The 91,121-nt window shown below is 41.5% G+C and carries 89 protein-coding genes, 2 tRNA genes and 3 rRNA genes; 52 read left to right on the forward strand and 42 right to left on the reverse strand.

Translation table 11 applies throughout. The annotated features are described in order from the left end of the window. The 3 genes from L1266_RS13990 to rhlB all read right to left on the reverse strand — a co-directional run. Positions 1-225, reverse strand: a 16S ribosomal RNA gene (locus L1266_RS13990); the annotation flags it as partial. Positions 226-744: 519 nt separating this feature from the next. Then, a complete protein-coding gene (gppA, locus tag L1266_RS13995) occupies positions 745-2,238 on the reverse strand; it encodes a guanosine-5'-triphosphate,3'-diphosphate diphosphatase (RefSeq protein ID WP_199529894.1) in 1,494 nt (497 codons plus the stop codon). 48 nt (positions 2,239-2,286) lie between these two features. After that, a complete protein-coding gene (gene rhlB / locus L1266_RS14000) occupies positions 2,287-3,561 on the reverse strand; it encodes an ATP-dependent RNA helicase RhlB (protein WP_054554680.1) in 1,275 nt (424 codons plus the stop codon). Between the two features lie 90 nt (positions 3,562-3,651). On the opposite strand from rhlB, the gene trxA reads away from it, so the two are divergent. The 3 genes from trxA to L1266_RS22425 all read left to right on the forward strand — a co-directional run bounded on the left by trxA (position 3,652) and on the right by L1266_RS22425 (position 6,832). After that, complete coding sequence (gene trxA, locus L1266_RS14005; protein WP_054554679.1) at positions 3,652-3,978, forward strand: thioredoxin TrxA; 327 nt, start codon at positions 3,652-3,654, stop codon at positions 3,976-3,978. Between the two features lie 181 nt (positions 3,979-4,159). After that, complete coding sequence (rho, locus tag L1266_RS14010; RefSeq protein ID WP_054554678.1) at positions 4,160-5,419, forward strand: transcription termination factor Rho; 1,260 nt, start codon at positions 4,160-4,162, stop codon at positions 5,417-5,419. Between the two features lie 162 nt (positions 5,420-5,581). Then, complete coding sequence (locus L1266_RS22425) at positions 5,582-6,832, forward strand: methyl-accepting chemotaxis protein (RefSeq protein ID WP_328260457.1); 1,251 nt, start codon at positions 5,582-5,584, stop codon at positions 6,830-6,832. On the opposite strand, the gene L1266_RS14020 is transcribed toward L1266_RS22425, so the two are convergent. Continuing rightward, on the reverse strand, positions 6,805-9,564 hold the full coding sequence (locus L1266_RS14020) for a tetratricopeptide repeat protein (RefSeq protein WP_235373333.1): 2,760 nt from the start codon (positions 9,562-9,564) through the stop codon (positions 6,805-6,807). The genes L1266_RS22425 and L1266_RS14020 overlap by 28 nt on opposite strands. 219 nt (positions 9,565-9,783) lie before the next feature. Here L1266_RS14020 and L1266_RS14025 point away from each other — a divergent pair, with 219 nt between their 5' ends. Continuing rightward, a complete protein-coding gene (locus tag L1266_RS14025; RefSeq protein WP_166341463.1) occupies positions 9,784-10,365 on the forward strand; it encodes a DNA-J related domain-containing protein in 582 nt (193 codons plus the stop codon). A gap of 9 nt (positions 10,366-10,374) precedes the next feature. Here L1266_RS14025 and dbpA read toward each other — a convergent pair whose 3' ends face one another. Then, positions 10,375-11,763 carry an ATP-dependent RNA helicase DbpA gene (dbpA, locus tag L1266_RS14030; RefSeq protein ID WP_054554675.1) on the reverse strand — a complete coding sequence of 463 codons (1,389 nt, stop codon included), beginning with the start codon at positions 11,761-11,763 and terminating at the stop codon, positions 10,375-10,377. A 187-nt stretch (positions 11,764-11,950) separates the two neighbouring features. On the opposite strand from dbpA, the gene L1266_RS14035 reads away from it, so the two are divergent. Next, entirely contained in the window at positions 11,951-12,907 is a 957-nt protein-coding gene (locus L1266_RS14035; protein ID WP_138598971.1) for a tetratricopeptide repeat protein, read from the forward strand. A 310-nt stretch (positions 12,908-13,217) separates the two neighbouring features. On the opposite strand, the gene L1266_RS14040 is transcribed toward L1266_RS14035, so the two are convergent. After that, the gene (locus tag L1266_RS14040; RefSeq protein WP_235377745.1) at positions 13,218-15,170 is read right to left on the reverse strand and encodes an alpha/beta hydrolase family protein; all 1,953 of its coding nucleotides are present in this window, start codon (positions 15,168-15,170) and stop codon (positions 13,218-13,220) included. 77 nt (positions 15,171-15,247) lie between these two features. Next, positions 15,248-16,153, reverse strand: a complete 906-nt coding sequence (locus L1266_RS14045; protein WP_199529891.1) for a DUF808 domain-containing protein — start codon at positions 16,151-16,153, stop codon at positions 15,248-15,250. A gap of 113 nt (positions 16,154-16,266) precedes the next feature. On the opposite strand from L1266_RS14045, the gene L1266_RS14050 reads away from it, so the two are divergent. The 4 genes from L1266_RS14050 to L1266_RS14065 all read left to right on the forward strand — a co-directional run bounded on the left by L1266_RS14050 (position 16,267) and on the right by L1266_RS14065 (position 19,469). After that, positions 16,267-16,554 (forward strand): MliC family protein, encoded by a 288-nt coding sequence (locus L1266_RS14050; RefSeq protein WP_054554672.1) that lies wholly within the window; start codon positions 16,267-16,269, stop codon positions 16,552-16,554. An 85-nt stretch (positions 16,555-16,639) separates the two neighbouring features. Further along, the gene (ubiD, locus tag L1266_RS14055) at positions 16,640-18,106 is read left to right on the forward strand and encodes a 4-hydroxy-3-polyprenylbenzoate decarboxylase (RefSeq protein ID WP_054554671.1); all 1,467 of its coding nucleotides are present in this window, start codon (positions 16,640-16,642) and stop codon (positions 18,104-18,106) included. An 87-nt stretch (positions 18,107-18,193) separates the two neighbouring features. Further along, entirely contained in the window at positions 18,194-18,907 is a 714-nt protein-coding gene (gene fre, locus L1266_RS14060; RefSeq protein ID WP_138598968.1) for an NAD(P)H-flavin reductase, read from the forward strand. 145 nt (positions 18,908-19,052) lie between these two features. Beyond that, positions 19,053-19,469, forward strand: coding sequence for a CBS domain-containing protein (locus L1266_RS14065; protein ID WP_054554669.1), 417 nt, complete (start codon positions 19,053-19,055; stop codon positions 19,467-19,469). A 9-nt stretch (positions 19,470-19,478) separates the two neighbouring features. Here the strand turns inward: L1266_RS14065 and add are convergent, their stop codons facing one another. The 8 genes from add to cyaY form a co-directional block, all read right to left on the reverse strand. Beyond that, positions 19,479-20,480, reverse strand: a complete 1,002-nt coding sequence (add, locus tag L1266_RS14070) for an adenosine deaminase (RefSeq protein ID WP_054554668.1) — start codon at positions 20,478-20,480, stop codon at positions 19,479-19,481. A gap of 103 nt (positions 20,481-20,583) precedes the next feature. Next, a complete protein-coding gene (locus L1266_RS14075) occupies positions 20,584-23,280 on the reverse strand; it encodes a CHASE domain-containing protein (RefSeq protein WP_199529889.1) in 2,697 nt (898 codons plus the stop codon). A gap of 30 nt (positions 23,281-23,310) precedes the next feature. Next, positions 23,311-24,420, reverse strand: a complete 1,110-nt coding sequence (locus L1266_RS14080) for a heme biosynthesis HemY N-terminal domain-containing protein (protein ID WP_138618745.1) — start codon at positions 24,418-24,420, stop codon at positions 23,311-23,313. Continuing rightward, on the reverse strand, positions 24,417-26,237 hold the full coding sequence (locus L1266_RS14085) for a uroporphyrinogen-III synthase (protein ID WP_235377746.1): 1,821 nt from the start codon (positions 26,235-26,237) through the stop codon (positions 24,417-24,419). The genes L1266_RS14080 and L1266_RS14085 overlap by 4 nt, the downstream gene beginning before the upstream one ends. A 1-nt stretch (position 26,238) precedes the next feature. Continuing rightward, entirely contained in the window at positions 26,239-27,177 is a 939-nt protein-coding gene (hemC, locus tag L1266_RS14090) for a hydroxymethylbilane synthase (RefSeq protein ID WP_054554664.1), read from the reverse strand. A gap of 36 nt (positions 27,178-27,213) precedes the next feature. Continuing rightward, a complete protein-coding gene (locus L1266_RS14095) occupies positions 27,214-28,101 on the reverse strand; it encodes a DUF2914 domain-containing protein (RefSeq protein WP_235377747.1) in 888 nt (295 codons plus the stop codon). Between the two features lie 21 nt (positions 28,102-28,122). Beyond that, a complete protein-coding gene (locus tag L1266_RS14100) occupies positions 28,123-28,779 on the reverse strand; it encodes an alpha/beta hydrolase (RefSeq protein WP_235373327.1) in 657 nt (218 codons plus the stop codon). Beyond that, positions 28,776-29,099, reverse strand: coding sequence for an iron donor protein CyaY (gene cyaY / locus L1266_RS14105; RefSeq protein WP_054554661.1), 324 nt, complete (start codon positions 29,097-29,099; stop codon positions 28,776-28,778). The genes L1266_RS14100 and cyaY overlap by 4 nt, the downstream gene beginning before the upstream one ends. A gap of 148 nt (positions 29,100-29,247) precedes the next feature. Here cyaY and lptM point away from each other — a divergent pair, with 148 nt between their 5' ends. The 8 genes from lptM to L1266_RS14145 all read left to right on the forward strand — a co-directional run bounded on the left by lptM (position 29,248) and on the right by L1266_RS14145 (position 35,406). Then, the gene (gene lptM, locus L1266_RS14110) at positions 29,248-29,427 is read left to right on the forward strand and encodes an LPS translocon maturation chaperone LptM (protein ID WP_054554660.1); all 180 of its coding nucleotides are present in this window, start codon (positions 29,248-29,250) and stop codon (positions 29,425-29,427) included. Beyond that, the gene (gene lysA, locus L1266_RS14115; protein ID WP_119854055.1) at positions 29,428-30,681 is read left to right on the forward strand and encodes a diaminopimelate decarboxylase; all 1,254 of its coding nucleotides are present in this window, start codon (positions 29,428-29,430) and stop codon (positions 30,679-30,681) included. A 64-nt stretch (positions 30,682-30,745) separates the two neighbouring features. Beyond that, positions 30,746-31,576, forward strand: coding sequence for a diaminopimelate epimerase (gene dapF, locus L1266_RS14120; protein ID WP_063700665.1), 831 nt, complete (start codon positions 30,746-30,748; stop codon positions 31,574-31,576). Beyond that, the gene (locus tag L1266_RS14125) at positions 31,573-32,184 is read left to right on the forward strand and encodes a DUF484 family protein (protein ID WP_063700662.1); all 612 of its coding nucleotides are present in this window, start codon (positions 31,573-31,575) and stop codon (positions 32,182-32,184) included. Before dapF ends, L1266_RS14125 begins: the two co-directional genes overlap by 4 nt. Further along, entirely contained in the window at positions 32,181-33,134 is a 954-nt protein-coding gene (locus L1266_RS14130; protein ID WP_235377748.1) for a tyrosine recombinase XerC, read from the forward strand. Before L1266_RS14125 ends, L1266_RS14130 begins: the two co-directional genes overlap by 4 nt. A 12-nt stretch (positions 33,135-33,146) precedes the next feature. Next, a complete protein-coding gene (locus L1266_RS14135) occupies positions 33,147-33,857 on the forward strand; it encodes an HAD-IA family hydrolase (RefSeq protein WP_235377749.1) in 711 nt (236 codons plus the stop codon). Between the two features lie 67 nt (positions 33,858-33,924). Continuing rightward, on the forward strand, positions 33,925-35,037 hold the full coding sequence (locus tag L1266_RS14140; RefSeq protein ID WP_138618764.1) for a retropepsin-like aspartic protease: 1,113 nt from the start codon (positions 33,925-33,927) through the stop codon (positions 35,035-35,037). Between the two features lie 9 nt (positions 35,038-35,046). Then, on the forward strand, positions 35,047-35,406 hold the full coding sequence (locus L1266_RS14145; protein WP_194442865.1) for a HopJ type III effector protein: 360 nt from the start codon (positions 35,047-35,049) through the stop codon (positions 35,404-35,406). A gap of 14 nt (positions 35,407-35,420) precedes the next feature. On the opposite strand, the gene L1266_RS14150 is transcribed toward L1266_RS14145, so the two are convergent. Further along, positions 35,421-35,828, reverse strand: coding sequence for a GNAT family N-acetyltransferase (locus L1266_RS14150; RefSeq protein ID WP_235377750.1), 408 nt, complete (start codon positions 35,826-35,828; stop codon positions 35,421-35,423). A 27-nt stretch (positions 35,829-35,855) separates the two neighbouring features. Next, positions 35,856-36,161, reverse strand: coding sequence for a DUF6482 family protein (locus L1266_RS14155; protein ID WP_138618770.1), 306 nt, complete (start codon positions 36,159-36,161; stop codon positions 35,856-35,858). A gap of 80 nt (positions 36,162-36,241) precedes the next feature. Here L1266_RS14155 and L1266_RS14160 point away from each other — a divergent pair, with 80 nt between their 5' ends. From L1266_RS14160 to L1266_RS14170, 3 genes are all read left to right on the forward strand, one after another. Then, complete coding sequence (locus L1266_RS14160) at positions 36,242-36,928, forward strand: pseudouridine synthase (protein ID WP_209328448.1); 687 nt, start codon at positions 36,242-36,244, stop codon at positions 36,926-36,928. A 68-nt stretch (positions 36,929-36,996) separates the two neighbouring features. Next, a complete protein-coding gene (locus tag L1266_RS14165) occupies positions 36,997-37,371 on the forward strand; it encodes a BlaI/MecI/CopY family transcriptional regulator (RefSeq protein ID WP_054554650.1) in 375 nt (124 codons plus the stop codon). Positions 37,372-37,380: 9 nt separating this feature from the next. Next, complete coding sequence (locus L1266_RS14170) at positions 37,381-38,586, forward strand: M56 family metallopeptidase (RefSeq protein ID WP_187491284.1); 1,206 nt, start codon at positions 37,381-37,383, stop codon at positions 38,584-38,586. A 78-nt stretch (positions 38,587-38,664) separates the two neighbouring features. On the opposite strand, the gene L1266_RS14175 is transcribed toward L1266_RS14170, so the two are convergent. After that, a complete protein-coding gene (locus tag L1266_RS14175) occupies positions 38,665-39,048 on the reverse strand; it encodes an MAPEG family protein (RefSeq protein ID WP_235377751.1) in 384 nt (127 codons plus the stop codon). Positions 39,049-39,543: 495 nt separating this feature from the next. On the opposite strand from L1266_RS14175, the gene L1266_RS14180 reads away from it, so the two are divergent. Further along, positions 39,544-40,422 (forward strand): DMT family transporter, encoded by an 879-nt coding sequence (locus L1266_RS14180; RefSeq protein ID WP_199529878.1) that lies wholly within the window; start codon positions 39,544-39,546, stop codon positions 40,420-40,422. 40 nt (positions 40,423-40,462) lie between these two features. On the opposite strand, the gene L1266_RS14185 is transcribed toward L1266_RS14180, so the two are convergent. Together L1266_RS14185 and L1266_RS14190 are read right to left on the reverse strand one after the other, a co-directional pair. Continuing rightward, positions 40,463-40,780: a DMT family transporter gene (locus L1266_RS14185; RefSeq protein ID WP_054554646.1), complete on the reverse strand. Its 318-nt coding sequence runs from the start codon at positions 40,778-40,780 to the stop codon at positions 40,463-40,465. Continuing rightward, complete coding sequence (locus L1266_RS14190; protein ID WP_166341431.1) at positions 40,780-42,312, reverse strand: carbon-nitrogen hydrolase family protein; 1,533 nt, start codon at positions 42,310-42,312, stop codon at positions 40,780-40,782. The genes L1266_RS14185 and L1266_RS14190 overlap by 1 nt, the downstream gene beginning before the upstream one ends. 243 nt (positions 42,313-42,555) lie before the next feature. On the opposite strand from L1266_RS14190, the gene L1266_RS14195 reads away from it, so the two are divergent. Further along, the gene (locus L1266_RS14195) at positions 42,556-43,647 is read left to right on the forward strand and encodes a GGDEF domain-containing protein (protein ID WP_194442860.1); all 1,092 of its coding nucleotides are present in this window, start codon (positions 42,556-42,558) and stop codon (positions 43,645-43,647) included. Here the strand turns inward: L1266_RS14195 and L1266_RS14200 are convergent. Further along, complete coding sequence (locus L1266_RS14200; protein ID WP_235377752.1) at positions 43,644-45,926, reverse strand: penicillin acylase family protein; 2,283 nt, start codon at positions 45,924-45,926, stop codon at positions 43,644-43,646. The two genes, L1266_RS14195 and L1266_RS14200, sit on opposite strands and share 4 nt — an antisense overlap. Before the next feature lie 178 nt (positions 45,927-46,104). On the opposite strand from L1266_RS14200, the gene L1266_RS14205 reads away from it, so the two are divergent. The 6 genes from L1266_RS14205 to folX all read left to right on the forward strand — a co-directional run bounded on the left by L1266_RS14205 (position 46,105) and on the right by folX (position 52,916). Continuing rightward, a complete protein-coding gene (locus tag L1266_RS14205; RefSeq protein ID WP_235377753.1) occupies positions 46,105-49,470 on the forward strand; it encodes an ATP-binding protein in 3,366 nt (1,121 codons plus the stop codon). A 14-nt stretch (positions 49,471-49,484) separates the two neighbouring features. Continuing rightward, complete coding sequence (locus L1266_RS14210; RefSeq protein WP_235377754.1) at positions 49,485-50,111, forward strand: YceH family protein; 627 nt, start codon at positions 49,485-49,487, stop codon at positions 50,109-50,111. A 67-nt stretch (positions 50,112-50,178) separates the two neighbouring features. Further along, positions 50,179-51,015 (forward strand): ammonia-dependent NAD(+) synthetase, encoded by an 837-nt coding sequence (gene nadE / locus L1266_RS14215; RefSeq protein WP_235377755.1) that lies wholly within the window; start codon positions 50,179-50,181, stop codon positions 51,013-51,015. A gap of 246 nt (positions 51,016-51,261) precedes the next feature. After that, positions 51,262-51,981 (forward strand): dihydromonapterin reductase, encoded by a 720-nt coding sequence (folM, locus tag L1266_RS14220; protein ID WP_235377756.1) that lies wholly within the window; start codon positions 51,262-51,264, stop codon positions 51,979-51,981. Between the two features lie 18 nt (positions 51,982-51,999). Beyond that, positions 52,000-52,554 carry a GTP cyclohydrolase I FolE gene (folE, locus tag L1266_RS14225; protein WP_054554638.1) on the forward strand — a complete coding sequence of 185 codons (555 nt, stop codon included), beginning with the start codon at positions 52,000-52,002 and terminating at the stop codon, positions 52,552-52,554. A gap of 2 nt (positions 52,555-52,556) precedes the next feature. Further along, entirely contained in the window at positions 52,557-52,916 is a 360-nt protein-coding gene (folX, locus tag L1266_RS14230; protein WP_054554637.1) for a dihydroneopterin triphosphate 2'-epimerase, read from the forward strand. Here the strand turns inward: folX and L1266_RS14235 are convergent. Both L1266_RS14235 and L1266_RS14240 read right to left on the reverse strand, forming a co-directional pair. Beyond that, positions 52,913-53,347, reverse strand: a complete 435-nt coding sequence (locus L1266_RS14235) for a YqaA family protein (protein ID WP_235377757.1) — start codon at positions 53,345-53,347, stop codon at positions 52,913-52,915. The two genes, folX and L1266_RS14235, sit on opposite strands and share 4 nt — an antisense overlap. 57 nt (positions 53,348-53,404) lie before the next feature. Then, positions 53,405-53,776, reverse strand: coding sequence for a DUF4870 domain-containing protein (locus L1266_RS14240; protein WP_054554635.1), 372 nt, complete (start codon positions 53,774-53,776; stop codon positions 53,405-53,407). A 204-nt stretch (positions 53,777-53,980) separates the two neighbouring features. Between L1266_RS14240 and L1266_RS14245 the strand changes: the two genes are divergently transcribed. Genes L1266_RS14245 through L1266_RS14260 form a run of 4 tightly spaced genes read left to right on the forward strand, consistent with a single transcriptional unit; the run spans position 53,981 to position 57,655 of the window. Then, on the forward strand, positions 53,981-54,682 hold the full coding sequence (locus tag L1266_RS14245; protein WP_194442854.1) for a spondin domain-containing protein: 702 nt from the start codon (positions 53,981-53,983) through the stop codon (positions 54,680-54,682). A 9-nt stretch (positions 54,683-54,691) separates the two neighbouring features. Continuing rightward, positions 54,692-55,396, forward strand: coding sequence for a spondin domain-containing protein (locus tag L1266_RS14250; protein ID WP_194442853.1), 705 nt, complete (start codon positions 54,692-54,694; stop codon positions 55,394-55,396). Between the two features lie 58 nt (positions 55,397-55,454). Continuing rightward, positions 55,455-56,180 (forward strand): response regulator transcription factor, encoded by a 726-nt coding sequence (locus L1266_RS14255; protein ID WP_166341411.1) that lies wholly within the window; start codon positions 55,455-55,457, stop codon positions 56,178-56,180. Next, on the forward strand, positions 56,180-57,655 hold the full coding sequence (locus tag L1266_RS14260; RefSeq protein ID WP_235377758.1) for a sensor histidine kinase: 1,476 nt from the start codon (positions 56,180-56,182) through the stop codon (positions 57,653-57,655). The genes L1266_RS14255 and L1266_RS14260 overlap by 1 nt, the downstream gene beginning before the upstream one ends. Before the next feature lie 21 nt (positions 57,656-57,676). On the opposite strand, the gene L1266_RS14265 is transcribed toward L1266_RS14260, so the two are convergent. After that, positions 57,677-59,860 carry a S9 family peptidase gene (locus tag L1266_RS14265; RefSeq protein ID WP_235377759.1) on the reverse strand — a complete coding sequence of 728 codons (2,184 nt, stop codon included), beginning with the start codon at positions 59,858-59,860 and terminating at the stop codon, positions 57,677-57,679. A 130-nt stretch (positions 59,861-59,990) separates the two neighbouring features. After that, positions 59,991-63,695, reverse strand: a complete 3,705-nt coding sequence (locus L1266_RS14270) for a S8 family serine peptidase (RefSeq protein ID WP_054554629.1) — start codon at positions 63,693-63,695, stop codon at positions 59,991-59,993. A 226-nt stretch (positions 63,696-63,921) separates the two neighbouring features. Here L1266_RS14270 and L1266_RS14275 point away from each other — a divergent pair, with 226 nt between their 5' ends. Continuing rightward, the gene (locus tag L1266_RS14275; protein ID WP_054554628.1) at positions 63,922-64,392 is read left to right on the forward strand and encodes a DUF2721 domain-containing protein; all 471 of its coding nucleotides are present in this window, start codon (positions 63,922-63,924) and stop codon (positions 64,390-64,392) included. A 103-nt stretch (positions 64,393-64,495) separates the two neighbouring features. After that, a complete protein-coding gene (locus L1266_RS14280) occupies positions 64,496-64,948 on the forward strand; it encodes a c-type cytochrome (RefSeq protein WP_138618796.1) in 453 nt (150 codons plus the stop codon). Positions 64,949-65,169: 221 nt separating this feature from the next. On the opposite strand, the gene L1266_RS14285 is transcribed toward L1266_RS14280, so the two are convergent. Beyond that, the gene (locus tag L1266_RS14285; protein ID WP_235377760.1) at positions 65,170-65,820 is read right to left on the reverse strand and encodes a cytochrome b/b6 domain-containing protein; all 651 of its coding nucleotides are present in this window, start codon (positions 65,818-65,820) and stop codon (positions 65,170-65,172) included. 137 nt (positions 65,821-65,957) lie between these two features. Here L1266_RS14285 and L1266_RS14290 point away from each other — a divergent pair, with 137 nt between their 5' ends. From L1266_RS14290 to L1266_RS14300, 3 genes are all read left to right on the forward strand, one after another. Further along, the gene (locus tag L1266_RS14290; RefSeq protein ID WP_235377761.1) at positions 65,958-66,665 is read left to right on the forward strand and encodes an AzlC family ABC transporter permease; all 708 of its coding nucleotides are present in this window, start codon (positions 65,958-65,960) and stop codon (positions 66,663-66,665) included. Continuing rightward, entirely contained in the window at positions 66,662-66,961 is a 300-nt protein-coding gene (locus L1266_RS14295) for an AzlD domain-containing protein (RefSeq protein WP_058585371.1), read from the forward strand. The genes L1266_RS14290 and L1266_RS14295 overlap by 4 nt, the downstream gene beginning before the upstream one ends. A 107-nt stretch (positions 66,962-67,068) precedes the next feature. After that, positions 67,069-67,551: a glutathione peroxidase gene (locus L1266_RS14300; protein WP_054563709.1), complete on the forward strand. Its 483-nt coding sequence runs from the start codon at positions 67,069-67,071 to the stop codon at positions 67,549-67,551. Positions 67,552-67,603: 52 nt separating this feature from the next. On the opposite strand, the gene L1266_RS14305 is transcribed toward L1266_RS14300, so the two are convergent. Beyond that, a complete protein-coding gene (locus L1266_RS14305; RefSeq protein WP_082389337.1) occupies positions 67,604-67,792 on the reverse strand; it encodes a PA3496 family putative envelope integrity protein in 189 nt (62 codons plus the stop codon). Positions 67,793-68,183: 391 nt separating this feature from the next. On the opposite strand from L1266_RS14305, the gene L1266_RS14310 reads away from it, so the two are divergent. Continuing rightward, complete coding sequence (locus tag L1266_RS14310) at positions 68,184-68,984, forward strand: YggN family protein (RefSeq protein ID WP_235377762.1); 801 nt, start codon at positions 68,184-68,186, stop codon at positions 68,982-68,984. Positions 68,985-69,050: 66 nt separating this feature from the next. On the opposite strand, the gene L1266_RS14315 is transcribed toward L1266_RS14310, so the two are convergent. Beyond that, positions 69,051-70,493: an aminotransferase-like domain-containing protein gene (locus L1266_RS14315; protein WP_235377763.1), complete on the reverse strand. Its 1,443-nt coding sequence runs from the start codon at positions 70,491-70,493 to the stop codon at positions 69,051-69,053. A gap of 101 nt (positions 70,494-70,594) precedes the next feature. On the opposite strand from L1266_RS14315, the gene L1266_RS14320 reads away from it, so the two are divergent. Next, positions 70,595-71,524: a DMT family transporter gene (locus tag L1266_RS14320; RefSeq protein ID WP_166341400.1), complete on the forward strand. Its 930-nt coding sequence runs from the start codon at positions 70,595-70,597 to the stop codon at positions 71,522-71,524. Positions 71,525-71,578: 54 nt separating this feature from the next. Here the strand turns inward: L1266_RS14320 and L1266_RS14325 are convergent, their stop codons facing one another. After that, positions 71,579-72,427, reverse strand: a complete 849-nt coding sequence (locus L1266_RS14325) for a diacylglycerol/lipid kinase family protein (RefSeq protein WP_235377764.1) — start codon at positions 72,425-72,427, stop codon at positions 71,579-71,581. Positions 72,428-72,751: 324 nt separating this feature from the next. Between L1266_RS14325 and L1266_RS14330 the strand changes: the two genes are divergently transcribed. The 5 genes from L1266_RS14330 to L1266_RS14350 all read left to right on the forward strand — a co-directional run bounded on the left by L1266_RS14330 (position 72,752) and on the right by L1266_RS14350 (position 74,802). Further along, on the forward strand, positions 72,752-72,892 hold the full coding sequence (locus L1266_RS14330) for a hypothetical protein (RefSeq protein WP_235377765.1): 141 nt from the start codon (positions 72,752-72,754) through the stop codon (positions 72,890-72,892). A 227-nt stretch (positions 72,893-73,119) separates the two neighbouring features. Beyond that, positions 73,120-73,210 (forward strand) — tRNA-Ser (locus tag L1266_RS14335). Between the two features lie 53 nt (positions 73,211-73,263). Then, a tRNA-Ser gene (locus tag L1266_RS14340) sits at positions 73,264-73,356 on the forward strand. A 108-nt stretch (positions 73,357-73,464) separates the two neighbouring features. Continuing rightward, a complete protein-coding gene (locus tag L1266_RS14345; RefSeq protein ID WP_235377766.1) occupies positions 73,465-73,965 on the forward strand; it encodes a DUF4124 domain-containing protein in 501 nt (166 codons plus the stop codon). 69 nt (positions 73,966-74,034) lie between these two features. Next, a complete protein-coding gene (locus L1266_RS14350; protein WP_235377767.1) occupies positions 74,035-74,802 on the forward strand; it encodes an MBL fold metallo-hydrolase in 768 nt (255 codons plus the stop codon). 12 nt (positions 74,803-74,814) lie between these two features. Here the strand turns inward: L1266_RS14350 and L1266_RS14355 are convergent, their stop codons facing one another. Both L1266_RS14355 and L1266_RS14360 read right to left on the reverse strand, forming a co-directional pair. Then, positions 74,815-75,930: an aminotransferase class V-fold PLP-dependent enzyme gene (locus tag L1266_RS14355; protein WP_054554616.1), complete on the reverse strand. Its 1,116-nt coding sequence runs from the start codon at positions 75,928-75,930 to the stop codon at positions 74,815-74,817. Further along, positions 75,930-77,099 (reverse strand): monodechloroaminopyrrolnitrin synthase PrnB family protein, encoded by a 1,170-nt coding sequence (locus tag L1266_RS14360; RefSeq protein ID WP_199529862.1) that lies wholly within the window; start codon positions 77,097-77,099, stop codon positions 75,930-75,932. Before L1266_RS14360 ends, L1266_RS14355 begins: the two co-directional genes overlap by 1 nt. A 113-nt stretch (positions 77,100-77,212) precedes the next feature. Between L1266_RS14360 and L1266_RS14365 the strand changes: the two genes are divergently transcribed. From L1266_RS14365 to L1266_RS14375, 3 genes are all read left to right on the forward strand, one after another. Further along, positions 77,213-77,674: an Lrp/AsnC family transcriptional regulator gene (locus tag L1266_RS14365; RefSeq protein WP_054554614.1), complete on the forward strand. Its 462-nt coding sequence runs from the start codon at positions 77,213-77,215 to the stop codon at positions 77,672-77,674. 68 nt (positions 77,675-77,742) lie between these two features. After that, on the forward strand, positions 77,743-79,110 hold the full coding sequence (locus L1266_RS14370; RefSeq protein ID WP_199529861.1) for an alpha/beta hydrolase: 1,368 nt from the start codon (positions 77,743-77,745) through the stop codon (positions 79,108-79,110). Next, positions 79,107-80,246, forward strand: a complete 1,140-nt coding sequence (locus tag L1266_RS14375; RefSeq protein WP_235377768.1) for a GNAT family N-acetyltransferase — start codon at positions 79,107-79,109, stop codon at positions 80,244-80,246. The genes L1266_RS14370 and L1266_RS14375 overlap by 4 nt, the downstream gene beginning before the upstream one ends. Here the strand turns inward: L1266_RS14375 and L1266_RS14380 are convergent. After that, positions 80,223-80,813: a DUF938 domain-containing protein gene (locus tag L1266_RS14380; RefSeq protein WP_235377769.1), complete on the reverse strand. Its 591-nt coding sequence runs from the start codon at positions 80,811-80,813 to the stop codon at positions 80,223-80,225. The two genes, L1266_RS14375 and L1266_RS14380, sit on opposite strands and share 24 nt — an antisense overlap. A gap of 183 nt (positions 80,814-80,996) precedes the next feature. Here L1266_RS14380 and L1266_RS14385 point away from each other — a divergent pair, with 183 nt between their 5' ends. The 5 genes from L1266_RS14385 to L1266_RS14405 all read left to right on the forward strand — a co-directional run bounded on the left by L1266_RS14385 (position 80,997) and on the right by L1266_RS14405 (position 84,097). After that, positions 80,997-81,191, forward strand: coding sequence for a hypothetical protein (locus L1266_RS14385; protein ID WP_054554610.1), 195 nt, complete (start codon positions 80,997-80,999; stop codon positions 81,189-81,191). Between the two features lie 145 nt (positions 81,192-81,336). Further along, a complete protein-coding gene (locus tag L1266_RS14390; protein WP_058585360.1) occupies positions 81,337-81,663 on the forward strand; it encodes a hypothetical protein in 327 nt (108 codons plus the stop codon). An 8-nt stretch (positions 81,664-81,671) separates the two neighbouring features. Further along, positions 81,672-83,048, forward strand: coding sequence for a class II fumarate hydratase (locus L1266_RS14395; RefSeq protein ID WP_199529858.1), 1,377 nt, complete (start codon positions 81,672-81,674; stop codon positions 83,046-83,048). A 148-nt stretch (positions 83,049-83,196) separates the two neighbouring features. After that, entirely contained in the window at positions 83,197-83,682 is a 486-nt protein-coding gene (locus L1266_RS14400) for a hypothetical protein (RefSeq protein ID WP_054554607.1), read from the forward strand. A gap of 13 nt (positions 83,683-83,695) precedes the next feature. After that, on the forward strand, positions 83,696-84,097 hold the full coding sequence (locus L1266_RS14405) for a hypothetical protein (protein ID WP_058585357.1): 402 nt from the start codon (positions 83,696-83,698) through the stop codon (positions 84,095-84,097). Here L1266_RS14405 and L1266_RS14410 read toward each other — a convergent pair. The 10 genes from L1266_RS14410 to L1266_RS14455 all read right to left on the reverse strand — a co-directional run. Continuing rightward, complete coding sequence (locus tag L1266_RS14410; protein ID WP_199529895.1) at positions 84,090-84,275, reverse strand: hypothetical protein; 186 nt, start codon at positions 84,273-84,275, stop codon at positions 84,090-84,092. The two genes, L1266_RS14405 and L1266_RS14410, sit on opposite strands and share 8 nt — an antisense overlap. A 65-nt stretch (positions 84,276-84,340) precedes the next feature. Further along, on the reverse strand, positions 84,341-84,658 hold the full coding sequence (locus L1266_RS14415; RefSeq protein WP_054554605.1) for a hypothetical protein: 318 nt from the start codon (positions 84,656-84,658) through the stop codon (positions 84,341-84,343). Then, positions 84,655-85,293 carry a hypothetical protein gene (locus L1266_RS14420; protein ID WP_055199258.1) on the reverse strand — a complete coding sequence of 213 codons (639 nt, stop codon included), beginning with the start codon at positions 85,291-85,293 and terminating at the stop codon, positions 84,655-84,657. The genes L1266_RS14415 and L1266_RS14420 overlap by 4 nt, the downstream gene beginning before the upstream one ends. A 71-nt stretch (positions 85,294-85,364) precedes the next feature. Then, a complete protein-coding gene (locus L1266_RS14425; RefSeq protein WP_054554603.1) occupies positions 85,365-86,057 on the reverse strand; it encodes a PspA/IM30 family protein in 693 nt (230 codons plus the stop codon). A 24-nt stretch (positions 86,058-86,081) separates the two neighbouring features. Further along, a complete protein-coding gene (locus tag L1266_RS14430; RefSeq protein ID WP_054563728.1) occupies positions 86,082-86,495 on the reverse strand; it encodes a YjfI family protein in 414 nt (137 codons plus the stop codon). A gap of 79 nt (positions 86,496-86,574) precedes the next feature. Continuing rightward, positions 86,575-88,227 carry a polyamine aminopropyltransferase gene (locus L1266_RS14435; protein ID WP_244664400.1) on the reverse strand — a complete coding sequence of 551 codons (1,653 nt, stop codon included), beginning with the start codon at positions 88,225-88,227 and terminating at the stop codon, positions 86,575-86,577. 73 nt (positions 88,228-88,300) lie between these two features. Then, positions 88,301-89,200: a DUF350 domain-containing protein gene (locus L1266_RS14440; RefSeq protein ID WP_235377770.1), complete on the reverse strand. Its 900-nt coding sequence runs from the start codon at positions 89,198-89,200 to the stop codon at positions 88,301-88,303. Between the two features lie 30 nt (positions 89,201-89,230). Then, positions 89,231-90,163 carry a hypothetical protein gene (locus tag L1266_RS14445; RefSeq protein ID WP_054554600.1) on the reverse strand — a complete coding sequence of 311 codons (933 nt, stop codon included), beginning with the start codon at positions 90,161-90,163 and terminating at the stop codon, positions 89,231-89,233. Between the two features lie 623 nt (positions 90,164-90,786). Continuing rightward, positions 90,787-90,901: ribosomal RNA gene (gene rrf, locus L1266_RS14450) — 5S ribosomal RNA — on the reverse strand. Positions 90,902-91,026: 125 nt separating this feature from the next. Beyond that, positions 91,027-91,121 (reverse strand): 23S ribosomal RNA (locus L1266_RS14455); the annotation flags it as partial.

The following is a 91,121-nucleotide window of genomic DNA, read 5'->3' on the forward strand; positions in this document are numbered from 1 at the left end:
TATGGCGTGAGGCCCGAAGGTCCCCCACTTTGGTCCGTAGACATCATGCGGTATTAGCAGTCGTTTCCAACTGTTGTCCCCCACCATAAGGCATATTCCCAAGCATTACTCACCCGTCCGCCGCTCGACGCCAGAGGTGCAAGCACCTCTTCGTTTCCGCTCGACTTGCATGTGTTAGGCCTGCCGCCAGCGTTCAATCTGAGCCATGATCAAACTCTTCAATTAAAAGTTTTTTGTTTGAAGTAAACTTCAAACCATGCTCAATGAATTCTGATTGTTTGTTTCTACTTTTTAAAAAAGTAAAATCAAAACGAATTGACTATATAGTCACTCAGTTACATTTGAGACTCTAAATTTGTTTGCGTCACTTAGTAAACTAAGCTTCGCTGTTAGAACTCAATCTGTACGAGTGCCCACACAGATGATTGCTTTATATTGTTAAAGAACATTTGAGATACTTTTGCGTCTCAAGGGCTGTGCATTCTACGCAAGCCGTTATTTTTGTCAACACTTAATTTTGAGAAAAGTTTATTTTTTCAAAACTCAGTCTTACTTGACTCAACCAACTCGTCGTTTTGCTTTTTTGTAAGCAGTCCGCCGTGTCGGTGGATGCGCATTATAGGGAGATCCGAATTGAGATCAACTGTTTTTTGAAGTTTTTATGAAAAAAATGACTGTTCGCGCAAAATACGAACGAAACGCGTAAAAATAGCACTAAAAAAGGCCCCAAAGGGCCTTTTAACGTTATTTTACTATAAGCTTCCAACCTACTTTTGCTTGTAGCTTGGACTCTAGTTGTAGTTCACTGGCCATTAATGGGTGATATTTTAACCAATCGCCATCAAATGTCAGTGTGAGGGTGTTTTCATTAACACTAAGATCTATTGCTGGCAGTACATCATCTTGGCGACGCATTGATAAGATCACGGCGATCCGAACAACTCTTGTTAAACATTCTGCGAGCACTTGATGACAACCTAAGTGAGCAAAGCTGTTTTTAACAAGATCAGCACGATGCTCATTAGCAACAGCTGTGATCAGTTTATGCTCAGATTGTGAGAATCCTGGCATATCTGTGTTTTCTATAATGTAAGCTGTGTGTTTATGATAAAGCTTATACTCTATCAGTAAGCCAATCTCGTGCAGTTTTGCAACCGTTCTTAATAATGCGATTGCGTTATCATCGATTGACTGCCATTGCCCCATGACGCTTTTTGCCAATTGCTCTGCTAGTTGCGCAACACGGCACGCTTGTTTTTGATCAACATGATAGCGATTCATTAAGCCATCAACAGTTCGTTTTCGAATGTCGTGGTTATGAAGCTCTGGCACCATGCTGTATAAAACACCTTCGCGTAATGCGCCGCGAGCAAGACCCATTTGTTTTATATCTAACGATTCAAACAATGCGATCAAAATAGCGAGGCCAGAAACAAACACTAAACGGCGCTCTTCGCTCAAACCTGCAAGCTCAAGATCAGCAATAGTGTCAAATTGTACTGATTGCTCTTTAATAGCGAGAAGTTTATCAAGCGTTAAAAGCTCATCTTGGTTTTGTGCAACCATGATTTCTTGGATCGCTTGCACTGTGCCTGACGCACCGCTCGCAATTTGCCATCCGGTTGCTTGGTATTCATCGACAATTTCTGCAACCACTTCACTTGCAGCTTTAATTGCAGCAGCAAAGTTTTCGTTACTGAGCTTTTGATCTTTGAAGTAGCGTTCTAGGAAGGTAACACAGCCCATGTGTAGGCTTTTATAATGCAGTGCATCAAAACCCTGACCGATAACAACTTCGGTACTGGCTCCGCCAATATCGATAACCAGTTGTTTACCGCTACAAGCAGAGGTGTGCGCCACGCCTTTATAGATTGTCTTAGCTTCTAACTCACCGCTGATGACATTGATTTTATGACCAAGGATCTGTTCAGCTTTATGCTTGAATACATCAGCATTAGTAGCAAGACGTAAAGTTGCGGTCGCAACAATTGTGATGTTTTTCTTTGGTATGTCTTGTAGACGTTCAGCAAACAAGGCTAGGCATTCCCAACCTCGTTGCATGGCTTCAGTGCTAAGGACGTTGTTTTCATCAAGCCCTGCAGCAAGCCTTACTTTACGTTTTACTCGACCGATCGTTTGCAGACCGCCAGCAATCGATTTAGCGATCAGCATATGAAAGCTATTTGATCCTAAGTCGATTACTGCATACACATTTTTTTGCGGTTGAAGTTGCCCCACCGTTCAAAAACCTCTAGTTACTACTAAGTCTTCAATAACGGTCGTTTATCACGACCGCGATTTCTGGTAACTATTATTTGGTCGACGTCCGTTGTTATTACGATTACGTGGGCCTGTAGAATAGTTCCGCTTTTTCTGAATAGTAGGCTTAGTTAAATCATCAAGCAATGCACTTTTATCATAATGTGATAATGGAATGCTGTGTTCTATATATTGCTCAATTTCGTGGAGATTATAGGCATACTGTTCACAGGCAAAGCTAATAGCGTGTCCTGATGCACCTGCACGTCCGGTACGACCAATACGGTGTACATAGTCTTCACAATCATCTGGCAAATCAAAATTAAATACATGACTTACTTCTGGGATATGCAAACCACGAGCTGCAACGTCTGTTGCTACTAAAAAGTCTAAATCGCCTTTGGTAAATTGAGCCAAAATTGATTGACGCTTTTTCTGGTTTACATCACCGGTTAATAAACCAACTCGGTGACCATCGGCTTTCATCCATGCATAAACATTCTCACAACTGTGTTTCGTATTTGCAAACACAATCGCTTTATCTGGCCATTCTTCTTCAATTAAAGTTAACAGTAACTTAATTTTGTCATCTTGCGATGGATGGAATAGCTCTTCTTGAATACGCTTACCTGTTTTTACATCAGGCTCGACTTGTACGTGCTCAGGGTTAGTCATATGTTCAAACGCTAATTCCTGCACACGATATGACAAGGTTGCAGAGAATAATAGGTTTAATCGCTCAGACGTTTCTGGCATACGTCTAAACATATAACGAATATCTTTTATAAAGCCTAAATCGAACATACGATCTGCTTCATCAAGCACTACAACCTCGATTTCATTGAGGGTATAACAGCCCTGCTTGTATAAATCGATAAGGCGTCCAGTAGTCCCAATTAAAATATCAACGCCTTTTTCTAGTTGTGCACGTTGTTTTTCGTAATCTTCGCCACCATATACTAATCCTAAGTTAAGATTACAGTGTGGCGCTAAAATTTTTGCATCTTTGTGTATCTGAATCGCCAGCTCCCTTGTTGGGGCCATGATCAGGGCTCTTGGATGTTTACTAGATGCTTTGCTAGATTGTAATAACCGATGGCACGTGGCGGTTAAAAACGCCAACGTTTTGCCCGTACCTGTTTGTGCTTGGCCCGCAATATCGCGGCCTTCACAAATAAAAGGTAGGCATTTTGCTTGAATGGGTGTGCAATATTCAAACCCATTTTCGGTTAAACCGGCAACCACTTCCGGTGCGATAGCAAAGTCTGAAAACTTTTTATCGGTCAAATGTGTCTTAGTCATAGCGTTTAAGCATAACGTTTAAACTTGCAATAAGAAACAAGAGTGTTTAAATACGCATTAAATATTTCGCCTAACTAATCGGAGATCGCAATGAGCGAGAAAATTATTCAATTAACTGACGATAGCTTTGAAGCTGACGTACTACAATCAGACAAACCTGTACTTGTTGATTTTTGGGCTGAATGGTGCGGACCTTGTAAAATGATCGCCCCTATTCTTGACGAAGTAGCTGGCGAGTTTGATGGCCGAGTTACCGTTGGTAAACTTAACATCGACCAGAATGCAGGCACACCACCAAAGTTCGGTATCCGTGGTATCCCTACATTACTTCTTTTCAAAGATGGCCAAGTTGCAGCAACTAAAGTTGGTGCTCTTTCTAAGACTCAATTAGTAGAGTTTTTAGAAAACAACATCTAATGAAAATATAAAAAAAGGGCTTTTTGCCCTTTTTTTAGCTTTATTTTGTTTAAAGACTGGACGCCTTGCTAGTGACCTGCTAGTTTATAAAGCCAACTAATCCTTAGTTATACCAACAAACCTCACTCATGTATCAAACGATGATTTTGAGTATGACAATTGTAATAAAGAACCCACCAATATGCATTTACGCGAATTAAAAGACAAGTCTATAAAAGAGCTTGTAAACTTAGCTGAGTCCATGGGGCTCGAAAACGTAGCCCGTTTAAGAAAACAAGACATCATTTTCGCCATCCTTAAAGCGCACGCTAAAAGCGGTGAAAACATCTATGGCGGCGGTGTACTAGAGATCTTACAAGATGGTTTTGGTTTCTTAAGATCATCAGAAGCATCTTACTTAGCCGGCCCAGATGATATTTATGTATCACCGAGTCAAATCCGTCGATTCAGCATGCGTACTGGTGACTCAATTTCAGGCCTTATTCGTCCACCTAAAGACGGCGAACGTTACTTCGCACTATTAAAAGTAAATGAAGTAAACTTCGACAAACCTGAAAACTCTCGCACAAAAATCCTATTTGAAAACCTTACCCCACTACACGCAAACGAACGTTTACGTATGGAGCGTGGTAACGGTAGCACTGAAGACATCACAGCACGTGTACTTGATTTAGCCTCTCCAATTGGTAAAGGTCAACGTGCGCTTATCGTTGCTCCGCCGAAAGCGGGTAAAACCATGCTACTGCAAAACATTGCGCAATCGATCAGCTACAACCAGCCTGATTGTGAACTGATGGTTCTTCTTATCGACGAACGTCCAGAGGAAGTTACAGAGATGCAGCGCCTTGTAAAAGGTGAAGTAGTTGCCTCAACGTTCGATGAACCAGCGAGTCGTCACGTTCAAGTTGCCGAGATGGTAATTGAAAAAGCAAAACGCCTTGTTGAGCATAAAAAAGACGTGGTTATCTTACTTGATTCAATCACACGTCTTGCTCGTGCCTACAATACGGTGATCCCATCATCAGGTAAGGTATTAACCGGTGGTGTTGATGCAAACGCATTACACAAACCAAAGCGTTTCTTTGGTGCAGCTCGTAACGTAGAAGAAGGCGGTAGCTTAACAATTATCGCAACGGCTCTTATCGATACTGGTTCGAAGATGGACGAAGTTATCTACGAAGAGTTCAAAGGTACAGGTAACATGGAATTACACTTAAATCGTAAGATTGCCGAAAAGCGTGTATTCCCAGCGATTGACTTTAACCGCTCAGGTACGCGTCGCGAAGAGTTACTTACTAAACCTGATGAACTACAGAAGATGTGGATCTTACGTAAGATCGTTCATGAGATGTCAGAAATTGACGCAATGGAATTCTTAATTGATAAGCTTTCGATGAGCAAAACCAATGATGAATTCTTTGACTCAATGAAACGACAGTAACGATTACTAAGTTTTTAAAAAATGCCTGTTTAATACAGGCATTTTTTTTGCGTAAAACTAAGGACATAACACTTTAAAAGTTATACTTTTACAGAATAAGTTTATTGGTATTTGAAGAATAATTGTTCTATAAATGATTAGATATAAAGGTAAGGATCCTCTATGTCGCATTTAAAAATTGCAATTATTCTATTTGTAGTTAGCTTAATTGGCAGTATTACCAGCTTTATCATTTTCAACTCATCTATGAAAGAAATAGTCATTTTTGGCTTAGTTTCAGTCATTCCTTGGTCGCTATTAATCATTTATCTACATAAAGATAATGACAAACAAAAGGACTACCTTAAATATTTTGTATCTTGTATAACAACGAAAGATGGCATCGACTTCACTTTTCGGTTTAATGAAAGTGACAGCCAATTACCTGAGGTCTGTCACGCATTAAATGCAAGTCTAACCATGGTCGAGCATTTACTTAGTGAAGTTTCAGCTTCATCTGCGCGGCTTCTTCCTATGGCAGATGCTTTGCGAGACACCTATGCCTCAATGACTCAGAAAGCCACAATACAAAATGCACATGGAATTGATTTAGCCAATACAATAAATCGAACGATTGAAGTGTCAAGAAAGCTTGAGCATAGCTTGAAAGAAATCTTTCAATCGGTTTTGGCTGCGACAGAATCAGTTCAACAAACTCGTTCTGATTCAGATAAAAGCCAAGCAAGCCTTATTAAACTTGCTGATAATATAAATCTCACAAGCGAACAAATTTTATTACTGAAACAAGACAGTGATGCCATAGGCTCAATTATTGATGTAATAAATGGCATCGCAGATCAAACCAACCTCTTGGCATTAAACGCGGCAATTGAAGCAGCCCGCGCTGGTGAGCAAGGTCGAGGCTTTGCAGTTGTCGCAGATGAAGTAAGAAACTTAGCTGCACGAACGAGTAAATCGACCCAAGAAGTGCGTGAAATGGTAGCTAAAATTCAACACAGCACCAAACTTGCAAATCAACTGATGCAAACAGCTCTCAAGGAAGCTGAAAATACAGTACAGTTATCTGATGCAACGACAAAAGAAACAAATAAAATAGAGCAGGCTATGTTAGCTATCAGCAACTACTCAGAGGGCGTTCATGAGCAAGTCGCAATACAAAGTACTATGTCTGACGAAGCCCAGGCTAGTATTGATGCAATGGTAGAATTAAACTCAGACGCACTTTCAAGTTCGCAAATTCAAGCTGTGTCCAGTAAGGATTTAGTTAGCTTAGCTCACGCTATAGATGACAAACTGTCTTTGTTTCATATTGCTCACCCAGATATCGATACTAATCAGCGTATAAATCGCGATCGTATCCAAACTAGCGACTCTTCTAAAAATCATCAAGATGGAGAGATTGAGTTATTTTGACTTACAGCAGCACAATGTAGCTGCTCAAGCAACTGAGCAACTAGGCTAGTTAAGTCTGATAATTTTTGCTGTTTTAGTGCAGACTCAAGCGCCATTGCACTCACTGCCACCTCATCTAACGCAAACATTTTTGCAGCACCACCAATGCGGTGCGCATCCTGCTGCAAATCGAAGTATTTATCAGCAGCAAAGTGTTGTTGTATTAAGGCGCTTTCGTGCTCGAAACTTGCAATAAAACTTGCGACTAAGTCGCTCATATCATGCTGAGACTTAATTGTAACGGCGTCCTTCTTACAATGCTTAGCAAGTTGCGTGTAAAACACCTTTTTATCAATTGGCTTAGCAAGATAACCTGTAAATCCCGCTTGAAGATAACCGTCGATTTCGTGACTAATAGCATTAGCCGTTAACGCATATACGGGCTGTGTAAACCCACATTCATGTAATAGTTTAAGCGCACTTAAACCATCAAGCACTGGCATCTGAATATCAAGCAACACAACATCGGGAAACTCCTTTAAACACTGCTCAACGGCTTGCTCACCATTTTCTACAGCAATCACTTCAAGTCCCATAGATTCTAAATAGCGAGAAATTAAACGGCGGTTATCTGGATGATCTTCAGCTAGCAGCACTTTGCCAGATAAGCCATTGGCAGCATGTTGTTCGAGTTTTGCAGGCTCAATGATGTCAGAGCTTGGTATATACTCTTTACAAGGTAAGTAAAATGAGAACACGCTACCTTGGTTCAGCTCACTTTCAACACTTATATAACCACCCATCATCATTGCAAGCTGTTGCGATAAACTTAATCCAAGTCCAGTACCACCGAAACGGCGACTAATACTATTGTCACCTTGGCTAAAGCAGTCAAATATTTGCTTCAGTTGCTCGGCATTCATGCCAATACCAGTGTCGGTAACATAAAACCACACACCTTGCTCAACACGCGAAACCTTTAACTCAACTTCGCCTTGGTTTGTAAACTTAATTGCATTTGCACACAGGTTAATAAGGATTTGTTTAATGCGGGTAAAGTCGAGCAAGCTATAATATTGCTCACCAAGTTCATTATGAAATGCAAAGTTCAACCCTTTATCTTTAGCCTGACCACTAAGCATAGAATGGACATCTGTAAGCAACCGAACTAAATCCCCCTCTTTTAGGCTAAGCTCTAGCTTGTTAGCTTCAATTTTACTGATATCTAGCACGTCATTTATTAGCTCTTTTAAATGATCACTTTGTTTTTGGATAACAGCAAGTTCATCATTTAAGTGCTCTGGTTTATAATAACCATTAATTAAATTATCTGTTTGCCCTAAAATTGCAGTTAGCGGCGTACGAATTTCGTGACTAATATTTGCTAAAAATTGACTCTTTATTTCGTTAGCTCTGCGCAATTTTTCTGCTGTTTCTTCAAGTTCTTTTGTTCGTTTTGCCACCATTAAAGAAAGCTGCTCTTTAGCGCCTTTTTCAATACTACGACGGTATACAGTAATACCTGTTACCACCAGCATAACGAATAAGATGAATAGCATAATGCCCAACTGTCGTTGTTTGGACATTTCGAGATCTTGTACTTGTTGACGTTGCTTTAGTTCGATTATTTCTTGATTGAGCTGAGTTGCTTGTATCTGGCTTTGTAACTCTCCCATCGACTTTAATAATTTGGCATTTTGAACCGAGTTAAATGAACGAACAAACTTATCAAAATTCGCAACGGCTGTAGCAAAATCACCTTGACCTGCTTTAATTAAAGCCATCATTCCCATACCATCTTGAACACGTAAATCGTCTTTGTACTCCTTTGCCATCTGTACTGAAGTAGTTAAAGTGGATTCAGCTTTTGTTAATTTATTCTGTAACAATTCAATTTTTGCTTGTGACAACACGCCGGCCAACTCTAAGGCTTTGTTGTCAATTTTTTTTGCAAACTCAATTGCTTTTTCGGCATGGCTTAAGGCAAGCTCTAAATCACCGGTGCGCAAATAAACATTAGCAATGTTGCCATGGCGAGAAGACAAGAAATAGGCGTTATTTGTTTCTTGATAATAGCGCAAAGCACGCTGATAATAATGCAAAGAGAGTTGATACTGCCCAAGCTCAGAATAAGCTACCCCCATATTTCCATAGGATTGAGCGACACCATCCATATCACCTAAACTTTGGAATATATTTAATGTTTCTCTGTACATTTCAAGAGCAACTTCGTAACTTGAAAGTCGAATATATATTCCGGCAATGTTATGCAAAATATCAGCTTTATCTTGCTCACTACCATGTTGCTCATAAATATCTTTGGCCTGTTTGTAGTAATTTAAAGCTTGATTCAAATTAAACATATCAAAATAAGCGAGACCAATATTGCTCATTAAATTGGCTTTAGCTAGTGGGTCAGGCATTTTTTCAGCAAAAGGTATCGCTTTTAAGTACGCTATTAGCGCCTGTTGCATCAAACCTTGATAATAGTAGGTCACTCCTTGCATTTTTATTGCACGAAAGAAACGCTCCGGATTGGTATCAAATGATGTAGATAACTCAACTTTTTGGTAATTTTCAATTGCTTTAGAAAATAAGTCTTTCTCTAATGCTAAATCGGCTAATTGCATATAAACATCAAGAGTTTGCTCATTACTCAGTGAACCTTCTGAAATTAACTGTAACCCTAGTTGATGCTTATCTTCCCACTGTTCTTGTTGTGTGAATTGCTCAAATAATGAATTTGCAGCCAAATTGAAGGGCATAACGAAAAAACAGCAAAAAAACGCTGAACAAAGTATGCTTAAACGTGTAGGTGCGAGCATATATTTAATATCCCTAATCTTATACTTGGCTTTTTATGCTAATTTTATAATGCTAAATATTTATCTCAGAGCAACTTTGTAGTTTCAATTGTTTAGCTGTGATAGCGTACACACATTTAGATTACACCAAAGTCAGGCTTGCGAACAATGGTTAACCCACTGATTGATGAGATTTTTTACCTCCTTTTGGAACAGCCTGTTTGGAAGGTTCATACGCTTGCCAGCGCACTTAGTGAATCTGGAAAAATAGAATCATTAGACGCAGACCCACAAAAAGATCTGTTTAAACGCAACTTTTTAGTTATGAATGGCTTGTATCAACTGCAAGCACAACTTGCGCCAGAGCAACAGCTAGAGATTGCCTCTTTACATATTGAACTTATTAGTAAGCAAACAAGTAACGCATTAGAAAGTCATGACCCGCTACGGGGTTATTATTTAGATTGGCAAAACTTTGATACAACAAGCGATGAAATTGATGCGTTGTTAACTGATTTTTGGCAGCGCTTTTCGTCATTTAGCCCAAAAAAGGCCATTCACTCATTACCTCAGCAGCAGCTAATACAATTACAACAGGCGTGGCAGCTACCTACTGATTTTTCGGAAAAACAGTTACAAAAGCGTTGGCGACAACTAGCGTTAAAACACCACCCAGACCGCCAAGGCTGTGCAATTGAGTTTAAGAGAATACAACTCGAATATGAGCAACTTAAAGCTAGCTGCTCATAATTAACCAGATTACCGACTCAAACGTCGCGCACGGATCTTGCGCTTTTTAATATTACCTTCGGTCAATTTGCGTAATGCAGGTTTTGCAGCTGCTCGCTCAACAGCAATAAAGGCCACATTATCAAGTACGTTAATTTTACCTACCTGATGACCAGCAATTCCCTCTTTACCAGTTAATGCACCTAAAATATCACCGGCACGAATTTTTTGCTTCTTGCCAGCATCAATCATAATTGTCGCCATGGTTGGCTTATAAGCAGGCTTTTCGAGCAAGCTAAATGGCGGAATTGGTTCAGGGTCAAAGTCGCGCTCATAGTGGTCGCCAATTTGTGCCACTTTAAATTGCTCTGCTTCACCATAAATAGAACATGCAATACCCTTTTTACCTGCTCGACCAGTACGACCAACACGGTGTACATGGGTTTGAGGGTCATGCGCGAGGTGGTAGTTCACTACCATGTCCATATCGTTGATATCTAAGCCACGCGCAGCAACATCCGTTGCAACCAGAATACAGGCACTTTTATTAGCAAAGCGAATTAAAGTGCGCTCACGTTCACGTTGATCTAAATCACCGTGTAAGGCAACCGCACTAAACCCTTCAGCATAAAGGTCATCACAAATCTGTTGAGTTTCAACCTTGGTGTTACAAAAAACCACACAGCTTTCTGGCTGGAACTTTAATAACAACAGCTTCAATGTATTAAAGCGCTGTTTGTTGTTATCTAGCTTATAAAAGTATTGCTTTATTGTACTTTTTGTTTGCTCTTCTTCAACCTTAATCATTTCTGGATTGCTAAGCACTCGCTCAGCTATCGCAGCAATTGATTTTGGATAAGTCGCACTAAACAATAATGTTTGGCGTTGATTTGGAATACTCTCAACAATAGCATCAAGGGTATCTTGGAAACCCATATCTAGCATTTGATCAGCTTCATCTAACACCAAGGTTTCAACATCATTTAAGCGCAATGTGCCTTTGCGAATATGGTCATCAACACGACCTGGCGTGCCAACAATGATATGCGCACCATGCTCTAATGAGCCAATTTGTGGACCAATAGACACACCGCCACATAAGGTTAAAACTTTAATGTTATGAATACCACGGGCTAGCTTACGAACTTCTTCCGCTACCTGCTCTGCTAATTCTCGGGTTGGACATAAAATGAGAGACTGAATACGAAAGCGTTTCACATTTAACTTAGCCAGCACACCTAGACTAAATGCAGCCGTTTTACCCGACCCGGTTTTAGCTTGGGCAATAATATCTTTGCCTTGCAAGATCACTGGCAAGCTTTGCGCTTGCACAGGCGTCATTTGCGTATAACCTAAAGTTGATAAGTTATCGGTTAACTCTTGCGGCAAAGCCAAAGATGAAAAAGCAGTAGCGGTCACAGTAATATTCCAAACTTGATAATTGAGGGACATCCTCGAAGATGCTGTGGATCATAGCAGAGAATGTGCTGTTTCTCTAAACGAAAACATTGTTCAGCATATTTAATTCATATTTGCTTACAGTTTGGTGCTTTCTAACTCTCTGCATTTGTTCTAGTTTATTGATAGCAATATTCAGGAAGAAACGATGCTTCTATTTAATACCGCACCCGCTGATGTTTTTTATAAAAAACAAAAAACGTGTCCACATTGCCATAGTGAACATTATTCTTTAAGCAATCACAGTAAAGTTTTGCGCTTTACTATTTTGCCCATCATGCCACTTTCTATTAATTATCAAAGACAATGTGATGACTGTGGCTATGTTACTCCTGCACCTTGGTATTCATTGCCCGCCTTAGAGTTAGCGTCGTTTATAAAGTACTTTATTGGCCTATTCATCATCGCTTACCTATTAGCAAAAGCATTAATCGGGGCGAATGAACAAACTGAGAACGAGCAAACTTACCTAAACGAGCCAAAGTTGTTTGATACCTATTTTGTCTATTCAGATAAGTTTACTGGCAAACCAAAACGTATTAACAACCTAAAAGTAGCTCAGCTCGTTGAATTGGATGACAAGAACATGACTTTTAGAGTTGCTAACTACACTTACAAGTACAATAAAGACATCGAGATTGCGATGCGAACCAGCATGCTAGTTCAAGATGATTACTTTTCTAGTAAAACCCTGACTTTCAGTAAATCACAAATACAGCAGCTTTATGATGAAGGCAGCATATATAAGATTATGCGACCTGAGCTTTATAGTTTATTTGGTGGTTTTGTTATGCACCCGCCTAGACCTAAGCCTTTATATACGGGCGTTAAGCTCGATAAACATAATCAGGAGGGGATCACTTACTTCAAAGATGGCTTATACGAGGAAGCGTTGAAAAGTTTTACCCTGTCTGCGGAAGATGGTTATTCATGGGGACAATTAAACTTGGGTCAGATGTATCGCGATGGCCAAGGGACAGAAGTGAATAACGAAAAAGCAGCTTACTGGCTCAACAAAGCCACCTTACAAGGGAATCCTAAAGCAAAGGTTGAGCTCGCAGAGCTATGCTTGAGTTACGATTGTAGTAAGTTGAATACTCAATAATCTGTTACCCATAAATATCACGCAGAAGAAACCAGCCTAATAATATGACACTCGCTATTTACTTTATTTTTGTTATGTTATAACATTTTTGTATGGCACAGTATTTATATTACTTTGTTGGTTTTATAAATGCTTATTAGCAATAACAGAGTCACTCTCCTGCTCTGTTTTAAATTGCAACTAGGCTTCATTGCTTAATGAACGAATCATCTTTTGAGTTTGTACAACTTAAAGGAAGACCTTGCACACTAGCACGCTTACGTTCCCGTGCTAAATCCTTGCCGGCGAGCTTGCTCGCCGGCACTTTTCATTAAAGCTTTAAATGATCATCTAAAAAAGCCAATACTTTTTTATAGTAAAGAGTGCTTTGCTCTTCTTTATAAAAACCGTGACCTTCATCATCTAATAGCTCATAAATATAGGGATGATTCTCTTTCTTTAAAGCAGAAACTAACGACTCAGCTTGCTCGATAGGCGCCCTTCGATCTTCCCCACCATGAAAAATTAATACTGGAGCTTTTAACTTTTCTATATTGTAGCTTGGTGAAAAACGCTTTAGTTGCTCTTCATCCTCGCCTAATACCACTTTTAGAAAACGTTGCCCGCTATCACGCTCAGATACATCTCCCTCATCAAACATGAGTGGTAAATCATATACACCTACAACTCCAATCGCACACTGGAACATACCAGGTTCCAAGATCGCACTTTGTAACGCGGAATATCCACCAAAGCTGGCCCCCATAATGCAAATGTTACCTTTATCAGCAATACCGCTTGAAATAAGATATTTTACACCATCTATAATATCGTATTGTATTTCCTGTCCCCACTTGCGATGGCCGGCACGTTCAAAATTTCGTCCAAAGCCACCTGAGCCACGAAAGTTAACCTTTAGTACAGCAATTCCTCTACTCGCAAGAAGCTGAGCTGTTGAGTCATATCCCCACCAATCTCTTGGACCATGAGGACCCCCATGCGGCATTACTACTAATGGTAAGTTTTTTTCTTCAGCGTTATTTGGAATAGTTAAGTAACCGTAGATAGCTAGTCCATCACGTGCTGTAAAATTGATAGGCTTTGTAATCGCCATTTGACTAGGTTTAATCCAACTTCTGGATGAGAATAGAAAACCGAGATTATTAGTTTTAGCATCAAATAAGTAATAACTGCCAGGATTAGTGTCACTTGAGGCAAAAATGACGCTCTTATCACCATTTACGGTACTGCTGACTAATTGAACTTGCTGGCCCTCAAGCACTCTTAAAAGAGCTTTTAATTGCTGGCTTTTCTTAGTGTTATTATCTATAAAAGAATAGGTTGGGTAGCCTAACTCATGCTCGACAGCAAAAAGTTCTTTTGATACTTCATCCACCCACACCTGCTTTGGTGAAACACTTTTTTCTTTATGGATTAGATCAAATTGTTTAGTTTTAAGATTTAACTTATAAAGCCCTTTAGCTTCTCCGTTAACAGAAGCCGTCACATAAGCAGATTCATCCGTGCTATCAAAAGCATGCAACCCAACATCACTATACGAAATATCCTTTAAATTGAGCTCTTCCCACTCACCACCAGATTTAGGGCGGATATATATTTTTGGATTAATATAGTCATCAGTCGAGGCGGATACTCTTACGTTGCCTTCATGATCAGTCAGAAAACTAGCCATTCTTGAAGGTGAACGTGTGATCTTTTTTCTTGTCCCTCGATAGACATCTACTTCATACACAATCGTGTGAGGCTCTTTGGCAGCTGTCCATGGTATGGTTAAAACCAACATTTTACGCTTATTTTCTACCAATGGGTCAAGCACATAAGAGGTCCCTAATACAGGAGTTGCCTTTTTAATTCTCGTCCCAGTTTGCCTTTCACCTTGATAACCAACCAAATACTCCCCTTGACTGCCGTCTGCGTTTACACCAAACAACTCACCATGGTATTCAGGATGATCTTTCCAACCTTTTAGATACTCTTTAGCTAATACAATACGCTCTTCATTCACCCAGTAATAGTTGCCGACTTGAGCATTTTTTGGAAAGTTTATCGCATGCAATACCTTAAATGTATCAGTATCCAAAATCATTAAAGAATTCTTGCCGTTAGGCTGCGTCATTACGGCTAGGTATTTACCAGTAGGTGAAATCTTCACACTTCCAAACTCGCTAGCTTTACTGAAGGTTTCAATTGGTAAAGGTTTTGGTTTTGCATTACTAATAAAGCTAATAAGCAAACAAGATATAATTATGATTAATCTAGACATAAAATTCCCTTTTAAATTTAGAGTAAAATAAAAGGTAACAAATAACTCCCAACCAGTATACTTATAAATAACAATTGTTACCGAAAAAATCTCTTATAGATAATTGTCATTAAAACGACGATCCCCCCAGCCAAAACACCCAATAAACCATCAAATATAATCGGCGTAGCCAACTCCCCAGTTTTGCCAACTAAATCCGTTACAAACTCGATGCTACCTTGCTTGACGTGATGCAAAACAGGGATCCCATGTACCAATATGCCACCGCCAACTAAGAACATAGCAACCGTTCCTGCAAAGGCTAAAAAGCGCATTAACTTAGGCGCTGCAGCAAGTAAAAACTTACCTACAAGCTCTTTAAACTTACCGCCACTTTGCTGCGCTTTTTGCAGTAAATACAAACCAGCATCATCAAGTTTAACAATCCCAGCAACTAACCCATACACGCCAATGGTCATAATAATTGCGATTACACTGAGCACTAAAGCTTGATTAACCAGCGTTGCGCCAGCAACCGTACCTAGCGTTATCACTATAATTTCTGCAGAGAGGATAAAATCAGTACGGATTGCTCCTTTGATTTTTTGCTTTTCGTATTCTTGTAAGTCTTGTTGTTCAACCACACCTTCATCTTCTTGTTGAGCGTGACCAAACAGCTTTTCGATAATTTTCTCTGCACCTTCAAAACACAAAAACAGCCCGCCAACCATTAACAGCGGAGTGATTAACCAAGGCAACCAAACACTAATCAATAACGCTGCGGGCACTAAGATGGCTTTGTTGATAAACGAGCCTTTTGCCACAGCCCAAACCACTGGCAACTCTCTATCGGCAGTTACCCCTGTAACTTGCTGAGCATTAAGCGCGAGGTCATCACCTAACACCCCTGCTGTTTTTTTTGTTGCGACTTTACTCATCGTCGCAATGTCGTCTAAAAGTGTTGTAATATCATCAAGTAAGGTTAGTAAATTTGTGCCTGCCATGGTGGTTCCTTGCCCATTAAATACACTATCAACATAACTTATCCTGCCATTTTCACCAACGGTTAATTTTTCTTTGTTAGGCTTATAGCTCATTCAAAAATAGAGGTGTTTCTATGATTAAACCACTTCTCTCGGGGCTCGCTTTAGTTACCTTGTGCGCATGTGCTGAGCAAAGTGCACCGAGCAACTATCTGTGCGATGAGACCCTCAGCGCCAGTATCGTTGAGTACAATGATGAGGAAGCCAGACTGACATTTAAGGAGAGTGAATATTTACTCAATCGCCAAGTAAGCGGCTCTGGGGTTAAATACAGTGCCGATAATGTGCTGTTTTGGTCTAAAGGCGATGAAGCCATGCTGATTTTAAGAGGTAAAAAGTACCAATGTAGCTTAACCCAGTAATAGCAAAAGCTTTCGTGGCTAAATTAGCTTAATCAGTGGTTTTGAGTATAATAGCGACAGTTTATTCAGCGTTTAAGCGGCTATAATGAAATACAAAGATCTTCGCGAATTTATCGAGTTATTAGAACAAAAAGGTGAGTTAAAACGGATCAAACAAGAAATTGATCCTTACCTTGAAATGACCGAAATTGCCGACCGTACGTTACGTGCAGAAGGCCCTGCTCTGTTATTCGAAAACCCTAAAGGTCACACCATTCCCGTTCTTGCTAACCTTTTTGGTACGCCCAAACGTGTAGCGATGGGTATGGGCCAAGATGATGTCAGTGAACTGCGCGAAGTTGGTAAGTTATTAGCTTTTCTAAAAGAGCCTGAGCCACCAAAAGGCATTAAAGAGGCACTAGGGCAAATCCCAGTATTCAAACAAGTACTGAATATGCCAGCTAAAGAAGTAAAAAAAGCGCCTTGTCAGCAAGTGATACTTGAAGGCGATGATGTTGACTTAACTAAGCTGCCTATCCAACATTGCTGGCCGGGTGATGCTGCTCCCTTGATCACATGGGGTCTAACGGTTACCAAAGGGCCTTATAAAAAGCGCCAAAACTTAGGCATTTACCGTCAGCAGCTATTGGGTAAAAACAAAATTATTATGCGTTGGCTATCGCACCGCGGTGGTGCATTAGATTTTCGTGAATGGTGTAAAGAGCACCCAGGCGAACCCTACCCTGTATCTGTCGCATTAGGTGCCGACCCTGCGACAATCTTAGGCGCTGTAACACCAGTACCAGACACCCTAAGCGAATATGCATTTGCTGGTTTACTACGCGGTAGTAAAACTGAAGTTGTTAAATCGGTTTCAAATGACCTACAAGTGCCTGCTACCGCAGAGTTCGTGCTTGAAGGTTATATTATGCCAGGTGAAACAGCACCAGAAGGCCCTTATGGCGACCACACAGGTTACTACAACGAAGTAGACGAGTTTCCGGTGATGACGGTCACTCACATTACACATCGTGAAAACCCAATTTATCACAGCACTTACACTGGCCGTCCACCAGATGAGCCAGCAGTACTTGGGGTTGCATTGAACGAAGTGTTCGTGCCAATTCTGCAAAAGCAATTCCCTGAAATTGTAGATTTTTATCTACCACCTGAAGGCTGTTCTTATCGTATGGCTGTGGTCACGATGAAAAAACAATACCCAGGTCATGCCAAGCGCGTGATGATGGGGGTGTGGTCTTTCTTACGTCAATTCATGTATACCAAGTTCGTGATTGTTTGCGATGATGATGTAAACGCACGTGATTGGAACGACGTGATCTGGGCCATTACAACGCGTATGGACCCAGCTCGCGATACGACGATGATCGAAAACACGCCAATTGATTATTTAGATTTTGCATCGCCAGTTTCGGGCCTTGGCTCAAAAATGGGCATGGATGCAACCAATAAATGGCCAGGCGAAACAGATCGTGAATGGGGTGAGCCCATTGTTATGGATCCAAAAATCAAAGAACGTGTTGATGAATTATGGGACAGCTTAGATATTCTCTAGGCTGTGACTATGTTAAACTGCTCAAAATTTAACGGTTATGAGTGCGATTCATAACCGAATTTGCTTCTGTGCTTATAAAGGTAAACTATGCAAACATTACTCGCTGACGTTGTTGCGATCAGCCCGCTTACAGACCACGTACATAAGGTCATTTTGAAACCACAGCAACCTGTGTCATTCGAGGCAGGCCAATATATGCAACTTGTATTAGGCGAAAAAGATAAGCGTGCCTTTTCTATTGCAAGCCGCCCTTCACAAACTGACCAAATTGAACTACATATTGGTGCCGCAGGTGCTGATTCGTATGCAATGCAAGCGCTTGATCATTTACGTCAAGCACATACAGAGCAACAGCAAGTTAATGTTGAAGTGGGTTTAGGTGTATCACAGCTGCGAGTTGAGGGTGAGCGCCCAATTATTCTACTTGCTGGCGGTACTGGTTTTTCTTATGCCAAATCAATGGCTGATCACCTTGCTGAAATTGGCTGTGAGCGCCCTGTATTATTTTACTGGGGTGTTCGTGAGCAAGCTGCGCTTTATGCTCATGATGAAATGCAAGCATGGGCAAACAGCAACCCACATTTCCAATACATTCCAGTGGTTGAAAATGCGCCGCAAAGCTGGACTGGCAAAACCGGTTACGTCCACAAGGCCGTTATGGAAGATATCGTGTCTTTAGAACCATACGATATTTACATGGCAGGCCGCTTCGACATGATTGGCGTGGTTCGCGATGATTTTATTAACCATGGTGCGGTACGTGAGAACATGTACGCTGATGCATTTGCATTCATTAAATAACTAACTCATACAGATTATTTTTAAGGCATCCAATTGGATGCCTTTTTTATTTGTTTTACCTATCGCCTTAATCCGTCTAAACGATTTCACAAACTGCATTTCCTTGACCATACTCTGTTTAGAATAACGATGGGGAGAGACCCAAATGCTAAATACAAAAGTACAAGACTTTATGCAACGTAAGTTGCCACACATTACGCCTGAAACTGAAATGACCACCGCGATTAGCGAGCTGCAAAAGTTTAAATTACTAGGCGCACCTGTATTCGATGACAACAAAAGTTTAGTTGGCTTTATTTCAGAACAAGAGCTGCTGCAACCGCTCATGCAAAACAGTTATTTCTGCGATGGCGTGGTAAAGGTAAAACAACTCATGCGCACCGATGTTGTTACCGTGAGTAGCGATCAAAATATCATTGAGTTGGCTGATGCCATGAAAACGGGTAAGCCAAAGAATTACCCAGTTATCGAGGGTGGTAAGGTTGTTGGCATGATCAGCCGAGGTGACGTGCTCAAGGCATTATATGAAAACTACGTTTCATGCCAAGAGCACCAAGTATAAGTTAGCTGCTTAACGATTAGCAGCTAACTGTTTTAAAGCCGCTTTATCTGCATCGCTTAAATAAGCAATTTCAAGCGCATTAGCTTGCGCTTTTTCCATATCGGCTTGGCTTAACCCTGCCGCAGGTGCTGCTACTTGATACTCATACGCTATTTCAATACCTTCAACGGCCGGATCATCAGTATTAATCGATGCCAAAATACCATGGTCTAAGAAGGTTTTTAGCGGGTGTTTTGCAAGCTCAGCAACAGTACTGGTTTGAATGTTACTGGTTAAGCAAGACTCAATACCAATGCGCTTATCACGTAAGTAATCCATTAGTGCAGCATCTTCAATTGCTTTTACACCATGACCAATACGCGTTGCACCAAGCTCGTTAATTGCTTGCCAAATGCTTTCGCTACCGCGTGCTTCACCGGCATGAATCGTGGCAGCTAAGTATGCATCATGAACTTGTTTAAAGTGATCAACAAATAGCTCACCCGGGAAACCAATTTCATCGCCAGCTAAATCAACCGCCACTAAATCATTTTTAAAAGCAAGTAGCGCATCAAGCTCTTGCTGACAGATTTTGGTGCCATATGTACGCGACATGATGCCGATTAAGTTAGCTTTAATTGGCGCGTTTTGGCACGCACTTTTTACACCATCAACCACCGCTTCGACAACTCCTTGCGGGTGTAAGCCTTGGCTTTGCGCCATATAATATGGACTAAAACGAAGCTCAACGTAATCGAGGTTTTGGGCAATCGCATCTTCAACGTTTTCGATAGCAATACGACGACAAGCATCGTAATCACCCAGTACTTTTACACCCCAATCAAGCTTTTGTAAAAATGCCACTAAATTTGGTTCAGGGTCGATAACCTGTACGTGCGGAATAAGCGCTTCAATGTTGTCAGCAGGTAATTCAAGATTAAACTGACGACCAAGGTCTAAGATCGTTTGTGGGCGAACATTACCATCTAGATGACGGTGAATATCAAGCAAAGGGAGTTTGTTATTGATCATAATTAGCACTCAGGTTCAGTAAATTTGCGCGGATCATACGTACCCACGGCGATATTTCAAGTTTAGATGATTTTATTTACTTTTTTGAGGTCAAATGTCTGCTTTAATGGCCGCTAGCATTATGCAAAAAATGCCACAAGGTTTTAAAAAGTTTATCAGCATCAATTGGTTTAGTTAAATAACCATTCATACCACTGGCTAAACCTTTCTTAAGATCATCATCGTGGGCATTTGCCGATAAGCCAATAATCGGTAAATCGGTGATCAGTAACTCGTTGCGAATAACCTTAGTCGCTTGTAAGCCATCCATATTCGGCATTTGAATATCCATGAGTACAAGGTCATAGCTTTTTTCACTGATCATCTTAATAGCCTCGTGGCCATCTTTAGCGATATCAGGTTGGCAACCTTTAGTTTTTAAAATCGAACTCGCCACATGTTGATTCAATGGGTTATCTTCAACCAATAGAATTGTATCGCCAGCAAATGAAACAGCTGTCACATCGATATCAGCTAACTCATCGTCGCTATGAATCACCTCTTCAAGAGGGGACTCAAATGGCAGCGAAATTGTAAACGTTGAACCTTGCCCCTCAGAGCTACTGAGGCTTATCTCGCCTCCCATCATAACAATGAGTTTTTGGCAAATACTCAAGCCTAAACCTGTGCCACCAAAGCGACGAGAGGTTGAGCTATCGGCTTGTGAGAATGGTTTAAACAGGCGCTGCTGCGCCTCTTTACTGATGCCGATGCCAGTATCAATAACACTAAAGTAAGTAAATTTACCCTGCTGCCAAATACGTAATGTAATCGTGCCTTCTTGAGTGAACTTCACCGCATTGTTTAACAGGTTTAATAATACTTGTTTTAAACGAATTGGGTCGGTGTGGATCAATAAGTGCGCAGATGCATCAAACTCAACCTTAAACTTTAAAGCACGGGAATTAAGTTCAAACTGCAATAAGTTAGTCAGTTCATTAACCAACGCATTCACATCGATGGGTTCTTGATGTAGCTCCAATCGCCCCGCTTCTATTTTAGAAAAATCTAAAACATCATTGATTACCCGTAATAGTACATTCAATGCACCATCGGCTTGATCAATATAACCACGGGCTTGTTGCCAGTCAGGCTCTTGCATTGCTAAATAATGCAAACCTTTTATACCATTAATAGGTGTGCGTATTTCATGGCTCATATTCGCCAAGAACTCACTTTTAATTTGGCTGGCTTTATCGGCTTTTAGTTTTTCTTCGCGAAGGCTTTGAGTTTGTTTCGCTACTTGCTGACGAATTTGAATATTAGTACCGGTTACTGAAATCAAAAATGTGATCAATAACCAAACAAACAGCATACCGACTATTTGCGCTAGCCAATAAGGCAGCCATGACGACTGCGCTACTGACTCCCATAATTTCACCTGCCAAACGCGCTCGCCAATAATAAAATTAAAGCTCGCAATAGCGGTTGTACCAACACGGTGTGGGCTGTAAATCTCGACAGGGTTAGTACCATCGGTAACATCAAAAAAACTGGTTTCAATCTCAGTATTTTGATTAAAATTTAGTGTTTGTGCCAGCAACTCTAAATTAACCACAGCAACAACATAACCCCGAAAGCCGACCTGATGATTAATGTCTGAATAAACAGGGTTAAAGAATAAAACGCCCTTTTCGTTACCATCACCTTGCATCAAAGTAATAGGCTCACTGACGGTGACATTTTTAATTAACCGAGAGTCAGTTAACGCTTGTTTACGTAACTCGTTTGAAGCCAAATCAAAGCCTTGCGCTGGTTCGTTCCCTACTAATGGATGAATATATTGCACCGGAAAATAGACTGCTCGCTTACTTACCGGCTGCCACTGTCCTGCAGCATTTTTTTCTTTCACGTAGTAATCAGCACCCAGTTCATCACGCAGTAGACTTTGATAGTTATTTAGTTGTGAGTGAATAACTTTAGGTGCCCACTCAAGGGCAAGGATTTCTTTGCTATATTGTAGTTGCCTTGTTGTAAAACGCTTAAATTCATCAAAATCAACCATGTCACTACTAGCAAAAAAAGTAGCTAATAAAGATAAATGCGATTTAATTTCATCAACTTGGTGTTCAAGATTAGTATGAATTGCACTGACTTTTGCTTGCTGGCGCTGTAAGTCTTTGTCTTTTTTTACACTGGCTGCACCATAAAAGCTGACACAAATAACCACATAAATTAATAACGACGGCACAATGATTTGCAGCCGTTGACGAGTGTGGTGGTAACTAAATGCCGCTAAAATTAATGGTGTGAAAATCAGCACCCCAATGCTGTCGCCAATCCACCATGCGATAAAATTATTAAGCGCCGCATAACTAGGAATAACATTATTAATGACCAATAAGCCGGTGCCAATTGATGCTGCAATCAAGCTACACAAAGGGCCACCTATCATTAAGCCAATCATACTTTGCTTTAATGACGATAACTCAATCGGGCGTTTAACTACATGAATTATAATGTAATAGGCAAGCCAAGCCTGAAATGTTGATGCACTTGTCACACCAATAGCTTGCAACATCATTTGCCAGTGAAAAATATCAGTGACTTTATCAAGGTGAATAAGGTTTACAAAGAACGCCCCTAGCAAAACTCCTAGCAGAGCACGATTTCGAAGCAGTAAGATACTGGCAAGCGCAATACCTGCAGGCGGCCACGCTGCAACCGCATAACCATCAATCGCCAGCAAAGAATTACTTAAATACCCTGTAAGAAAGTAAGCAAGTGCAATACTTATTGTCAGTGTAAATAAGTTTTTCAAGCCATTGCTCCTTTGCCGGCTGAAGTAAAATTATTGATAGAGTACCAATGCTTTTTCTGGTTGGGCACTCTTACTATAACTAAGAACCGCTTGCTGCAAATAGGCATGGCGGTTATCAGCATTAAGCGCTTTATCAAACACCCGCGCAGCTAAGTCATATTCACCATGCGCATTTGCTAAGCATGCAAGGGCTAATAGTAAATCTGTATTTTCGGTATCTTTTTTTAATACATCCTGCAAACTTGATTGCAACTTGAGTGCATCGCCAGCGCTACTAGTACGTAAAATACGTGCTAAGTCTTTATGTTGCAGCGGTTTTTTTATCATTTTAATTAAGCTTAGCTCAATTTTGTTTAACTCACCTGCCTTCGCCATCGCCGTTAAATAGCTTACCTCAGCATGTGGTTTCAGGTTTTTGGCTAATTGCTCATAACGCTCAGTTAAATCTCCGTTTGATTGAGCTGCAAAGTAACTATCAAAAAGTTGTTGCCACTCTTGCTCTGAAAGTGTTTTCTTGCGCAATAAACGCGGCATAAAGTCATTCAATGACGCCCACTTTTGCTCTTTTACCAATACATGGGCATACATTTTAAGCTCTAAACTCGTGGCTTTTTTGCGCTCAGCTAACGCTTTAAGGTCAGCAAAAATGGTGCTGGTTTCACCGCTAGCAATCCATAAATTAGCCACTTTTAACTGCTTATCCTGGCTTATTTTATCAAGATAACTAACCGCTTTTTCGCTCTCATTATTAGCTAATGCCGCTTTAGCAAGAAGCGCATAACGTATATCGCTCCACTTATCTGCAACACTATTGTTATCAAGTGCAAGCTCAAGCTGTGCATAATCGTTATTAATTAAGCTCCATACACCTTGCTCAATAGCCGCTTGTTTACGCTCTTCACTGCGCGCAAAAAAGCCATGGCGTGTATGGCTATATAAAGATATTACGTAACGGCAAAGCTTATAAAGTAAAAACAGTGCAGCGAATGCTAATATTAAAAGTGCTGTGATGCCCCAAATAGTCCCTTCAATGGTTGTTTTATTAAAGGCAATTAGTACATAACCCTTTTGATCTATAAAAAAAGGGGCAATCCCTAAGCAGACTGCTATTGCAATAATGATTAATAAAAAGCGGATCATTGTGCCCACTCCTTCACCTGCTCAGTACTTTGTAGTGACACTTTTGGACTAAAATCGAGCTGCTCTTTCGAAAGCTCAGCAAGACTTTTTAAGGCCGCTTTTGTTTGCGCATCATCTTGCTTAAAGTAATCTTTTACCAAGCTATGAGCAGCATCAACAGCACTAAAATACACACTACTTTGTTTACTTAATACCGCATCTTGCGCTTGAGCTAAGTATAAACTTAAGCGCTGTTTTACTAGGTGACGCTCTTGCTCACTTAAAAATGGTGCGATAACCATATCTTCACGTGTGCGCACTTTAACAAAGAAGTCTTTAAACTGCTGCCACGACTTTGCAAGGTTTTGACGCCACTCACTGACATTTTCACTTAATTGATTTGGGTCTTCTTTGACGACCTCTTCAGGGAGTGAAATAGCATTAAATACCAGTTCATCCACTTTTTGATTAATGCCATGTAGTTTTAAATAAATTGCTTCAACAGCCACAGACTCTATGGCATTCAAGGTTTGTAAATCTTGGTGAATTGCTTGGCGAATAGCGCCTGTACCCGGGTGTTCTGCAAGTAAGCTATCTAAGCGAGATAACACAGCAGCAGCCCCTTGGTAATCGTGCTCTGCCCACAATTTAAATTCGGCCATACGCTGCAAGCTTGTGACTTCTTGCGGATTAAGCGTGAAAGTTTGCTGGTCGGCGCGCTTTAAAGCCGCTTGTAATTGCTGCTGTGTTTGCTCAGCACTTTCATTTAGTGCATCAGTGACCTTTTGTTCACTGCTATAAAGCGAGTGCTGCATTGTTTGTTGGGCACTTTTTAATGCATCAATTTGCTGCTGTAAGCGAAGGTTTTCATCTGTCAGCTCAGTCAATGCCACAGCCGATTGCTGATCGCTATTTAATTTTAGATAAAACTCATAGCCAACTGCACAAGCCACTAAAAGTGAAATAAGTAACGCTAAGCTACCTGTTTTGCTGATGCCTCTTTTAGCTTGTACAGGCGCTTTTGCCCCAGTATTTGCCGTTTGCGCTTTTTTCTCTGGCTGTGCAGTCACTGGCTTTGCGGGTTGTTTTGATTCTGCTTCACTCATTTTGCTACCTTGCTGATTAATGCAGGTGAACATAGCGTTGTCGCTCGCCCCTGCAGCAATATATATCTGTGTTCTTACGACATTTTGTTGCTTTAAATAGTCTGCGATACGCTCACTGGCAACGAAAAATTGTCGCTCTTTCAACCATGCAAGCTGAGGCTCATTTAAACCATTAAAAATGGCATCCACCGCTGCATTACTGGTAATGACTATACCTTCTACATCAATTGTTTGCCAGTGGTCCATCCACTTGCCCGGTTCGCTCTCAATTGCGCTTCGCTTGTAAACAACCAATTGATTTAATAAAGCACCACGTTGTTTTAACGTTTTTGCTATGGTCGTGCGTCCACCTTCACCTTTCACTAAAACAATGTTACTTAGTTCAACATCTTGTAGTGTTTTTAATTCAAGCAGACCTTCTGAATCATGCTGTTTGGGCACTGCGGCTCGTCGCCCAAAGGCTTCATAAACCGCATCAGCCGTTTGCTGACCGACCGCATAAAGTTGCGCTGCTTTGTTGATGGTTGGTGTGAGTTTTAACAAGGCATGCACGGCATCTTGCGAGATAAAAATGATTTTATCGGCATTTTCTAGCGGCGCGAGCTCACTACTATTTACTGTGAGGTAATCTAAGGTAAGGACTGGGCACAGGGTTGTTTGATAACCCGCCTGCTGAAGCTCAAGAGCAAGCTCAGTGCCTTTTCCTTCTGGACGAGTTATCAAAATATGCATATTAAGCGTCTCTATATACTTCAGCTAAAATTTTATCAGCACCTTGCTCAAGTAGCTTTTCAGCAAGTGTAATACCTAACTGCTCTGCGTCAGCCACTGGGCCTGTCACTTCATCACGTAGCATTTGGCTACCATCAATAGCGCCCACTAAACCACGTAAATGCACTTGCTCACCATCGACCAATGCAAATGCACCAATAGGTACTTGGCAACCACCTTCTAAACGGCGATTCATAGCACGCTCGGCATTAACACGAATGCGTGTTTCATTATGTTCAAGTGGCGCTAACAGTGCTTTTGTTACTTCATCATCAATACGGCACTCAATACCCACAGCACCTTGACCATTTGCTGGTAATGATACCTCTGGCTCGATAAAAGCTGTAATACGCTCTGGCATTTCTAAACGAATTAGACCCGCTGCAGCTAGGATGATTGCATCATATTGTCCATCATCTAGTTTTGCTAAACGCGTATTAACATTACCGCGTAAGTCACGAATGTCTAAATCAGGGCGCGCTTCGCGAATTTGGCATTGGCGGCGTAAGCTAGATGTACCAACAATAGCGCCTTGAGGTAACTCATCTAAACTCTTGTAGTTATTTGATACAAACGCATCGCGTGGGTCTTCACGTTCACAAATTGTGTGTAATGCTAAACCTTCAGGAAACTCAACAGGCACATCTTTCATTGAATGCACCGCAATATCTGCGCGACCATCAAGCATGGCTTGCTCAAGCTCTTTTACGAATAAGCCTTTACCACCAATCTTGGCCAGTGGTGTATCAAGGATAATATCGCCTTGTGTCGACATAGGAACCAACTCTACCGTTACGTCGTCATGGAAGTGCTCTAGTTGAGCTTTTACAAATTCAGCCTGCCATAAAGCAAGTGCACTTTTACGGGTCGCGATACGAACTAGTTTTGTTGTCTGTGTCATGAAAAATCCAATTAATTATCAGGCTGATACTAAATATTACTCAGCTAAAATTCTAAATTCTTTTTGGGCCAGTAAGTTGCCATCTGCGTCAATAACTTCAACACGCCAATCACCCAGTTGCTCTGGCATGATGTTTTTCGTTGAATAAGTACGAAAACGTGGACTGCTTACGGCCAATTCAATCGAAGCAAGCTGTTGGTCTTGGTAATACCATTGGTGACGAACAGTTTGTCCCTGCATATTTCTAAGCTCGCTAAAAAAGCTCAGGCTACTGCTAATTTGCGCTAATTTTACATCGTTTTTTAAAACGTTTACTGGTTCTCGATCAACAACATCGGTAGTTAATACTGCGCGGCTTACTTTATCTGTGTCTATTTTTGCGCCAATTGCGACACTGGCAATATGTGCTGACCGTGAAAACTGCTGCTGAGCATCAGGTGCTGCTGCATTTTCAACTTGCTGTTCAGTTTGTGATGCTTCTTCATCAGGAATAACGGCTAATGTTTCAGGTTGTTGCTCATCAATAACCTCTTCACTGTCGATCTCAGCCTCTACTGTCGTAACGTCAGGTTCTACAATGTTTGAGCTCACGACCTCTGCTTTAGCTGTTTCTGTGTTATCAGCCAGCGGTGTTTGCTCATTCATTGGCGGTGCGACGATTTCTTTTGGCTCTTCTTGCTCAGCGTCATTCAAAGGCGCTTGTAGCTCAGCATTTGCAAACTCTGATTGCGGCTCATCTTGCGGTGATTGCTCTGCATTTACAGCGCCAATAAAGCTATACACTAATATAGCCAGCGCAACTAAGATAACACTGCTAACCATAAAGATGCGTCGCCAATGCCATTGATAAGTCACTGCCGTCGGCGCTGAATTAACTGGTTCAACGGTATTCATATTTGCTGTAATTACAAGTTTCTTTGTCATGTTGGCCTCTAAAACCAAAAATTAACTCAAGCGAGCAATTAACCACTCTCGAATAGCCATCAGTTCTTCACCACAAACTTGGTGCGCCATCGGATAGTCTTGCCAGCTTACTTCCATGTTATTTGCGCTAAGCACGTCAAATGCTTGTCTGCCTGCGCTATGCGGTACCACATCGTCAAATCGACCATGTGCCATAAAAATGTTTAACCCCTGCTGCTTGGCTTCATTGGCAAATTTTGCAGGCACACACATGTAGGTTGAAAGTGCCATTACACCCGCTAATTTAAAATCTAGACGTGGCGCTAAGTGCAGCGATACCACACCCCCTTGCGAAAAACCGGCAAGAATAATTTTGTTAGGAGCGATACCTTTTGCAATTTCTTGGTCAATAATTGCAGCCACTTTTGCAGCAGATTCACGCACTCCTTGCTCATCAGCACGCTTATCTAAATCCATTGATTTAATGTCGTACCAAGAGCGCATTGCCATCCCACCATTTAAGGTGACCGGTTGCACTGGCGCATGTGGAAACACAAAACGCACACCAAGCTCTTTTGGTAAAGCAAGTTGCGGTGCAACGGGCGCAAAACCATCACCTGAATCACCTAAACCATGTAGCCAGATAACCGTTGCTTTGTGATCACCTTGTGCTGGATATTCAACAAACTCTAAACTCATAGTTCAGAACGCCATTCAATTGTTTGACCTGCTTGGCGAGTTGCCGCATCACACATAAATTGCCAAAACTCTGCACCTGAGCGGTTATCAATCCACTTATCGTCGCGTAGTTCAAAATGGTGACCATTAAATTTAGTCGCTACCCAAACTTGGTGTAATGGTGCTTGCTTGTTGATCACAATTTTACTGCGATCAGGAAAGATGATTTCTAAAATACCTGACGCTGATTCATAGTCTAAATCGGCATCACATTCATCGATTTGCTCTTCAATAGTTAGCATTAATGCATCGGCTAGTGTGTGGTATTCATGATCAGTCATTTTAGTGTCCTTTAACTGGCTTTAAGCCTAGATCTGGGGGCAGATTGTGTACATCAAGTGTAACAGGAATAAATTCATCCGCGAATAGCTGCATTTTTTAAATATTCTGTTACTCTGCGATTATAAAGCCAGCAACCGTATTAATCTAATGAAAGAGACTCATAGCCAAAAATTAAAAACCATTTTACCTCTAAGCGCCCTTCTACTAACCCTAGCAGGTTGCGGACAAAGTGGTGCTCTTTATCTGCCAGATGATACTAAGCCGCCTGCAAAGTCTCAGCCACAAGCTGATCCATCCGAACAACCAGAGCAAAAACAGGACCAATAGATGGACTTTTTTAACTACAATAATAATCAGCTGTTCGCTGAAGACATCGCTGTCAAAGAGCTTGCCGAACAATATGGTACGCCTTGTTATATCTATTCTCGCAAAACCTTTGAACGTCATTATTTAGCATTTGCAGACGCTGCTAAGTCACATAAGAGCTTGGTGTGCTATGCCGTAAAAGCCAACTCAAATATTGCCGTACTGAATATTTTAGCGCGACTTGGTTCAGGTTTTGACATCGTTTCAAAAGGTGAGCTTGCGCGTGTTATCCAAGCAGGCGGAGACGCAAGTAAGGTTGTGTTTTCTGGCGTTGCAAAAACCGCAGACGAAATTGCCTATGCACTTGAATTGGGGATCAAGTGTTTTAACGTTGAGTCAGTGGCTGAGCTTGAGCGTATTTCAAAAGTGGCAACGGATCTTAACTTAGTGGCACCGATTTCGATTCGCGTAAACCCAGATATAGATGCAAAAACGCACCCTTATATCTCAACCGGCTTAAAAGAGAATAAGTTTGGTATTGATATTCAAACTGCGGTGACTGTGTATCAACATGCAGCATCATTACCCGGTTTAAAAATTACTGGTGTAGATTGCCACATTGGTTCGCAGCTAACGGAAATAAAACCTTTCTTAGCAGCACTTGAAAAAGTACTGACTCTTATCGAAGAGTTAAAAGCGGTTGGCATCAAGCTAACTCACCTAGATATCGGTGGTGGTCTTGGCGTGCCTTATAATGGCGAAACGCCTCCTCATCCAAGCGAGTATGTTGATAAAATTACCGCTCGATTAGCAGACTACCAAGATTTAGAACTTATTTTTGAACCTGGTCGTGCGATTGCAGCCAACGCAGGTATTTTAGTTACTAAAGTTGAGTTTATTAAACAAAACCAAGATAAGTTCTTTGCTATTGTTGATGCAGGCATGAACGATATGTTGCGTCCATCGCTGTATCAAGCTTGGCAAAGTATTGTGCCAGTTGAACCTCGCGCAGATGATACGCCTACTTACAACTACGATATTGTCGGCCCAGTCTGTGAAACCGGCGACTTTTTAGGTAAAGACCGTGAGCTTGCACTTCAAGCCGGTGACCTTTTAGCGCAGCGCAGCGCTGGCGCATATGGTTTCACTATGAGCTCAAACTACAACTCACGCCCGCGTGTTGCAGAGATCATGGTAGATGGTCAGCAAAGCCATTTAATTCGCCAACGCGAAACCTTAGAAAGCCTTTGGCAAGGTGAGAAAATTTTACCATAAACGTTTTTATAACCGCCCTGCTCTGTGGCATGATTAGCTCAGAGCAAACCCGAATTAGAGCGTTATGTTAGTTAATTTTTCAAAAATGCACGGCCTAGGTAATGACTTTGTCGTTATTGATAACATTACTCAAAATGTTTTTTTATCACGTGATCAAATAAAGAAGCTGGCAGATCGCCATTTCGGCATTGGCTTCGATCAACTGCTTATGGTTGAAGCCCCTTACTCTCCTGATCTCGATTTTCATTATCGTATTTTCAATGCCGATGGTAACGAAGTTGAACAGTGCGGCAACGGTGCGCGCTGTTTCGCCCGTTTTGTACGTATGAAAGGCCTAACCAATAAGCATAAAATCTCGGTTTCAACAAAATCTGGTAACCTCACGCTTTATATAGAGAAAGATGGTCAAGTAACGGTAAATATGGGCCACCCCAATTTTGAACCGAACAAAATCCCATTAAAAGCCAGCAAGCGTGAGCTGACCTATATTCTTCGCACGGAAGAACATACGGTATTTAGTGGCGCAGTATCGATGGGTAACCCGCATTGCGTGTTAGAAGTTGATGACATTCATACCGCAGAAGTCACCACCTTAGGCCCACTGCTTGAAAATCATGAACGCTTTCCACAACGCGCAAATGTTGGTTTTATGCAGGTAATTTCGCAAGATCACATTAAACTAAGAGTGTGGGAACGTGGCGTTAGTGAAACCTTAGCCTGTGGTACAGGTGCCTGTGCTGCGGTCGTGGTTGGTCAAATTCAGAATAAACTTGCTACTACCGTACAAGTTGACTTGCCCGGCGGCAGTTTACAAGTACGTTGGCAAGGCGAAGGCCACCCTGTACGAATGACAGGCCCTGCTGAGCATGTTTTTGATGGACAAGTGGCACTATGAGCAAACTAACAGAACAACAAATTGCTGAATATTTAAAAGCACACCCTGATTTTTTTATTAAAAACCCTGATGTGCTCGCTGAAGTTGAACTACAACAGCAAACGGCGGGAGCAACGTCTTTGGTGCATATTCAACAGCGCCAATTACGTGAACACAATACGTTATTAAAAAATAAGATTGAGCAGCTCGTTGAACAAGCAAAAGAAAACGAGTTAATTTACCGCTTATTTAGCGACTGTCATCGTCAGTTATGGACTAACTACGACTTTACGACACTGGCTAGCAACTTGCGCAATATTATCTGCACGAACCCATCCATTAACGAATGCCACTTAGTTAAGTACGATAAAAAGTTTGATGAATTAATTGCTCATCGCCTGCAAAACGACGGCATTTACTTGGGTCGAGTAAGCCAACAAGAAAGAGACTTACTGTTTTCAGACACGACTCAATCGACTGCTTTATATCTAATTGGTAACACGAAACACCCTGTGGCAATTTTGGCGTTTGGTAGTGATGACGTAAATCACTTCGAACCGGCAAAAGACAGCTTTTTTGTCCTTGAGTTTGTGCGCTCATTGCAACTGCGCTTATTGGAACTTGCATGAGCGATGTGACGACGCCAGACATTGATGAATTAAGTGATGCTTGGCGAACACCCATCCAACTATTTGCAGACTACTTACGCTACGAAAAACAATACTCAGCGCACACAGTAAACCAATACACTAGCCAGCTGGGCTTTGCAGCTTTGTACTTTAGTAAACTATGTGAAGACTGGTTTGCTGTTCAAGGTGAGCATATTCGCCGTTACAGCATGCAAATGCGCAGCAAACAATTAAGTGGTCGCACAATCAGTTTAAAACTAAGTTGTATTCGCAGTTTATATAAATTCTTAAAAGCAAAAAATATAGCCAGTCAGGCACATTATCACAATCCGGCAGAGGCCATTAAAGGGCCAAAATTTTCCAAGCCTTTACCCAAAAATTTAGACGTAGATCAAATGGCTAAGCTACTAGAACTGCCAGATGATGAGCCTTTAGCTATTCGTGACAAAGCCATGATGGAATTAATGTACTCTTCGGGTCTGCGCATTAGCGAGTTAGTTAGTGCTAACATACAAGATATAAACCCGACTGAAGGCGAAATTTTAGTCCGTGGTAAAGGTAACAAAGAACGTTTATTACCTGTAGGCAGCAAAGCGCTCAGTGCATTAAAAGCATGGCTGAAAATTCGCCCTCAATTTGCACATCCTGATGAAATAGCCGTGTTTGTTAGCAGCCAAAAAAAGCGAATTTCCGTACGCCAAGTTCGCTTACGGATGCAAGAATGGGGCATTAAGCAAGGGATCAGCTCGCAAGTGCATCCGCATAAATTACGCCACTCGTTTGCATCACATATCTTAGAATCATCAGGGGATCTGCGTGCCGTACAAGAACTGTTAGGACACAGTAGTTTGTCTGCAACTCAAGTTTATACGCATTTAGACTTTCAGCATTTAGCTAAAGTGTACGATAACACCCACCCACGCGCTAAAAAGCGCTCAACATCAGAGTAAACCCTTACCATTATGATCCGATTTAACCGTGCCCTATCGCCAGTTTCTGTTTTAAGTTTTGATTTAGACGACACACTTTACAACAACCATCCGATCATAAAGTCAGCCTTGCAAGCACAAGCTGATTACCTCGAAGCGCTAGAACAATGGCCCACCGATAGCATGAGCTACTGGTTAACATGCCGCGATAATGCTTTAAAACATGATGCAACTTTAATTGATGACGTTACACGCTGGCGACAAGCAGCATTACACTATGCCATGACCGATCTGGGTTTTTCAGCAGAGCAAGCTCAGTTGCATGCCGAAAATGCTTATCAGGCATTCGCTGATGCCCGCAGTCAAATAACCGTTACTGATGAAGTACTTGAATTACTTACTAATCTCAGTAAACACTACCGCCTCATCGCCATCACCAATGGTAATGTCGAAGTAGAAAAGTTTAACCTTAATGGTGTATTTGAGTTAGTTTTACAAGCAGGCCCACACGGAAAAGCGAAGCCGCATAGCGCCTTATTTGATAGCGCAGCCAAACACTTAAAGGTGCCTCACAAGGAAATTTTGCACATTGGCGATAGCCTAGATACTGATGTGCAAGGCGCCAATAATGCCGGCTGCCAAAGCGTTTGGCTTAATAACCAAGCAACGCAATATCGTTATCAAGGGTTAGCAGATATTGAAATAAGCAATATCATGGCGCTCAATCATTTAGTTAAAAAGTAACGACTTTAAAAAATGTGTTTTATGCTGAGTAAGTAAATAACAAAGATTAAATGATTGGGCAAAACGGATGAATGCTTTTCTTAAATTAATATTGCTATGCTCTCTTAGCTTAAACGGATACTTTATTTGGCAACTGTTTAACCCCGCGAAGCCAAAACAAATTGAGACTGTAGCAACCACTCCCATAGTCAAGAAAAGCGCGGTTTTACCAGCCCACTTTCAACAAGCTGTTGCGCTATTTAGCAACCAATTATTCGACAAAGCGGTGGCCGAGTACACCCAATTGCTTGTTAATGAACCTCACTATGCAAGGCAACTTAAACAAATTTGGCAACAACAACTTGAGACATGGCTTTCCCATCAAAAATTCACCTTAAGTGAGCAATTTTTAACGGCCTTTTTAAATAGTCACCCTTACGATGTCACCATGCTTGAACTTGAGGCAAAGCGTTTAATAGCACAAGGTGATACCCAACAAGGTATTATCAATTTACTGGCGCTTAGCAACCAGTTAGACAGCAATGATAAGCAACAACTTAACAAACAAATAGACGAGCTAAGCAAATCCTATATTGATGAACTTATTGCAACGCAACAATGGCAAGCCCTACTTAATATTAGTCAACAATGGCTTGATTACGCGCCTGGCAACGCGCATTACTTATATAACAATGCATTAGCTAACTACCATTTAGAAGATTATGTCGCGAGCCAAATAACCCTAGATCAACTACCCGAAGATCATGACTATAAACAACAGGCTGAGCAATTACATCAGTTGATTCAACAAGCCCTCGCAGGTGTTGAAATTATAAAATTAACTGCTCGAGGTTCGCACTATTTGGTGAACAGTATTATCAACGATGATATCGAAACCGAGCTGATGATCGACACCGGCGCTAGCTTTACTGTAATTAACCAAACATTATTAAACTCGCTTAACACCCCAGCCAATTACCTTGGCACCTTACAAGTAAACACAGCTAATGGAATTGTTGAAGCAGAGCGTTATCAGCTCGAGTCGTTTCAAGTCGGTCAACAACGTATTCGTAATTTTGAAGTGCTGGTAATAGAAAATCATGCCGGGTATGGTTTACTAGGTATGAACTTTTTAGAGAATTTTAAGTTTAATATCAATCAGCAAGTGAATGAGTTAGAGTTGATAAAGAACAATTTTTAAGGACAAGCAATGACTCTTAACGAATTTCTTTCGAAATTAGCAAGCACACCGCAGCAAATTGAGTTTACCGATACCATGGCGGTCATAGACAACAATTATGACTTTACCCCAAGTGGTTTTAACAATCATGGCCTGCTAAGCGCGGCAAATGAAAATAATGGCTCGTGTAAAATTTTTGCCTTTGCTAAGCTAAATCAACTGAGTAAACAAAACACCCTAGATTGCTTTGGCGCGTTTTATCATAATGACGTATTACACAATCCTGAAGGGCAAGACCATATGAACATTCGCACCTTTATGCTTGCCCCTGAAGCGACCCCTTTCTTAGGGATTACTTTTACCGAGCAAGACGTGCTAAAAGCGAAGTGAGTAAAAGCCAATAGTTAAAGGCTTTTTTCCATAAAATAACGGCAGCCGTCGAGTGGGTAGTTACGCATTTCATATTTAACTAGGTAGCCGTTGTTTTCGTAAAAGGGTTTAGCTTGGAAATCGAGCGTATCGAGTTGAGCAGTGCTTGCACCAAGTGCTTTAGCTTTGCTCTCTAATTCATTGAGTAATCGTGTCGCAAGTCCTTTACCACGCATATTGTCATCACACCAAAGCCAACTGATAAGCAGCCAATTGCCAAATACCTGACCATGAATACCAGCAACAACAGTGTTTTGCTTATTAACGAACTTAAAACCTAAAGGAGTACGCTCGGCATTAAAATGCGCGGCGTTGAAAGCCACAATATGTTCTCTTAGCTGGTTGTTGAGATCAGCTGAGTCATCACTTTTTAATTGATACATATACTCAGTATACGCTTATATCGTTAATCAGTATAAGTGGTTCTTGCCATAGGGTACTTCGAGCATGTTGCTGGCCAGCTTTTCGGGCTGACCGCACATTTCATCATAAGCACTGGTGTGGCGTAAAACCATATCGCCATAACTTAGGTGATCAAGGCGTTTTTGAATATGCAACGGGCTAATATCACGAATAAACTCACCTTGCTCATCAGTAACATAATACTCAACATTATTGATCATCACAGACACCTGATACAATGCCATTTCTAATGAATGAAGGATAACCTTTTGCAGTGGTTGGTGAGCTGCAAGCTCTGATAATTTGATAGGCATGTGCATTCCTCTTTGGTGGTGGAACTATTCATACGTGATTTTGATATACTGTGATCAAATTAATTGTACAAAAATCACTCATGCCAGAAAAAGTACGACTTGCTAAATTTATTGCCCATGCGGGTGTTTGCTCTCGAAAGCAAGCATCGCGCTTGATAGATCAAGGTGAGGTAACAGTAAATGGCCGTGCCGCAAATCATATAGATCATGTTGATGAGCACGATGATGTGATTGTACTTGGCGAAAAAATTTTAGCTAAGGCACCACTCACCTACTTTGCTTATCACAAGCCTGTTGGTATAGATTGCAAATTAAATGCTGATGACCCAACAAGCCTTATTCATAGCCTGCCTAAAACCACTCGCGTTTACCCAATTGGCCGGCTCGACAAAGACTCCCGAGGTTTGTTGATTTTGACCAATGACGGTGAGTTTTGTAATCAACTGATCCACCCTGATTACCACCAACCCAAACGCTATTTAGTCACCGTTGATAAGTCCCTTGATAGCGACTTTTGTAAAAAAATGGCGGGCGGTGTGCCTGTCGATAAGCAAATAACCCTCCCTTGCACGGTGACTCAAGTCAACGAAACGCAGTTTTGCATTGTCTTAAAACAAGGTTTAAATCGGCAAATACGAAAAATGGCACGTTTTTGTGGCTACAAAGTCATCGACCTTTACCGCACAGATATCGCAAAACTGTCACTCACCACGCTGAATTTGCCCGAAGGACAGATAGTCAGTATCAAAAAAAGTGACATTCTCTAACAAAAAAGTTTGCATTAATTGATTACACGTGTAATCTTAAATTAAAGATTACATCTGTAGGCATAAAAATGATTGAACTTTCTAAAGCTGAATTCGAAGTATTAGATGCAGTATGGCTTGGCTACCCAGCCACAGCTAGTGAAGTAATTGCGCGTTTAAGTGACGATAAAGAATGGCACGAAAAAACCATTAAAACGCTACTAAGCCGTTTAGTTAAAAAAGGCGCTCTTAGCTTCGAGAAACAAGGCCGCCAATATAACTACACCCCTTGCATCGCCCGTGAAGAATACACATTAAAAGAAAGCCAAAGCTTTATTGAACGCTTTTTTAATGGCCGTATTGCGCCACTGGTGAGTGGCTTTGCTAAATCAGAGCAACTCTCGCAACATGATATTGATGAGCTGAAAAAGGTCATTGATGATTGGGAAAAACAGCAAAAATAAGGCGTTGTTATGTTAGATGTATTTTTTAATTGGCTGTTAGATCAACAACTTTTGATCTCATCTGCAATTATGTTTTTATTGCTGTTAGAGCGAAAGTTACTAAGCCAGCTATCGGCACGCTTGGTTTATACACTGTGGGCGCTTTTACCAATTAGTTTATTGTTAGCGAACCTACCAGAGCACTTAAAGCCAATTCAAAACGACTTTATCAGTAAGCTGACTATCACGCCAAACACAGCAATAATGCCGCAGTTTACGCTCACTTGGTTTGCTATTTATGGCTTTATTAGTGCCGCACTGCTGATCACTGCCGTATATTTTCATTACCGTTTTCTAGCAAAACTGCAGTTAGCGCCAATTACGCTTGATCATCACAGCAATCAAAGTATGCGCTTATACCAAAGCAACCAAGTGAGCTCACCTATGGTTGTAGGGGTTTTAAATACCAAGCTAGTGCTGCCTACAAACTATCAAAGTCACTACGATAACCATGCTTTAGCGCTTATTTTAGAGCATGAATCAGTGCACATTAAACGCAAAGACAACCTAATTAATGCCATCGCTTTAAGTGCCACTATTTTGTTGTGGTTTAACCCTGTCGCTTGGCTTGGTTATGCAAGTCTGCGCCGTATTCAAGAGCTTTCATGTGATGAGCAAGTACTCAAAAATAAATCAACAGAACAACGAATTTTATACAGTAAGGCATTAGTGCACTGTGCAAGCTTTAGCAGAACAGGCTTAATGGCTTATTCACAATACGGAGATAAAAACACCATGTTACAACGTCTAAATCAAATAAAGCAGATCGACAACAGCTCATTTATCGCAAAAACAGCGTTAGTTATTTTTACAGCGGGCATGCTTAGCAGCTTTGCCATTGCAAAACAGCCGATGTCAGTTGAAAAGACAAAAGACTATCAAGCGGTTATGCGTGTAGAGCCGATATACCCTATTCAAGCTGCAGAGCAAGGTATTAGCGGTTCAGTCGTTTTGAAATACGATATTTTACCAAGCGGCGCCACCAGCAATGTAAGTGTGGTAAGTGCAGAGCCTGAAGGTGTTTTCAATCGAGAAGCGAAAAGAGCCTTAAAAAAATGGCAGTATGCGCCGTCTGAATCCGGCTTTAAAAACGCATTAGTACAACTCGATTTCGCCTTAGACGAAAACTACCAAGCAAAGGATTTAATAGAGAAAATTAAAGTTAGCTCTAAGTAAAAGCAATCACTTAAGACCCTAAAGCAAGCGCCTTATTTAAGCCGCTTGCTTTGTGGTTTTTGACTACTAGCTCTATCGCTAAAGACAAAGAGCAATCATAGCCACAGCACAAACATAGCCAACAAGCCAAACTAATGAACGTAAAATATCCTGGTTTATGTAGTAGAAAATACAATACAACACACGGGCAATAACATGCACAATCGCAAGGGTCTCAGTTACCTGATAAACATTCTTGCTACCCATCACAACTGCTAGCGCTACTGCAAAAATAATCAGCGATTCAAAGCTATTTTGATGTGCTGCCAACGCACGAGCACCAAAGCCGGTTAGTTTAGCTTGTTGTTCGCGTGGGTGCTTATTGTCGTAGCCTGACAACTTATTTTGTGCAAAAGCCACAGGCGCTTTGGCCAAATAGGGGATGAGTACTGCGATGAGTGCGCAGATAATCAGTATGGTCATGATATTTCCTTATTTTTTAACTGTTTTAGCTTACCCTAACGCAAACAAAAAAAAGCCGCTACATATAACAGCAGCGGCCAGCAATAGCATCATTGTCACTATAGTCTAAAGTCAGCATAAAAGCCCTGCGGCATATTGTCACAGCTGAGTTTTTCTCAAGTTGGTCGATAAGCTGATGCTCTAACACTTTGGTTTTGTTACTATATACCCGAGCCTCCTCAAGATGCAGAATTCAGCGTTTCACAGGAGCTTAATATCAAGGCGGTACTTTGCAAGAATGGCAGTCCCTTTTAAGAAGTAACAACGATGAGAGTAAGTGCCTGTGAAGCGCCCAAAGGGTTGGTTTAAAAGCGATTTATACTGCGTTATTGATTTTAACAATAGAACCACTATTACTTGCAATCAATGCCTTGCCTAAATCGCTTTTAATTCCAACTGAAACTCACATCTTGAGGTGGCTTGGGTATAAATACTCCTCATTAATTTATTTTCAATATGACTTGGATTTTCTTAACTATTTTTGCGGCATTTATGCAGTCGTGGCGCAACGCTTTGCAAAGCAAACTCAGTGCAACAGTGAGTGTTGCCGGGGTAACGCTTGCTCGCTTTATCGTTGCCAGCCCAATTGCTGCCCTGTATTTATTTGCACTTTATCAATATCAAGACGCCGCACTTCCTGACTTTAATCTGGCTTTTATTGGCTACATTGTTGGCGCCAGTATCGTCCAAATTGTTGCCACAGGTTTAATGGTAAAGCTGTTTAAAATGAATAACTTTGCAGTCGGTGCAGGGCTTGCTAAAAGTGAAGCGCTAATGGCGGCCATTTTAGGTGTCATGTTCTTTGGCTCAGCACTGTCGTTACTGGGCTGGGTTGGCGTATTTATTGGTGCAATTGCGGTACTGCTATTAAGTGGCATCGCGAATGTTAAACACTTTAATTTGGGCACCGCACTGCTTGGGCTTGCTTGCGGCACTTCTTTTGCTCTCTCTTCATCATGGATCCGTGAAGCAAGTTTAAGTTCAGGGCTGACTTTTCCGCACTCTGCAGCTTGGGTGTTAGTGCTGATAATCAGTTTACAAACACTGATGCTATGCGTGTATATTACATTCAAAGAGCGCGATACTTTTAAGAAAATGTGGCAACACAAAGGCACCACGACCGCTGTTAGTATTTGTAGCTGTTTAGGTTCTATTGGTTGGTTTAGCGCCATGAGCTTGCAGCATGTTGCTTATGTAAAAACACTGGGGCAGATAGAAGTATTCTTTACCATTATGGTATCGATTCTTTGGTTAAAACAGCCGTTAAAACGCCAAGACACGGCGGGGCTTGTGTTAATTGCACTGGCTGCCATTCTTGTAATGCTACCCAATTAGGCTTATTCCTAGTCATTAAAAAAGCGGCTATGCCGCTTTTTTAATGACTAATCTTTAGGGTTATTACACCACTAATTATCAACAGTACTCCAGCAATGCGGCCAAAAGTGGCGGCATCCCCATAAAATAAAATACCAACCAAGAAAGTGCCAGCAGCACCAATACCTGTCCATACTGCATAGGATGTCCCCATCGGAATATCCTTTTGCGCCAACCACAACATAAAGCCACTAGCGACCATAAAGGCGACGGCTATTGCAATGCCTAACCAGCGACTGTCTGCCTGTTGAGACATCTTAAGGCCTACAGGCCAGCCAATTTCTAACAGACCTGCGACAATTAAATACAACCACGCCATTATTGATCTCGCTTTTTCAAAATTACATCATATAAATCTTCACGGCGGTCTTTTAAGTTTCTTACCGTACCTTCACTGTGAAGGATTTTCAGTTTATCCATATCTAAATCACTGAATAACAACATTTCGGTATTCGGTGTTGCTTCATTCAAGGTTGCATCATGCGGGAACGAAAAGTCAGAAGGGGTAAGCACTGCTGATTGCGAATACTGTACATCTAAGCTTTCTACTTCAGGTAAGTTCCCAACCGAGCCTGCAATCACAACATAACATTCATTTTCGATTGCACGTGCTTGCGCACAATGGCGTACACGTAAGTAACTATTTTTTGTATCTGTCCAAAATGGCACAAACAAAATATCTAACCCTTGTTTAGCGAGAATACGCGACAATTCAGGAAACTCTACATCGTAACAAATTTGAATACCGACACGACCCGCATCGGTTTCAAATACAGCAATTTTATCACCGCCTTGGATCACCCAGTCATTTTGCTCGTGAGGGGTAATATGAATTTTACGCTGCTCATCAATTTTACCGCTACGGTGGCATAAATAGCTAACATTATAAATCTTGTCGTCTTCAGCGAGTGGCATAGAACCGGTGATAATATTGGCATTATATTCAACCGCCATGCGTGACATCGCATCACGGAAGGTTTCTGTGTATTCGGCCAAATAGCGAATCGCTTCAGTTTGATTACTTTGCTCGGTAAGACCCATTAACGGGGCATTGAAAAACTCCGGAAACAGAATAAAGTCACTTTTATAGTCTGATACTGTATCAACAAAATACTCCACCTGCTTGAGCAGCTCTTCAACAGACTCAACACAACGCATTTGCCATTGTACGGCACCGACACGGACAATTGATTTGGTCGACTCAAGTACCGTATCAGTCGGCTCAAACATAATATTATTCCACTCTAGTAAAGTGGCATAACCAACTGACTCCTGATCTTCAGGAAGGTATTTTTTAAGTAAACGTTTAACTTGGAAATCATTAGATAGCTGAAAGCTTAAAATCGGATCATACAGCTCTTTGTGGTCAACTTTTTCGATGTACTCCATCGGAGACATCTCTGCACTGTGATTGTAATAGCGCGGAATACGTCCACCCGCTAAAATAGCGCGCAAGTTATACTGACGGCACAGCTCTTTACGCGCATCGTATAAGCGACGACCCAGTCGCATCCCTCGGTGAGTTGATGAAATCACCACATCTAAACCATAAAGTGCATCACCTTCAGGATCACTAAATACACGGTCGTGACCATCAACAATATCTTCGTAGGTATGTGGGTTAGAAAAGCGCGCGTAATCAACCTGTACACTCAAGGCGATGCCTACTAAAACACCATCGTCTACAATGCCTATTTGCCCTTCCGGAAACTGGTCTATTAGCCTAAAAATAGTATGGCTTGGCCAAGCACCTCCAAGCCCTGGGTAAGCTTGATCCATGAGGGTCTTTATTTGTGGGTACTGTTCTTTAGTTAGATTACAAATCTCTAAATGCGTTTTTTCCGCCGGCATAACTACTCCTTTTTAGGCACGAAAATATTATCAAGGCAAACGGCAAGCCGATATCAATGATGGTTTGATTAGAGTGGCATTAATTCACAGTCCTGCCAAGCTTAAAGCTTAGCAAAAACGAAGTGAACTAGTGTTTAACCCGATTAAATTAAATGAATTAAAGAAACAGAAATCTCTTTAATTCTTCACAGCCTAAATTTTAATCTATACTAGTTTTTACACCTAGCTGTCTAAGAGGTCCGGTTGCTAAAACATCTCTTAAAACAACCTAAGCAATCAGAGTTACAAGAAATAGAGCATGTTAAGTTTCTTATTATTTTGAAGATTGCTTACTTTGCACTCGCAGTCCACGTTGTGCTAATTCCCGTTTTCGCTCACATTGGTGCAGTTACTTTGGCAATAGTAAATGTTCTAAGTGTGTGTGCATGGGCTGGGGGAATTTTTCTAATCAAACAAGGTTTAACCTCCTTAGCTCTTCGTGTGTTTTGTCTTGAAGTTGTTATTCACTCAACCATTGTTTGTGCAATGCTTGGCTTAGATGCAGGATTTCAATTTTATCTATGGACTGTGTCTTGCCTGTTAATGATCGACTATCAACTAACTCTAAAGCGAGCTTCTTTGTATAGCGTGTTAATGATCATTGCTTTTGCATTGTTGTATGTGTTTTTTTCAAATACAAACTACCCTTTTGCTTACTCTGAGCTGCTTCCCCATATTAAAATAATTAATATAATTATTGCTGGCTTACCTATGATTTATGGCATGGGCTTTATTAGAGAGATTACTCTTTCACAACGACTAGAGTTAACGGAAATGGCAGCCCGGGATCCTCTTACAAAACTTTTCAATCGCCGCTTTGCTAAAAAGCTAATTATGAATGCACGCAAAAGTTGCATAAATAATAACAGCCCTCTTTGCATGGCCATGGCAGACATCGATCAGTTTAAAAGAATCAATGATAATTACGGGCATGATAAAGGTGATACTATTTTAGTGAATATTTCACGACTCATCAGTGAATTCATGAGCGAGGATGATATTGCAGTTCGTTGGGGCGGAGAAGAGTTTTTACTAATACTTACTCAATCTAATGAACGCCAAGCCTTTGCAAAAATTGAAGCTTTGCGTACAAAAATAGCAGCATTGGAAGCTCACCCTGACTGTCCGGATTTAAAAGTAACTATGAGCTTTGGTTTAATTGAATGGCAACCCCTTACTCCCATAGAAAAAATGCTGCAGTATGCAGATTCAGCGCTGTATGAGAGCAAGCACTCTGGCCGTAATAAGACCACGATAGTGCATGCTCAAAGTACATTTTTTGAAAATGAAGATTAATTAATTGCCTCAATAGTAATGCTATGTGCAATCTCTTGCGGCAATAATGGCGTTAAACCATTACTGACATAATCGTTAAACCCGGCACGATAAAATTCTGACAATGGATGCCCAGATTGCCCACCCGGAATAGCCATAATCGCTTTATCTAAATGCCCTGGTTGAACAATAAAGCGCTGCGAAGCACCAAAACTACGCCCTTGTACTGAAGGCATAAAGGTATCACCAAACCCAGGCGCCGTAGGCATATTCAATAAGCTTTTAAGTACCGGTATTTGCTTGGCAAATGGGTGCTCAATCACTAACTCGTTGACCTTACCCCACTCCCAGCTGTGCGGGTTGTTACCGTACTGCTCGGTTAGTTTAGTGATAACGCGATCAAATGCAGCTAGCATTTGCTGATTCCAGTTTGCATACTCTGGGTTTAACCATGCTTCAGGCTGCGCTTCGATAAGTTGCCAAACAGCAGGCTCTAAGTCTCGTTTTACTGGTTTTAAGCTGCTGTCGAGGGCTTTTAGCTTATTCTCTAATGGACTAAATAAACCATTAATTACTTCACTGCGGTAACGCTTTACTAAGGTATAACCAATTGAATCGCTACAAGCACACGCCTGCCAATTATTTAGCTCTTTTAAATACAGCGCATATTTATCGCCTGCGTTGCTGAGCTGTTTGACCAGCAGTTTATGCCAAGCTGTTAAGAATCGAGCTTCATTATCATGTTGTAAGTCATAAAAATCTTGTTCGTTGAACTGTTGCTTTTCAAATAATCGATCGCGAATTTGTGCCGAGCGAGCCCCCATGGCATAAGCACCATTACCAAAGCGCTGGTCATCCTCTGCGGAAACAACGCGTGAGTTGCCCGTCCATAATCGGCCACTGTCTGGGTTTTTAACAAATGGACGCAGCGTTTCGTTTTCATGCCACGCTGCAGGATACGCTTGCTCAGCCACCGCTAATTGATGGGGCTCTTTACGGGCTGGAACGGCTCCCATATTCTTCCAAGCGGCGTTCCCTTGATCATCAACAACCATTAAATTTTGGACAGGAATACCCACCTCAGCCGCAAGCGCTAGTGCATCATCAACCGTACTTGCTTGCTCAAGCTTAAGTAATTCCATATCAACCGCATACTCATGGTGAGCAACCCAACTTAGTGCGTATGGTTTGCCATTAATTTCTTTTACTGGGCCATATTCACTCATGGTTAAAGCATAATTTTCAATGCTGCCGTCATTGAGTAAGATGGGTTCATCTATCTGCCACGTTTTCTCTTTACTCTCAAGGGCTATCCAATCGGCTGTATCTAAATAACCATTGGTGAACCCCCACGCTATTTTATTATTGGTACCAACTACAATTGCTGGAGCGCCAGGTAAAGACACACCGGTGATTTGCTGCATTTCACCATTGAGTGGATAATTGAGCTGGGCACGGTACCAAATGATTGGTACTGCAAATGATAAGTGCATATCGTCTGACAACATTGCAGCACCAGTTTCAGTTAACTGCCCAGTAACTGCCCAGTTATTACTACCAAGCTCCTTGCGCTCTGCAATCTCAGTCATAGCCCATTGAGCGTCTTTGAGATTTGGAATACCGCCGTTATAAGGTGCTAATAGGCTGTTATCGAGCGCCGCTTGATAAAGGCTAGGCTGAGTAATAAAGTCGACCATCGCCTTACCGTAGAGATCTTCGATTTCGATCAGTGTTTTGTCGCGTTCAAAGGTAGCCGTTTGCAAATCTAAATACATACTAAAAATGATTAGTAAGCTGTCTTCACTTTGCCAAGGTTTTGCTTCAGCGCCAGTCAGTAAATATTCAAAACTATCAAAACCTACTTGCGCATGACCCTCATTAACCCCATTCGCGTAAGCTTTTAATAGCGCTTTATCTTTTGCTGGTAACTGCGCAACAGCAATCTGACTACGTTTGCGTAACTGATGAAAACGCATTTTTTTATCAAGCCCAACAGCAGCTTTACCAAATAATTCACTAAGCTCACCTGCGGCATTACGGCGCAGTAAATCCATTTGAAAGAATCGGTCCTGACCATGCGCAAAACCAAGAGCATAGGCTGCATCTAAACGGTTTTCGGCATGAATAACAGCCAGCCCTAAAGTGTCTCGTTCAATCTTCACTGATTGCGAAATAGCGTCGCTTTTACCCCGGCCATCAAGAGCCGGTAAACTTAGATTTAATACACCATAAACAAGCCCTGTTGCGAGTAACACCACAACGAACAAACCTATTAATAACCATTTGATTATCTTGAACATGCCATTTACCCTTGCGCTAAAGTAACACTGTATTAACCTGCTATATTAACCTGAGTTTTGTGAAAAAATAGTGTTGCTATCCAAATATTTAAATTTAGTTTTCTTGATTAGCTGATGATTGTTAATTGCCTCAGAAATTGTCTATAGTAGGGAAATAGTTTAGAAATCAATCTTTCTCATGCCATTAGCAACTGAAACCGATAATAAAAAACTGCAAAAACTAAAGTTAGCCTTTTGGTTTTCACTTGCGCTAGTTATTGTAATTGGCTTAATCATCGATCAATTAAACTATAGCCGAGAAAAAGATGCATTCCGTGCTCAGGAGATTGCGCGAGTTAGCGCTTACCGTGCAAAGTTAGAGGCGACTCTAATCTCTAATATTCAACTTGTTCGCGGCCTTGCCGTCGCAGTTGCTGCTGAGCCAAATTTAAATCAAAGCCGCTTTTCTCAAATTGCCACGCCATTATTCGAAACCTCTTCAGAATTAAGAAATATCGGCGCTGCACCAAACATGATCATTCAGATGACTTACCCACTAAAAGGAAATGAGAAATCAATTGGTCTCAATTTTCTAGAAAACGCCGCGCAGCGAGACGATGCAATTAAGGCGCGCGATGAAAACAAAATTGTCATGGCAGGCCCCTTAGAACTAGTACAAGGCGGTCAAGCCTTAATAGCTCGCATGCCTATTTTTACACCACCAGAGCAGCACTTTTGGGGATTACTTTCTGTCGTACTCGATATTGATAAAGTTTATAACAATTCGGGGCTTCTAGCTTTAAATAAGCACTACGACATAGCGTTACAGGGTCGCAACGGGTTAGGTGCTGAGGGGGAATTTTTCTACGGAAATAGCGCTATTTTAAATGACACACCACTTAATTTTGGCATTAATTTCCCTGGCGGGAATTGGCGTATGTATGCTGTTCCGAAAGCAGGTTGGCATCCACCAAAATCAGCCATTTGGCCGTTACGTATCGCCATAATTATCGTATGTATATTATTTGCGGGTGCTTGTGTGTTCTTTTTAAAAATGCTCGAGCGCCAATACAAAAGCGAGCGAATGCTCGAAACAATGAGTAGCCTAGCAAAAGTAGGTGCGTGGTCATTTAACCTCGAGACCAAAGCTGTTTATTGGTCAGATATGACTAAACAAATCTTTAAGTTGCCACTCAATAAACAACCACAATGGCCAACCAATCTCGACTATTTTAAACCCGGTTACAGCCGTGACAAAATTCGTCACTTAATCGAAAAAGCGATAAAAGAAGGTGAAAGCTTTGAAACTCAAGTCCAAATAATCACAGTATCAGGCGAAGCTATCTGGGTTTTAGCGCATGGCGAATCTGAATATAAGAATGGCCGCTGCATCAAACTATTTGGATCATTACAAAACATAGATGCTCGCAAACGTGTTGAGCTTGAAAACAATAAAATTGCCTTGCACAACGAAATACTTGCCTCATTAACTGTTCACGAAGCCGTCTTAACGGGTAATTTAAACTTATCTAAGCATGTAATTGTAAAAGCGATATGCCAAGCACTAGAGGTTGATCGAGCAAGCATTTGGTTATTTAGCGAAGACCGACAAACGCTTAACTCGTTTGCTAGTCATGATCAAAATCAATCGCGTTTTAGTCGGGCAGTGTCGTTACAGCAAATAGAACACCCTAACTATTTTGATGCCATTAACAATAACGCCGTTATAAATGCGAGTGATGCATATCACCACCCGTTTACCAAGGAGTTAGCTAGCAATTATTTTGATCGCGCTGATATTCGCTCCATGCTTACTGCAATCATTCCGACTGGGAGTAAAAGTATGGGAGTGGTGTGCGCAGAGAACAGCGCATCAAGACGACATTGGAGTAAAAACGAGGAAAACTTTTTAATTGCAGTTGCGGCACTTATTGGTAGCTTACATGCAAGCCAACAGCGTATAGAAACTGAACATCAGCTAGTTCAAGCGAAAAATGCAGCAGAACAAGCAGTAAAAATAAAAGGTGAATTTTTAGCAAGTATGAGCCATGAAATCCGCACCCCGATGAATGGGGTTATTGGCATGCTTAATATCATTAAACAAACAAAATTAGATAAACAACAAAGCCATCATCTTGAATTGGCACAGTCATCAGCAGAGTCATTGCTGCATATTATCAATGATATTTTAGACTTTTCAAAAATTGAAGCTGGTAAGCTCGATATCGAAAACGTGAGTTTTAATATATCTAAACTTCTAGGCGATACCATTGAATCATTTGCTATAAAAGCAGAGCAAAACAATACCAAACTGTTACTAGATGCAACTCATATCAAACGTGAATTTATCATAAGCGACCCAAATCGTATTAGGCAAATCATCAATAACCTAATAGGTAATGCAGTTAAATTCACAAAAGACGGTGAGATAGTCGTGATAGCCAAACTTGAAACTACTGATAACGAGTTATATCTGAATTGCTCTGTTGTTGATAATGGCTTAGGCATAAAACCAGAAAAACAAGCAACTCTTTTTGATTCTTTTACTCAAGCTGATGCTTCAACTACCCGGCAATATGGCGGCACAGGCCTTGGTCTTGCCATTGTTAAACAGCTTTGTACTCTAATGGGCGGCGATGTAAATGTTGTCAGTTCTTATGGAGAAGGCAGCACGTTCAATTTCTCAATTAAAGTAAAATTTGACTACCAAAAGCAGCTGCATGAGCCAAGTCACTTAATTGATAAAAAACGTATTTTAATTGCTGACAACTGCAAGCTCAGTAGCAGCATTACTAAAAAACAATTGCAATTATGGGGAGCAAAAGTTGAAGTTATTGGCAATATGCCAAGCTTGATTAACCGTGCGGCCCACTCTCAAGAGCCACCTTGCGATGCAGTTTTTATAGATTACCAACTCTATATGCAAGCAGAACAATCAGAGCAACGAGCGTTCCAAAAATATTATAATAACAATGCATGTAAATGTATTTTAATGGCACCTATGAGCCTAACTGAAGAGCAATCTAAACAAACTTTAGAAGCGCAAAGTATTATATTTAAACCTTTAACCCCTTCAGACTTATTTAACTCTTTGGCTAACGAAAAGTATATTGAGCAACAACAAGTAAATAAAGAACAAAGCATCGCTAAAATTTCCATGCCAGCTTCGAGTACATCATCTCGCGTCTTATTAGTCGAAGATAATAAAGTTAACCAAGTGGTTGCTGGCGCCTTACTCAAACAAGCAGGTATTAGTTTTGATATTGCTGAAAATGGTCTTGAGGCAATAACAAAACTAGCAAATAATGAGAATGCCCCTTACGAACTAGTGCTAATGGACTGCCAAATGCCAGAAATGGACGGCTATCAAGCAACAAAGGCAATAAGATTAGGAAAAGCTGGCGAAGCACATCAGAAAGTCAATATTGTTGCACTAACTGCCAATGCAATGCAGGGTGACAAAGAACGCTGTTTAGATGCTGGCATGGATGATTATTTAACAAAACCCCTTAACTTTGACTCATTAAATAAAAAATTAGCAATTTGGCTAAGTGCAGCACATTAAAGAGAAATAAAATCATGCAATTATCATCGATACAACAACGCGTTATTGGCTGTTTACTCGAAAAGCAAAGTACAACACCCGAACATTATCCGTTATCTTTAAACTCCCTCACTAATGCATGTAATCAAAAATCTAACCGTGAACCGGTACTGTCTCTCACTGAAGCGCAAGTACAAGATACCCTAGATGAGCTTATTGCATCACGCTTAGTAACTCTTGATGAAGGGTTATCAGGGCGGGTTAATAAATATGCTCACCGCTTTTGTAATACCGAATTTGGCAGTTTGCAATTTACTGAGCAGCAACGCGCCATTATTTGTTTACTGCTGCTACGCGGCCCACAAACACCGGGAGAACTAAGAACGCGCAGCAACCGCCTCGCTGAGTTTAGCAATGTCAATGAAGTTGAAGCCGCATTAAATGCACTCATTGAGCAAGAACATGTTGCACGCTTAGCACGAGAGCCAGGCAAACGAGAGAGCCGCTATATGCACTTATTTGTTGACCCAGACAGCATCACTGAGGATATGGCTGCTAGTGAGCCGATGCAGGATAACAACGGTGAAGTGCAACAATTACTGAGCGAAATCGAAGATCTTAAGCAGCAAGTCAACGAAATAAAAGCGCATTTAGGTCTTTAATAAAAACCGCGCCCATAACATAATGTAAAAAACGCTGACAACCACAACGAAAAATAGGAGCTCTACCATGCGTGCCGACATTCTGACGGAAATGAAAGTCCAACCAACTATTGATGTAAAAGCGGAAATTACCCGTCGCGTTAACTTTCTTAAAAGCCGACTTACTGCTGCGCACTCTCGCTCACTTGTATTAGGGATCAGTGGCGGTGTTGACTCATCAACCTGTGGCCGCTTATGCCAATTAGCGGTTGATGAATTAAACCAAGAACTCAACACCAACAAATATCAATTTATTGCAGTTCGCTTACCTTATGGTGTTCAAGCAGATGAAGATGAAGCACAAATGGCTGTTGATTTTATTAAGCCAAGCAAGCGTATGACGGTTAACATTAAAGCGGCTGTCGATGGCATGCATGAACAAGCAATGGCCGCGGTTGTTGGTGGTGGTGCTGAATTACCAGAGCAAGCTAAAATTGACTTTATCAAAGGCAATGTGAAGGCACGCCAGCGCATGGTTGCGCAGTATGAAATTGCTGGTTTCTGCCAAGGCTTAGTGGTTGGTACCGATCACAGTGCTGAAAACATCACGGGTTTTTACACCAAGTTTGGTGACGGTGCATGTGATTTAGCGCCGTTATTTGGTTTATCAAAGCGTCAAGTTCGTGCACTTGCTGAGCATTTGGGAGCACCAGCAGTACTGGTAAATAAAGCCCCAACGGCCGATTTAGAGTGTGATCGCCCAGGTCTGACTGACGAAGAAGCGCTAGGCCTCACTTACGATCAAATTGATGATTTCTTAGAAGGTAAAGACGTCAGCAATGAAGTCGAAGAAAAGCTAACAGCAATTTACTTACGTACTCAACATAAACGCCAAGCAATCCCAACCGTTTACGACGAGCTTTAAGGGTAGTTTAAACATTGCGAGGGCAATAATAATTGCCCTTTTCTACTCCTCCCGCACCCCTTAGCAATATTCAGAACCTTCAATCACTGATTATCAGCTTCACAAAATGATCTGGAGCATCATGCCTGACGTAAAAGTTAGCAACATGATTGCAGTAAAGATGAAATAGTTCTGTAATTTGGTTTATAGTTGTTACAGTAAATACATTATATTTCAAATCAAAAATCTAAGGTTTTATATTAGCTTATGTCATCGCCCATCTTAATTACCGGCGCAGGCCAACGTATTGGACTCGCTCTGGCCGAGCACTTATTAGCGCAAGGGCAAGAAATCATAGTCACTTATCGTACCCGCCATGCAGCAATTGATGTGCTTGCAGGCAAAGGCGCTATTTGTATCCATGCTGATTTTAATAGTGACCAAGCTATCGGGCACTTTATTGAAGAATTAAAAGCGCATACCAACCAGCTCAAGGCAATTATTCATAATGCATCTAGCTGGGATTGCGAAGCAAATAATCACGATTACGCTGACCTATTTGATAACATGATGCGTATTCATGCCAAAGCGCCCTATTTAATTAATTTAGCAGCTTCTGATTTGTTACTGCATTATCAGCAAAACAGTGGCCAAGCCGCAGATATTATTCATTTAACTGACTATGTTGTTGAAAAAGGCAGTCCTAAGCACCTTGCTTATGCAGCAAGTAAAGCGGCGCTTGATAATTTAACAAAGTCGTTTGCCGCTAAATTTGCACCGGCCATTAAAGTGAATGCTATCGCTCCCTCGCTGATCATTTTTAACGAGCACGATAGTGACGAGTACAAAGCCAAAACATTAAAGAAATCGCTAATGGGCATTGAGCCCGGCTGCGCCGAGATTATTAACAGCGTAGAACTAATACTAAGCAGCCAATACATCACAGGTCGTTCTATGCCTGTTGATGGTGGCAGACATTTAAAATAACGAATTACTGAGAAAGCTATGCACGATGATTTAAAAAACAGTTACCAACAAATAATTACCGCAGTAGGTGAAGATCCTGCTCGTGAAGGATTACTCGACACACCAAAACGCGCAGCAAAAGCGATGGAGTATCTGACTAAAGGTTATCGTCAAACATTAGACGAGATCACCAACAATGCGGTATTCACTTCAGACGCCGATGATATGGTATTAATCCAAGACATTGAGCTTTACTCTATGTGTGAACATCACTTATTACCGTTTGTTGGCCGCTGTCATATTGCTTATATTCCTAACGGCAAAGTACTTGGTTTATCGAAGTTTGCGCGAATTGTTGATATGTATGCGCGTCGTTTTCAAATTCAAGAACAATTAACTCATCAAATTGCTAAAGCGGTTGAAGAAGTAACTGGTGCGAAAGGTGTTGGCGTAATCGTTGAAGCAAAACACATGTGTATGATGATGCGCGGCGTTGAAAAACAAAATTCAAGCATGCGTACATCAGTTATGTTAGGTAACTTCAGAGCCGATCCAAAAACCCGTAACGAGTTTTTACAACTAGTTAGAGGGTAATGATGGCCAACGCAATTATTAATGTCACTAACCTCAGGCTACGAACCTTTATTGGTTTTAATCCTGAGGAACGTGAGAAAAAACAAGATGTAGTGATTAACTTAGAAATCCACTACCCTGCAGATCAAGCCTGTGAAACTGATGCGGTTGATAAAGCGCTAAACTACAAGACCATCACCAAAGAAGTGATCAGCCTTGTCGAAGAAGGCCACTTTTTGCTGTTAGAAAAATTGGTTGCTGAGATTTTAGCAATTTGCCACCAGCATCAAAGTGTTCACTATGCCAAAGTACGCGTTGATAAACCGCACGCACTGCGCTTTGCAGATTCAGTATCACTGACCCTTGATTGGCAAAAAAGTTAAAATAACTTTTCTAGCCCTACTGCAAAGGCAAGCACTGCTAAATATCGTGCGCCTTTGCCTAGGGTCACGAGTAACAAAAAGATTGGAAACTTAACCCTAAAAATTCCGCCAACTACCGTTAACGGGTCGCCGACAATAGGCAGCCAAGCAAACAGCAAACTGTAAATACCGTACTTATTAAATTGCTGCTCAGCTTTATCTATCGACTTTTGTGAAACGGGAAACCATTTACAGTCTTTAAATCGCATGACTTGTGTGCCCAGCCAATAATTAACACAGCTCCCAAGCACATTGCCCACGGTTGCACTTAGCCATAATAGCCAAAGTAGATAATCACCACTGGCTATCATAGCGGTCATCACTAATTCTGAAGAGCTAGGTAATAGGGTAGCTGCAATAAATGCGCTGAAAAATAACGATAAGTAGGCCATAAACATCACATAAAAAAGCTCAGCAAATGGCTGAGCTTTTAGTATATGGCAATTAGTTTACTTTATAAATTCTATCGCCATTGGATATTTAACTTCTTTACCATCGTTGGCTTTAATCGCCGATACTACCACCATAATCAATGAGAATAGCGCAACCAATGGCAGCAGAATGACACCAACGACAACAAACATCAGCATAAAGCAGACAATGTAAGCAATCATCATGGTTAATTGAAAGTTTAATGACTTGCGACCATGCTCAGCAACGAGCGGCATTTCTTCTTTTTTTACAAGCCAAACAATCAAAGGCCCAATCACTGAGCCAAACGGAAAAAGTAAACCAGCTAAGGCACTTAAGTGACAAAACATTGCCCAAGTGCGCTGGTCTTTATCTGCCACAATTATTTCAACTTTTTGATTATCATCCATTTTAAATTCCTTGTTATGGGTCTATTTGTCTCTTTACTATAAACCTTAATAGCATTTTACCCTAGCTAAATTGATTAAATTTAAAACTCTCAACCAGCAAAAAGGCTGTAATCAATGCTGTGATAAAAATGTGATAACTTCGTGAAGGTTTTTGGATATTGCTATTCGATACTGATTTTGAATCATCAAAAACAGGAATCTCACATGAAAGCTTTACCTTTAACTTTGTTCGCTGCATGCGCAGTAACTAGCCTTACAAGCCAAGCAGCTGAGCTTGATATAAAACTGACTAACCTCACGCAAGGTTTACACTTCACCCCTATTCTCATTACGGCTCACAACAGTGACAGTAAACTCTTTAGCGTTGCTATGCCTGCTTCTACAGCACTACAGACAATGGCTGAGGGTGGTAATCTCGAGCCATTAATGAGTGAAGCCACAGCTGCAAACAGTGACATGGTTGCTAACCCAGCTGAAGGCCTATTGGCGCCAGCAAGTTCAACGATGGCGAGCTTATCTACCAGCGATGGCAATAATTACTTATCGCTCACAGCCATGCTGCTGCCTACCAATGATGGCTTTGTGGGTTTAGATAGTTGGATGATCCCAACAGAAGCTGGCACCTACACTGTTTATCTCAATGCCTATGATGCAGGCACCGAAGCTAATGATGAGCTTGTTGTTGAGGGTTCAGGCATGCCGGGCACGCCAGGTATTCCAGCCGCACCGGGTGGCAATGCAGGAATGAATGGCAGCGGCGTCACCAGCAGCGAAACAAATATGATGGTGCATATTCATCCGGGTAATTTAGGTGACGACGATTTAGAGGCAGGTATGAGTGACCTTGATAACACCGTGCACAGATGGCTAAACCCAGTTGCGTTGCTAACAGTTACGGTTAAATAGGAGGTTATCATGCGCTTTTCAAAAAGCTTAATTATCCTCGCATTAAGTGCCGGCCTTGCGGCCTGTGGGGATTCAGATAATAACGAGGTGGAAGTAACAGATCCTGTAACGCCCGCTATGAGCTATGAATTTACCGTACATGTTACAAACTTAACCAATGCCCAACCTTTATCACCGATTGCAGCCATTGCTCACACTGAGGGTATGCTTTGGCAAATAGGCGAACCAGCCTCAGCTGCCCTCGAATTAATGGCTGAAGGAGGAGATAACAGTGAATTATTAGCGGCTGATTTTAATATGAATTCAAGCTCAGCTGAAAGCCCACTTCTTCCTGGTGAGCAAGTCACTTTAATGCTGAGTACTGAGCAGCTTGATGAATTAAAAATCAGCTTAGCGACCATGTTGGTGAATACAAATGACGCGTTTACCGGTCTTAATGCTATAGACGTGTCTTCGTTAGCGGTAAATGAGTCACTGTCTCGCACTAGTTTTGCCTATGATGCAGGCACCGAAGCTAACTCTGAAGCAGCTGGGACAATCCCCGGCCCTGCTGATTCTGGCGAAGGTTACAACGAAATGCGCGACGATATTGACCGTGTTGCAATGCACCCAGGTGTGGTCAGCCAAAATGATGGCCTGACAAACTCAGTGCTCACCAGTCAGCATAAGTTTGATAACCCAGTTGCTCGGTTCACGATAACGCGGACGCAATAATAATCGCACTCCTTACACCGAGGTCATAAGGATGTGCCTCTGTGATTTGGAGTGAGCAATGCGCCAAGAAAAATTATTAATCGTCGAAGATGATAGAGCAATACGCCAACTTATCAGCACACAATTACACTGCCTAAACCTACATATTGATGAAGCCTCGAGCGCTGAAGCTGCAATAAAGAAGCTTGCCAGCTCAAGTTACGGCTTGGTGCTACTCGATATCAATCTACCACAAATGGATGGCTTGAGTTTATGCCGCAAAATTAAAGAGCACTACCCAAGCATTGCCGTTATTTTACTAACTGCACTCAGTAGCGATATGGACAGAGTGATTGGTCTGGAAATGGGCGCTGATGATTACATTTGCAAGCCGTTCTTCGCCAGAGAGTTACAAGCACGAATAAAAACACAATTACGGCATAGGTCGCAACTTATGGCAGCCCATTCACATCATGAAGATAGCGCTCAAGCAGTCATTCAACTCGGTGAACTCCATATTGAATTTGCCAGCCACCAAGCATTTTTAGCTGACCAAGCAATTAACTTAACCGCCACCGAATTCGATTTACTAGTCTACTTTGCCAAACACCCAAACCATGTTTTTAGCCGCCAACAGTTACTAGACCAAGTGTGGGGTTACCAACACAGCGGCTACGAGCATACGGTTAATTCCCATATAAACCGTTTACGCAGTAAATTTGAGCAGCATCACCCTACAACCTTTATCGAAACAGTCTGGGGCGTAGGCTATAAATTAAACCCTAGCCAATTGAGTGTAAACTAATGAAATCAATGACGCTATATCAAAAATTGGCTTGGTCATTGGTGCTTATTTTTAGCCTGTTGTGTGCACTGGTTTTAAATTGGAGTAAGCAATTAGAACAAAGCTCTGTTCATCATGCTCAGCAAAACTTGCACCTCCAATTGGCCGAGCATTTAGTGCACGACAACCCACTGATCCAGCAAGGTGTGTATGACTATGACGCACTAGAAAACTTATTTCACACGCTGATGATACTCGGTCCTGCATTTGAGTTTTATTTTGTAGACCCAGAAGGTCATTTACTGACTTATTCAGCCAAACCGGGGCAAGTCATAAGGCAACAAATAAACTTAAGCCCAATACAGCAGCTAATTGACAACCCCACTGCCACGCCGATTTATGGTGATGATCCGCGTAGCAACGATGGCGTAAAAATATTTTCGACCGCGCCAGTTTATAATCAGCAACAGCTGCAAGGCTATCTATACGTAATTATTGGCGGGCAAGCTTACGATACCACCCTTAAAAACATTAAAGCCAATGATAACCTTTGGCTTGCTGCCATGTGGTTTATAGCCGCCTTAGTTGCGCTCTTTATTGCGATGTTGCTGTTATTTCGTTTTTTCACCTTACCGTTAAAAAAACTCAATAAAGAGCTTAATAAAATAGAAGCGGCTAACTACAGCCTAACCAAAATGTCATTGGACTCAAGCTACACTGCTGATGATGAAATTGGCAATTTAAGCAAAGGCGTCAATGCCATGCTCGCACGTATTGATGAGCAGTTTCAGTCATTACAGCAAGCCGATAAACAACGCCGTGAGTTACTGACTCATTTATCACATGATTTACGTACGCCGCTATCTTCACTGCACGGCTTTCTTGAGGTGATCAATAAACCGGATAGCCACTTAAACGAGCCTGAGCAACGTCATTACCTCAACCTTGCAATGGATAACTGCCAGCAATTAAAACATCTGATCGAACAAATTTTTGAACTTGCTAATTTAGAGTGCGGCCAAGTAAAAATTCAATCAGAGACCTTTAATTTAGGCGAGTTGATTTATGATTGCGTGGCAAAGCTTGCACTCACTGCACAATCCGCAGGAATTTCACTCAGGGTTATCCCAGAAATTTGCGACTTTACCGTGACGGCAGACATTGCAAAATTAGAGCGGGTACTAACAAACTTAATTGAGAATGCTATTCGACACACCCCAAGTGGCGGTGAAATTGCCGTCAAGGTTAGCCAACAAAGTGATCAGTTATACGTGGCAGTATCTGATACTGGGGTTGGTATTCATGAGGATGAACTCAATGCTATTTTTGAACCTCATTATCAGGCCCGTAATAGCATAAAACGAGGCTCAACAGGCTTAGGACTGGCTATTTGCAAGCAATTGCTCACCCTAATGGATAGTGAAATAAACGTCAGCAGTACCTTAGGAAAAGGCAGTGAGTTTCGTTTTAATTTAGCAATGCAGGCACCCGCTTAATCACGGATGCCTGCGTTGTTATTATTTTTCGATACCCGCTAAATCTAGCATAAATGCATAATATAAAGCGGTGTCTTGTAAGCTCTTAAAGCGCCCAGAAGCACCGCCATGACCTGCTTCCATGTCAGTTTTAAAAAGCAATAGGTTATCATCGGTTTTATATTCACGCAGCTTAGCAACCCATTTTGCTGGCTCAAAATACTGAACTTGAGAGTCATGCAAGCCGGTGGTGACTAACATATTTGGGTAAGCCTGTTTCTTAACTTGGTCGTACGGCGAATACGACAGCATATAATCGTAATAGACTTTATCGTTCGGGTTACCCCACTCGTCATACTCATTTGTTGTTAGTGGTAAGCTGTCATCTAGCATAGTCGTGACCACATCAACAAAAGGCACTGCCGCAATCACTCCTTTATAAAGTTCAGGCGCTTGATTTACAACAGCTCCCATTAGTAAGCCACCCGCACTGCCACCCATGGCAAAAACATTATCTTTATCTGCATATTTTTGAGCAGCCAATGATTTAGTCACATCAACAAAGTCATTAAAGGTGTTTTGTTTATGAAGTAACTTGCCGTCTTCGTACCAAGGACGACCCAACATCTGCGAGCCACGGATATGTGCAATTGCAAATACAAAACCACGATCGAGTAAGCTTAATCGTGAACTAGAAAAGCTCGGATCCATGGTCGCACCATACGAACCATAGCCATATTGCATAAGCGGATTAGAGCCATCTTTTTTAAACTTATCTTTTCGATAAACAAGGCTCACTGGAACATCAACACCATCTCGCGCAGTTACATATATGCGTTCAGATGTGTAATTGCTCGGGTTGAAATCACCCAATACTGTACGCTGTTTAAGCAGTGTTTTTTCGCCACTTTCGAGGTTGATATCGTAGCTACTACCTGGGGTTGTCATACTTGAATAGTAAACACGTAAATTAGGGTTATCTAACTCACTATTACCATAGCTAAAAACCATATACGTTGGATCATTAAACGCAACTATTTGCTCTTGTTGGTTGCGAAGGTCACGAATAGTGATACGGGTTTGCCCCATTTCACGTTCTTCATAAACCAAGTGATTGTTAAATAACTCAATACCCTCAAACTTAACCTTATCGCGACCAGCAATAACCGTTTGCCAATTGGTTTTATCATGAGCCTTATCGCGGTGCACTTTCATCAGTTGGAAGTTAACCGCATTTAAATTGGTAACGATGTAATACCAATCACCTAATTTTTGAATATCATATTCAAGCCCAGCTTCACGTTCAATAAAACGTTTTGGCATTGCTTTGACATCATTAGCATCAATAACCGAGACACCCGAAGCACTGGTGCTGCCATGACTAATATAGATTTCTTGTTGGTCTTTACTCTTGTAGATACCGGTGTAGTAACTGGTGTTTTTCTCTTCGTAAACGAGTTCGTCGTCGGCTTGCGGGGTGCCTAGCGTATGGCGATATACTTGGTAGCCTAACAGCGTTTGTAGGTCTTTTTTGATGTAGTAAAAGGTTTTGTTGTCATTAGCCCACACGACATCACCTTCCGTGCCTTCAAGGCTCTCTGTGAGCATTTTACCTGTGGTTAAATCTTTAACTTTAATTGTGTAAATGCGACGACTAACTGTATCTTCACCGTAAGCAAGTAAATTGCCATTTGGACTCACAGCTAATCCGGTGACAGCAAAGTAATCATGATTTTTAGCAAGCTCATTTACATTTAAAATAACTTGCTTACCCTCTCCTTGACTATCTTGGCTACGCACATAAACCGGATATTCATCATCACCACGCGTTTGTGAGAAATAATAATAATCCCCTTTTTTTGTCGGTACGGTATCGTCATCCTTTTCAATACGTCCTTTAAGCTCTTCGAAAAGGGTGTTTTGTAGCGTTTGAGTATGTGCCAATTTGCTTTCAACATACGCATTTTCAGCATTTAAATGAGCAATAACAGCGGCATCTTTGCGCTCATCATCACGCATCCAGTAGTAGTTATCGATACGTGTGTCACCATGAATGGTCATTTCATGAGGTATTTTTTTAGCAACGGGAGCTGCTATTTGAGTCGACTCAGTTACAGCCGATTGTTTTATTGTATCTTTTTCATTTGAGTCATCAGGAGCTTTATTACAGGCAGTTAAAATAGCTAAAGAGAGTGCCGCGAGACAAAGTGAGTGGCCAACTTTCATAGGGATCCTAAATTAATTTTTATTATTAAGTCCCTAATATAAGTAATTAACCGTGAATTTATAAGTAGCCTTTGTGAAGCAATGTAAAAAGGGAGCCGAAGCTCCCTTTTATCACTTATTTTTCAAATAATTACTTTTGCTTACGACGACGCATGAATGCGAACGGTGCAGCAAGTAATGTTAACCACGCTAGTGAACCTGAAGAAGATTTTTTCTTCGGTTCTTCAACGACAGGAGCTGGATCAGCAATTGTATCATTTACAACAATAGAAACACTTGTTTCTTCTGATTCCATACCTGAGCTCTCACGTACAGTATAAGTAAAGCTATCTTCACCTGCGAACTGAGCATTAGGTTTATAGTCTATGGTACCATCTTCTTTCACTGTTGCTGTACCGTTGCTTGGTGCAGAAACAACTTTAACTGTTGAAGACTCAAGGCTACCCTTAACTTTCACACCTTTGTGGACAAGGAACTCTGCATTATCTAATTCCGAAGCAGCCTTACCATCAAACGTGAATCGAGATTCACCCATATCATTTTCTAATACATTGATATTGATAGTTTGCTCTTCATCAGTAACTACAGAATCTGCCGAAGTATAGTTGCTACGGTCTTTCGCAAATGCTTGATACTGAATTTCAACTGTACCACCTTGGGTTTGCTCAACCATATAACCTTGACCAAGAGCTGTCCCTGTTGGAACTGTACTTAGTGCAACACCGACACCACCATCAGCAGATTCAGCGCCAGCCGAATAAGCAGAAGGTAACGCTGGAACATCTATGTAATTAATACGTACTTCATCCGTACCTTCTTTCAAAATAACTTGGAAAGTGTACTTATCACCTGAAGTGCTAGCGTATTCTTCAACATCATGCCACTCAATAACAATGTGACCACTTTCAAGTGTTGCTATATACAGCTCACCACCGCCAGTTGCACCACCCGCTAAGTCATAATCGGCCCATAAAGGTGCAATAACACCATTTGGCGTACGAGTATTAGGGAATGCACGCGGAGACCACGCACCACTGACGTTCACATCACTACCAACAGCAACGAAACCATTATCAGAAACTGTAAATGCTGAATATTCTTTTCCATCATAGATAAAGTCAGCATCAACGGTTACCGTAAATTCATCACAACCATTTGGGCACGCAACAGCTGTTGCTCCAGCTTCTGCTAAAGAGAACGTACCTAACAAGTTATCATCAGAAAGAGTCATAACTTTAGGGTCTAACTTACCAGTCCATGTTAGTTCTTTATTATCTTCACTAACAGTTACTTCACCGGCTCCACGTGCAACTTCCACTAAAGGTGAAGTGCCTTTAAGTAGCTCTGCATTTTCATCAAGCTTAACATTAACGGTTAATTCGTTTTCAAAGCCAGAATTAGCAAATTTAACGCCTACTTTCGCAGGTGTTGATGAGTTTAAAGAATCAGCATCAACATTAGCGGTGAAGAAACTCGCATTTGTTTCTTCATTATCGTATATAGCAAATGGAAGGTGAGCTACCTGACCTGTTTCAGAGTGCGTCCATACAACATGACCAAAATTCCAACCTTTAACACTATTGTATGTTGAGTCAATATCTAAATTAAACTCTGCAATATCGGTGCGTGTCTCAGTATTATCTTCTCCAGTCGTCACAGAACCATTCGCTTCTAGAGTGATAGTGCTAGGCGATATAGAGATTTCTGCACCATCCATGTCTGTAACTACTTTAGCTGTCCACTCTCCCGAGGTGTCACTCATATTTTGCACAGTATTTTTGAAGCTACATACGCTTAGACAGCTAGGATCAGCATAAGAACCGTGACTAAATGTAAGCGACGCATTTAATGCACTAGGTACATCTAGGCGACCAGCACCAACATCAAAAGCATCTGCTTTAGTGACAAGATCTTCTTTATGAAGTCCATCCATCTTCGATGTACTCATTAAAGCGGTTTTGATCTGTACAGCATCCCATTCTGGGTGTGCTTGCTTAATAAGTGCAGCTGCACCCGCAACATGAGGGCTAGCCATACTAGTACCAGAGATTGCCGTGAATGTTAATCCATTTCCCTCATCTGGAGAGTATGCAGACAGGATGTCTGTACCTGGAGCAGCAATATCAGGTTTTAGGAAGCTTGGTTCACCGTTTGGTCCTCGTGAACTCGAAGAATTAACTGCATCAGTGAACTTAGCTACGATAGTTCTTTGCACACTTGGATCAAGAGTCGCGATAACAGGCTCTTCTGCTTCTTTCAATAACTCAACTAAGCTTAAACCATCTTCTTGGCTAATAGCTGAAGCTGGGATTGGAGCATCATCCATAGACATCCCCATCGCACCACCAGCAGCATTATTGTGAATAATCACTGCAGAAGCACCTGCTTTAGCTGCATTTTCAGCTTTAACACTAAAAGCACAAGCACCACGAGAGATTAACGCAACAGAATCAGCAAAACTAATTCCTTCCGCAAACTCTTCGCAACCCTCAAAGTTATCTGGTGCGATAACTTGTGCAGAGATAACCGGTAAAGAAAGCGTTTCTTTTAATAGGCCATTACTACCCTCAATACTTAAATAGCTTTCGCCATCAACCTCAATTTGCTGCGAAAAAAATCGGCCTGTTTGGGTATTTGCAACTGTTAAACCAGACTCGATACATCCTGGACAGCCAATTGTTTGTGGTCCATTACCATCATTACCTGCTGCAGTAACAACAACAACACCTGCTTCTTCTGCTGCTGTAAATAAGTCGCTGTAAGCACTTGATGCAGGGTTTGCTCCTGCACCACCACCCCATGAGTTATTAATAACATCTGCGCCGTCTTTAATTGCGGCTTCTAATGCAGACATAAGCGCGGTTGTAGTACCACTGCCGCGACCATCAGCTGTATGCCATAGTGCTTTATACGCCATCAGTTGAGCTGCAGGAGCTACACCAGAAATAGACACATTGTTACCCTGGTAGGTGATTTCCATTGGGTTACCAACCGCAGTACCAGCTACGTGCGTCCCGTGACCATCATAACCTAAAGGAGAGCCAATATACTCATCTGGATGAACACTAGAAGGAGTTGGACCAAAAGCACGTGCAACAATTAACTTGTTATTACAAAAGTCAGCTTCACCACCATCCATTCGACAATAATCAGGATTTGTTGCTAAGTAAGCAGCTTCTTCTTCACTGAACTCTGGAGCCGTAAAACCTACATCTGAAAACATAGGATTTTCAGGGCGAATACCTGAGTCAATAATCGCAACCTTAACACCTTTACCAGCTTCAGATTGACCACCTAATGCTTGCCACGCTTCAACACCTTTGATTACATCAATTGATGCGTCCATTACTGTATGATATTCAGTGTCTAGGAATACTTTTTTAACGCCTGGTAGTCTAGCCAGAGCTTCTCTTTGACCTTCAGCGCCCTCAATAACAACACCATTGAATAAAGTGCTAAACGTATGAGAAACAGCTCCACCACTTATAGATACAGCGTCACGAGCTACGCTCTTTTGCTTAGCTTTTAAGTAACTGCTGTACTTTAACGCTTGGTTTGAAGAAAGATTTAGCTTACTCTCCCCAGTTACCTCTGCAGAGGTAGCCTGTAGGCCGATGATTCCGCCTTTATAAGTTGCAAGAGGTTCATCCTCGAGTTGAATAATATAGCGAGTTTTATTATTAATTGTTTTATCTTGAGAGTAACTTTTTACATTAGATATTTCAGGAACATAGCCCTTGTTAAGATCAAGTGTTGCTGCTGTAACACCATAAGACATCATTGCTAACCCAATAGCCGATGATAGAGCGGTTCGCTTCATTTTACTTGGAGACATCATTTTCCCTCGGATGAGTTTTATATTATTGTATTTACTCAATTCAATGATATTAGAATTGTTCGACGACTATAAAGCTCAAAAACACAAACTAGCAACAGCTTGGTTACAACAAAGTGATCCCTCTGCCGAAAAGAAACTGTAACACACTGATTTAAATGGGTTAAATGTCAAACTTAAATTGTAAACCACTGTAAATAAAATATAACAATGAGCGGAGAGACTGATGAATTCAGAAGTTATCAACATTCTTACCATGGCAAAAGTAATTCAAACGGCTGTTGCACCCGTCTTTTTAATTACCGGTATTGCAGCAACATTAGGCGTGCTTTCCAACCGCTTGGCGCGTATTACCGATCGAGCGCGACAGTTAGAACGCAAGCTTAAAGTCAGTACGGATGAAGACTTCAATAAGTCATTAACAACGGAGCTAAGGGCACTGTTGAAACGCTCTCGCTGCATCCATATTGCATTTAGTCTAAGTGTACTCAGTGCTTTATTAGTATGTGCTGTGGTTATGTGTCTATTTTTATCGCATATTCAATCTATCAACTTGAGCGTGACAATTGCTAGCTGCTTTGTGGCCGCTATGGCGCTGCTGATATGTGGATTTTTATCTTTACTATGCGAGGTTTTCTTAGCAACAAGAAGCATGCGCCGCGGCATGATCTTCGCTGATATTGATATAAATGATTAAATTAAACTTAAGTTAAGATTAACCGCGATACACTTGAATATTATATTGAGCTAAGATAAAACTCAGTTAGTTTACTTTTATGACATCTTAAGGGGCAAAAGGAATGAAATTAAAACAATTAGTAGTGGGTGCAATGCTTTCAACAATGGCACTAGGCGCTTCAGCAAATTCTGTATTTGAAGAGCCAAGTGATGCAATCGAGTATCGTCAGGCAGCATTTTCAATGATCCGCGTACAAATTGGTGACATGGGCGATATGCTAAAAGGGAAAGTACCTTTTGATGCAGAACGTTTTCAAAAGCGTGCTAACAATGCAGCGGCATTATCTAAAATGCCTTGGGAAGCTTTCGTAGCGGGTTCTGATAAAGGTGATACATCTGCGCTTGCAGCTGTATGGAGCGACAACGAAACCTTTATGAAAAAAGCAGTTGCTTTCCAACAATATGCTGATGAGCTAGCAATTGCAGCGCAAAGTGGCGATAAAAAAGTAATTGGTAAAGCATTTGGCGCTTGGGCTAAAGGCTGTAAAGATTGCCATAAGTCTTTCAAAGACTAGTTAAAAACTTAAACTAAAAAGGCGCTTATTAGCGCCTTTTTTAATGTCTTATACCAATTCGCTTAATTAAGTGGTCTATTTTGAGGCAATAGAACCTCGTTGATAGCAAGGCAAAAATTTCGTTATTTAGTTTGTTCTAAATCAGAAATTTTTAACGCAGGTAGCGACAGGTTTTATCCCTCAAAATGATTAAGTATTATTGCGGATTGGTATTAGATTACCTAGCCAAGCAAATAGCTGAGCGGCTCTGCACCCCAAGTCGTAAATAGCACCACTAAGCACACTGCAAAAATAACAAAAGCTATCAACGGTGATTTAGTAACAGGCTCAGTAACCGCAACTTGCTCACTATTGCCCGTTAGCATAGGCTTCACTAAGTTCTTACCCTTAATGCGGTAAATCACAATCGCTAATACATGCAACACAATGGCATACAACAAAATATCAAAGTTTAAATGATGGAGCCAACCCGCAAACTCTACGGTATCTGAGGATACATGCGCCACCAGCGGGCCATCCGTTAAAATATCGTCACTGGTCATTAAGCCAGAGGTTAACTGTACGATGAGTAGCGCAAAAAAGGCTATCACCATATAACTACCCGCCGCGCCGTGACCCGCCTTATGTTCATTGCTTGTAAATGACTTAATTGCAGCAACAGGTGAATGAATAAGCGCAGACAGCTTTGCCGTTTTACTACCAATTAGACCCCAAACAAGACGTGTAATAATAAGCGCTAGAGTGAAGTAGCCTGCAGTAAAATGCAGCTCCAACATACCTTCTTCAGCACTAAAATAGAGTGTTGCGATGGCGGCAACTAATAACCAATGGAAGCTTCTTATAAAGCCATCCCATACTTTAACTTTTGACATTGTAACTTTCCCTTTAAAAGATGCTAATGATTTCAGCAACAGGCTCGGCTATACATTATTGCAAACTTCAGTTATTTTGACACACCTCTATTTCAGCTGTTTTGATCTGAGCCATAACTACAAACATGAGCGATAAGATGCATAAATCAACAATAAGAGCCTTACTAAAAGGGTTTTTCGACATGCTCCCCTTATGCCTTGCGGTGTTACCTTGGGGAATTTTATGTGGCTCGTTAGCAGTTCAAAATGGCTTCAGTGCCCTAGAAACACAAGCTATGTCGTTATTGGTATTTGCAGGCTCAGCACAGCTCGTTGCGATTGAATTAATGGCCGGCAATACGCCGCTTTTAACTATTTTATTTACCACACTCATTATTAGCTCTCGGCACTTTTTGTATGGTTTAGCTATTCGCCATAAAGTCATAGATCAACCCTTTCGTTGGCGACTGTCAGTGAGTTTTGTACTAACCGATGAATTATTTGCTTTTTCGCACCATCGCAAAGCGTACCGAACGAAAGTACGCCTTATTTATGCACTCAGTGCCGGGTTTAGTTTTTATATTGCCTGGAATATCTGGACCTTACTAGGTATTGTCGCAGGAAGCCTCCTTCCCGATTTAACACACCTAGGGCTTGATTTCGCCATCGCAGCCACGTTTATTGCTTTAGTTATTCCGGGAGTAAAGAACCTTGCAACACTGGCTACAGTGATCACCGCTGGCGTTGTTGCAACGCTATTAAAAAATCAGGGCTTTCAACTTTGGCTTGTCACTGCGGCCCTTATCGCTATGACAGTGGGTTATCTAATTAGTCGCTGGCAAGCAAAAGAGGAGCATACACAATGATGACCACCATTTTATTAATGGCGTGTATCACCTTCTTCACACGTTACTTATTTTTGCACCGTGCATTACCGTTTAAAGTCGGCCCAAAAATGCAGCAATTCTTAAGTTTTAGCGCCCCAGCAGTACTCACCGCAATTTGGGTGCCCATTGTATTTATTAATGACGAAGGGATAAATCTAGATTGGCAAAATCCCTATCTAAGCGCTGCTGTTGTGTCTGTTATCGTGGCCTATAAAACACATAACATATACTACACAACACTGGCAGGGATGGGATTGTTTATAATTTTAAGTTAGCTGCGATGCTTAACGCCAAGTAAGAAAAACCGCTGATTAAAATTTACCCTTTTAGAAAAATGCCAAGCAAGTTAGAATCAATGCAACAATAATAAAAAGTTATCATTATGAGCGAATTTCACCAACTTTCTGCCACCAGCCTACAAGGCCAAACCGTTGACTTTTCTGATTTTGAAAACAAGGTTGTGCTTGTTGTAAATACCGCAAGTAAATGCGGTTTCACTCCACAATATGAAGGCTTACAAGCACTGCATGAAAAGTATCATGAGCAAGGCTTAGTAATAATTGGTTTTCCATGTAACCAGTTTGGCAAACAAGAACCAGGTGATGCAAAAGAAATTAAAGAAGGCTGCCTTATTAACTATGGCGTTAGCTTTTTAATGATGAGCAAAGTCGATGTGAATGGCGAACATGCTCACCCTGTTTTTAGATACCTAAAATCAGAATTACCGGGGTTTATCACCCGCAAAATAAAATGGAACTTCACCAAATTTTTAATTGGTAAAGATGGCAAGGCCATTAAGCGATATGCGCCACTGACAAAACCTGAACAGCTAGAGTCAGACATCGCAGCTGCACTGGGCAAATAACAAAGTCTAAAAGCAATAAAGAGGCAAATTGCCTCTTTATCTAAATTTATGCTTAGTCGTTCAAGTACTCGTCAAAGTCGTCATCGCCTAAGTTTCTGCGCAAGCGTTTTTGTTCAAGATAGTCTTCCAACTTCTTCTTTACGCGTTGCTTTTTCTTGTCGTGTTGATTACGCCCGACCATTTCGTACTCGTCTTCAACAAAATCGTCATCTAGCGCGTCATAACTAAATGTCTTACCCACAACCCACTCCATAAAGTGTTTGAGACCAATTCTTGAGATTAAAATTTGCTCGATGAATTGGCAAAGATTAAAAAGCTCAGTAGTAATTTAGTATCTAAAAAACCACCAAAATAAAGCCATACACCCATGCTAAATAGGTCATATGTCAATATTGTGAATAAATAGCGCTAAATTTGATTTCTGAAAAGTGAGAGTTTTTTATCGTTTCGATAAGAGTCATTTATGCATGTGTGTTTTTTAGTTAATTTGACTAAAAAGTGGTTAAAAAATTATTGACCGCAATTTTCAAAAAATCATAAAAACACATCAAACCATTGAATTAATTGAACTTATAAATTATGGCATTCAATTTGATTATGTATTTGTGTCATTTCAAACAGGAAAGAAAAAAATGAAAAAGTTATTGTTAGTAAGTTCTTTATTTATCGCTACCAGCGCAATGGCTCATAACGATAATGATACAAATATTTCATTCAGCGGTGAGCAGTGTGATGTTGAATTTATAAATGATGTACGCATCACACCAAGCGAGTTAGAAGTCTACACAGCCGATAATCGCACTATGAAAATCATCGATCAGCACACTTTATATATCGATGGTCAAGGCGTATCGCTTGATGCTTCACAACAGCAAGCAATTGCAGATTACTCAGACAGCTTACGCAGCCAACTTCCTGAAGTCGCCAATATCGCACTTGATGGCGTAAAAATAGCAGGCGTAGCAATTGAAGAAGTATCAAATGCTTTCAATATTGATGGCCTAAACGACATTTCAGAATTAATGGACGATATCAGTGTAGAAGTGCAAAACGCCTTCTATCAGCAAGGTGCGTTTACCATGGGTCAGCAAAATTTCGAAAAATTTGGCCAAAACTTTGAAGACCAATTCGATGAGCAAATCGAATCGGCTGTCGAGTCAGCCATGATGCAATCGATGGGCAGCATTTTAATTGCGCTAGGTTCTGAGCTTTTAGGTTCAGGTGGCGACATGGATGAGTTTGAGCAACGTATGGAAAACATGGGCGCACAAATAGAAGCACGCGTAGAAACACAGGCAGCTCAACTTGAAGAACGTGCAGATGCATTATGCGGCAGCTTTGCAGATATCGCTCATAAAGAACAAGAATTAGTGGTACTAGTACCACAACTAAAAGAGTACCAACTATTTACTTTCAAACAGAATGCAGAGTAATTGACTAATTAACATCCCTGAACCAAAACAATTGGTCCTTTCGCGCAGAGCCTGCTCTGCGCTTTTTTATTTTTTGGCCAGCACAGTCAATTGCGATAACGTTTTAATCGCCTGCTCTAAGTTTTCAGACCAAGGCAAGCCATAACTTAAACGAAAACAGCTACGGTACTTTTTACCCGCTGAGAATATCAACCCCGGAGTAATACTGATCCCCGCCTCTAGTGCCAGATGAAATAACTTTACCGCATCATATTGGCTACCAAGGTCAACCCAGATAACACAGCCCCCTTGCGGGTTACTTATACGCGCACAACTTGGCATATATTGCTGCAGGCACCAAATCATACGTTCTTTATTGGTACTTAAGCGCTGTCTAAGCAAACGAATGTTACGGTCGTACTCACCGCTAGCTATAAACTCATACAAGGTCCACTGGTTTATAAGTGGCGCAGAGCAACTAAGCGCGCGTTTGTGTCGCCTTGCTTGTTCTGCAAACTTACCGGCAATGATCCAACCAATGCGGTAACTAGGTGCGGCTGTTTTTGAAAACGACGCGCAGGTGATCACTAAGCCCTTTTTTGAATAAGCTTGTGCAGGCGTGGCGCGCTTAGCTGTAAAATGTAAGTCGCCATAGACATCATCCTCAATAAGCACCACGTCACGCTGCTCTAAAAGTGCCACTAATTGCTCACGCTTGGCATCAGGCATAAAACTGCCAACTGGGTTATTTAATGAGGTTGAAAACACACAGGCTTTTATATCATGCTCATCGAGTGCTTGAGCCAAATCATCTAGCCATATTCCTTCATCGGGGCACAGCGGTATTTCCAGAGCCTTTAAGCCTAAGCTTTCAATTAATTCGATAATGCCAAAATAACAAGGCGACTCGATAGCAATAACATCACCGGGTTTAGCGATACACTTAAGGGCAATCGCCAGTGCCTCTTGAGCACCATTGGTGATCACTAATTCATCGCTATCAACCCCAATGCCAAAATCCAAATAGCGATGAATGAGTTGTTTTTTAAGTGGTGCAAAGCCATCCATCGGCCCGTAATTAATTGCCGATGCGCCAGCTAATGTCATGACTCGGCGCATTGTTCGTGCCAGTGCTTTATCTGTCGGTGCAGCAGCCACAGGGTTGGCGATACCAAATGGCACCACATTAGCTTTGTGGATAGCGCTGTAGACTTGCTCAATCAAGCCTTGCTTATTGACTGTGGTAGGCTCTCGACTGAGCCTAACTCGCTTTGGTCGAGACTGATTTAACTGTGATGACTTTAAAAAGTACCCTGACTTTTCTCTGGCTTCGATCAGCCCTTGCCCTTCAAGTAATTGATACGCTTGCTTTACAGTAGGAATACTGATGTTGAGCTTGTCTGCCATTTTTCTGAGCGAAGGTAACTTTTCACCCGGTAATAACGAACCTTGCAAGCAAAGATCTCTAACTAGCTGAATAACTTGTTGATATAAGAACTCACTGTTACTACGACTGATAACTTGTGACATAGCCCACCAAACTGTATAGGTTGCATTTCGAGTTTTCTGTATATGTTAAGTATACAGAAGAGGATTAAAATGAACATACTTTCAATTTTTGGGTACTAACTATGAAAAGCGCCGCTCTCTACCTTGCTACAGTACTGATCTGGGGATCGACTTGGCTAGCTATTGAGTTTCAACTGGGTGATGTTGCTGTTGAGGTCTCTTTATTTTATCGCTTTGCCATTGCAGCCATTTTAATGTGGGCCTTTGTGCTGGTAAAAAAACTCCCTATGCAATATTCACTGCGCGATCACGGATTTTTTGCATTATTGGCTTTATTTAACTTTGGTTTAAATTATTTAGTGCTGTATTGGGCGCAGAACTATCTCACCTCAGCAATGGCCTCAATTGCCTTTTCGATGTTGCTATTAATGAACATTATTAACACCCGCTTGTTCTTCGCAAAACCAATTGCGAAACGAATTTACTTTGGTGCTTTACTCGGTGTAATGGGTATTGCCAGCTTGTTTTGGCCACAAATTCAGCAATTCGACTTGAGTAATGGTGCGTTGGTCGGGTTACTACTTGCGCTGTCTGGGACCTTTGTGGCTTCATTGGGGAATATGGTCAGTGTTCGAAACTCTCAGCGTAATATTGGCGTACTTCAAGGCAATGCCTGGGGTATGTTATACAGCGCTTTAGGGCTAGCAGCTTATGTTTTAGTAAGCAACGTTGAGCTGACATTGAATGCCCCAACCAGCTATTGGGTATCGCTCTTCTATTTAGCAGTATTTGGTACCGTAATCGCATTTGCTTGTTACTTCGCGCTACTTAAAAATATCGGCCCTGAGCGAGCAAGCTATGTAATCGTATTATTCCCACTGGTTGCAGTGGTCTTAAGTACTTTATTTGAAGGATTTGAATGGCAAGCAAATACCTTTATGGGTTTTAGCCTAGTGTTATTCGGTAATGCTATCGTGCTGACTCCAACTCGACAAATTAAAGCATTTTTTGCTGCACGTAATCTGCAGCAAAAAAGCTCCGTCCCCAGTTAGAAGTGACTATGTCGCCTCTAACACCAAGCGCTGGCAAATTTTGCCGGCGCTTTTTTATGGCACATGAAAACGAAGTGCTTGTTTGTGAATCTTAACTTTAGCCGGAGTAAAACCAACGAGCTCACCATCGGCTTCTATAGCCAGCCCTTTCGTGGTGACCTCGGCAGTCGTTAACCGGGTATATTCCAGCGCGTGCAAACTATGATGCTTTACGAGTAGTAAATACAAAAAGCTGAGCAGGTTTTTCAACAAGCCGCCAGCTGGCATGCAGTAGCAATCAAGCAGACCATCATTTAACTTTGCCCGAGGGGCAATCTTTAAGCCACCACCAAAGTAATGATGATTAGCAAAAATCGTCGCTAAATTACTGTAGTTGAGTGCTTTACCATTAAACTCACCCTGAAGTGATCGTGCCCGAAATGAAAATAGCTGTTTGATGCCCTGCCAAGTGTAGCCAAACGAGCTGAAACTTCCGGCTTTATTTAGTTGCGTCACGACTTCAGCGTCAAACCCTATTCCCGCCACATTAATAAAATAGCGCTGATTGATTTGTCCAACATCGATTAATTCTGTACGGCTATTAAAAACAGCCTCATACCAAGCCTGTTTTTTACACGTAAAGCCACGCGCAAAATCATTTCCTGTGCCTGCTGGAATTAACGCGATAGAACAGCGACTCGACATTAATGCATTAACAGCTAAATGCAGCGTCCCATCACCACCAATCACCACAACTTGACTCTGGTTTTTAGCCAAATGCGCAATATCAGCGCAATCATTCTCAAACTTGCCTGTGGTTAAATACAATTTAGGCTCAATCTGCCTTTTTTTACATTCTTTTAGTAGCCAATCAACACTGTTTTTATGATTTTTTTTGTCACTTGGCTTTATTATTATCAACATCAACGGTTACTTCTTTTCTTGCATGGCAAAAATACCACGCTCGTTCAAATTATATTAATCTGAATAATTAGTCACTTTCTCACTCTAAAAACGCATAAATAAAAACAGCAAAAGCTAAAAACCTTTATTTACTTATACTTCAACGCAAACACAATTGCATAAGCATGCAGCACAATGTGTATTTAAAAACTTAACCCCATGTTAATAAAAGGCTTTTGGATTAGAAAAAGTTATCCGACAGACTCAATTTTTATCGTTTTATTTTTGTCCAGTTTGATTGCAAAATACTCACGTTTTCAACCAAACACAACCCGGAGCAAAGTAATGAACCTAATTAATACATTAAACCAAAACGCTGCAACTCATGTTGCCGTAAAACCAACAAACCGCAAAGCAAAAATGTTGGCAAAACTAAATCGCTACGGCAAAAAGTTAGCTCTTGGCGGCGCAGTACAACACAAGTAATCCCCAACCATGGTTACTTTATCGGTGCAGTAAACACCCAACCACTAACGAAGATCCTTCTTTAGCTCCTCCGTTTACTGCCCCAACCCCCTTCTTCTAAGTTAAAAACAGCAAATAATTAAACCTTTTTACAAAAAACACCCTCTTTACGCTCAAAAAACAAGCAAACAAACTTTTTCCTATTTACACAGCCGATTCAGCTAAGTATTATTCTCGCATCACGATGTGGAGAGATGGCAGAGTGGTCGAATGCACCGGTCTTGAAAACCGGCAGGGGTTTGTAGCCCCTCTAGGGTTCAAATCCCTATCTCTCCACCACTTATTTTTATTTGTTGATTTATTTCAGCAAATTACAATCAGAATTATGCGCTGGAGAGGTGGCCGAGTGGCCGAAGGCGCTCCCCTGCTAAGGGAGTATAGGGTTTGTAGCTCTATCGAGGGTTCGAATCCCTCCTTCTCCACCATTTTATTATTAAAAACCGCTTTTTAGCGGTTTTTTTATGTCCGAAAACTTGCACTCCTCATTATATTTCATGCATGCTAAGTATCTATTTGCTACACAAAGTGATGCTATGTTTCGTTTTGCATTTTTTACTCTTGCTCTATTTGCCAGCACCAACAGTCAAGCCACTATTTATAAGTGCATGATTGACGGGGTTGCCACCTTTACAGAGCAGCCTTGTGGTAAAGATGCAGCAATAGTAAAAATTGCACCACCACCCGCAAGTAACCAACCCCCAGCCACAGAGCAGCCGCCAAATCCGCAAAAGCCTGCAGACTTAAGTGTTGAAGATTATTTAAAAATCCAGAAAGCCGATCGCGAAATAGACCGCCTTCAGTTAGAGATCAAAGAACTACAAAAACAGCAGAGTGAGCGCATTGGTAAACTCAGTAATATGACACAAGATGCCGCAAACAGGTTAGGCGCAGCGTCTATTGATGATGCTATTAGCAAACAAAGCGAACGTATTAATGCTTATTATAAAAGCCAAATAGCCATTCTCGAAAAACAGGTAGCACAATTAGAAGAAAACAAAAAGCAGCTCAAAGAGCGAGGCACAGAGTCCAATTAGCTTAACTTACCAAAACTGGTCAGACATGATATAACAAGATTTGCTGATTAAGTTTAGGGATCAATCGTTTTGCAAATTCATACGCTCGAAGGTTATATCCAAAATATCTATTTGGTTGAATACCCAGATAAATTGATGCTACTTGATGGTTGTTGCCGTGCTGATGTTGATACTGTATTTGAATATATTACCGAACAACTCAAGCGCCCCATCACAGACTTAAAACTAATAGTAGTCACCCATATGCACCCAGATCATGCCGGTGGAGCGCATGCATTAAGAAAGTTAAGCGGTGGAAAAATAGCGACGTCGAACGCCCCTGGGCAATGGTATAGAGGCATTGATGGTTTCTTAATGCATTTAACCGATATTGCTTTGGCTTGGTGGGTCGCCGGTAGGTTAAATAAAAAACGCCATAATCTTTGGTACAGCCGCCATTTAGATGCTGACTATTACCTTGCCACTGATGCAACCCTACCCGGCTTTGACGATTGGCAAGCACTGCATAGCCCAGGTCATACCGACCGAGATATTAGTCTGTATCATATTCCTAGCGAGCGAATTTACATTGCTGATTTATTGGTAAAAGTAAAAGGGCAGCTTGTGCCACCCTTTCCTGTTTTTTACCCAAAGCTGTATTTAAACTCTTTGTTGATGCTAAAAGCGCTGCAACCAAAACGAGTTATGTTTGCCCACAGTAACGAAGTTAGTATTGATGACATCGACTTTGAGCAAATTTTAGCGCTGGTCCCCGAAAAACCAATGACGCACTGGCGTTCCGTCAAAGCAAAGGCTCGACAAGCTCTTAACGTAATACCAACTCGCAATAACACTTAATTAAGCGTTTTGTTATAAGGCCCTTTTCACAGTTGTGATAAAAGTATCGATATCCTGCTGATCATTATAAATATGAGCAGAGACTCTTAAGCCTAAGTGACGTTCATCAACTGCAATATTCGCTGCAATAAGCGCAGCTTTTACAGCCGCTTGTTGCTCACCAAAATGCATAATGGCTGTTCCAGAACATTTGTCATCCTGTATTGGTGAACGCACATAATCAGCTAATTGATCATGAAACTGCGCGAGCATTGCTAAGTTATGAGCGCGTACTTTCTCAATACCAAGATCAGCAAAGTAATTAATACTATGCGAAGCCAAAATATAAGGTGCAACTGAAGGGGTACCGCCCCAAAAGCGCAACGCGGTTTGATGATAAGCAAAGTGCTTAATATCAAACTCAAACGGATTTTGATGAGAAAACCAGCCAACATCTTGTGGCTGACAAAGTGATAGCTGCTTGCGGTTAACCCATAAATAAGCAGCACCCGGTCCACCACATAGCCATTTGACACTCGAGCCCAACATAAAATCGGCATCAAGCTTAGTTAAGTCGACCTCTAAAATGCCCGCAGACTGTGCAACATCAAGTAAGCTCAATGCGTTGTGTTGTTTCGCGATATTTATAATTTCGTGAATAGGCGCTTGCTGACCCGTGTTTGAATAAACATGGCTAATAAAGACTAAATCAATATCATTTTTCGCTAAATATGACTGCCAAACCTGAACATCGGTTAAGTCTTCATGCTTACCAATAAACACGATTTCAGCACTTTCAGGTAGAGCTTTTTGCATTGCAAAACCCATGCTTGGAAAATCACTTTCTGCCATCAACACTTTGCAATTTTCTTGTTGCAGTCGCGGGTGCGACATCAAAAGCTTGGTTAAACCACTCGATAAGTTAACTTGTGGACAAAACAACTCACTATGCGAGTTAAATAATTTAGCGAGACTACTCGTAAACGCCTCTACACCTTGCAACCACTGTTGCCATGGCTCTTTATTTTCATTTTGCCAAGCGGCAAAAAACTGCTGATGAAAATGCTGCTCAGCAGATTTTAATGGTCGCCCCACAGAATGGTTAAGCAAATAGCTGCCTTGTGGAATTACAAAATCGTTTTTGTTCATTACTTAATCCACTGTTTTAACTTAGTTAAGTCATCGAAACGGGTGCGAATATCATCCCGCTTTGCTGCCGCACGGCGATCACGCAATTGCTCTAGAGAGTTTAGTAACACATGCAAAGGCGGCCCACTGGCAGTGACTTTATCCATATGTTGTTGCTGCATTTGCTGTGAAGGCTGCGCAATATATTTACTGACCAATTGATTATGATGGCCAATGGCAGTATCACCATGCAGTTTACACACTTGAATGAACAGCTTTAAGTTAGTTTGTAACCATTCGCTATCACGCTCAGCTTCTGCGGCTAAGAAGTCATCCATAATACTTGTCATACGCATGCTTTCACGCAGGATCTGCTGATCTTCAGGCATCATATACAAGAATTTATCCACCAGCATTTGCGAGTAACTAGGTTCATTAGCAAAGCAAAGACCAAGTAATAAATCGATGACATTAATGCCCGCAAAATCACCGGCATTCGCACCTCGATATACCTCTTTACCTACTCGATACGGCTTGTAATACGGACGTACACAATAGAAAAATCGATCTGTATCGAGCTTGTTGTATAGCGTATTGTTCGACTCAATCACATCAAGCAGCGCTTGTTTTGCTACTGCCAGTAAATCTGCCGTGATAGGGTGCGATATCCCTAATGGCTGAATTTTTAATAAAGCATCTGCCGCTCGCTTATACGCTAAAATGCCCTTAGTGTTGTAATCGACAAAGATTTTCTCATCTTCAAGGTCAGTAAAGCGCTTATACAAACCATCAACCGCTTTATTGTGGGTGGTTAAATGCGCCGTTGCAAAACGCGGGGTTACACCAATAGATGCACCAATGTGCATTGCCAACGCAGAGGCTTCAACAAGCGGTGAACTTGTTTCACGAGAAGGCTCAGTGATTTCATGTCGACGGCATGCCGCCATATACAAGCCAACATTGCCTAATAAATCGAAGGCGCTATCAAAGCCTTCATCGGTATTACCCTCAGCCAGTAAAGCACGAATATGCTCATTACCCTCTTGCTCTAATTGACGTTTAAGGTGCTCACCGACACCCTCTACATTCGCTTTATCGTCTTGTTGCCAATATAGTTCTTCTAATTCGCTGTTGATCTCAACAAAACGGGTGCGAAGCCAGCTATCAAATGCCTTGGTGTTCTCAGTCACAGGCTCATTCCAAAATAATTATATTGCGATAATGTTAACAGAGTTCAATGAGTGCTAATCGCCAAAATATAGACTAGAATCCATCTAGATTAGTGAAAATCACTCAAATAAAAATGAAATTAGATAAAAAAGACCAACAATTACTTAATGCTTTACAGGATAATGCGAGAACTTCTGTCTCGGAGCTGGCCCAGTCTGTTAGCCTGTCAGATACCCCTTGCCTTCGCCGCATTAAAAAGCTCGAATCAGCAAATGTGATCAGTGGTTACCATGCTGCCATCAATCCTAAAGCCGTTGATTTAAATGTGTCTGTGTATGCCTTTGTTCGCTTAAACCAGAACTCTGTTGCCGCTGCTGAGCAATTTGAACAGCAGGTTGAGAAGCTAGAACATGTGCTTGAGTGCTCTGTTATTTCAGGCAGTTATGATTACTTGCTGAAGATCGTTGCCGCTGACTTAGAAAGCTATGAAAGCTTTGTGAAACATAAATTAGGTAGTATTGATTGTATTGCTAACATCGAGTCGACAGTGGTTTTAAAACAAGCGTTCACTAAGCGTCATTTACCGCTCGCTTGACGCACCTTGCTTGCAAATAAAACATAACTCGATAAGCTAAAAACAGGCTTTATAAGGATGCTTAAAATATGAAATTCATCAACTTAGTTGCTATCTCTTGGGCCATCAGTGGGCTATTTAGCAGCTCATTAATGGCGCAGCAACAAACCTGCCTTACTCAGCTTGAAGACCAAGAACTGATGATGAAAAGTAAGCGCGAAGGGCTGTTTAGAGAGCCATTGCCACGCACTCATAGCACCTTTAGCTATAATATCGAGCAAGCATTTAATGACTATTTAACCGCTGCTTACCTGCAAATTAGTAGCGAAAACCCGCGTGCTAATTTGCCATGCCCTGTTTACACAGACACCTATCAGCAACTTGTTGCACAAGGCGCTCGACCAGCTAACGCAACTGTTGCTGATTTAATAAGCCCATTTGAACTCAAACAGGCCGATAGCCGTAAAGCGGTGCTCTTGATCCACGGTTTAACCGACTCACCCTTTACCTATCACGACCTTGCACAAGTGTATTATCAACAAGGGTATACGGTACGCACAATTTTACTCCCTGGGCATGGTACCGCTCCTGCAGCACTTAGAGACATCGATGCCGATGATTGGCAAAAGGCTAGCGTGTATGCCATTGAGCGCACATTAAAAGACTTTGATCAGGTGATATTAGGGGGCTACTCAACCGGTGCTGCACTGGTTATTGATTACTTAACTCAAGGCCCAGTCGATAATAAAATTACGGCTGCTATGTTGTTTTCACCCGCAAGCGAGCCACACAATAAAAACGGTTGGCTAGCGAAATGGGTCGATGCGATTCCATTTGTGAATTGGATTGATAAAGACGCGGACCTTGATTTTGCCAAGTATGAGTCGTTTCCATTTAGTGCAGCCTCAGCTAGTCACGAAGCAATGAGCCGTATTAGCCTTGATGAGCTACGTCATCGCCACCTCCCTAATGTAGCGATATTTAGCACCTTTAGTGATGTTGACACCACAATAGATAACCAAGCGACCTTTAAAATTTTAACTAAGCTGCACGACCCAAAAACGCGCAAGAATAACCTGCTTGATCGGCTTGTATACTATGGTGATGACAATAACATCCCAGCTAGCTTTCCAGTTGATTACCAAATAATTCGTGATGACTGCAACACCGATGACTGTAAAAAAATCAAAGGAATGTCACATATTGGTATTGTTAATAAACCCAGCAACCCTTACTACGGTCGCACAGCATTGTATCGCAATTGCGGCAGCTACTTAGATGACGACACGCTTTATACAGCCTGCAAATACCAAAAAGACGTTGTGATGGGTGAACGCACAGCCGAAAATTTACAAGCGCACAAGCCCTTTGCACGACTCACGTTTAACCCTTATTTCGATAAGCTTGCTATGCATATCAACGATTTTATCAAAGATATTGAATCGGCTGCACAATGAGTAAGTTTAGCCACCGCTGGTTTAATCAAATAAGCGAGATTGATGCCACTCTATGGCAGTCATTTTTCGATGATACACCCTTTACTGATCACGCTTTTTTAACGGCTTTAGAGCAAACAGGCTGTGTGAGTGAAGCGTCGGGCTGGCAACCCATGCACCTAGCAATTTACCAGCAAGAACAGGTTATAGCCTTACTACCCGGGTATCTAAAACACCACTCTTATGGTGAATATGTATTTGACTGGGCTTGGGCTGAAGCCTATCAACAACATGGCTTAGAGTATTACCCCAAATGGCTGTGTGGCGTACCATTCACACCTATTGCAGGGCAACGAATTAGTATAAATCACAATAAGCCCGCTGAAGTCTATGCGTACATTCAGCACATACTCACAGCAACAGCAGCGCAATTAGACTGGTCAGGTTGGCATATAAATTTTTGCCACCAGCAACAAGCGACTGCATTAACTAGCAACACCGTAATGCAACGTCATGGCGTGCAGTTTCAGTGGTTTAATGAAGGCTATAATGACTTTGAGGACTTTTTAGCTTCACTCACCGCAAGAAAACGTAAATCGCTCAAAAAAGAACGCGCAAAAATAACTGAACAACAGATAACCGTAGAATGGCTCGAAGGTGCTGACATCAGCAAACAGCACATGCAGCAATTTAGTCATTTTTACCGCCAAACCTATTTGAAGCGCTCGGGCCACAATGGTTATTTGAATACCGCCTTTTTTGAGCTATTACAGCAAAGCATGGCCGACAAACTGGTGTTAATGTTCGCTAAGTATCAAGGAGAGGTGATTGCCGCCACACTCAGTTTTAAAGATCAGAATTGTTTTTATGGTCGATACTGGGGAACGAACTATGAGCTTGATAGTTTGCACTTTGAGCTTTGCTATTACCAAGGTATTGAGTACTGTATTACCAACAAACTTAAGCAGTTCCATTCTGGCGCGCAAGGTGAGCATAAAATAAGTCGCGGTTTTAAGCCCGTAAATACCTATTCACTGCATCATATTCAACACACTGAGTTTGCAGCTGCCATTAGTGATTTTATTACTAGAGAACGCCAACATATAGCGCTCTATAAAGACCAATGCGAAAGCTTACTGCCTTTTAAACAGCAATAATTGGTTATTCGCTGGCATTTGCACATCTTCAACAAAGGTTAAGCCAGCTTGCTCTGCAAGTTGGCAAATCGCTTCAAAATCACGGATTGCACTATGTGCATCTTGCTGTTTTAAAAACGCATCGAATTCAGCATTACTGGCACTGGTATACTTACCTTGGTACTTGAATGGTCCATAAATACACAATTTACCTTTAGGCGCTAAGTGTTTTGCTACACCTTGGAAAAAGCGATCCACCAGTGACCAGCTAATAATGTGCATTGTATTCGCAGTGAAAATGGCATTCACTGTTTCAATCGGCCAAGGATCATTAAGGTCGAGTATGAGTGGCGCATGCAAGTTAGTTAAATCAGCTTCTTGATGCCATTGTAAAATCCCCGGGTGATTAACCTTGCGATCGCTACAATGCCACTGCAAATGTGCTAAATGCGTTGCAAAATGCACACTATGTTGCCCAGTACCTGAGCCGACTTCTAATACGTCCGTCACATCAGAAAAGAACGCTTCTAATACGTTTAAAATAGGTAATTTGTTGTTTTCACAGGCTTGAGAGAAGGGTTTATCCATACAAATTAGTGCACCATGTTTGGTAATTAGTGCACAACAGTAAAGCAAAAATAAATAATAAAGTCGCGGTGAATTTATTAGTTAAAAATATAAAACCATTATTTTCAACTAGTTAAATTTATTGATCAATATTGGTACAGCTTATGCTATTTCTTAAGTGAATTAATCAATAGGAGCAATATTATGTATATCTCACCCTACACCGCTGTAGATGCAGCACTTGCAGCCAGCGAACGAGCTGAAAGCGAAAAAGCCGCCTTAACAAGTTGTGACGACAGAGCAACCGTGATCGATCTTCTTTCTCAATGTAACAAAGAAAATGTACAGGCGCCGAAAAAACATGAAACAGACCAGATTTTTATTCTCGGCTACAATTAATCACACACAGTTAATCCATTCAGTCTTAGCTTCATTATATAAGACTTGCACTAAAACCGATTAACTGTAATGATAACAATTATCATTACAGTTAATCGGTTTTTCTATGCACTCTCACAATGCTATGCTCCATTATCAGCGGCAAATGAAATGTGTTTGCCAAAGACCTGGGTTACATGCCCCTGCGCTTGTTGCTAACTATGTTGAAGCTGGTTTAAACATTGCACGCTATTACGAAAAGCATCACAACTTTATTTTGCAAGAGCTGTATCTAAGACGCACCTTTCATGAATTACTTGAAAAGATGTGTGATTCATTAGTGCATAATGCAATTCGTAAACAATGTTTGGCTCAGCTTTATAAACCGCAACTTGCGCTAAAGCGTTACTACAAAACTCATAACTGTATTGAAAAGTATTTCAGTTTGGAGCGAGAAGCGTGCCTTCTCAGCCAAGAATTTAACCCGATTTAGGAGTGTTTATGAGCCAATTTAGAACCGAATCAGATAGCATGGGTGAGCTACAAGTCCCTGCGAATGCGTTGTATCAAGCTCAAACGCAACGCGCTATCAACAATTTTCAAATTAGTGGCTTAGCCATGCCTAAGCAATTTATCACCGCCCTCGCCTACATTAAGCAAGCTGCCGCTCAAAGTAATGCTGCTTTAGGCCATTTGAACCAAGGTAAAGCCAAAGCCATTGAGCAAGCATGCCAAGAGGTCATCGATGGTAAACATTTTTCAGAGTTTCCTGTTGATGTATTTCAGACAGGCTCAGGCACTAGCTCAAATATGAATGCCAATGAAGTCATTGCAACGCTGGCGAGCCAATTTGCAGGCGAAACCGTTCACCCCAATGATGATGTGAACATGGGACAAAGCTCAAATGATGTGATCCCTACTGCGATTGCTGTAAGTAGCGCTATTAACATCATTTATGAGCTGTTTCCTAAACTCGATAAACTCAGTCAAAGCCTACAAAATAAACAAGCCGAAGTGGGCCATATTGTGAAAACTGGTCGCACTCACTTAATGGATGCAATGCCGGTGAGTTTTGCACAAACACTGGCGGCATGGCAGTTACAAGTGGATCATGCAATGGCTGGTATTCGCCAAGCTCTTGAGCGAGTTTGTGAACTTGCACAAGGTGGCACAGCAGTTGGTACAGGTATTAATGCCGATCCAGCGTTTGCCGGTGAGTTTTGCCAACACTTGAGTGAGAATGTGGGTATTCGCTTTAGCTCAAGCAAAAACTTCTTTTATAACATCGGTTCACAAGATGCCATTGTTGCGCTGTCAGGTCAGCTAAAGGTACTTGCCGTAGCACAAATGAAAATAGCCAATGACTTACGCTGGATGAACTCAGGCCCTCTTGCAGGGATTGGTGAAATTGAGCTTGAGGCTTTACAGCCGGGCTCATCAATTATGCCGGGTAAAGTAAATCCAGTGATCCCTGAAGCGGCCGCTATGGTCAGCGCACAAGTCATTGGCAATGACGCTACCATTACAGTAGCTGGTCAAGCGGGTAACTTTGAGCTCAATGTAATGCTGCCTGTGATTGCCTTAAACATTTTGCAAAGTATCGAACTGCTGGCGAATAGCAGTGAAGCACTGGCAGATAAAGCGATTGCCAGCTTTAAAGTAAACCAAAGCAATGTTGATAAAGCGCTCGCTAAAAACCCAATTCTAGTTACCGCGCTTAATCCGGTGATCGGCTATAGCAAAGCAGCAAAAATTGCCAAATTAGCTTATCAAGAAGGTCGCCCTATTATTGATGTTGCTGCAGAGCATACGGATATTTCGCGCGAAGAACTGAGCGAGTTACTGAACCCCGCCAAACTAACCCAAGGTGGTTTGTAATACCCGCTTATTGTAAAGTGGTATAAACTTTTATCTTTTTGTAGCTCTGTGAATACAGAGCTACTTACTGAAAGCAAACGTTTTTATTGCTCCGCTTTGAGCAATGTGTATGATAGTGAGTACTTATTCAACGATTTTTAGGTATGTTATGCGCTATCCACTATTGGCAATTTTATTTCCTGTGTTATTAACTGCGTGCTCGGACGCTGCAACTAATGAGCAAGCCGAATCAACGGCAACCAGCAATAAACTTGTCGAGGCACCAAAAGCCGTTGAAATAAAAAACGCTGAGGAAGTGACCAAAGCAGCCCCAGATAAAGCCACTATTAGCTCTGCCCATGAGCAACTTAAACAATTAATCGATGATCCAAGCTGTGACAACAGCAGCCAATGTAAAGTATTACCTGTAGGTAGTCGTGCTTGTGGCGGCCCAAGTAGCTTCATTGTTTATTCAACCAAAACAGCTGACACTGCTGAGGTTGAAAAACTTGCAAAAGATATCACCGCCCTTGAAAAGCAATTTAACGCAGCAAACGACATGATGAGTATTTGTCAGCATCTAACCGCACCAGGTGCGCAGTGTTCTGAGAATACTTGTGTTAGAATCGAAGGCTCAGCGGCAAGTGTATACTAAGGAATAAGCAATAATGGTTCGTTCATCGACTTTCAAGAAACTTTTCATCACCACAACTGTGTTAGCAAGCATTGCTTTAAGCGGTTGCGAAACAACAACGTCGGGTAGCTCTGCACGCGTTGATCTAGGTGATTTAAACGATCAGCTGAACGATATCGTTAGCAATAATAGCTGTACTGCGAGTTTTCAATGTAAAGTGTTAGAAGTTGGTGAGCGAGCATGTGGTGGCCCAAGTCGCTATGTGGTTTATTCAACGTTAAACAACACACAAGAGCAAGCAGAGCAACTTGCAGAGCGAATTACAGCGGCTGAGAAGTCATCTGATCAAGCATTAACTGTTAACGATTGCTCACCAGTTCTGCCTGTACAATCGCTGTGTATTTCACAGCAGTGCCAAGCAATCGAGATTAAGTAAATAATGCAATAAGGCCGGATACTATCACCACGCTGATGATACAAATCCCGGCCTTATATATGTATTTAAGCTGCATTGTATTATGCACCCAGTAAGCATAAATGTAGCGAACAAAGTAACTTGCTGCAGTGCCAAATAATGCAAAAATAACTAAATACGCAAGTAAAATAATATCCACAGTCATGCCACTTCTTTAAAACATCTAGTCTCAGTGTAAGGGCTTAAAGAAGTAAAGGCAAAACCTTAGCTTTTTTTACTGTGTTCAATGAGTAATTCAGCCACGCGCTGCTTCACAGCACGCTTATCATCGGCTGCAACGCCAAAACGCTCAGCCAATAAAGCAATCTCTTCATCATTTAAGTTAAACGATAAGCGTTGTCTGGTTTTTTTCGACTTAACGTCGAGCTCCAAAATCTTACGGATCATATCTGATGGCGTAAGCTCTTGGTCAATGGCTTGCTTCTTAATTGATTTTTGCACTTCAGAGCTTAAATCAAACGCCATTTGCGTGGCTCTAACGGCTTGCTCCTGACGCTGCCATTTGGCTTTTGCATCACTCACTTGGCATCCCCAGGAAATAAGTCAACAATATCGCTAATTGGTCTGGTTAACGTCAGTGATACCTCTGTTTCACCGCCTTCCCAAATCTCAATATTTAAACTATGCGATTCATCATCTGAGCTTAAACAGATCATTTCACACGGCTCACCACCTTCGTCTTCATAACGAGGTAAAGGCTTATTACGGTAGTCCTTATTATGGAAATAACACACATAAGGTGCTTCTGATTGTTTGTAGCTCGATGCTAAAAAGTGACTAAAACGCTCCGGGCTATTTTGTACATTAATTGCCGTTAATTCGTCTTCATCAAAAATACGAGCGAACTCATCAAGGGTAAAAATCTCATCAACATCGTCGCGTTGAATTTTGATCGCAAAGTTTGCCCATTGCTCACCGTCATCTGATTCAATTTGCAAAAACACCACTTGGCCAGATTCACTCTCGAGTACCAACTCATACTCTGCACTACGTTGGTACTGATACGTTTGCACATCAATAACACGCAGTGTCTGTCCTTTTAACCAACTTGGGTAAGCGAACGAATCAATCACCGTCAGCATATCACCAACGAGTAATTGGCTTGGATCAGTAAGCTGACGCTCTGGGGCTTTTTTAGATTTGAAAAAGTTAAACATTGGCTGACTCCTTGTTGAAGCAAAAAAGGTAACCCAGTGCGTGGGTTACCTTTTGTCTTTCCGTTAACTGATTAGCTATTTTGTTTTGCTTTAATACGCGCCAAAATATCTGCGCTTTTCGGGTTGGTATCACCAATACCCGCTTCAGCCATTTTCGCTTTTAAATCATCGCCATTAGTGTCTGCTTCTAATTGCTTAGCCGCACCTAACTGATCTTGGCGGTCTTGCTGGCGTTGTTTAATACGCTCTAGAGACTCACGTGCTGATGTCATTGATGAGCTGTTCGTATTTAGCGTGCTGTTTACAGCCATTGTTGCTTGCTGCACACTTTCAGTCGTTTTAACCATTGTTAATTGACGTTGGTTTTCTTTAATCGACTTTTCAGCTTCTTTAACTTGCTGCTTTAGTTGCACAATGTGGTTACTAAAACCAGCTAACACTTCTTCGTGCTCTGCTTTTTCAGCTTCAAAATCACCGATTTTTTCAGCGATTTCTAATGCAAGAGCTTCGTTACCTTTTTCAAGTGCTTGGCCTGCATACGCTTCATGTTCAGCAATTGATGCATCTAGTGCGCTAATTTTACGCTTCGTTTGCATCTCTTTTGCCATTACTTCGGTCAGGCTTTTCTTAGCGCGTTGTAAGGCATTTTGTGCATCAGCAATTTCTTGTTCAAAGATACGGATACCGTTTGCATCAACAATTGCTTGTCCTGCTTCACGAGCGCCACCACGTACAGCTGTAAATAGTTTCTTTAAAATACTCATAATCTTAACTCCAGAAATTGCTAATTAATCGTTTAAATAAATGGTCACGGCTTCAAGTGCATCAATCGCATTGTCTGCCAGTGTTACCAACTCATGGGTAATATCATCAAACGATGAATTAACCGATAACGCGCCAAAAATAGCGTATTTATCATCAATTTTTGCAAATGCACTTAATGGAATTGGTACATTTAAACGTAGTAACGTTTCGTTTAACTCATTACGCATATCTGCTTGTACTTCGTTTTCAGCAAACAGGTAGCTAATACACAGTAATTGCTCTTCTGTTTGAGTAACAAAGATAGGTAACTCATCATTCCCATCGACGATAACTTGTAACACATCTTGCTCACCTTCGTTGGCAATCAAGAAAGACTCAAAGCTCACACCTTCTGTTTCAAAAGAAGCCAGTTTGATTGATAGTTCATTTAATTCCATGTCTCACCTTTTTACGTTTTGACATATTATGTCTGAGTTAAGATTTGCATAGCCGACATATTATGTCAACTATAAAATATCAATTTTTGTACAATTCGGTTTCAACTTGCCACGCTTGGCGGTAATAATCATATAAGGTTCCAGAACCTAATCTATTGACTTCAATCGTGTTTACTTGTTCAAAAAAATGATTCGGAAACACAAAAGAAGCCAATAAATATTCTTTGCTTACCCAACGAGATGGCACGGGTAATTCGTTAGTTTCACGAATTCGCTGACTTGCTGATTTTCCAGCGGTAGTCGCGATTGTCCAACCCCATTGACCAAACGAAGGAATATTTTGTTGGTATTGCTCAACATAACCAAAACCCGCAGCTTTCATTGTTTTAGCAATACTCAAAAATGCTTTCTTCGCATGATAAGGGGATGTTGATTGCACGGCCACAGCCCCGTCAGGCGCCAATAACTGACGTACATGATTGTAAAAATAGTCACTGTACATCTTATTGAGATCAGGGTGATTAGGGTCTGGCAGGTCAATTAAAATAGTGTCAAAGCGCTCGCCTTTTGCCAGCATTGCTTCGACCTCTAAAAAGGCATCTGCAATGCGAATATCAGCACGAGGGTCGCTCATAGAATGTTTATTTAGCGCTGTTAAACGTGTTCTGATTTTCTCTGGCGCATCATAGTCGCCAACATCATTACCAAATAAGTTTAACAGCTGACCATCTAAGTCAACCAGAGTGACATGCTCTACTGGCCACTTCAAAACATCACGTAATGCAAGCCCGTCACCGCCACCGATGATCAACACGCGGTCATGGCGATTTGAGGCCAACATAGCAGGATAGACAAGCATTGAATGATAAATTTGCTCATCCACACTTGAGAATTGTAAACGGCCATTGAGGTAAAGATCGGTAATTGCATTGGGCTGACTGCGGCTCAAACGCTCAGTTAAAACTAGGTGCTGATACTTAGTTGCTTGCGAGTAGATAACTTTATCTTTGTATAAAACATTACTTAGGTTTTTCATCCAGCTGGTGCCAAGCACGAGCACAAACGCAAAAAACACCAACAACAGCACATGGCAAACTAACAGTAACTTAGCGAAGCGAACATGTTGATGATAGCGCCATAAAAACACGAGACCGGCAATAATATTAAACAACGCCGTCCAAGCCGCTGCTTGCATAATTGGCATCGCAAGCATAATGCTCACCCAAATCGCAGCACCGACACCGGCACCGATATAATCCGCTCCGTAAATAGTTCCCGCATTATTTTCTAAAAAGCGCCCATAAACTTGCTGACGAATACGCGCAATCAACGGGATCTCCATACCAATTAATAGCCCAAGTAATAGACCAAACACATAAGGTAAGAAACGTGACCACTCTTGTAGCTTTTCAAATACATAGCCATTAAGTACAGTATCTGCTGGCAGGTTAAAAATTTCGGAGAAGATATGCGGCAGTGAATAACTGACAGCGATAACGCTCGCTATCGCTAAAATACAGCCCATGCCGACCAAAGCAATAATACTCTCTAGCCATGCGAAAGCAGTAAACGCATCTTTAAACCATCGCGCTAAAAAAGCACCGATACCCATAGCGACAATCATGGTGCCGATCATGGCATAAATGGCACTCTCGACTGAGCCTAAGACACGACCAGCATAATGAGATAGCAGGTACTCATAAATAAGGCCGCACCCAGCGAGTACGGCCATAACAGTTATTAATAGGAAATCATGCCCAAGTAGATTGGCTCTACTTGGGGCGCTTGTTGTAGTAGACACTTAATTAGGCACCTAACAAGGTTGCCATAGTCGAACCAATCGCAAATGAGATTGCTGCAGAGATTGCTGCTACACCTACGTTCTTCTGGCGGTTCACTTCATCTGAAATATCACAACCAGATAGAATGATTTTGATAGTCACTAAGTGTAGTAAAATGAAAGCCACTAAACTCACTGCTGCACTTAATGCCCAGTATCCTAAACTAGCAACAATGTTGTCAGCCGCATAAGGAGCAATACCTGATGCAGCAGTTAATGCCAATGCACTACCCACTAAAAAGCCAGCATAACGAATACCTACTGCTAAGTTACCGTCAATAACCGCTTGCTGTAAGCAATCACCACTGCGATTAGTATGCTTGAATAACTGCACGCGATATTGACTGATCAGTAGCATCGCAATGCTGCCAATGGCAAAAGCTGCGATCACAATTGGAATACCATGCCAGCCTTCTGTCGCAACCCAAAATAAAGCTGAGCGAATAACGATAGCCACACTAACAATATGGCCAAAATCAATGAGTGCAGCAGTCGCATTACCTTTTACGATTTCGTCATGCAGGCTCACTTTACGAAGCGCTACTTTGTCTTGGAAGAAGTGACCTAGCTTGATAAGCACAATCGCCATCACACCATAACCTAGCATTTGTAATGCTTCTTGTTGTAAGGTCGGTGCAAATGCGCCGCTGCTCACGCCACTAAGAACAATAGCAAGTGCCGCAAGTCCTGCCGCAAAGCTAATACCAAAAGCAAAATTGTCACGCTCAGTTATTTCATCATTAGCGTGTAAGTTAGATACCCAACCCTTAATAAATTTTAGGCTGACAAATAAAGCGATAATGATTGCAAAGTCGATTGCTAAAGCTTGCAACGACCAAGTTGTTATTCCATTAAATTCATACATGTGTTGTAACTCCGGTGGTTATTCTTTTCACTACTTACCGCGGCTAATGCCACGTGATGTTCTGCTCGAGCTGTTACGTAATGACCCAGAGCTTTTACTGTAACTACTGCTAGAAGCATAGCTACTACGTGTGCGTGGCGGCGTATAGCTGCTACGGCTTAATCCTGATGCGCCACTACGTTTCTTGGCATACGGACTAGTGAATTGTTTACCTTGGCGTTGATAAGACTGTCGAGTTCGTGTCTCTACCGTTTGTTGTGCTTTAATCTGCTTAGGGCTCGAATAACGATAACGGCCATAATCATTGTAATAGCTATACTTTCTATGACGACTCCAGCGACCATATTCAACTCGGTCGAATACATCGCCCAACATACGATACATACCGTACCAAACCCAAAAGCTGGTACCACTGCTATTCGTTTGCCACTGCCCATAGTTAGGGTTGCCAACTAACTGGTTACCAACACTTTCGCCTTCAGCAGCTTCACTAATTGCACCAACCCGTGCTAGTGACCCCTGCGACATATCAGCAAGCATATTGATAGGATCGGTAAGCGCATCTTGAAATAAAGACGGTTTGGCAGCATCACGAATGAGGTCAAGTTGATGAAGCGTATCTTCATAGGGTGGTATTAGATAAGTAGACTTCACATCTGCTAAGCGTTGTGTAAGACCTGAATAAATAGCCCCTTCACGAGTGGCATCAAGACTAATTACACGGGCGATCTCAGAAAGTTGCGGTTGCTGCTCAGCAAGCACCTTGCCGTATTGTTTAAGTATCGTCGCATTACGCAAAGAGCCATTATCAAGCGCTGTACCGAGTTGATTTAATTCAACTTCAGCTTTTTCTATGGATTGTTGTATTGTTTGTTTCAGCTGCTCTTCTTTCGACTCACAGCCCATAAGCAAGCTTACCAAACAAAACAGGCTAATAAGTTTCCAAGCTTTTATTTGAGACATTCATGTCACCTGATTGTGGTTTAAAAACGCAAATAGTTTTACATAGCTCAGGTACTAAACCAAGATTAAAATTGCAACAAAGGGTAAATTGGGTCGTGAATTGCTAGTTAGCAAGGGGAAAAGTTTAAAGGCCTGGCGTAGGTTGGGTAGAGCGAAGCGAAACCCAACACAGAGCTTTCAGCCGTCAGCGTTCAGCCGCGCGGTGTGGGGGTTTGTTGCTGCGTCTTCTTCTGCCGGAGGCTCTAGGCAAAGTGTACTTGTAGGTATGGCTTTAGCCATGAATGTGTTTGTTATGGTCTGAAATCGGCACTGAAGTGTCTCCTACGGGGTTATTGCTGAGGGAGGCTCTGTACTAAAGAACCCAACAGCGTGGTAATTCGTCATGCACAATGAAGAGGTAAAGTTCATTAATAAAAGACGAATTAGCGCAAGGTGAAATAAGCCGTTTTAGAGATCGCTAACCTGTTAGACCAGTAGAGATTTTAAGAATTTTTAACCATGGGTTATGAAGAGGTTCACATGGATTGTGTTGGGTTTCGCTCCGCTCTACCCAACCTACCTAGCTGAAAGCTACAAACGCAAAAAAGCCCGACTCTTTCGAATCGGGCTTTCTCTTATTTGGAGCCTGGCGATGACCTACTTTCACATAGCAGCTGCTACACTATCATCGGCGCTGTTTCGTTTCACTACTGAGTTCGGCATGGGGTCAGGTGGGTCCAAAACGCTATTGTCACCAAGCAAATTTGGTTTAATTCGCTCTTTTGAGCAAATTAATAAATCTGGAATTCTGATATCAAGTAATTGTCTACTTTAGTAACTTAACTTCTGTTCGTTACGCTGTCATAAAACGCGTTTGGCGTTGTATGGTTAAGCCTCACGGGTAATTAGTACAGGTTAGCTTAATGGCTCACACCACTTCCACATCCTGCCTATCAACGTTGTAGTCTTCAACGGCCCT

The sequence above is a fragment of the Pseudoalteromonas sp. Cn5-37 genome, from assembly GCF_021532495.1.
Lineage (GTDB): Bacteria > Pseudomonadota > Gammaproteobacteria > Enterobacterales > Alteromonadaceae > Pseudoalteromonas > Pseudoalteromonas simplex.

Excerpts from the sequence above, each read along its gene's own strand:
- rhlB (WP_054554680.1), bottom strand. The coding sequence starts at position 3,561 with ATGACTAAGACACATTTGACCGATAAAAAGTTTTCAGACTTTGCTATC.
- trxA (WP_054554679.1), top strand. The coding sequence starts at position 3,652 with ATGAGCGAGAAAATTATTCAATTAACTGACGATAGCTTTGAAGCTGAC.
- rho (WP_054554678.1), top strand. The coding sequence starts at position 4,160 with ATGCATTTACGCGAATTAAAAGACAAGTCTATAAAAGAGCTTGTAAAC.
- L1266_RS22425 (WP_328260457.1), top strand. The coding sequence starts at position 5,582 with ATGTCGCATTTAAAAATTGCAATTATTCTATTTGTAGTTAGCTTAATT.
- L1266_RS14025 (WP_166341463.1), top strand. The coding sequence starts at position 9,784 with ATGGTTAACCCACTGATTGATGAGATTTTTTACCTCCTTTTGGAACAG.
- L1266_RS14035 (WP_138598971.1), top strand. The coding sequence starts at position 11,951 with ATGCTTCTATTTAATACCGCACCCGCTGATGTTTTTTATAAAAAACAA.
- L1266_RS14040 (WP_235377745.1), bottom strand. The coding sequence starts at position 15,170 with ATGTCTAGATTAATCATAATTATATCTTGTTTGCTTATTAGCTTTATT.
- L1266_RS14045 (WP_199529891.1), bottom strand. The coding sequence starts at position 16,153 with ATGGCAGGCACAAATTTACTAACCTTACTTGATGATATTACAACACTT.
- L1266_RS14050 (WP_054554672.1), top strand. The coding sequence starts at position 16,267 with ATGATTAAACCACTTCTCTCGGGGCTCGCTTTAGTTACCTTGTGCGCA.
- ubiD (WP_054554671.1), top strand. The coding sequence starts at position 16,640 with ATGAAATACAAAGATCTTCGCGAATTTATCGAGTTATTAGAACAAAAA.
- fre (WP_138598968.1), top strand. The coding sequence starts at position 18,194 with ATGCAAACATTACTCGCTGACGTTGTTGCGATCAGCCCGCTTACAGAC.
- L1266_RS14065 (WP_054554669.1), top strand. The coding sequence starts at position 19,053 with ATGCTAAATACAAAAGTACAAGACTTTATGCAACGTAAGTTGCCACAC.
- add (WP_054554668.1), bottom strand. The coding sequence starts at position 20,480 with ATGATCAATAACAAACTCCCTTTGCTTGATATTCACCGTCATCTAGAT.
- L1266_RS14080 (WP_138618745.1), bottom strand. The coding sequence starts at position 24,420 with ATGATCCGCTTTTTATTAATCATTATTGCAATAGCAGTCTGCTTAGGG.
- L1266_RS14085 (WP_235377746.1), bottom strand. The coding sequence starts at position 26,237 with ATGCATATTTTGATAACTCGTCCAGAAGGAAAAGGCACTGAGCTTGCT.
- hemC (WP_054554664.1), bottom strand. The coding sequence starts at position 27,177 with ATGACACAGACAACAAAACTAGTTCGTATCGCGACCCGTAAAAGTGCA.
- L1266_RS14095 (WP_235377747.1), bottom strand. The coding sequence starts at position 28,101 with ATGACAAAGAAACTTGTAATTACAGCAAATATGAATACCGTTGAACCA.
- L1266_RS14100 (WP_235373327.1), bottom strand. The coding sequence starts at position 28,779 with ATGAGTTTAGAGTTTGTTGAATATCCAGCACAAGGTGATCACAAAGCA.
- cyaY (WP_054554661.1), bottom strand. The coding sequence starts at position 29,099 with ATGACTGATCATGAATACCACACACTAGCCGATGCATTAATGCTAACT.
- lptM (WP_054554660.1), top strand. The coding sequence starts at position 29,248 with ATGAAAGAGACTCATAGCCAAAAATTAAAAACCATTTTACCTCTAAGC.
- lysA (WP_119854055.1), top strand. The coding sequence starts at position 29,428 with ATGGACTTTTTTAACTACAATAATAATCAGCTGTTCGCTGAAGACATC.
- dapF (WP_063700665.1), top strand. The coding sequence starts at position 30,746 with ATGTTAGTTAATTTTTCAAAAATGCACGGCCTAGGTAATGACTTTGTC.
- L1266_RS14125 (WP_063700662.1), top strand. The coding sequence starts at position 31,573 with ATGAGCAAACTAACAGAACAACAAATTGCTGAATATTTAAAAGCACAC.
- L1266_RS14130 (WP_235377748.1), top strand. The coding sequence starts at position 32,181 with ATGAGCGATGTGACGACGCCAGACATTGATGAATTAAGTGATGCTTGG.
- L1266_RS14135 (WP_235377749.1), top strand. The coding sequence starts at position 33,147 with ATGATCCGATTTAACCGTGCCCTATCGCCAGTTTCTGTTTTAAGTTTT.
- L1266_RS14140 (WP_138618764.1), top strand. The coding sequence starts at position 33,925 with ATGAATGCTTTTCTTAAATTAATATTGCTATGCTCTCTTAGCTTAAAC.
- L1266_RS14145 (WP_194442865.1), top strand. The coding sequence starts at position 35,047 with ATGACTCTTAACGAATTTCTTTCGAAATTAGCAAGCACACCGCAGCAA.
- L1266_RS14150 (WP_235377750.1), bottom strand. The coding sequence starts at position 35,828 with ATGTATCAATTAAAAAGTGATGACTCAGCTGATCTCAACAACCAGCTA.
- L1266_RS14155 (WP_138618770.1), bottom strand. The coding sequence starts at position 36,161 with ATGCCTATCAAATTATCAGAGCTTGCAGCTCACCAACCACTGCAAAAG.
- L1266_RS14160 (WP_209328448.1), top strand. The coding sequence starts at position 36,242 with ATGCCAGAAAAAGTACGACTTGCTAAATTTATTGCCCATGCGGGTGTT.
- L1266_RS14165 (WP_054554650.1), top strand. The coding sequence starts at position 36,997 with ATGATTGAACTTTCTAAAGCTGAATTCGAAGTATTAGATGCAGTATGG.
- L1266_RS14170 (WP_187491284.1), top strand. The coding sequence starts at position 37,381 with ATGTTAGATGTATTTTTTAATTGGCTGTTAGATCAACAACTTTTGATC.
- L1266_RS14175 (WP_235377751.1), bottom strand. The coding sequence starts at position 39,048 with ATGACCATACTGATTATCTGCGCACTCATCGCAGTACTCATCCCCTAT.
- L1266_RS14180 (WP_199529878.1), top strand. The coding sequence starts at position 39,544 with ATGACTTGGATTTTCTTAACTATTTTTGCGGCATTTATGCAGTCGTGG.
- L1266_RS14185 (WP_054554646.1), bottom strand. The coding sequence starts at position 40,780 with ATGGCGTGGTTGTATTTAATTGTCGCAGGTCTGTTAGAAATTGGCTGG.
- L1266_RS14190 (WP_166341431.1), bottom strand. The coding sequence starts at position 42,312 with ATGCCGGCGGAAAAAACGCATTTAGAGATTTGTAATCTAACTAAAGAA.
- L1266_RS14200 (WP_235377752.1), bottom strand. The coding sequence starts at position 45,926 with ATGTTCAAGATAATCAAATGGTTATTAATAGGTTTGTTCGTTGTGGTG.
- L1266_RS14205 (WP_235377753.1), top strand. The coding sequence starts at position 46,105 with ATGCCATTAGCAACTGAAACCGATAATAAAAAACTGCAAAAACTAAAG.
- L1266_RS14210 (WP_235377754.1), top strand. The coding sequence starts at position 49,485 with ATGCAATTATCATCGATACAACAACGCGTTATTGGCTGTTTACTCGAA.
- nadE (WP_235377755.1), top strand. The coding sequence starts at position 50,179 with ATGCGTGCCGACATTCTGACGGAAATGAAAGTCCAACCAACTATTGAT.
- folM (WP_235377756.1), top strand. The coding sequence starts at position 51,262 with ATGTCATCGCCCATCTTAATTACCGGCGCAGGCCAACGTATTGGACTC.
- folE (WP_054554638.1), top strand. The coding sequence starts at position 52,000 with ATGCACGATGATTTAAAAAACAGTTACCAACAAATAATTACCGCAGTA.
- folX (WP_054554637.1), top strand. The coding sequence starts at position 52,557 with ATGGCCAACGCAATTATTAATGTCACTAACCTCAGGCTACGAACCTTT.
- L1266_RS14235 (WP_235377757.1), bottom strand. The coding sequence starts at position 53,347 with ATGGCCTACTTATCGTTATTTTTCAGCGCATTTATTGCAGCTACCCTA.
- L1266_RS14240 (WP_054554635.1), bottom strand. The coding sequence starts at position 53,776 with ATGGATGATAATCAAAAAGTTGAAATAATTGTGGCAGATAAAGACCAG.
- L1266_RS14245 (WP_194442854.1), top strand. The coding sequence starts at position 53,981 with ATGAAAGCTTTACCTTTAACTTTGTTCGCTGCATGCGCAGTAACTAGC.
- L1266_RS14250 (WP_194442853.1), top strand. The coding sequence starts at position 54,692 with ATGCGCTTTTCAAAAAGCTTAATTATCCTCGCATTAAGTGCCGGCCTT.
- L1266_RS14255 (WP_166341411.1), top strand. The coding sequence starts at position 55,455 with ATGCGCCAAGAAAAATTATTAATCGTCGAAGATGATAGAGCAATACGC.
- L1266_RS14260 (WP_235377758.1), top strand. The coding sequence starts at position 56,180 with ATGAAATCAATGACGCTATATCAAAAATTGGCTTGGTCATTGGTGCTT.
- L1266_RS14265 (WP_235377759.1), bottom strand. The coding sequence starts at position 59,860 with ATGAAAGTTGGCCACTCACTTTGTCTCGCGGCACTCTCTTTAGCTATT.
- L1266_RS14270 (WP_054554629.1), bottom strand. The coding sequence starts at position 63,695 with ATGTCTCCAAGTAAAATGAAGCGAACCGCTCTATCATCGGCTATTGGG.
- L1266_RS14275 (WP_054554628.1), top strand. The coding sequence starts at position 63,922 with ATGAATTCAGAAGTTATCAACATTCTTACCATGGCAAAAGTAATTCAA.
- L1266_RS14280 (WP_138618796.1), top strand. The coding sequence starts at position 64,496 with ATGAAATTAAAACAATTAGTAGTGGGTGCAATGCTTTCAACAATGGCA.
- L1266_RS14285 (WP_235377760.1), bottom strand. The coding sequence starts at position 65,820 with ATGTCAAAAGTTAAAGTATGGGATGGCTTTATAAGAAGCTTCCATTGG.
- L1266_RS14290 (WP_235377761.1), top strand. The coding sequence starts at position 65,958 with ATGCATAAATCAACAATAAGAGCCTTACTAAAAGGGTTTTTCGACATG.
- L1266_RS14295 (WP_058585371.1), top strand. The coding sequence starts at position 66,662 with ATGATGACCACCATTTTATTAATGGCGTGTATCACCTTCTTCACACGT.
- L1266_RS14300 (WP_054563709.1), top strand. The coding sequence starts at position 67,069 with ATGAGCGAATTTCACCAACTTTCTGCCACCAGCCTACAAGGCCAAACC.
- L1266_RS14310 (WP_235377762.1), top strand. The coding sequence starts at position 68,184 with ATGAAAAAGTTATTGTTAGTAAGTTCTTTATTTATCGCTACCAGCGCA.
- L1266_RS14315 (WP_235377763.1), bottom strand. The coding sequence starts at position 70,493 with ATGTCACAAGTTATCAGTCGTAGTAACAGTGAGTTCTTATATCAACAA.
- L1266_RS14320 (WP_166341400.1), top strand. The coding sequence starts at position 70,595 with ATGAAAAGCGCCGCTCTCTACCTTGCTACAGTACTGATCTGGGGATCG.
- L1266_RS14325 (WP_235377764.1), bottom strand. The coding sequence starts at position 72,427 with ATGTTGATAATAATAAAGCCAAGTGACAAAAAAAATCATAAAAACAGT.
- L1266_RS14330 (WP_235377765.1), top strand. The coding sequence starts at position 72,752 with ATGAACCTAATTAATACATTAAACCAAAACGCTGCAACTCATGTTGCC.
- L1266_RS14345 (WP_235377766.1), top strand. The coding sequence starts at position 73,465 with ATGTTTCGTTTTGCATTTTTTACTCTTGCTCTATTTGCCAGCACCAAC.
- L1266_RS14355 (WP_054554616.1), bottom strand. The coding sequence starts at position 75,930 with ATGAACAAAAACGATTTTGTAATTCCACAAGGCAGCTATTTGCTTAAC.
- L1266_RS14365 (WP_054554614.1), top strand. The coding sequence starts at position 77,213 with ATGAAATTAGATAAAAAAGACCAACAATTACTTAATGCTTTACAGGAT.
- L1266_RS14370 (WP_199529861.1), top strand. The coding sequence starts at position 77,743 with ATGAAATTCATCAACTTAGTTGCTATCTCTTGGGCCATCAGTGGGCTA.
- L1266_RS14375 (WP_235377768.1), top strand. The coding sequence starts at position 79,107 with ATGAGTAAGTTTAGCCACCGCTGGTTTAATCAAATAAGCGAGATTGAT.
- L1266_RS14380 (WP_235377769.1), bottom strand. The coding sequence starts at position 80,813 with ATGGATAAACCCTTCTCTCAAGCCTGTGAAAACAACAAATTACCTATT.
- L1266_RS14385 (WP_054554610.1), top strand. The coding sequence starts at position 80,997 with ATGTATATCTCACCCTACACCGCTGTAGATGCAGCACTTGCAGCCAGC.
- L1266_RS14390 (WP_058585360.1), top strand. The coding sequence starts at position 81,337 with ATGAAATGTGTTTGCCAAAGACCTGGGTTACATGCCCCTGCGCTTGTT.
- L1266_RS14395 (WP_199529858.1), top strand. The coding sequence starts at position 81,672 with ATGAGCCAATTTAGAACCGAATCAGATAGCATGGGTGAGCTACAAGTC.
- L1266_RS14400 (WP_054554607.1), top strand. The coding sequence starts at position 83,197 with ATGCGCTATCCACTATTGGCAATTTTATTTCCTGTGTTATTAACTGCG.
- L1266_RS14405 (WP_058585357.1), top strand. The coding sequence starts at position 83,696 with ATGGTTCGTTCATCGACTTTCAAGAAACTTTTCATCACCACAACTGTG.
- L1266_RS14420 (WP_055199258.1), bottom strand. The coding sequence starts at position 85,293 with ATGTTTAACTTTTTCAAATCTAAAAAAGCCCCAGAGCGTCAGCTTACT.
- L1266_RS14425 (WP_054554603.1), bottom strand. The coding sequence starts at position 86,057 with ATGAGTATTTTAAAGAAACTATTTACAGCTGTACGTGGTGGCGCTCGT.
- L1266_RS14430 (WP_054563728.1), bottom strand. The coding sequence starts at position 86,495 with ATGGAATTAAATGAACTATCAATCAAACTGGCTTCTTTTGAAACAGAA.
- L1266_RS14435 (WP_244664400.1), bottom strand. The coding sequence starts at position 88,227 with ATGGCCGTACTCGCTGGGTGCGGCCTTATTTATGAGTACCTGCTATCT.
- L1266_RS14440 (WP_235377770.1), bottom strand. The coding sequence starts at position 89,200 with ATGTATGAATTTAATGGAATAACAACTTGGTCGTTGCAAGCTTTAGCA.
- L1266_RS14445 (WP_054554600.1), bottom strand. The coding sequence starts at position 90,163 with ATGTCTCAAATAAAAGCTTGGAAACTTATTAGCCTGTTTTGTTTGGTA.